This is a genomic window from Flagellimonas sp. HMM57, from assembly GCF_021390175.1.
Taxonomy (GTDB): domain Bacteria; phylum Bacteroidota; class Bacteroidia; order Flavobacteriales; family Flavobacteriaceae; genus Flagellimonas.
The window spans coordinates 922,747-1,038,089 of record NZ_CP090004.1 but is presented as its reverse complement, the minus strand read 5'-3'; the positions used below and the strand labels follow the sequence as shown (position 1 = coordinate 1,038,089).

Genomic DNA, 115,343 nt, shown 5'->3' with positions numbered 1-115,343 from the left:
TTGGCCAATGTGACTTACAGGTTTTAGTTTTATTTTTACGAAATACGAACGGGTAATCCTTACAATGAACTTTAAACAAATCACCAGGACCACACATAAGATACTAGGGCTGACAAGCGGGATAGTTGTCTTTATTGTAGCAATTACTGGGGCAATGTGGGCGTTTAAAGACGAAATTAAAGGATTGAAAAATGGGTACAAAAACGTGGCCATAGAAAACAAATCTGTTCTATCACCTTCGGAAGTAAAAGAATTGGCTTATGAAATCTATCCCGATATCTCTTTGCATGGTACTGTTTATAATAAGCCAGGACAAGCAATTGAAGCGATTTATTATCAAGAAGAGCCGTTATTTTACCAAAGTGCCTATTTAAACCCGTATTCAGGTGAGTTGCTGCATATTGAAGATCATTTGAGCGGATTTTTTGCTTTTGTACTGGATGGCCATATGTATCTCTGGTTGCCCCATGTAATAGGAGAACAAGTTGTGGGAATTTCTATCCTTGTGTTTTTGGTCATGGTTTTATCGGGAATTATACTTTGGTGGCCCAAAAAGCGCAAACACCTTGGACAACGCCTTAAGTTTCAATGGAAATCTACAACGCGATGGCGACGCAAAAACTTCGACTTGCATTCCATAGTTGGATTTTATGCCTGTCTTTTTGCACTCATATTTGCTGTGACGGGGCTTGCTATGTCGTACGATTGGTTTCAATCTGGCCTTTATAGCGCTATTGGCGGTCAAAAAAATGTGATGTTCCTCATTCCGGAAAGTGAAGAAGGATTTATAGATGCCAGCGATAAGAAACCGATAGATAGACTTTTACCCAAGCTCTGGCGTACAAACCCTCAAGCCAGTAGTTTTGAAATACATTATCCGCATTCGGCAACAAGTAGTATCTATGTTGAGGTTTCAAATACTGATGGTGTATACTATAATTCGGACTATCTTTTTTTTGACCAAAATACCTTAGCACCGGTACCTTCGGAGACCATTTATAGAAAATACAAGGAGATGGCCTTGTCGGATAAAGTCCTTCGCATGAACTATGACATACACGTAGGAGCCATAGCTGGAATACCAGGCAAGATTTTAGCTTTTTTGATAAGTATTTTAATTGCAAGTCTGCCAGTAACTGGATTCCTCATATATTGGGGAAAGCATAAAAAAAAGGTAAAAGCTGGAAAAAATGAAACAGTTTTTTCTTTAGAATAGACCAAGGAAATTTGAACTAAACGTAGACAAGACATTTTTGAAGCTGTTCTAGTGCATTCTTAATGCAATTTGAAGTGAATTTTGAATCTTAAAAAGGCAATTCTCCCAAATCTACATTGCCACCGGAAATGATTATGCCAATTTTCTTATTGGCAAACTGGTTCTTTTCCCTTAAAACTGCAGCCAGTGCTACGGCACAAGAAGGCTCACATACTATTTTTAAGCGTTCCCAGATAATTCGCATAGCACTGATTATCTCTTCTTCCGTTACTCGTATTATCCATTCTACGTATTGTTGGATAATTGGGAAGTTTCGGTCTCCTAATTGGGTCTTGAGTCCGTCGGCAATCGTATTGGTTGTTATATTGGTTTCAATAACCCCGCTTTTCAAAGACCTATAAGCATCATCTACTTCAAAAGGTTCGCCGCCGATTACTTTACAATTAGTTCCAAAATGATGGGCTGCCAATGCAGTGCCGGCAATAAGGCCTCCTCCCCCTACTGGAGCTATTACGTAGTCCAGATCAGGATAGAGTTCCAGCAGTTCTACACAGGCGGTGCCCTGTCCTAAAATTACGGCATCATCATTAGATGGATGAAGAAATGTTGCTCCTGTTTCCCGTGCTATTTTTTTTGTGGTCTTTTCCCTGGCTGATAGCGTAGGTTCACATTCAATAATTTTTCCGCCATAGGCCTTAACGGCATCTTTTTTTACCTGTGGGGCACTGGAAGGCATCACAATATATGCGCTGACATTCAGGCTTTTTGCCGCTAAGGATAGTGCTTGTGCAAAATTACCTGATGAATGGGTAACGACCCCATTTGCCTTTTGTTGGTCAGAAAGTCCCATAATAGCATTGGTGGCGCCCCTCATTTTAAAAGCACCCATCTTTTGAAAATTTTCGCACTTAAAAAAAAGTTGGGAATTGACCATCGCATCAATAAGCCTTGATGTAAGTACCGGAGTATTTTGAATAAATGGCTTTATCCGATTATGGCATGCTGTAAGACTATGTTTATCCATTTCCTTCCTATATGTGAAAAGTTGCTATACGGAACAAAATTGTTCATATAAAGATAGCAAGGGTAACGGATACCGCAAGGGTTTACACTATGAATATGGAAAGAACAGACATGCAGTTTCTGGGTTACCTGGAAACAGTTTGCTCTTTTTCTATTTGCTGCTTTGAAACGCCGTTCATTCCTAATTCTGGAATGACCAATAAAGGAATTTGCGTATGGAACGCTGTTCGTTTAACAATAGGTTCACGGGTCATTTTTTCCATATAGCTATGCTGGTAGTTCAAAAGTGCTAACAAATGAATGTCCAGTTCCTGAGAAAAAATCTCTAGAGTCTTCGAAACTGAATTGAGTTCGGATACCGTATGCACATAGTGCTCCGTATCGCTCATGTACCTTCTCAACATATTTAAATTGAACTGTTGTAATTCGGATAGCGCTTTTATACCATATTGAACATGGACAATACGAACGGTTGCTTGAAACATTTTTGCTAAATCGAGCAGCGGCCTTAGTTCTGACGTCGTATAAAAACGATTAAAATCCGTTGCAAAAGCAATCTCTGAGGGTGTAACAAAGTCAAAGTACTGGGGAATTGCTAGGACAGGACATCTTTTGGTGTTCTTGATGATGCGAACAGAATTACTTCCCATAAAAACTTCATCGATTCCCGAAGCCCCTTTGGTTCCCGTAATCACTAGATTGATCTCAAATGCATCTACAATATCCTTTACCTCCTCAACTAACAAGTTAAAGGATGAAATGGTCTCAAAGTTATGGTTTGTGTTCCCATATTTGCTCTTAATCCTATCCACTGTTTTGTTCAAGCCCTGTTCAGAAGCATTTCTTACGGCATCTACGATACTCACCCCGTCTATCATTTTTGCCATAAATCGGCTACTCGGAATTACGGGGGTGTACGTATTGAGTAAATAAAAAGTGCAACGTTTGTTGCGGAACAACTGCATGGCATAATTAATGGCATTCCATGCATTGTCTGAAAAATCTGTAGGTATTAAAATCTTTTGCATCACGCTATTTCTAAGGATGTAATAAAATTAGCGTTAAGTAAAAGGGGAGACTATGACAATTATCAGCTTTTAAAAGAAGCGCCTATTTAGAACCCTTCTACAAGTTCTACCAACTTGCGTTCATTCTTTATGCCCACCTTCTTGCCAGAGGTATGAATAAGTCCTTTTTTCTTGAATTCTGAAATTATTCGAATTGCAGATTCTGTAGCGGTACCTACAACGTTAGATATATCTTCTCTGGATAACGATAGTGCCAAAAAGCCATCTTCGTCCTCGCCAAAATTATTCTTTAAGTATAAGAAAGCTTCGGCAATACGCTGTTTCACGGTCTTTTGAGACATATTCACGATTACATCGTCCGCTTCCTTTAGGTCGTGGGCCATATGTCGCAATACCTCGAGTGTAAAGTTTGGATTTTTTTGAAGTGTGTGGTTTATGGTCTCTTTTGGAATAAAACAAACTTCCATATCATTAACTGCAATGGCAGAAAGATTAGCGGTTTCCTGTGCAACGACCGAACGCTGTCCGATTACTTCTCCTGTGGAAGCTAGCTTAACAATTTGATCTTTGCCGTTTGAGCTTAACTTGGAAAGTTTGGAAACACCGTTGCGTACGCAATACACTCCATTCAGTTTATCACCTTCCTCAAATAAAGGTTCCCCTTTTTTAATTGATTTGGTTGTTTTGGAATCTGAAACGGCTTTTAACTCTTCTTTGCTCATAGCTCGTAACGAGTTGAACTGACGTACGATACAATTCTCACATCTGCTTTGCATAACTGTTTGGTTTACCTGACACGTAAAATTACGGTTTATTCAATTAAAAAAAACTGTAATTTTTTAGGTTCATATTAAATCAATTCTCTAAGCTCTTCTTTAGAATTTAAAACGATTTCGCTCCTGTTTACATCTAGAAATCCTTTGTTCTTAAAATGGGTCAATAAATTGATGATATATTCTTGAGAAGTCCCTAGAACAGAAGCCATATCTTCACGTTTCAGTCGTATCATTAATTTTCCGTCAGGGTCTTGTCCAAATTTCTCTGCCAGATATAGCAATAGTTGTGCTAATCGTTGTTTAATGCCTTTGTTTGCGCAATAAATGGTTCTTGTTTTATCAATAGCATTGGCATCTTCTATAAACGCGTGTAACAGGTCGTTACAAAAATCAGTATTAGTTTTTAGATTGTACTGTATCTCACTTTTATCAAAACAACATAGTGCGGTTTCCGTTAATGCTGTAGCCGTCACATTGGCTCCTTTGTTCGATATTATGGAACGTTTCCCCATAATGTCACCTTTTCCCAAAAAACGTAAGATGTGCTCCCTTCCCAAGTTATCGAACGTGCTAAATTTGCAGGCCCCTTCCTTAATACAGTACAGCTTGTTCAAAAGTTGGTTTTCCTTAAAGACAATAGTGCCCTTGGGTACGAACATCGATTCTGAAGTTTCTAAAACCCTATTCAAAGCCATTTTAGAAAGTGATTCAAAATTTCTTAATTGTTGTGCCTTTATGGTCGTACACCTTTTCATACCGCAAAGGTAATGGTGGTAACTTCCTTAAAAACTGATATTTATCATGTTTTTTCCATTCGCTATGGTACACCTTTGTATGAGGTATAAATGCGAATGTGTATGATTGATTCCAAATGTTATCATTGTGGTGATGATTGCAATAGGACAAAGGTACTTTTTGATGAAAAGGAGTTTTGTTGTAATGGCTGTAAAACGGTCTATGAGATTTTTACCACCAATGGACTTTCCAACTTCTATGATATAGAGGAAAGGGCTGGTACTGCGCCTAATAAGAAAATTCAACGGAAATATGATTTTTTGGACAATCAGGATATTGTTGAAAAGTTGGTTGCATTTAATGATGAAGGAATACAAGTTGTCAACTTAAGTATTCCATCCATTCATTGTAGTTCATGTATTTGGGTATTGGAAAACCTAAACCGTCTAAATTCATCCATTACAAACTCTCAAGTAAACTTTCCAAAAAAAACGATTCGGGTAACCTACACCACTAACGACTTTTCATTGAAGCGTTTAGTGCTTATGTTGGGCAGTATAGGGTATGAGCCATACATTTCTCTGGACGAATACAATAAGAAAGAAAAAAAGGTGGACCGTTCTCTTACTTATAAGTTGGGTGTCGCAGGTTTTGCCTTTGGGAACGTGATGTTGTTTTCATTTCCAGAATATTTTGAAGTAGAGGAATTCTGGCTAGATCAATACAAATTCGTATTTCGTTGGTTAATGTTTGCCTTTTCGTTGCCGGTGGTGTTTTATGCGGGTAGCGGTTATTTCATATCGGCCTACAAGGGATTACGGTCTAAACTATTGAATATTGACGTTCCCATTGCTTTGGGTATTCTAACATTGTTCTTGAGGAGTACCGTAGATATTGTTTTTGATTTGGGGTCTGGCTTTTTTGATAGCCTTACCGGGTTGGTATTTTTCTTATTGCTCGGAAAGTTCTTTCAACAAAAAACATATGCTTTCCTTTCTTTTGAGCGTGATTACAAATCCTATTTTCCAATCGCGGTGACCAAGTTAAAGACTAATGGAGATGAGGAGAATATCCAAATCTATAACATCAAAATAGGAGACCGTCTCCTAATTAGGAGCAACGAAATCATTCCAGTAGACTGTATTCTTATTAAAGGAATGGCAGAAATAGACTATAGTTTTGTTACAGGGGAGTCCCAAGCGGTCTTTAGGCAATCTGGAGAGAGGCTTTTTGCAGGTGGAAAACAGCTTTCGGGCGTTCTGGAGGTGGAAGTGTTAAAATCCGTGTCCCAAAGTTACCTTACCCAGCTATGGGGAAATTCAGTTTTTGCTAAAGATAAGGTAACAGCGTTCCAAACACTAACAGACAGTATTGGGAAACGTTTTACCATTGGTATCTTGACTATTGCTTTTATAGCTACTGCATACTGGTTGTTCTATATGCCAAGCATGGCACTCAATGTTTTTACGGCGGTGCTGATCATTGCCTGTCCATGTGCCATTGCGTTGGCGGCACCTTTCACCTTGGGGAACATGCTACGCATATTTGGAAAGCATAAATTCTACCTTAAGAATACGAACGTAATAGAGCGGTTAGCTAAAGTGAATACTGCAATTTTTGATAAGACAGGAACAATTACGACTACGGAAAAAGACACTATTTTATATGAAGGAGTAGCATTGACAGAAGCTGAAACAGCATTGCTAAAAACCACATTGCGCGCTTCAAACCATCCTTTAAGCCGGTCACTTTACGAAATTTTAAAATCCAATGCTATTATGACCTTGGATGAGTTTCAAGAACATACCGGTAAAGGGGTAGAGGGCAGGTCAAAGGAACATTCCATTAAAGTAGGCTCTGCAAGCTATGTTGGGAGCAATTCCACTGCTGCTAATACAAGTACGACTGTTTATATTAGCTCGGATGAGAATTACAAGGGATGTTTCGTGTTCAAAAATAAATACAGACAAGGAGTGGGGAAACTTTTTAATTCCTTGGGAGAACACATGCAACTTGGAATTCTTTCCGGGGATAATGACGGAGAAAAAGAGCAGCTCAAAAAAATACTTCCAGAAAACACTGATTTATTGTTTAATCAAAAACCTGAGAACAAACTTGAATATATAAAAGGATTACAAAAAGATAGAAATGTGTTGATGGTCGGCGATGGTCTAAATGATGCGGGAGCTTTGGCGCAAAGTAATGTTGGAATCTCTGTTTCAGAAAACATCAATGTTTTTTCACCTGCTTGTGATGCTATTTTAGATGCTTCCGTCCTAAGCAAGTTATCCCTATTTATCAAAATGTCCAGAAAGTCGATTCAAGTTATAAAATTGAGTTTTCTTCTCTCCTTGTGCTATAACATTGTTGGATTGTATTTTGCGGTTACGGGGCAGTTGCAGCCAGTAGTGGCTGCTATTCTAATGCCTTTAAGTTCAATAAGTATCGTTGTTTTTACAACACTTTTCACCAATATATTAGGAAGAAAAATAAAAATTAATGAAAGCTGATATATATCATTTTTTGAAATTAAAGGTAAAAGTAGATTTACGCTAAATTAAGGTAGGTATGAGTGTTATATATGTGTTATTGGCTATAAGCATTTCTGTAGCTATAGTTTTTTTTGCCGCCTTTGTCCTTTCGGTAAAGAGTGGTCAGTATGATGATGCATATACTCCATCCGTACGTATGCTCTTTGAGGATGAACTCCTACCTAATTCAAAAGACAGCACTAACGAAAAAGAAATTAAACTAACTAAAAGTACAAACCAATAAATATGGAAATACAACAATTTAGCTACGACAATAAGATCGTACAAAAGTTTTTATATGCCACCATGCTATGGGGTGTTGTTGGAATGCTGGTAGGGCTACTACTGGCTTTTATGTTTTTGTTTCCCAATGTTACGGACGGTATATCATGGCTCAGTTTTGGGCGGTTACGTCCTTTGCACACTAATGCGGTGATTTTTGCCTTTGTGGGGAACGCCATTTTTGCAGGGGTGTATTATTCCACGCAGCGACTCCTAAAAGCCAGAATGTTCAATGACTTTCTAAGTAATTTTAATTTCTGGGGCTGGCAATTGATTATTGTGGCAGCGGCCATTACATTGCCTTTGGGGTATACCACATCAAAAGAATATGCAGAATTGGAATGGCCTATAGATTTGGCCATTGCCGTGGTTTGGGTCGTTTTTGGTTGGAACTTGATCGGTACGATTTTAAAAAGAAGACAGCGCCATCTCTACGTGGCAATATGGTTCTATTTGGCTACATTCGTTACGGTTGCCGTACTGCATATTTTCAACAGTTTGGAGTTGCCCGTTACGGCATTGAAAAGTTATTCGGTATATGCAGGTGTCCAAGATGCATTGGTGCAGTGGTGGTACGGTCATAATGCCGTGGCTTTCTTCTTGACCACACCATTTTTGGGGCTGATGTATTATTTTGTTCCAAAAGCAGCGAATAGACCTATATATTCATACCGTCTTTCCATAGTCCATTTCTGGTCATTGATATTCATCTATATCTGGGCAGGCCCCCACCATTTATTGTACTCTGCTTTACCAGATTGGGCTCAAAACCTTGGCGTTGTATTCTCGGTAATGCTCATTGCACCATCATGGGGTGGTATGATCAATGGATTGTTGACCTTGCGCGGTGTGTGGGATAAAGTAAGAAGTGATGCCACACTAAAGTTTATGGTAGTGGCAATTACAGGTTATGGTATGGCCACTTTTGAAGGACCGATGCTATCCCTAAAAAATGTGAATGCAATTGCTCACTTTAGTGACTGGATTATTGCACACGTGCACGTGGGAGCATTGGCTTGGAACGGTTTTCTTACGTTTGGTATGATTTACTGGTTGGTTCCAAAGATGTTCAAGACGACACTTTACTCAAAAGGTTTGGCCAATCTACATTTTTGGATAGGTACTTTGGGAATTATACTGTACGCGCTACCAATGTATGTGGCCGGATTTACCCAGGCATTAATGTGGAAGGATTTTAACCCAGATGGAACCTTGGTATACGGAAACTTTCTAGAGACCGTTACTCAGATTATCCCCATGTACTGGATGCGTGCCATTGGAGGTACAATGTACATCGCGGGGATGCTTATTTTAGTATATAATATTGTTGTAACGATCAGAAAAGGTAGCTCTGTAGAAGATGAATTGGCAGAAGCGCCAGCTTTGACAAGAGTTTCCAAAAGACGTGTTGCTGGTGAAACCTTCCATAACTGGTTAGAGCGTAGACCTGTGCAGCTTACAATTTTGGCTACAGTTGCAATTTTAATAGGTGGGATAATTCAAATTGTACCGACCATATTGGTTAAATCCAACATTCCGACAATTACAAGTGTTAAGCCATATACGCCTTTAGAACTGGAAGGGCGTGACCTCTATATCCGAGAAGGTTGTGTAGGTTGTCACTCGCAAATGATAAGACCGTTCAGGAGCGAGGTGGAACGCTATGGTGAATATGCAAAGGCGGGAGAGTTCGTTTACGACCATCCTTTCCTCTGGGGAAGTAAAAGAACAGGTCCCGATTTATTACGAGTGGGAGGAAAATACTCTGATAACTGGCACTTAAATCACATGTACGATCCGCAAAGTACCTCATCAGGTTCCATAATGCCCGCCTATCAATGGTTGGTCACCAGCGAACATGATAGAAGTGCGGTCCAGAGTAAAATGGAGGTGATGGTCAAGCTAGGGGTTCCCTATACGCCAGAAGATATAGCCAACGCGGAGCAATCTATGGCGGAACAAGCATTACAAATTGAGAAAAATCTGTATTCTGACCCAGAGTTTGTAAAAACCTATGAAGCAGATAAAAAATATGCCCAAGAAAACGGTGAGGATTTTATACAGATGCGCGATAGGGAAATAGTATCCTTGATAGCTTATTTACAGCGATTGGGTACAGACATTAAAATTAAGGACAACGACGGATTGTTATCAGAAAATAAAGAAAAAGAATAAGTTAAAAATTAAGATGAAAGACACAAGACTTTTGGAGTTACGGTCTAACATCTAAAAAGCTATTTAGCCATGTTGAAATTTGTTAAGAACCATATGGAGAGTATAGAAGGTATCGCAAGTTACCCTATGATATCCTTATTGATTTTCTTCGTGTTTTTCGTATTGCTGTTTTGGTGGGTTTTTACAGCTACCAAAGCACATATAAAAGAAATGGAAGAACTCCCTTTAGATAACGATTACCATAACCAAAATTAGTATTATGAGCACAAGAACACCTTGGTGGATACGCATTCCGGTCCTATTCTTCATCATCTTCGGATTAATGGAGTACTTTATAGATTCAGGTGATAAACCAGCCATTATCGAATACCCTATTACGCAGTTCTTTATGCTAATGGTATTACTGATTTTGATAGCTATTGAATTGATTTTGAGTTCCATTGAAAACGTAATGTTGCTAACCCTTTCTCCTGAAGCCAAAGAGCGTTATCTGGAAGCAAAGAACAAAAAACGGGAATGGACCTGGATCAATAACATCTACAAGCGCCTTACAAAGACCCGTGCCATTGAAAAAGAAGGAGAGATTATCATGGATCACAACTATGATGGTATTCGTGAGCTTGACAACGTTTTGCCTCCTTGGTGGGTATACATGTTTTATGCAACCATTGTTTTTGCAATAGTGTATTTAATACGTTTTCATATTGCAGGGGATTATGATCAAAAACTGGAATACGAACAAGAAGTTGCAGCTGCTAAAATTGCTATAGAAGAATATAAGAAAACAGCAAAGGATTTGGTGGATGTGAACACTGTTGAATTTCTTGCTGATGCATCGGATTTGAGCGCAGGTGAAAAAATCTTTACCACGAACTGTGTTGCCTGTCATATGGCAGATGGTGGCGGTGGAATTGGCCCGAACCTAACGGATGAGTATTGGATTTTGGGTGGGGGCATCAAAAATGTCTTTAACACCATATCTGAAGGCGGACGTGATGGTAAGGGTATGATTGCATGGAAACAAAGCTTAAAGCCTGCTGAAATGGCACAAGTGGCAAGTTACATCTTGACCTTGGGAGGTACCACGCCGGCGAATCCCAAGGCACCGGAAGGTGAGATTTGGGTAGATCCAGACGCCTCTGAATCAGAAAAAACAGAAGAAGCAGTTCCAGCAGAACAAGCTGTAGATTCTACAGATGTTGCCATGAACTAATAAATAATGGCACCTTTTAAGAGATGAATGAAGGTGCGGGAAGGATGGAGGAGTTGAAAACTAAACTGAATGGAAGAGAATTTTAGAGATTCCATAGGAACTATCGCCGAAGACGGTAAAAGAGCTTGGATTTATCCCAAAAAGCCCAAAGGCAGGTTTTTTGAATACCGTAAATATGTAAGTTATGGACTCCTAATTTTCTTGTTTGCAGCACCATTTATCAAAATAAATGGAAACCAATTCCTGTTGTTCAACGTCTTGGAAAGACGGTTCAATATCTTCGGATTTCCTTTTTGGCCCCAAGATTTTCACTTGGTGGTCATTTCAATGATTGCAGGTGTCGTTTTCATTGCGCTTTTTACTGTGGCTTATGGACGTATTTTTTGTGGTTGGATGTGTCCGCAGACCATTTTTATGGAGATGGTTTTCCGCAGGATAGAATATTGGATAGATGGTGACCGTGGAGCACAGATGCGGTTGGACAAATCACCTTGGAACGGTAAAAAAATTAGAAAGCGAACGCTGAAATGGACTGTGTTTTTTATCATATCGTTTCTGATAGCCAACATCTTTCTGGCCTATTTGATAGGAAGCGACAAACTGATTCGATACATTCTGGATGGTCCCATGGCGCATTTGGGAACAATGATTTCCTTATTGATTTTTACAGGGGTCTTTTACTTCGTATTTGCCTGGTTTCGGGAACAGGTATGCATTATAGCTTGTCCATATGGTAGGTTGCAAGGTGTTCTTTTGGATGATAAATCCATAGTGGTGGCCTATGACCATCAACGGGGGAAGGGGACAACGGTAGAAAGAAGTTCAGAAAAAACGAAGACAGGGATGCTTTGGGCCATGGTGATTGTATCGATTGCTTTCAATGTGTAAATGTTTGCCCCACTGGAATAGATATTCGTAACGGAACACAACTGGAATGTGTGAACTGCACGGCATGTATAGACGAATGCGACCATATCATGGAAAGCATCCAAAAGCCCAAAGGGCTTATTCGTTACGCCAGTGAAGATGAGATAAACAAAAAATCCAAGTTTAGGTTTACCGCCCGTATGAAAGGGTATACGGCAGTTTTGACCATATTGACAGGGGTTTTGATTGGAATGCTTTTTCTTAGAAATGAACTGGAAGCAAATATCCTAAGGCTTCCGGGTCAATTGTACGAAAGAAAGGCCAACAACATCATCAGTAATGTGTATACCTATAAAATATTGAACAAAACATCTGATGACATCGAGGATATCAGTTTTCAGCTGATGTCACACAAGGGAGAGATTAAGATGGTATCCCAAGCTGGTTTCAAGGTATCGGCAGAACAACTGGCAGAAGGAACGTTGTTCATAGAAATCAATAGCTCGGCATTGACTGGAGACAAGGATAGGTTGAAAATTGGAGTATACAGTGGAGAGAAACTTATAGAGACTACCGTGACCCAATTTTTGGCCCCACGGAGTTATCATTGAGTTGGTATAGAATGTTTTAGGCCTTTTGCTTAACGTTTAAAATAAGATTATGAAATTAAATTGGGGAACAAGTATCGTACTGGCTTTTATAGCGTTCATTTCGTTTATACTCTATTTTGTGGTAAGAATGAGCATGGACGATAGTGTAAACCATGATTTGGTGACCGATGATTACTACAAACAGGAATTGGCATATCAAAAAGAAATCGATGCTTCTAACTCAGCTTCAGAAATGGGCGTAGACCTAAAACTGGAGAAATCCGAAGAAGGGTTAAAGATTTTCTTTCCAGAACAGTACGACCATAAAAAAATTAAAGGTACAGTGTCCCTTTACAGACCGTCTAACAAGCATTTGGATGTTGACTTTCCTATAAGTTTGTCCAAAACACATTTGCTCATACCTGACAATAGCTTGCTGGACGGTCGCTGGGACATTAAAATAAAATGGCAATACCAAGGTAAACACTTTTTGCACAAAGAGAAACTGGTCTATTAGAATATGTTGTTATCCGCTCTGGCATTGGGTTTATTGGGAAGTCTGCACTGTTTGGGCATGTGCGGACCCATAGCCTTTATGTTGCCGTTGGAAAGGGATAACAAGGTCAAAAAAGCAACGCAGCTTTTTATCTACCATTCAGGACGTTTGTTGGCATATGGAATAATTGGTATGCTCTTTGGCTTTTTGGGCAAGGGACTATCGTTGTTTGGGATGCAGCAAAAATTATCCATTGGTATAGGTGTGATTATGATTCTTTTGGTAGTGCTGCCAAGTAAATATTTTAATAAGTATCAATTTTCAAGACCTATTTATAAAGTTCTGGGAAAAGTGAAATCAAAACTAGGTGCAGAACTTAAAAAAAAGACCCCAGATGCGTTTTTGACCATTGGGTTCTTAAATGGATTCTTGCCTTGTGGATTAGTATATATGGCGTTGTTGGGTGCCATTGCCTTTGGTAACCCATTGCAAGGGGGACTTTACATGGTACTTTTTGGAGCAGGCACTGTTCCATTAATGACTTTAGTAGTCTTTTCCGAAGGGTTATTGGGGAGTCCGATAAAATCTAAAATTCGAAAATTGGTTCCGATATTTGTATTGTTGATTGGGGTACTTTTTATCATCAGGGGGCTTGGGTTGGGAATTCCATATGTTTCTCCCAAAGTCGCTCCTACAGATTTAGTATCCTCTGCAATTGAATGTCATGAACCCTAAAAAATAATTAAAACGTGAAAATAACATCAGCAGAAGAAGTAGTAAAAGTAGTTAAATCAGGTGACCGTGTTTTTGTTCAAGGAGCGGCAATGACTCCCAATGAGCTTGTCAATGCACTTTGCGACCGTCACAAAGAGTTAAAGGATATAGAAATTGTCTCCATCCATACAGAGGGAGATGCTAAATATACTGAAGAACCCTATATCAATTCCTTTGCTTTGAATTCTTGTTTTGTTGGGGGTAACGTAAGGAAAAGTGTAAATACACCCAATGCTGGTTATATTCCGATTTTTTTAAGTGAGATTCCTTGGTTGTTCAAAAGAAACATTTTACCATTGGATGTTGCCATTGTACAGGTTTCTGTTCCTGATAAACATGGCTATTGTTCTTTGGGCGTTTCCGTAGATGTTGCACTGCCGGCTATAAGAACTGCGAAGAAGATAATAGCACAAATTAATCCAAGCGTTCCCAGAACGCATGGAACCGGTATTGTACATGTAGATGAAATTGAGTTTGCCACAGAGGTAGATCGCCCCATACATGAACACGAAAGTGGCGTAATATCCGATATAGAGCAAAAAATTGGTATCAATGTAGCTTCTTTAATTGAAGATGGTGCTACGTTGCAGATGGGCATCGGTAATATTCCCAATGCTGTACTGGCTAACCTCAATAATCATAAACGTCTTGGCATTCATACAGAAATGTTTTCTGATGGAGTGCTGCCATTAATCGAAAGTGGTGTAATTACCGGAGAGGAAAAGGCAGTTAAACGGGGTAAGATCGTTAGCTGTTTTGCGGTTGGGTCTAGAAAACTATATGATTTTATAGATGATAACCCAATATGTGACTTTAGGGATTCGGGGTATACCAACGATACCGCTAGAATTCGTAGAAATCCCAAAGTAACGGCTATCAATAGTGCCATTGAAATTGATCTGACCGGCCAGGTTTGTGCAGATACTATAGGAAGCTATCAATTTTCTGGGGTGGGTGGCCAAATGGACTTTATAAGAGGCGCTTCGCTTTCACCTGGGGGCAAGCCTATTTTTGCAATGCCCTCGGTCACCAATAAGGGAATTTCTAAAATTACACCATTCTTAAAGGAGGGTGCAGGCGTTACCACGACAAGGGCACACGTTCATTATGTAGCAACCGAGTTTGGTGTTGTTAATCTTTATGGTAAAAACTTACAACAACGTGCAAAGGAACTTATTTCCATTGCGCATCCAGACCATCGTGCAACATTGGAAAAGGCTGCTTTTGAGCGTTTCAATAGATAACTGTTTCCTCTTCTAAGGAAGGTGAACAATTTTGAAGGAGATATAAAAGACTCACTGAAAAGGTTGAATGAAACCATAGAAGATGTTTATCTTTTCTTTAGTAAGGAATACGATTACAGCAAAAGAATCAATACGCTTTGGAGTGCCAAAGATATTTTAGGTCATCTTGTGTTTTGGCATGAGAGCTTTGAACGTAACCTTAAATGTGTTGCGACGGAGCTTAAGCCAAATGTTTTGAAAGGCAAGCTTTCTGATGTAAACAAACAGAGCGTCGATTCGATGCGTGATGTAGATATAGCTACACTATTAGATAGGTTTGGCAAAGCCCAACGAAGTATACAAAGGCATATTTTTAATACTTCGGTCCAATATATTCCTTACAAACAAGGCTCTAGGGATTATACGAGACTGGAACATTTGCAAATAGTGGACGCCCACATCAAAAAGCACTTGAAACAACTAAAAAAACGTATATGATATGGCACGACCGAAAATAAAAAAGGACTTACTGGAATTAAGTACGGAGAACTTTAAAAAGTTGAATGACTATATCGTCTCTTTTTCTCAGGAGGAGCAAGAGAAGGATTTCCCCGAAGGGACTATGAATAGAAATATACGGGATGTGCTAGGGCATTTGCACCATTGGCATTTAATGTTCTTGGACTGGTACACCGTTGGTATGAAAGGGGAAAAACCAGATATTCCTGCCAAGGGATATAACTGGCGTACAATTCCAGCATTAAATAGGGAAATTCGTGAAAAATACTCCACTTTGCATTTGAACGAAATTAAATCACGATTTGATGCAACCCATGCGGAAGTCATGAAAATCGTAGATTCACATACCAATGAAGAATTGTTTGAGCGCAAGCGTTATGAATGGACCGGCAATAATGCTGTAGGAGCCTATTTGATAGGGGTATTATCGAGTCATTATGATTGGGCTTATAAACTTATTAGAAAAGCTAAAAAGTAAAATGGGGAGCCTTTAAAAAGCTCCCCATTTCGTAATCTCAAAAAAATCAATCAAAAAAAATCAATCAAAAAAATCAATCAACTATATTTTAAATGTGATGACCGGTGTTTCGGAATGGTTGGCAATATCTTCGCCAATACTGCCCATAAAGAAATGTGACAATCCACGTCTACCGTGCGTAGGAATTCCAATAAGGTCGGCAGCTATACTTTCGCTGTAATTGAGAACTCCTTTTTCAACAGTATAATCATTATAGATTTCAACCTCCAAGCCTAGTTTGGCAATGTTCAAGAATCTTGAAATTCTATTGTAGGCATCCTCGGTGCTTAAAAATTCATCCCCTGGCGTATTTATATACACAAGATGTAATTTAGATTTGAACAATTCCGCAATTTTAACGGCTTGCTTAAGTGCCGGAACATTTTCCTCCTTAAAATCACATGCAAAAACAAAACGTTCAGGGGTAAACTTCTTCTCGTCTCCTTTAATTACCAGTACGGGAACATCAGAAGTTCGTACTACACGCTCGGTGTTGGACCCTATAAATACTTCTTGTAACCCATCTGTACCATGTGATCCCATAACAACCAAGTCGGCATTGTGCTTTTTCACGATTTCGTTAACCTCGCTAAATACCTTATAATGTTTGATTACAGGAATGACTTTTACATCTTTTAGATAGGGTTTGTCCAAAAAGTCAGAAAAACGTTGCTCCCCTATTTTTATAAGGTGTACTACTTGTTCTTGTGATACGTAACCAGATTCGCTCATAATGGCCGGAGAAAGTTCCAGCATATGTAACACTACCAGTTCAGCATTGCTATTTTTAGATAGCGTAGCTGCTGCTTTTAGTGCTTTTTCTGATTGTTCTGAAAAATCTACGGGTACAATTATACTTTTCATTTGTTTCTTTTTAATGGTTAAACGGTCATTGAGAATAATCGGGTCTCTGGTTTTTTTCGATGTAATTTTAAATCAAAGGCCATGCTAATGTTTCTAACAAAAGGCCTGCCTTTTTTAGTGACCTTGATTCCATTGGATTCAATGTTCACCAAACCATCGGATTCCAGTTCCGATAAATTATCAATGATTTTCTGAAAATCTCGTATCTGTGCCTCGCCCAATCCCCAGTTTGTTTCAAACTGGCACATAATATTGAGTATATGTTTTCTTATAATCTGGTCCTCTTTGGTTAATATATGTCCCCTGTAAATTGGGATTACACCGGCGGATACCAAGTGCTCGTATTCCTCCAAGCCTTTCACATTCTGTGCAAAACCATACCAACTGTCCCCAATGCTAGAGGCTCCCAAACCAATCATTAGTTTGGTTTTGGATGAGGTATAGCCCATAAAATTACGGTGAAGGTTTCCCTTGACCATAGCCTTGTGTAAACTATCTGTTTCAAGTGCAAAATGATCCATGCCTACATCTTTATATCCAAAATCCGTCAACATTTTTTTGCCCAATTCGTATTGTTCCTTTTTTTCTAAAGAAGTGGGTAAATCGCCCTCTTTGTAACCGCGTTGGCCGTTACCTTTTAACCAAGGTACGTGTGCATAGCTGTAAAAAGCAATTCTATCTGGTTTGAGCGCATTGGTCTTTGCAATGGTTATTTCTACATCCTTGGAATCTTGAAAAGGCAATCCATATATGATATCGTGTCCAATGGATGTATATCCTATTTCCCTTGCCCATTCAGTTACCTTTCTAACATTTTCAAAAGGTTGAATCCTGTTTATGGCCTTTTGAACCTTCTGGTTGTAATCTTGCACACCAAAACAGACTCTTCTAAACCCCACATCAAAAAGAGCCTGTAGGTGTGCCTTTGAAGTGTTATTTGGATGACCTTCAAAGCTAAATTGAGAATCAGAAGCTTTTTTTCCAAGCCTCAGTATTCCTTCTACAAGTATTCTTAAATGTTTTGGTGAGAAAAATGTTGGGGTGCCTCCACCAAGATGAATTTCTTTGATTTTTGGCTTCGCCCCTAAAAGTTCACAGTACAACTGCCATTCCTTCAAAACGGTATTAACATAGGGAAGTTCAACTTCGTGCCTTTTTGTGATTCGCTTGTGGCAACCACAGAACGTGCACATGCTTTCGCAGAATGGAAGGTGAATATAAATGCTTATGCCATCCTCTGGGTTGTCGGTAAACGCCTTTAAAACAGTTTCCTTCCAGAGTTTGCCAGAAAAATTGTCCAAATCCCAGTATGGTACCGTAGGATAACTGGTATATCTGGGACCTGGAACATTATATTTTTGAACAAGTTGGCACATAGTAGGATATTGTTACTGTTCAAAATTAAAATGACGCACCAATAAAAAATATGATAATTATCAGGAACGAGGCTTTTCTTGCACATGACAACCGTCATATTTTTATTGACAGATGCTTTGTAGTTTAGTAGATGTACAGCAACCATCAAGTTCTTAGGCATGGGAGAACATATTCCTAAAAGTAAGTTCGATGATCAAGAGCGCAAAGCTTTTGTGAAGCACTTGCTTAATGATATTAAGGCTCTTGAGCTTCTTTTAGAGCAAAATTTAATTGAGGACGGTATCGTAAGAATAGGTGCCGAACAAGAAATGTGTCTGGTAGATAACGAATTTAGGCCATCTGGAAAATCCTTAGATCTTCTAGAGCATATCGATGACCCGCATTTTACTACAGAATTGGCGAGTTATAATCTCGAAATAAATCTAGATCCATTTCAATTGAGCGGAAACTGCTTTTCTAGAGTGGAAAAACAACTCGGCGAATTGCTCAATAAGGCTCGCACAAAAGCGAAAGAGCTGGGAATACATATCCTGTTGACCGGTATTCTGCCTACCATTAGTAAAAACGAGTTGGGTATCGATTTTATGACACCCATTCCACGTTACTATAAACTTAATGAAGTTTTAAAATCGTTCCGGGGAGATCATTTTGCATTAAAAATTAGAGGCGTAGATGAATTGACGCTACGCCATGATTCTGTTCTTTTTGAAGCGTGCAATACCAGTTTTCAACTTCATTTACAGATTCCTCCCAAAGATTTTATCAAAAGCTATAATTGGTCGCAGGCTATAGCAGGTCCAGTTTTGGGAGTTTGTTGTAATTCTCCTCTTTTATTGGGCAGGGAACTTTGGAAAGAGACCCGTATTGCTTTATTTCAACAAAGTTTGGATACTAGGAAATGGACTTATGCGCTAAAAGAGCAGGTTGCCAGAGTTGGTTTTGGAAATCATTGGCAGAAAGATTCTGTAGTGGAAATCTTTAAAGAGGATATTTCAACGCACCGCATTGTTTTGACCAAGGCTATAGAGAAAGAGTCTTTGGAGGTATTAAAAAATGGAGGCATCCCTAAATTGGATGCACTCAATCTATACAATGGAACGGTTTATCGCTGGAACCGACCGTGTTACGGGGTTGGTAATGGAAAGCCCCACCTGCGCATTGAGAATAGGTATATTCCATCTGGACCTACAGCAATTGATGAAATTGCAAATTTTGCTTTTTGGGTAGGACTAATGGTCGGAAGACCAAAAAAGTTTGATGATATGCCCGGTATTATGGATTTCAAAGAAGCCAAACTTAATTTCATAAAAGCTGCGAGAACGGGCAGGCAGACCGTTTTTTTCTGGCTGGGGAAGCCTATAACACTTAAAAAATTAATAATAAATGAATTGCTGCCAATAGCTTATGAAGGTTTAAAAAAGCATGGTGTTGATGAGAAAGATATTGATAGATTGCTTGGAATTATAAAAGCCAGAACAAAAAAAGGTACAGGGGCAGAGTGGCAAGTGGAGAATTTTAGAAACTTACGAAAGCATATGAAATTGGATAGTGTTTTGGTCGCATTGACAAAAACTATCTCTGTAAATCAACTAAAAGATATGCCAGTACATACGTGGCCTAACCTAGAAGAAGTTAATAATGGTAAATCATCTTATAAATGGGTTGGACAGATCATGTCTACCAAGCTCATGAAACTCTATGAGGATGATTATATTGATTTAGCTCTATCTATAATGCAATGGAACAATATTCACCACATTCCTGTTGAAAATAACAATGGGGAGCTTACGGGGCTATTGACCTGGAGCCATATCGAAGAACTGAGAAACGTTCAGAAAGAAAAGGAGACTAAAATTTCTGACATCATGATAAAAAAAGTAGTAACAGTCCAGCCGAGAACAACCATAGCAACAGCAAAACAATTAATGAACGATTACGAAATTGGCTGTTTGCCAGTTTGTATAGGTTCAAATTTAGTGGGTATAATCAGTAAAGTGGACTTGGAACATGCCAAAAGTATATAGTCATGCCCTTAACGAGACGGCAGAGGTTGAACGAATCATAGACCATCTTAAAGGTGATGGGAGCGGACCTACTGTGATTTTTTTTGCGGGAATACATGGCAATGAGCCAGCTGGAATATTTGCCCTTAAACACGTTATTCGTGAATTAAAACTCAGGCAAAAGTCAATTTATGGAGAAATTTATGCCATTGCGGGAAATTTAAGGGCACTTGAAAAGAATGTACGATTTCAGACTGAAGATTTAAATAGGATTTGGTCGCCTGATAGGATTGATGAGATTAAGGGCAAAGAAGAACAGGAGACGGATGAAGAAAAAGAATTACTGGAATTGTACGCCTTGTTCAATGGGATTTTAGAGAAAAGCACCCCTCCATTTTACTTTATAGATTTACATACCACATCTAGTGAAACCTCACCATTTATAGTTTTAAACGATAGCTTACTGAATAGGAAATTTGCAATGAACTACCCACTGCCCATTGTTTTGGGAATAGAGGAATATTTGGTAGGAGCTTTACTAAGTTTTATCAATGAACTGGGCTATGTGTCAATGGGTTATGAAAGTGGTCAACATGATGATATCAATGCCATAAAAAATTGTATTGATTTTGTCCATTTTACGTTGGCACTGACGAATTCTGTCAATTTATCCACCAACGAAATGGCCGCACTCAGAAATGGAGTTTTAAACTCCAGTGCGGTGTCGAATAAGTTTTACGAGATTTATTATCAGTACGATATAAAACATGGAATCGATTTTAAGATGCTTCCTGGATTCGTGAATTTTCAGGAGATTTCGGATGGTGAAAATGTAGCCTTGGAGAATAATGCCATTCTAAAGGCCAAAGGGAGAAAGCAGATTTTTATGCCCCTATACCAAAACCAAGGTAATGAAGGATTTTATTACGTACGGTCGATTCCAACAATACTTTTATGGATATCGAAAGGTCTTCGCAAAATAAAAGCGGACCATCTTTTGGTGAGGTTTCCAGGAATTCGATGGGAATCGTTAAAGAAAGATGCACTTTTGGTCGATCAAAGAGTGGCAAGGTTTCTGGCCAAATCTATTTTTCACCTTTTGGGCTATAGGGCAAGACAGTTTGATAAAACACATTTGGTGGTCAAAAGCAGAGAAACCGCTTCCAGAAATAAAGAATACTTGAATACTGACTGGTTTTAATACAAAAAAAGAGGCTCCGACTAAGTGTTCTGGAGCCTCTAATAAAAAATGGCTAAGTTAGTTACTGCATTACAAAGTTTATTGGAATTCCGTAGTTGACTTTGACAGCTTTCCCTCTTTGTACACCAGGTTTTACCGTAGGAAGTGCTGCAATGATTCGTGCGGCTTCATCTTCCAATAATCTATCTGGCCCTCTTTTTTTGATTTCCGTTACTCTTCCCTTGGAGTCGATTACGAACTGCACGTATACTTTACCTGTAATTCCCATTTCAAGAGCGGTGGGAGGGTATTTAAAGTGCTTTTTCACATGTTCCTGCACCATTCTGTTAAAACAAGCTTTACGCTCTTCTTCCGAATTCAAATTCTCACATCCCGGGAAAACGGGAACATTTTCGATAATGGCAAAGGGCACTATCTCTTCTTCCTCCATTTCGCCAACTTCAACATCTTCTATGCTTACGGCATCTTCCACAAAAACTTCTTGGCTACTTTCTGTACTTTCAATAATAGTTTCCTCAATGTCCTCTACATCTTCAATAATCTCTATGACATCTGGAGCTGCCGGCGGTGGTGGCGGTGGTGCGGTCAACACGGTTTCCGTAATCGGGACATCCTCATTAAGATCGTCCATTACTTCGATTACATTTGCAAAATCGGATTCCTTCTCATATGTCTTCACTTCTAATGATTGCCACGTTACAAAGAGCACGGAAGTAAGACCTATCATAAAATAAAGACTGCTATTGCGTCCTATATCTGCGTTGGGGTTCTTTTTTGGTTTCATGACTTTTCTTATTTAATTGAGATAAAGTTATGCAGGGGTTAAAAAATAAAATATGATAATAATCAGGTATGGATGATAAATAGTTTTCATGTTCCATGACAGCCTTATTCTGTAGTATTATGTGCCATATCTTTTTTGGTAAAGTCGGTTTTAAAGGTTAATGACATCCTAACCACATCATGATCGGATTTATCAAAATGATTTTTTAAGTATCCAATACCTACCTTAAGAGATGGTGATATTGTTTGCCCCAGGCCGATATAAAATCTATTTTGATTGAACAGTTTGGGTTCTATATTTATAAAGAACTCATTAAAAGTTCTGAAGTAGACATTTTTGTACAAGGATTTAACAAACTGAAGTCGATACCTTAATCTATTATTGATATGAAGGTCATCGGCGTTTTTTTTCCATCGGGTTTCCAATCGCCACCTATGTGAAATTTTGTTTCTTTTTGATTTTGATTTTAAACTATATTCCTCATAAACCCAAAACTGTGTCGCATTGCTAAATTCTTCAGATCCGGTATAGCTCCTTGAACTCAAATAGGCGACTCCAGTTGTAAAGGCAGAGTGGTTGTTAATTTTATAGGACAGTCCTGTTCTTACAAATACGAATTCATATTTTTCGAACATGTCGTGATGTCTAAGGATACCTACGAGCGGAATGCTCCATTTCTCATGGATTTTGTTAGTGCCATAAAGAACAAGCCAAGAGCCAGACCTGTCTTCACTATTGCCTTGTCCGTAAGAAGTTGTGTGGGTTAGAATAAAAAATGTTGTGAAAAAAACAAAAAATGGAAATTGCTTTGCACCTCCCATAAAAGCCGCTTTGAATATTGATATGCAAAGTTTTGCTTTTAATGATTCGAATAAATATGATACTTATCATTCCAAAGGTAGAACCTTAAAATATGAAAGCAATAAGACGATGTTGAAACAGGTCTATTTCTAACTGAAACTATTTCCCTATGATTTAAGAAATTGATTTTGTGGGCTATAAATAGTTAAAAAGTCCTAGGAAATTTCTAAAAAATACAATGCCCAATTGAAAGGTAAACAAGAAATTTATTTTTTGTCTTCCCATATGAGCGCAGCAGCGCCACAAATGGCAGCAGTTTTACCATCCATTCCAGATTCCAGTAGTTTGACCTTACCTTTATATACATCTAAAAGGTATTCGTTAAAATATTTCTCTAGGGGTTCTTTTATCCACTTTCCACTATTGACAAGACCGCCCATTAAAATAAAAGCTTCAGGTTGGGTAAAAGCGGTAAAATTTGCCAACGCCAACGCCATTATTTTTGCAGTATAATCAAATGCCTTTACAGCAATAACATCACCTTCTTCGGCAGCTTTGGTGATATCTTCTCCATGAAGGTCATTGTAGGCTACGTCCTTAAATCTTGAATCCACCATATATTTGCTCAACATATACATTATAGTACGCTTTAGACCTGTTGCGGAAACATAGGCCTCCAGTCCGCCTCGAACCCCCAGTCCTGTTAATCTACCGTCCCCTATGGTCATGTCTACATGGCCCAATTCTCCTGCAAAACCATCATAGCCGTCTATGAGTTGCCCATTGGCAACAATGCCGGCACCAAAACCTGTGCCCAATGTTACTACTATAAAATCGGTCATGTTCCTACCTCGTCCAAAAAGCATTTCACCCAATGCGGCAGCACTCGCATCGTTCATGATTCTCATGGGCATATCCATACGTTCCTTCAATTTTTCAAGAATGGGAACACTGCCTTTCCAAAGCAGATTACTGGCGTTTTCTATAGTTCCTCTTTTGCTAGAAGCGTTTGGTGCTCCAATACCGCACCCCAGAATAGTGACCTTCTTTCCTAAATTTTCAATAAGTTCTTCCGATGTGCTACGGATTTTATCAAGATAAGTATCCAAATCTGGAAACTCCTTGGTTCTAAAGAAAGTTTTGACAAGGCATTTTCCATTTTTGTCCACCAATCCAATTTTGGTCTTGGTTCCACCAATGTCTATTCCTATAACAATTTCCATGTGCTCAGTCGTTTTTTAAAATGATTTTAAAGATAGCCAATATGTCCAAAATTTCTTCTTTGTCCATTGTGAAAAAATAGAAATCGAGTTTTCTCATGCTAAATATCCAAAACCTGATTTCCGTCATGTTTTAGGTCCGTGTCCAGCTATAATTTTGAAGTCATGAATTTTGTCATTTAAATCTTTCAGGTATGAATCTAATCACTAAATTTTTAATTCCTTTTGATTTTTCAGAAGCCTCGATAAATGCTATGAAGTATGCAATGAGCTTAGCTGGACCAAATAGGGATGTCGACATATTAGCGTTGTACGTAGCCTCTATGCCAATAACGGAGTCTGAGGAAGAAACTTTAAAAATAGATTTCTCCAACGTTTTGAAATCGTTTCAACGAAAAGTGAAAAATACTCCTTCTTTTATTACGGCCAAAGGGGAAATCATAAAAAAGATTCTTGAAACACAAGAGGAGCATGAGGCCAATTTAATAGTTATGGGAACCATGGGGGACAAAAGTACGGACGAGGCCATAACAAATACATCTAGATTGGCATTGGAGGCCAACTGCCCCGTAATATCAGTGCCGTTTGGATGTGATATTAAAGAACCCAATGACATAGCCTTGGTTTTGGGCAATGAGAAAATAGACGATAAAGAAGTGTTGCGTACACTTCTGGATATTTCCAGAACCTTTGACTCTAGGGTGCATGTATTGACAATTTATAAAGAGTCCGTTTATGCAGAAGAGTCTATTGTAGATAGCAATGAAAATCTACTCAAATACTACTTGGAGCATTTTTACGAAGAACATGCTTTTAGTAAAAATCAAGATGTGGAGGAAGGAATTTTGGATTATATCACAAAGAAGAATATTGACCTTTTGGCAATTCTGCCCAGAAATCATACAAAAAATAGCACCCCATCGGAGGGGCGCTTGACAAAACTGTTGACTTTGCATTCGGAAATCCCTGTTTTAACCTTGGATTAATACCAATTTCAACAACTATACTATGTTAACACTACTCGTAATACTAGGTATTACAATTACTTTGTTTGTCTGGGGGAAATTTCAACCAGATGTTGTGGCACTAATGTCAATGTTGTCGCTTTATTTGACAGGGATACTTAATGTTAGTGAGACCCTTGGTGGTTTTAGTAACACCACGGTAATCATGATAGCCGCACTGTTCATTATTGGTGAGGGATTATCGAGAACTGGTTGGACGGCTCTGGCCGGTCAGCGTTTTGTAAGCTGGGCTGGTAAAAGCGTGCCAAAATTACTGGTCATTGTTACATTGGGCGCCAGCGTTCTTTCAGGCTTTGTTAGTAATACAGGAACGGTTGCAGCTTTACTTCCGGTAACTGTTTCAGCAGCTTGGAGTGCAGGGACACTGCCATCAAAATTATTAATGCCGGTAGCGTTTGGTTCAAATACAGGTGGATTATTGACCTTAACGGGTACACCGCCAAACATTATAGCGAGCAATACACTTATTGAGAATAATCTTGAAGGGTTCTCATTCTTCGAATTTGGTCTTATAGGTTTGCCATTGCTGATTATCGCCATCGTTTATTTCAGATACATAGGATATCGATTATTGCCCAAAAGGCAGACCAATGAAAGGCCTGCGGATATTGATGCAGAAATGCACAAATGGATTTCAAACTATAGTATTGGGGACAATTTATATCGACTGAGAATTCGATCTATGTCTCCTTTGATAAACACTAAAATTGGAGATTGGGATTTTGAAGGCACCCATAAGGTAGTTGTTATGCGTTTAAAGCGAAGGCACCCAAGCCCGCTCAAAAAAAGAGTGCCACAATTTGTAGAGCTTCCCGAACCTGATACGGAAATGCGGTATCATGATATCATTACCGTGAAGGGAACGCCTGAGGCAGTCGATAAATTGGTCTTAAAATTTAGTTTGGGCGTCATTCCAACACCTGCGGAAATGGACACGTTAAAAAACGAATTGATCAATCAAGAAGTAGGTATGGCAGAAATGCTATTGACACCAAACTCTATTTTCGTAGGTAGGACCATAAACTTGGGAAATTATTTAAAAAGGGCTGGGGTCCAATTGCTGGCCGCATCAAGAAATAACAGACCACTTTCGGGTAAGATAAAAATGGAAGCAGGTGATGCTTTTGTAATACGAGGTCCTTGGGAAAACATAGAAACCTTAAAGTCGCTATACGAGAATGTGGTTATTTCTGGTAGTCCTGAAGCACTCTCCAAAAATGTTGCTACACTCAGCACAAGAAGCTACATAGCTATGGGAACTCTTATCTTAATGATATTGCTCTTAGTGTTTAAAGTGTTCCCCGGCGCGATAGCTGCGCTCATTTGTGCGGGAATTATGTTGTTGACACGATGCGTACCTATATCAAAAGCATATAAAGGTATTAGCTGGACAAGTGTTGTTATGATTGCCGCTATGATACCCATGGGGACTGCTCTTCAAAAGACAGGGGTCGCCGAAATGGCAGCTAATGGATTAGTGGATATGTTGGGGAGCATACATCCAACAGTTCTTCTGGGCGGTATTTTTTTACTGACGACGGCGTTTAGCCAAACCATTAATAATTCTGCCACTGCAGTGCTCATGGCACCAATAGCTTTATTGGCGGCAACATCATTGGGTGTTTCTCCAAAGCCATATTTAATTACGGTTGCCATAAGCGCTTCAACAGCATTTTTAACTCCTGTAGGTACTACCACAAATGCCATGGTAATGTCTTCTGGGGGATATAAGTTTATTGACTATATCAGGGTAGGTGGACCGTTATTGCTGCTGTTTTTTATAGCAACGATATTGATAGTGCCGTTGGTTTGGAGTTTTTGAACATAACTTTTGAATTGAATAAGAGATACTAATCATAATAAGAATATCACGCAATAAATCAAATATAAAATGACCGAAATGGAAATGACCCTAGAAAAGCTCCCGGTTGGTAGCATTAAGGAACTAGAAGACTTGCTGGAAGTAGCACCAAGTGTTACTGTTGCAAGAAATGCACAGGAATTGGTAGAGCTGGCCGCTGGCGGTAAAGAGAGCAACTTTCATGAAGTGCGATTCGATTTGCCAGATGGGCGCAGCTATCTTGAAGCTGAAGTGGCCCGTACAAAAAATGGTATTGCAGCCAACTATACCGAAGCATACATGCGTCGACGCGATCCAGACTGTATGGTGATAGCTGATGATCTGCCCACAGATAAACCTACCTTTGAAAAACGGTTTGGTTATGCTTTTGATTCGCTAAGGGAAGAAACATTTGAATGGCTGAAAACACAGGATTTGGCAATGTTTTATTTTAATGCCGGCCAACCTGGCATGGGGTATGCTGCAGTAGCTATCATTCCCGCCAATACAGGTTTTTTTGGACTGGGACTGGCCCTTTTACAAGGCATACTTGATCCAGATAAACTACCTGAAGATTTTGCGCCAGAAGCAGTAATATATGCTGCCCCACCTTTTCGCCATACCCATTTTGAAGGAAAACAAGTCGTGGTACACAACAGAATACCGGGTAAATACGAAATGTTCGCATACAATTTATATCCAGGGCCAAGTGCTAAAAAAGGTGTATACGGAATGTTGATCGGTAAAGGGGAAGATGAAGGTTGGGTTACTGCTCACTGTTCTACAGTACGTGTTATTACACCTTATGACAATGTGATAACCATGATGCACGAAGGAGCAAGTGGTGGTGGTAAAAGTGAAATGCTGCAACTGCCCCACCGAAAGTCAGATGGTAGTCTGTTATTGGGTAAGAATGTGCTCACTGGTGAAGAGCGTACAATAGAACTTCCAAGAACCTGTGATCTAGAACCTGTAACCGATGATATGGCGTTGTGCCATCCTAATCTTCAAAAAGATAAGAAGAAGTTATGGCTAGAGGATGCGGAAGACGCTTGGTTCGTCCGTGTTGACCATATTGATGAATATGGGAAGGATACCATGCTTGAAAAAATCACGGCACAACCGAAAAATCCTTTACTGTTTTTAAATATAGAAGCTGTTCCGGGTGGACATGCAATGATTTGGGATCATAAGGAAGATGAACCAGGAGTGCCCTGTCCAAATCCAAGGGTGATTTTACCACGTGAATCTGTACCGGGCGTATACTCCAAACCGGTAAAGGTCGATATCAGGAGCATTGGTTTCCGAACACCACCTTGTACCATGGAAAACCCAAATTATGGAATTGTTGGTATGATGCACATCTTGCCTCCGGCATTGGCTTGGCTATGGCGTTTGGTAGCACCTAGAGGGCATGCAAATCCTAGTATTATCCAGACCAAAGGTATTGGTAGTGAAGGTGTAGGTAGTTATTGGCCATTTGCCACAGGTAAAAAAGTAAAACAAGCCAATCTATTGCTCGAGCAAATACAAAATACCCCAAAGGTGAAGTACATTCTCACGCCAAATCAGCATATTGGTGCTTGGAAAACAAGCTTTATGCCGCAATGGATTAGCCGTGAATATCTTGCACGTAGAGGTAACGCAAACTTTTCCCCGCATAGACTAAGCGCTTCTAGATGCAGCCTATTGGGTTATGCCATGAATACCATGAAAGTTGAAGGACGGCAAATTCCAAAATGGTTTCTAAAAGTGGAATATCAGGAAGAAGTTGGAAAAGAAGCATATGATCAAGGTGCTAAAATATTGTATGATTTCTTTATCCAGACACTGGCACAGTTTCAAGATGATACATTGAACCCATTGGGCAGACGTATAATTGAATGTTGTTTGGACAATGGTTCAGTAGAAGATTACGAACGAATATTTAACTCTTAAAAGAAGTGAATGAAATATAATCAATGAAGTTATTGCCCTTAAAGTGGTTTGAACCTTTTAGATTGGAGCTAACCCGCATTGCCTCTGGGCATGCGGGTTCTAGCCCATAACAATTTGAGTGAAGTAACGATTTAGTCCCGTTAATAGTTTTTTGATTTTTAAGGTGAGTGACCACTAGTATTGTTTTTGTAACCGCGTTGCAATTGTATCGTGGTCTATGATTTTTGGACACAAATTTTAAAATAATAATATCATGAAAGCTATTATCAGAGAGACAAAAGAATTGGAAAAGTATGGAATTAAGAATGCCAGAGTACATTGGAACTTAGATCCTGAAACCCTTCAAAAAATTACCGTAGAAAAGGATATGGGCACCGAAACCGAAAATGGTACACTATCCATAAATACAGGTAAGTTTACAGGGCGTTCGCCCAAAGATCGTTTTTTGGTAAAAGATGACTATACCAAAGATAGGGTATGGTGGGGTAGAATCAATAAGCCAATTTCACCAGATAACTTTAAAAAACTCTATGACGAAATAACTAAATATCTTTCTAATAAAGAGGTTTATGCAAGGGATGCCGCTGTGTGCTCTCATCCAGATTATACTATGAATGTTCGTACGGTTACTGAATTTCCATGGTCCAACTACTTCGTCAAAAACATGTTTTTAAGACTTTCTGATGAAGAACTGAAAGACTTTGAAGAAGAATGGCTGGTACTTTGTGCGCCTGGATACGAAGCGCCTAATCCAGAGGAGTTCGGAATTATTGCTGGAAATTTCTCTATCCTTGATTTTACGCGTAAAGTCGCCTTGGTTGGTGGGTCGGAGTATCCTGGTGAAATAAAAAAAGGAATTTTTTCTGCATTGAACTTAATATTGCCCGTTGATAAGAACGTCTTGCCCATGCACTGTTCTGCAAACGTTGGCGAAAAAGAGGATACCGCAATTTTCTTTGGCTTATCAGGTACTGGAAAAACGACCTTATCCGCAGATCCCGATAGAAAATTGATAGGAGATGATGAACATGGTTGGACGGCTGAAAACATCATTTTTAATTTTGAAGGCGGTTGTTATGCAAAGGTTATTGATTTAACTGAAGAAAAAGAACCAGATATCTATAGGGCGATTAGACCTGGAGCGTTATTAGAAAATGTAGTTTTTAAAGAAGGAACCAGAGAAGTGGATTATTTTGATAGTTCCATAACCCAAAATACGAGGGTAAGTTATCCAATCGACCATATTGATAACATTCAAAAACCTTCGTATGCATCGAACCCAAAAAATATCTTTTTCTTAACGTGCGATGCCTTTGGTGTTTTGCCTCCAATGTCTAAATTAACATCTGGTCAAGCCGCATATCACTTTATTTCTGGATATACTGCTAAGGTAGCTGGTACGGAAGCCGGTATTAATGAGCCAGTACCATCGTTCTCGGCATGTTTTGGAGAGCCTTTCATGCCATTGCATCCAGCCGTTTATGCTGAAATGTTAAGCAAGAAGATGACTGAAGCAGGAGTCAATGTTTGGCTCGTTAACACTGGATGGAGCGGAGGTCCTTACGGAGTTGGGTCAAGAATAAAGTTAAAGTATACCAGAGCAATGATATCTGCGGCCTTGGAAGGTAAATTGGATGATGTGGATTTTGATGCCCATCCTGTTTTTGGGTTGCATATGCCAAAGTATTGTCCCGGGGTACCAACAGAAATATTAGATCCTATGAACACGTGGTTGCAAAAAGGAGCATATGTTAGTAAAGCCATTCAATTGGCACACTCGTTCCACATTAACTTTGATAAATTTGCAAGTCAAGCCTCAGAGGAAATCCTTAACGGTGGTCCACTAATTGATTCACATCATAGTTTGGATGACCATTTTTAATTAAAAGAAAACGTGAGTAACAAGAATAAATTTAAGATTGAAAGTCTAGGTGAACCTAAATTTAAATCTCCCCTTCAGCTAAGTACTGTTAGGGGAGATAATATTTTTAGTTTTATCAAGGAAGATGATAAATTGGTATACGACCTCTCCTTGGAGAATTACAACCAATGTCTAAAAAATAGTGAAGCGCCTCAGTGTTTAGAAAAGGCGGGCCCACGACAAAATGTTTTTTTTGAACCAAGTAAATCGACAGCGGCTATCGTTACTTGTGGCGGATTGTGCCCAGGAATCAATAATGTCATACGCGGTGTGGTAATGGCACTCCATTACTTTTACGATATAAAAAGAGTAATCGGAATACCGTATGGCTATGAAGGCCTTATTCCCGAAATGGGCCATGGTTTTGTTGAACTCAGTCCAGAAAAAGTTAGGGACGTCCATCAATTTGGAGGAACCTTCCTAGGGTCTTCTCGTGGTGGCCAAGATGTCTCAAAAATGGTAGATACCCTTGTAGAAAACAAGGTAGATATGTTGTTTGCCATAGGCGGTGACGGAACTTTAAAAGGAGTAAATGCCATAGGTGAAGAAATCCAAAAAAGAAATGAGAACATCAGTGTGGTGGGAATACCCAAAACCATAGATAACGATATTGATTTGATAGACGAATCTTTTGGTTTTGAAACTGCTTTTGATGTGGCAAGTCCAATCTTACGGGATGCTCATAATGAAGCCGCGGGTGCGTTTAACGGAATTTCCATCGTCAAACTTATGGGACGGGACAGTGGATTTATAGCGGCGTCTGCGGCCTTGGCCATGCCTGTCGTAAACTTTGTGCTTATACCCGAAATGGATTTTACTTTAGAAGGAGAAAATGGATTTTTAGCGGTTCTTAAAGAACGTTTGGACCGTAAAAAGCATGCTGTTATTGTAGTTGCTGAAGGTGCGGGCCAGCATCTCTTTGAAGGTGAAAATACGGTCAAGGATGCATCTGGAAATGTAAAGCATGAGGATATCGGTATCTTTTTAAAAGATAAGATTGCAGAACATTTTGTGGATTTCCCCGTAACCATAAAATACATAGATCCCAGTTACATTATTAGAAGTGCACCTGCAAACTCTAGTGATAGTGTCTATTGCAGCAGATTGGCGTACCATGCTGTACATGGAGCCATGGCGGGAAAGACTAAATTTGTTGTTAGTACCGTGAACAATAGATTTGTTTATGCACCTATAGTAGAAGTCACAAAAAAACGGAAGAAAATAGATTTGGAGAGTGAGTTTTGGTTCTCCGTTTTACAGAGTACGGGTCAACCTTTTTCAATTAAATAGGTTTTCATTTTTTGAAAACTGATAGATGTCATGTTTTTGCATATGGCAAGTTCCTAGATTTGGTATAAATCAAAAAAGCAACTTGTTATGGTAGTGAATATTCAATATCAAAAAATGAAAACCAGTGAATCCTTGAACGAGATCTTGTTCAAAAAGCTAGATAAGTTGGGGGAAAAATACAGCTGGGTCATAAAGGCCAACGTCCTTTTTAAACTGGAAAATGACAGAACGGGAGAAGAAAGCAAGATATGCGAAATTGAATTAAGTGCCCCTGGACCACGTCTTTTTGCAAAATCCAAAACGGATAACTTTGAAAAATCAATGGCAGAAACCATTCATGAACTGAACAAGCAGCTAGAGAAAAGGCAAGGCGTATTTATTAGACATTAGCATATGGGAATTTCAATATAACGATAAAACTTACTCCGATGAAACCAAAATTAGTGGCCCTATGTATGTTGCTCCTAGCGGGTTGTTCATCTACAAAGCTCGTTAGCACCTGGAAGAGTCCGGATATTGTTTTGTTCGATGCGTACAAGGTACTTGTGGTAGGTATGACCGAAGATAAAGATGTACGTGCGGCATTTGAAACAAGACTTGCCCAAAGGCTAAAGGAAGAGGGTGTGGAAGCAATGCGGAGTTTAGACCTTTTTGATGTTGAGTTTACATCTTCGGAAAAATCGGAAGAGGAACTTTCAGAAGTTGAAGAACAGTTATTGGAGAAAGGATTTGATGCCATTCTTTTTACCAAAGTTGTTGGTACGGAAAACAAGCGTACGTTCAAGGGAAAAATAAATAGTTTCAATGATATGTACACTCGTTTTAGTTCAGACTATCTTGATAATCAAGACATTTATTACAATTCTGAAGATCATGAGACCTTCAATATCTACAATGCCCAAACCTCATTGTATTGCATTTGTGTAGATAAGGAAAGAGAGCTTATTTGGAGGGGTAATCTAGATATCATGGAACCTGTAAAAATTGAAAAAACCATTGACTCTTATGTGAAGACTATAACCAATGCAATGCATGAACAGGATGTTATTTTTTAAGTGCGCTTAAAAATTTCTCCAGATAGAAACGGTATTATGTAGCTATTCTCGGTTATTTATTTGTCAATTACCCTAAAATTCCTAGAAAATCCAATACTATGCATACAGGAATAGCGATAAGAATAAGTACAAGAACGAATACCATTAGCCGTAAAAAGCCAACCAGCATTTTACTGCCAAAAGAAACTTGATCAGTCATAATAGTGTTATTTCTTCCAATGTACGGAAATATTTATTCATCAATCCTAAATACCATGTGGTTATTCGATTAACGGATATTTTTTACTCATGTCCCGCATGATGTCCGCTAGCTGGACTTCGTGTTTTTAGCACTTAATTTTTTGCCCAACTCTTCTAAAGAAACCCCTTTTGTTTCCGGCATAACGAATAGCACCCATGCCAGTTGGCAAACCATCATTAAAGCAAAGAATAAAAAGATAGGCCAAGGATTGTCTTTGAAAATTCCTTTGTCAGCATCCAAGAAAATGGGCGTTACCAAAGTAATGATTGCTGCAAAAATCCAATGGGTTCCCGTACCCCAAGATTGGCCGGATGCGCGTACTTTGTTCGGGAATATTTCGGAAATAAAAACCCAGATCACAGCACCTTGTCCAATAGCATGCGAAGCAATAAAAACCAAAATGAATGAAAGTAGTAAGGTTGAACTTGCATCACTATAGAAACACCATCCAACTACTGCCAAACTTACAATATAGCCTATTGAGCCTATTTTCATGAGCTGTTTTCGACCCAAGTGATCAATCAAGCGAATACCGACTAGCGTAAAAATCAAATTGACAATTCCTATGGAAATAGAACTAAAAAGTGATTCCTTAGCTGCCAATCCAGCACGCTCCAAAATTTCGGGGGCGTAATAAAGAATAAAGTTTATTCCTGATAGTTGATTGAAGAAGGCCAGGAAAAACGCTAGCAACAATTGTTTGTTGTACTTTCCTGAAAATAAACTATCCTTGGAAAAGCTCTTTCCCAGAGCTTCTTTTATTTCATTCAATCTTTTAATGGCTACTTCTTTGTTGGAGATATATTCCAGAGTCCTAAGGGCACCATCTTCATCTTGTCGTTTCATCATCAACCATCTTGGACTGTTGGGGATACTCAAAACCATAACGGTATAAGCCAGTGCTGGAATTGCTTCTACGCCCAACATCCAGCGCCAATCATTTGTACCGCCAAATCCTTCTAATAAATAATTGGAAATAAAAGCAATGAAAATTCCAAAAACAATATTAAACTGGTACATGGCGCCCAGTTTGCCACGATTGTCCGGAGTTGAAATTTCTGATATATATATGGGTGCAGCTACCGAAGAAGCACCGACTCCAACACCTCCAATAAATCTAAAAAAAGAAAAAAGATAGGGGTCATGGGCAAGTGCTGAACCCAAAGCGGAAACAAAATAGAGGACCCCAATCCATATCAATGTTTTCTTTCTTCCTAGTTTATCACATGGTACACCGCCAAATAATGAGCCAAGCACGGTACCCCACAAGGCCATGCTCATAATGAAAATTCCATGGAACAATGGAGTCGTGTCCCAAAGTTCCTTAATGGGTAGGTTGGCGCCAGAGATGACTACAGTGTCAAAACCAAAAAGAAAACCCGCCAATGCGGCGGTCAATGATATTCTAAAAATACGGTTGTTCATGATAGGTTGATTTCGCTAAAACTAGGAAAAAATCAAAGAAGCGCATGCATAAACTCCATAACAAGTTCAGTTGCACCTAAATTCTCCTTGATATATTCTGTGTTTGTGTTCCCTGTTGTGTTTTTAAAATCGGTATCGGTATGAAAGCGGTTCATCAAGCTCTCGAATGATGTATTGTCTGTGATTACATGGATACCGCCTCTATCGACCAGATCTTCCGCCTCCCTAAATCCTGAATAATTAGGGCCTATGATAACAGGGATGCCATATACGGCTGGTTCTAAGGTATTGTGGAGTCCGGTGGCAAAAGCTCCACCTACATAGGCCACGTCTGCATAACTATAAATTTTTGTCAAAAGTCCAATAGTATCTATTATGAGAACCTCGTAGTCTGATAGGTTTTCTTGTCCAATACTAGAATAGCAAATAGACTTTTTGGAAAGATTCGCTTGTATTTTTTCTATGTGCGAAGGCTTTATGGTGTGAGGGGCGATTACATATTTTATGGTTTTCCCCGAGGAATTTATAAAGTCAATAAGTATTTCCTCATCTTCTGGCCAGGTGCTCCCCGCAACAAAGCAAAAATCATTTTTTTTAAAGTCTCTCATAAAGTCCAAGACATTGTCTTGTTTTAAAATCTCAGAAACTCTGTCAAAACGGGTATCACCACCAACGGAAACATTTTCAAAATTTAAGGAGGTCAATAGTTGTTTTGAGGATTCATTTTGAACAAAGAAATGAGAGAAGGACTCTAAACTTTTTCGCATGAACCCGCCATATGCTTTGAAAAAAATCTGTCTTTTGGAAAAAATAGCTGAAACCAATAGTGTTGGAATGGCTCTTTTTTTCAATTCAAAGAGGTAATTGGGCCATATCTCATACTTTATAAATAAGGCAATTTCTGGATTTACACTATCCAGAAATCTTTTTGCGTTGTACAAGGTATCCATTGGTAGATAGATGACGATGTCCGCTACTTTCGTATTTTTCTTGACCTCGTAACCTGATGGCGAGAAAAAGGTAAGTGCAATTTTATGGGATGGATACTTGGATTTTATCCGTTCTAAAATGGGAAGCCCTTGCTCATATTCCCCTAAAGACGCTACATGCATCCAAATATATTTGTCCCCATCGGAAACAGTTGTTTCAATTTTTTGAAAGACCTCCTTTCTTCCAGAGACGAACAATTTCATTTTGGGGTTAAAAAGTGCAATGAACTTTAGGATGGCCCAAGAAATAGAAATTAAAATTGTGTAGACAAATCGCACCGGTATCATATTTCCGCTAAAATACATTCTTTCATCAATAGGTTGTTATGGTGTGTTAATTTCTTAATTTTAAGGCATAATTTATTTGGATGAATAAAATACAGATGGTCGACCTTAAAGGTCAATACGAGGGCATTAAAAATAAGGTAAATGCTTCCATAACGGAAGTTTTGGATTCTTCAGCGTTTATAAACGGCCCACAGGTTCATGAGTTTCAAAAAGAGTTAGAAGCTTATTTACAGGTGAAACATGTCATTCCATGTGCAAACGGTACAGATGCACTCCAAATATGTATGATGGGACTTGGATTGCAACCCGGTGATGAGGTGATTACGGCTGATTTTACCTTTGCTGCAACTGTTGAGGTCATAGCACTGTTGAATCTTACTCCTGTATTGGTCGATGTTGAGCCAGATACGTTCAATATCGATATTGCGGCCATAGAAAAAGCAATTACGCCAAAAACAAAAGCCATTGTGCCGGTACACCTTTTTGGACAATGCGCCAATATGGACGCCATTATGGAGTTGGCAGAGAAACATGGGCTCTATGTTATTGAAGACAATGCACAGGCCATTGGTGCCACACATACATTTAAGAATGGAAAAAAGCAAAAGGCAGGCACTATAGGGCATGTGGCGTCTACCTCGTTCTTTCCGTCCAAAAATTTAGGATGTTATGGGGATGGGGGCGCTATTTTTACCAACGATGACGATTTGGCCCATACCATACGTGGAATGGTAAACCACGGAATGTACAAGAGATACCATCACGATGTGGTAGGCGTAAACTCACGATTGGACTCCATCCAAGCAGCTGTTTTGAGAGCGAAACTCCCGAATTTGGATAATTATAATGCTAAAAGACGGGAGGCTGCCAAAAAGTATTCCAAGGCGTTCAATGGACATGCCAACATTGTTACGCCCAAAACGGTTAATGATTGTGATGGTATATGCGATACATGCGATTGCCATGTTTTTCATCAATATACCCTAAGGATTCTAAACGGAAAAAGAGATGCATTGGTGCAACATTTGAATGATAATGGCGTTCCATGTGGTGTATATTATCCCATTCCCTTGCACAGACAAAAAGCATATGTGGATGAACGTTATAATGAAGCTGATTTCTCCGTAACGAACCAACTAATAGAAGAGGTAATTTCACTGCCGATGCACACTGAATTGGATGATGAACAGATTGAATTTATCACAAGCTTGGTAATTGATTTTGTAAACCAATAAAAGAATGAAAATACTTGTAACCGGAGGATTGGGATTTATAGGTTCCCATACCGTAGTCGAACTTCAAAAAAAAGGTTTTGAAGTCGTAATTATAGATAACCTTTCCAATGCTGATGAAAAAGTTTTGGATGGTATTGAAGCCATAACCGGAAAGAAACCCATTTTTGAGAAAATGGATTTACGGGAAAAACCCAAAGTTGAAGCATTCTTTGCAAAACATAATGATATTGATGGGATAATTCACTTTGCAGCCTCAAAGGCAGTTGGTGAAAGTGTGGAGAAGCCTTTGTTGTATTACGAAAACAATCTTGGCGTATTGGTTTACATTTTGCAAGAGCTTGTTAAAAAAGAAAGAGCCAGTTTTATTTTTAGTTCATCCTGTACGGTTTATGGACAGGCGGATACTATGCCAATAACAGAAAGCGCACCGGTAAAACCAGCTGAATCGCCCTATGGGAACACAAAACAAGTAGGTGAAGAAATAATAAGCGATACGTGCAAGGTGAATCCACAATTGAATGCAATAGCACTTCGTTATTTTAACCCTACAGGGGCTCATCCATCAGTCGAAATAGGTGAATTGCCCATAGGCGTTCCACAAAACCTCATTCCTTTTATAACGCAAACAGGCATAGGTCTACGTGAGCAACTTTCGGTTTTTGGAGATGATTACCCAACCGAAGATGGTACCTGTGTCAGGGATTATATCCATGTCGTTGATTTGGCCAAAGCCCATGTTGAGGCATTACAGCGCTTACTGGACCAAAAGAATGATTCAAATTACGAAGTTTTTAATCTAGGGACAGGTAAAGGAAGTTCGGTTCTCGAAGTGATTCAGAGTTTTGAGCGGGTTTCTGGAAAAAAACTGAACTACAAAATAGTGGATAGAAGACCTGGAGATGTAATTCAGGCATATGCCGATACAAAAAAAGCCAATGAAGTCCTTGGCTGGAAAGCAACCTCTTCTCTAGATGACTCCCTAAAATCTGCATGGGATTGGGAGCAAAAGATTAGAAGTTGAAAAAATGTACCCTTTACATAAAGCCTGTCCTCTGGACGGGCTTTTCTTTTTAGATAAAAGTTGATGTACATTCCATGGTAGAACTGGAATCTATGCTTATTTTTAGAAACATAATCAGCTAACACTATCAAGATGAAGAAAAATCTTTTTGTATCATTTTTCCTTTTTACTTCTTTCCTGTTTGCACAAGAAACGTATTTACACTGTGGCAGTATTGTAGATGTAAAATCCGGTAAAATCCTATCAGAAAAAACAATAGTGATCTCTGGAAAGAATATAAAATCAATTGAAAATGGATATAGGAACGGAAATGCTGGAGATAAGGTCATTGATTTGAAAAACAAGACTGTGCTGCCCGGTTTCATTGATATGCATGTCCATATCGAGAGTCAATCAAGCCCACAGTCTTACATCGAGAGATTTACTTTAAATGATGCGGATGTAGCCTTCCAATCTACGGTATATGCAAAAAGTACACTGATGGCAGGATTTACTACCGTGCGCGATTTAGGGGGAACTGGTGTGAATATAGCGTTAAGAAAAGCGATTAGTAAGGGAACGGTGATTGGCCCAAGAATATTTACTGCTGGAAAAGCGATTGCATCAACAGGGGGACATGCCGACCCTACAAATGGAATGAAAGGTTCGGATATGGGAGACCCCGGACCAAAAGATGGTGTGGTGAATTCCCCCGAAGATGGAAAAAAAGCAGTAAGACAGCGCTACAAAAATGGTTCGGATGTTATTAAGATTACAGCTACGGGTGGAGTATTGAGTGTGGCAAAGAGTGGTCAAAACCCTCAGTTTACCATTGAAGAGATAAAGGCAATCACAGATACCGCAAAAGACTACGGGATGTTGACCGCCGCTCATGCGCACGGTGACGAAGGGATGCAACGTGCCGTGAAAGGAGGAATAAAAACAATTGAGCACGGTACATTGATGAGTGAAGAAACCATGGACTTAATGATTCAGTACAATTCTTTTTTGGTTCCAACGATTACAGCAGGAAAGCAGGTAACGGAAAAAGCCAAAATTCCTGGTTATTTTCCTGAAGTTGTTGCGAAAAAAGCAAGCGATATTGGCCCTAAAATACAAGGGATGTTTCGTAAGGCGTACAAAAAAGGAGTGCCTATCGCTTTTGGCACAGATGCAGGGGTGTTCCCACATGGTGAAAATGCAAGGGAATTTGGTTATATGGTCGAAGCTGGAATGCCTCTTATGAAAGCAATCGAATCCGCAACGATTACCAATGCAGAACTTTTAGGAATGGGGGATACTTTAGGACAGCTAAAGGAAGGTTTTTTGGCCGATATCATTGCTGTGGATGAAAATCCCGAGCAGAACGTCAAAACCTTGGAAAATGTTGTCTTTGTTATGAAAGAAGGACAAGTATACAAATCGGAATAATTGTTTGTTTGAAGTAGAAATATAAGCATAAAGATGTCACCCGACTTTAACAACAGTATTGAACTATTGGAATTTATTCATAAAGAACCGCTTTATGAAAATTTTCTGCTGCAATTGAAAAAAGACTTTTCATTGATAAACATAAAGATGAACTTTTCATTGGATGTACTTCCAGCCGATTTAAAACAACTGGTGCATGAAAAGATTTATTTCTTGCTATTGGAAAAACATCAACAATATTTAAACCTGCTCTATGTTGTTGATATTCCAGAACAGGCGATACAGAGGATAAGCGCTATGGATGAGGTTGATGTTTCAGACGAGGTCTGCTTTTTATTGTTGAAAAGAGAGTGGCAGAAAGTTTGGTTCAAGCACAGATATAGTTCTTGAAAGATTTTCAAGGCTATCAATATGTTGAGAGGTCTGTCTTTAGTATTATTTATTGTATTTTTGATTAAATTTTTCAGATAAGTTTTAGCTGTAAACTGTCTATGGATAAATATTCTTTTTTAAATGCTGCGCATACTTCATTTTTTGCGGAGCTGTATGATAAATATCAAACGAGTCCCGATAGTCTTGAGCCCAGTTGGAGGGCTTTTTTTCAAGGTTTTGATTTTGGTCAGGAAGGTTCTTTGGAAGAGCTTGGTATCGAATCTGAAAATGGAGGAAAGGTTGTTCTTTCCAATGGAAGGGAAATCGAAATGCCCGAGACCCTTCAAAAGGAGTTTGAGGTTATTCGACTAATAAATGGATATCGCTCTCGTGGGCACCTGTTCACACAAACAAATCCGGTAAGAGAGCGTAGGAAATACGAACCTACTTTGGAAATATCCAATTTTGGTTTGTCCGAAGCGGATTTGGATACCGTATTTGATGCAGGGAAAATTATTGGGATAGGTTCCAGTTCCTTAAAGGAGATTGTTTCCCATTTAGAACGTATTTATTGTGATGCCATAGGGGTCGAATATATGTACATACGTACCCCAGAGCGTATTCAGTGGATTCAAAATCGTTTAAATATCAACGATAATCACCCAACTTTTTCACCGGATGAAAAGAAAAATATCTTACGAAAGCTAAACGAAGCCGTTTCTTTTGAAAGCTTTTTGCACACAAAATACGTAGGACAAAAACGTTTTTCGTTGGAAGGAGGGGAATCGCTCATTCCAGCTTTGGACGTAATCATTGAAAAGGCTGCAGATGCCGGGGTGAAGCAGTTTGTCATGGGAATGGCGCACCGTGGTAGGTTAAGCGTGCTTACCAATATTTTTGGTAAATCACCAAAGGATATCTTCAGCGAGTTTGATGGAAAGGATTATGAAGAAACCATTTTTGATGGGGATGTAAAATATCACTTGGGTTGGACTTCCAGACGTGAGACCGATTCAGGGAAGGTGGTAAACATGAACATTGCTCCAAATCCTTCGCACTTAGAAACGGTCAATTCGATTGTGGAAGGTATAACAAGGGCAAAACAAGATAGTGATCATCAAGAAAATATCTCAGAGGTACTGCCCATATTGGTGCATGGCGATGCAGCTTTTGCAGGCCAGGGCATTGTTTACGAGATTATACAGATGGCCCGTTTGGAAGGATACCATACCGGTGGAACTATTCATATAATAGTTAACAATCAAATAGGGTTTACTACCAATTACCTGGACGCTAGATCATCCACATATTGTACCGATGTTGGGAAGGTTACGCTCTCGCCGGTACTTCATGTAAATGCAGATGATGCAGAGGCCGTAGTACATGCTTCCATTTTTGCCTTGGAGTATAGGATGCGCTTTAAAAGGGATATTTTTCTTGACTTGTTGGGCTATCGCAAATACGGACATAATGAAGGAGATGAACCTAAATTTACCCAACCACTGCTCTATAAGTTAATATCCAAGCATAAAAATCCAAGGGATATCTATGCTGAAAAGCTGATTGAACAGGGGATTATAGATAAAGACTACGTAAAGCAACTAGAAGCGGAGTACAAGAAGAATCTCGAAGAAGATTTGCTTGATTCGCGCAAAGTGGAAAAAACTAGGATCACCCCATTTATGAAGGATGAATGGGAAGGGTTTAGCCAAAAGACGGAAGATGCTATGCTCAGTCCTATAGATACATCCTATGAACTTTCAAAACTGGATGAGGTTGCCAAAAGCATTACAGCTCTACCCAAGGAAAAGAAATTCCTTAGAAAGTTGGAACGACTGGTAGGGGCCAGGAATAAAATGTATTTTGAAGATAATCAGTTGGACTGGGCCATGGGGGAACTCTTGGCTTATGCTTCATTGATAGAGGAGGGATATGATGTTAGGATGACAGGACAAGATGTGGAACGTGGAACTTTCTCACATCGCCATGCGGTCATCAAAACTGAAATGCACGAAGAAGAGGTTACGCTATTAAATGCTTTGGGTAAAAATCAAAATGGAAAATTCCACATCTACAATTCGCTTTTATCCGAATATGCCGTAATGGGCTTTGACTACGGATACGCAATGGCGAGTCCAAAAACGCTGACCATATGGGAAGCACAATTTGGTGATTTTAGTAACGGAGCGCAAATTATCATTGACCAATATCTCTCTTCCGCAGAGGATAAGTGGAAATTACAGAACGGACTTGTGCTGTTATTGCCTCATGGTTATGAGGGCCAGGGTGCTGAACACTCTTCGGCGCGTATGGAACGTTATCTTCAATTATGTGCAAAGGATAATATGTACATGGCAGATGTGACCACACCTGCAAACATGTTCCATTTGTTACGTAGGCAAATGAAAGCCGATTTTAGAAAGCCACTTGTCGTTTTTACACCGAAAAGTTTGCTAAGGCATCCCAAAGTATTGTCAACAAAAGAAGAGATGGCAAACGGAAGTTTTCAGCCATTGATCGATGATGAAAAAGCGGCTGTTTCAAAAATTAAAACGTTGGTTTTCTGTACGGGTAAGTTTTATTATGACCTACTGGATAAAAAAGAAAAGGAAAAACGAGACGATGTGGCCTTGGTACGTTTGGAACAATTGTTCCCGCTACCGACCAAAGAAATACAAAGTGTCCTAAAAAAATATAAAAATGCGGGTGATGTGGTTTGGGCACAGGAAGAACCCAGAAATATGGGGGCTTGGGGCCATCTATTAATGCATTTTGATGAAGCAAAACAATTTAGAGTGGCTTCCAGAAGATTTTATGGTGCTCCAGCGGCTGGTAGTGCGGTGAGATCCCAAAGAAGGCACGCCCAAGTAATAGATTACGTCTTTGATAAGACCAAGGACAACATGAAATTAAGATAACTTTATAGCATCAAAACTAGAATAACATGGTTTTAGAAATGAAAGTTCCCTCGCCTGGGGAATCCATCACAGAAGTGGAAATTGCAGAATGGTTGGTTCAAGATGGAGATTATGTTGAGAAAGACCAAGCAATCGCTGAGGTAGATTCGGATAAGGCGACGTTAGAACTCCCAGCGGAGGAAAGCGGGGTCATTACCTTAAAAGCTGAAGAGGGAGACGCCGTTGCAGTAGGGGAGGTGGTTTGTTTAATTGATACCAGTGCAGAAAAACCAGAGGGTAACGATGCGCCGGCAGCAGAGGAAAAACCTGAAAAACAAGAAGAGCCCAAAACAGTTGATTCTAAAGAAACCTCTCCTCAGAAGAAGGAGGTAGAACGGACCAAAACATATGCGTCTGGCACCCCATCACCAGCAGCAAAGAAAATCCTTGATGAAAAGGGTATAGCGCCCGCTTCTGTTTCAGGTTCAGGAAGAGATGGTCGTATCACCAAAGAAGATGCAGTAAAAGCCGTTCCTTCCATGGGAACTCCCACGGGCGGCAATAGAGGCGAATCACGCTCCAAACTCTCTATGTTGCGACGTAAAGTTGCTGAGCGTTTGGTGTCAGCTAAAAATGAAACCGCAATGTTGACCACTTTTAACGAAGTGGATATGTCGCCCATTTTTGAGCTTCGGAAAGAATACAAGGAAACCTTCAAGGAAAAACATGGGGTGAGTTTAGGCTTTATGTCCTTTTTTACAAAAGCTGTAGTTAGGGCTTTGGAGCTGTATCCGGCTGTAAACTCTATGATCGATGGCAAGGAGATGATATCTTATGACTTTTGTGATATCAGTATAGCTGTTTCAGGTCCAAAAGGACTTATGGTTCCGGTAATCAGAAATGCTGAAAATCTAAGTTTCAGAGGAGTAGAAGCTGAAGTGAAACGATTGGCCATTCGTGCACGGGAAGGTGAGATTACCGTGGATGAGATGACCGGCGGTACATTTACCATCACTAATGGTGGCGTATTTGGTTCCATGCTGTCGACACCAATAATCAATCCGCCACAAAGCGCCATTTTAGGAATGCACAATATTGTTGAAAGACCAATTGTTAAGGATAGTCTTATTGCAATTGCTCCAATAATGTACGTTGCGCTTTCTTATGACCATAGAATAATAGATGGTAAGGAATCCGTAGGGTTTTTGGTAGCGGTTAAAGAAGCTTTGGAAAGCCCGGAAGAATTATTAATGGATGGCGATGTGAAGAAAGCATTAGAGCTTTAAAAACAAGATTGTTTGGGCACGGTCGAGAGTTTTATGTAACGGATATAAAACCTTCGACCATGTTCGAATCAACAGTTATCATCTGTTTTTTAAAAACAGACATTCCTTGTTATAATCAATAACCGCTTTACCTTCTTTAAGAATATCGGCACCTATGATGCCATCCACTGGCGTTACATTGTGTGCGGTTAACGCATGGTTTACGTGTATCAAATCAAACAATACTATTTTTTGCTTGCTTTTTTTCCACTCCCCAATTCTAATTTTGTTCTTGGTGGAAACCAGGGTTTCCATTTCTGTGGCTCCTGCTCCTGCTGCCTTAATGTCCGATACTTCGGAAACCATTTTAAAGAATTCGATTTTGTCTATGCCTACACAGGTGTTGGAAGCTCCGGTATCTAAAATGAACCGTCCAGGTACCCCATTGATTTTAGCTTCAATTTCAAAATGATTGGTCTCGGTAAGCGATAAGGGTATTCTAGTATAATCTTTGGATTTAAGAAATTTCTGGAGTGATTTCATGCATTTTTATTGTTCCACTTGTCATGCTGAGCTAATTGAAGCATTTTACAGGGCTATTTTTATTCGAATCAACTATTACAAACGTCTAAGATAAACCTATTTTTGCTTTATGATTATAACCGATACACATACACATTTGTATAGTGAAGCTTTTGACGAGGATCGTGACGATATCATGAAAAAAGCCATTCAGGCAGGTGTTGAACGTTTTTTTATTCCGGCAATTGATTCAACATATACAAAAGCCATGTTGGATTTAGAATCTGATTATCCCGAAAATATTTTTCTGATGATGGGATTACATCCAACCCATGTGAAGGACAATTTTAAGGAAGAGTTGGCACATGTGGAACAGCAATTGGAAAATAGAAAATTTTATGCGGTTGGAGAAATAGGCATCGATTTATATTGGGACAAAACTTTTTTAAAACAGCAGCAAGAAGCATTTATCTATCAAATTAGATTGGCCAAAAGATTTCGATTGCCCATTGTGATACATTGCAGGGAATCCTTTGATGAAATATTTGAAATTTTAGCGCAAGAGAAAGCAAATGATCTATATGGTATTTTTCATTGCTTTACAGGAACATTGGAGCAAGCACATAAGGCAATATCTTATAATATGAAATTGGGCATAGGTGGTGTTGCTACTTTTAAAAATGGCAAGATTGACCAATTCTTGGACAAAATTGATTTAAAACATATCGTGCTCGAGACGGATTCACCCTATTTGGCACCAGTTCCATATAGAGGAAAAAGAAACGAAAGTTCCTACATTTTGAACGTTTTGGAAAAACTTTCTATAATTTATGGAAAAACCAAAGAGGAAATAGCTGCAATAACAACCGAAAATTCTAAAGAAGTGTTCAGTATTTAGGACAAGATGCAAAACCAAACAAACATATTGCTCATTTACACCGGCGGAACTATAGGTATGGTGAAAGATTATGAGACTGGAGCCCTCAGAGCTTTCGATTTTGAAGAGCTTATGGGGAATATTCCAGAATTGAACCAATTGGATTGTAAGATAACGGGAATATCTTTCGATGAGCCCATAGATTCTTCCAACATGAACCCCGAGTATTGGGTGACCATAGCTTCGATGATAGAAGAAAACTACGATGTATATGATGGATTCGTGATATTACATGGCAGCGATACCATGAGCTACTCCGCTTCAGCACTCAGCTTTATGTTGGAGAACCTTGGCAAGCCTGTGATTTTTACAGGGTCACAGCTCCCCATTGGCGACTTAAGGACGGATGCAAAAGAAAACCTGATCACATCTATCCAAATAGCAGCTTTAAAAGAAAAGGGAAAAGCAGTTGTGCAAGAAGTAGGGCTGTATTTTGAATATAAGTTGTATCGGGCCAATAGAACGACAAAAATAAACGCGGAGCATTTTGAAGCGTTTGCTTCATTGAACCATCCACCGCTTGTAGAATCTGGTGTTCATTTAGCTATTAATCACAATTACCTTTTTAAACCCTATAGTAATTCAAGAAAGAAATTAAAGGTCCACAAAAATATGGATACCAATGTTGCTGTTCTTAAGTTGTTCCCGGGACTTAATCTCTCAGTCGTGACATCGACCTTAAAAATTCCAGGATTGAAAGCCTTGATTTTCGAAACCTATGGGGCGGGCAATGCCCCGACCGATGAATGGTTTTTAGATGAGTTAAAAAAAGCTGTCACAAATGGACTTCATGTTATTAACGTTACGCAATGCTCGGGAGGTAGTGTGTCAATGGGGCATTACAAGACAAGTGAAAAGCTAAAAGAAATGCAATTGATTAATGGAAAGGACATTACAACAGAGGCGGCTCTTACCAAGGCGATGTACCTGTTGGGCAGTAATGTTTCGGGAAAACTCTTTAAGACTATTTTTGAAACGTCACTTCGTGGTGAAATGCAGTAAAATTAACGCCTCAAATTTTATTAACTAATTATTTTTTTGTTATTTGGTCGGCCTAACTATAATAATAGAGAGGTGGCCGAGTGGTCGAAGGCGCACGCCTGGAAAGTGTGTATACACCAAAAGTGTATCGAGGGTTCGAATCCCTTCCTCTCTGCTGAGCATTATTAGTTTTTCAATTATAATTTTTTTATATCTTTAACATTATTAACTAACTAAATTTAAGTTTGAACAAAATGAAGAAAATATCCTCTACTCTGGCCATTGCCGGAATGTTTGTTATGGGAACGACAACTGCTTCTGCGGCTGTTTTACAAGAAGAAGCTGCAGCTACGGCCAGTAAAGGTTTCACCCAAGTATTAAAAGAACAGTTTATCCAAGGAGGTCCTGCCTTTATGGGTATTGTACTTTTATGTTTGATTTTGGGCTTGGCAGTTGCCATCGAAAGAATTATTTATCTAAACTTAGCAAGCACCAATTCCGCCAAGCTTAGACAACAAGTTGAAGATGCTTTGGCTTCTGGAGGTGTAGAAGCGGCGAAAGAAGTTTGTAGAAATACAAAAGGTCCTGTAGCCTCTATATATTATCAAGGACTAGACCGTTCAACAGAAGGTTTGGATGCCGCTGAAAAAGCTGTTGTTGCTTATGGTGGGGTTCAAATGGGCCAACTGGAGAAAAATGTATCTTGGTTGTCCCTGTTTATCGCCATTGCACCAATGCTTGGTTTCATGGGTACGGTAATTGGTATGATTCAGGCATTCCAGAAAATTGCAGCTGTTGGTAACTTGAGTGCCTCTTTAATCGCAGGGGATATCCAAGTAGCATTGTTAACAACTGTATTCGGTTTGATTACAGCGATTATCCTTCAAATTTTTTACAACTATATCATTGCAAAAATCGATAGTATCGTAAATGACATGGAAGATTCTTCCATAGCGCTAATAGATATGTTGGCAGCTCACAAAAAGTAATTACGGAAATAAAAACTATCGAGAATCATGAATAAATTAGTAAAAATAGTGCTCATAGTCATTGGGCTCGTAGCAGCGGGATTATGGTTCTTAATGCCATCTGCTGACGATCCAGATGCAATTAACAGTGGGGCAATGAACTTCATGTTCATTATAATGTATGTTTTGTTGGCCATTGCTGTAATAACGACAGTATTCTTTGGGTTTGGAAAGTTGTTTTCCTCACCAGCAAGTATCAAAAAGGCACTTTTCGCCATAGGTGGATTGGCTTTGGTCGTTGCGGTATCCTACGGTCTTTCTTCTTCTGAAGAAGCGAAGGCAGTTGTAGATACCTTTGCAAACAATCCAAATCTTGAAGCGACAGAAAGTACTGTAAAGACAATTGGAATGGGATTAAATGTTTTCTTTATCCTTACGCTGGTTGCTGTTCTATTAATGGTATTGCCTGGATTGAAAAAAATGTTTGTTAAATAAAATATAGAATTATGCCTAGAAGAAAAGGAGCACCAGAAGTGAATGCCGGTTCTATGGCAGACATAGCTTTTTTATTGCTTATCTTTTTCTTGGTAACCACTACCATAGAAACAGATGCTGGATTAGATCGTATGTTGCCACCAATGGAGCCGCCAGAGAATCCTCCTATCATTAAGCAGAAGAACATTTTTACGGTAAATATCAATAAAAATGGTCAGTTGTTGGTTGAGGACAATCTTATGCAATTAACAGAACTGAGAGCCGCCGCCACCGCTTTCTTGGAGAACGGTGCTGATGGATCTTGTGATTATTGTAAGGGGAGAAGAGATCCTGCTTCGTCGGATAATCCTGTGAAAGCCATTATATCGTTAAAAAACGACAGAGAAACCAAGTATAGTACATATATAACGGTACAAAACGAACTTGTTGGTGCATATAATGACTTGCGTAATAGAGAGGCGCAACGTCTGTTTGGCCAGGACTTTACTAAAATGGAGTCTGAGTATTTAAATCCAGAAACACCAAAGAGTGTTAGAGATGGTTTAAAAGATAAAGTCAAGCGGATTCAAGATATGTTTCCACAGAAGCTATCGGAAGCTGAAACATCAACTAATTAAACGAATAATAGTATGGCAAAATTTGCAAAAAAGAAGGATGGGGATTTGCCAGCGGTTTCAACTGCTTCACTACCCGATATCGTCTTTATGTTACTGTTCTTTTTTATGACGGTAACTACTATGAAAGATAGTTCCTTGTTGGTTGATAATGTACTTCCAAACGCAACCGAAATAAAAAAGTTGGAGAAAAAGGATAGAGTTATTTACATCTATGTAGGTAAGCCTACGCAGGAATATCAAAAAGTTTTTGGAACAGAACCAAAAATTCAATTGAACGATAAGTTTGCGAGTGTAGATGAAGTAGGTTCCTATATCCTTGCGGAGCGTGCTAAAAAACCTCAAGAATTACAAAATGTATTGACTACTGCTTTGAAAGTGGATAAAAATGCAAATATGGGTCTCATCACCGATATTAAGCAACAACTTAGAAAAGTAAATGCCTTAAAGGTTAATTATACAACCTATGAAGGAAACGCTTTTAACAATCTGCAGTAGACAATAACTTAGATTTAGTGGAAAACGCTCCAAATATTATAATTTGGAGCGTTTTTTTATTTTAAAAGTAGTATGGTAATATCTGGTAATGTTTTAAGATATTTTGCCAGTATGGCGCTCATTGTAATGACTGTCCATATGAGTGCACAGTCCAATAAGGATAGTATAAACTACAAGACTTCGCATAGATATCTTGAAGATCAATTTTATGCGGGGTTGGGGTACAACTTTTTATTGGACAAACCCACCGATGTTATTCTAAGGAATTTATCTTATAATTTACAAGTTGGCTTTATAAAGGATATCCCAATAAATACTAGAAGAAACTTTGGTTTTGGACTTGGCCTGGGATATGCGGCTAATTCGTATTATAATAATATTGTAGCGGAAGAAGTTGATGGTTCAATAAGCTATAGCATTACCAGTACTGCAGATTTTGAAAGAAGTAAGTTCGAAACACATGCCATTGAAATGCCTTTGGAATTGAGATGGCGTACATCTACTATTGATGAATATAAGTTCTGGCGAATCTATGCGGGGGTTAAATTGGGCTATGTATTTTCTGGAAGGTCAAAGTTGGTGACACAAGATGGTTCGAACGGATTTTCTAATGGAGATATTCAAAATTTTCAATATGGCTTGGTGTTGAATTTTGGATACAATACGTGGAATATTCATGCACATTATAGTTTAAACCCACTTCTAAAAGACAATATCTCTTTGGAAAATGGTAGTCCAATAGATGCAAGGGTATTTCGTATTGGTGTCATTTTCTATATTTTATAACCAGTACTTCAGAATAATAAACTGGGAGCATAACCCTATCAATAGACCTATCAATAATTCAGATCTATTATGTGCTTTAAGATAAAGCCTTGAAGTAGCTACAAGTCCCGTCATTAAGGTAAAAACACTTATGGCCAGCGTTATATTTATCTCAAAGTGTATGCTTAGACCTATCATGAACATTAATATGCTACCCATTCCCAAAAGATGGAGACTGGTCTTAAATTTTAAAAATAATAGTATAAGTGCTGTACAGGTTGCTGTTAAAAGTCCGGTAAAAAAATAGAAAAGTTCATGAACATAATTATTTGGAATCACCTTATAGAGTATCATTAAAAGAAGCACACAACTTATGTATAGAGGGTATTTGCGCTCTTTAATAGTAGGTAAGAATATAGAATTAATGAATCCCATATTTTTAAGGATGAGAAAGAAAATAATCGGTATGATTACCGTAAGGATAAAAATGGGAAGAATATTGCCACTTTGTAATTCTAATGAACTGTATTTTGGTGTTACCAAAAAATATAAAGTGGTTCCACCAACAGGAATGAAGAGCGGATGGAAAATGTAGGATACAATATTTAAGAACTGGCGCATTAGATTTGCTTTCTTAACCTGGCTACGGGTATTCCCAACTGCTCTCTATATTTAGCAACAGTTCTTCGTGCAATAGGATACCCCCGTTCCTTAAGAATCTTCGCTAACCTATCGTCTGTTAAAGGCTTTTTCTTTTCTTCTTCTCCAATAACAGTTTCCAGTATCTTCTTTATTTCCTTTGTGGATACGTCTTCTCCTTGTTCATTTTTCATGGACTCGGAAAAGTATTCTTTGATGAGTTTCGTTCCATAGGGGGTGTCGACATACTTGCTGTTCGCAACTCTAGAAACAGTGGATACATCCATATGAATCTGGTCAGCTATGTCTTTTAATATCATAGGGCGTAGCTTTCGCTCGTCTCCAGTTAAGAAATATTCACGCTGGTAGTTCATAATAGTGCTCATGGTCACATAGAGCGTCTGCTGTCTTTGTTTAATGGCATCTATAAACCACTTGGCCGCATCTAATTTTTGTTTTATGAAGAGCACGGTATCTTTTTGGGACTTGGATTTTTCCTTGGAATTTTTATAGCCCTCTAGCATATTGTTATAGTCCCTAGATACGTGAAGTTCGGGAGCATTACGCCCATTTAAGGTCAATTCCAATTCACCTTCTACTATTTTAATGGAAAAATCTGGAACAATATGTTCTATTATTCTGGTGTTTCCCGCGTAAGAGCCACCAGGTTTTGGGTTTAATTTTTCAATTTCTGAAATTGCATCCTTGAGCTCTTCTTCCGTAATATGATGCTTTTGCATCAGCTTGGAATAATGTTTTTTGGTAAACTGTTCAAAGGACCTTTCTAGAATCGAAATCGCCAGTTCAATGGCGGGGCTTTTGCTTTTTCGTTTTAGTTGAATAATAAGACATTCTTCCAAGGATCTTGCTGCAACACCGGCAGGATCAAGATTCTGTACTATTTTTAAAACAGCTTCAATCTGTTCTTCTTCCGTATAAATGTTTTGGGTAAAAGCCAAATCATCCATGATATCCGTTAACGGTCTTCGTATATATCCGCTCTCATCAACACTGCCAACCAAAAATTCAGCAATTGCCCATTCCTCATCATTAAGATAGATGGTGTTGAGTTGATTTAGCAAATATTGGTTAAACGAAGTGCCGGACGCATAGGGAATACTTTTTTCGTCATCATCTGGACTATAATTACTTGTCTGTGTCCTATAATCCGGAATTTCGTCATCGCTTAAATAATCATCAATATTGATTTCTTCAGCAGCAATGGTTTCATTGTCCGCACTATCATCATAGGTGTCCTCATACCCGTCATCTATAGTTTCGTTTTCAGCTTTACCACTTTCAAGAGCGGGATTTTCCTCCAGTTCCTGCTTCAAACGTTGTTCAAAAGCCTGTGTGGGCAATTGGATCAATTTCATGAGCTGAATCTGTTGGGGAGACAGTTTCTGGGAAAGCTTAAACTGTAGATGTTGTTTTAGCATAAAGTCTTTGGTCTTCCTTCTCTATAAATTTAAGGATTCATAATTAAAACTCTGCATTTTGAGGGGTTCTAGGGTAGGGGATAACGTCTCTAATGTTTCCCATCCCGGTTGAGAACTGAACCAAACGTTCAAGCCCAAGCCCAAAACCACTATGGACAGCTGTTCCAAATCGCCTTAGATCCAAATACCACCATAGTTCTTTCTCATCAATATCCAATTCCTTGATTTTTTGTTGAAGTACTTCCAAACGCTCCTCGCGTTGAGATCCGCCAGCTATTTCACCAATCCCGGGAAAAAGTACATCCATCGCCCGAACGGTTTTTTTATCATCGTTCAACCGCATATAGAATGCTTTTATTTTTGCAGGATAATCAAAAAGGATAACAGGACATTTAAAATGTTTTTCAACAAGGAAACGTTCGTGTTCGCTTTGAAGGTCTACACCCCATTCGTTAACAGGGAATTGAAATTTTTTCTTTTTGTTGGGCTTACTGTTCTTAAGAATATCTATTGCCTCCGTATATGAAACTCTTTTGAAATTATTGTCAACAACAAACTTGAGTTTTTCTATCAGTGCCATTTCTGACCGTTCGTTTTGAGGTTTGGATTTTTCCTCATCCAAAAGACGTTTTTCCAAGAATTCAAGATCATCTAGGCAATTGTCCAAAACATATTGTAATGTCCATTTGATAAAATCTTCGGATAAGTCCATGTTGGCGTCCAAATCATAGAAGGCCATTTCTGGTTCGATCATCCAAAATTCGGCCAAGTGCCTTGAAGTATTCGAATTTTCTGCTCTAAACGTAGGGCCAAAGGTATATACCTTTCCTAATCCCATGGCATAGGTCTCTGCTTCCAACTGTCCAGAAACTGTAAGATTGGTTTCTTTTCCAAAAAAGTCTTGGGTATAATCTACTTCACCATTATCGCTTAATGGTGGATTTTTAGTATCCAATGTAGTTACCCTGAACATTTCACCTGCACCTTCAGCATCGGAACCCGTAACGATTGGGGCATGCATATAGTAAAATCCATTTTGCTGAAAATAGCTATGAATTGCAAATGATAAAGCCGAGCGGACACGCATGACCGCAGAAAAGGTATTGGTACGTACCCTAAGATGGGCCTTCTCCCTTAAAAACTCCAGAGAATGTTTTTTTGGTTGTATGGGATAGGTTTCTGCATCTGCTGTACCATGAACAAAAACATCGGCAGCCTGAATTTCTACACTTTGTCCCCTTCCTTGACTTTCTACCAGAGTTCCTGAAATCTTTAGGGCGGCACCAGTTGAAATCTGCTTTAACAGGATATCTTCAAAATTTTCAAAATCCACCACACATTGTAAATTATGTATGGTAGAGCCATCGTTCAAAGCGATAAACCGGTTACTTCTAAATGTTTTTACCCATCCGTTTATTTCAACCGTATCTCCAATAGGTTGCTTGTTCAGCAGTTCTTTTATTGAATAAGAATTCATTGTAAGCTATCGTAAATTAAGCGGTAAAGATAGGTTTTTGATAAAAAACGATAGCAATGGACGGAGTATATTTATAACACGATTAGAGGTTATTTGTCCTTTAGGTTAATTTCATCTTTGGGTAAGATGTCTATTTGTGGTTTTTTAAGTACTTCTTTGTTTGCGATGCTTCTTTCCAGGGAAAGTAAAAGCGATGGAAGTAATATAAGATTGGCCAACATAGCAAAGAGCAATGTTGCCGAAACCAATCCGCCCAACGCCTTTGTTCCGCCAAAACTGGAAATGGTAAAAACGGAAAACCCAAAGAACAGAACTATAGAAGTGTAGAACATGCTGACTCCAGTTTCGCGCAAAGCGGCATACACCGATTTTTTGATTTGCCAGCGATTGGCGGCAAGTTCCTGTCGGTATTTGGCCAAAAAGTGAATTGTATCATCCACGGAAATCCCAAATGCGATACTAAATACAAGAATGGTGGATGGTTTTATGGGAACGCCCAAATATCCCATTAAACCAGCTGTAATAACCAAGGGCAAAAGGTTGGGTACTAGTGAAATTATAATCATCCTGAACGAACGGAACAGGTAGGCCATGAAAAGGGAAATGAGTCCTATTGCCAATGCCAAGGAGAGTAGTAAGTTCTTAACAAGATACTTGGTCCCCTTTAAAAACAACAATGCTTTCCCCGTCATAAACACATTATAGCGTTCACTGGGAAAGAACTTGTCTATGGATTGTAGCATACTTTTCTCGATTTCTTCCATGCGATCAATCTTTACATCGCGCAGAAAAGTCGTTATACGAGCGGTTTGGCCTGTGCTATCCACAAAGCTTTCAAGAAGGTTGCCGTCATCAGAAGATTTTCTGGCAACATCCATGATGAATGTGTTTTCTTGGGAAGTGGGCAGCTGGTAATATTTTGGAATCCCGTTATAAAAAGCCTGTTTGGAATACTTCACCAAATTGACAACGGATATCGGTCTGGAGAGTTCAGGTGTTTCCTCTATTACATTACCCAGTTGATCAATCCGTCTTAATGTTGCAGGTTTTATGGCGCCGTTCTTTCGTTTGGTGTCCACTACGATTTCCATAGGCATAATACCATCAAACTCTTCTTCAAAAAAACGAATGTCCTTAAAATAGTGGGTGTTTTTGGGCAAATCCTCAATTCGGCTACCGGTAATCTCAATTTGATAAATACCGATGATACTCAAAATCAAAACAATGATGGAAGTGATATAAACTCCTATTCTGTAATCTCGTACCATACGCTCCATCCAGTTCACAAAAATGTCTATCCATTTTTTATTCAAGTGCTTTAGGTGCTTTGTCTTGGGAAGCGGCATGAAACTATAGACGATGGGAATAATCAAAAGTGATAAAATAAAAATCCCAATAATATTGATAGAGGCTACAATACCAAACTCTTTGAGCAAATCGCTATCAAGAATAATGAAGGTTGCAAATCCTGAAGCGGTCGTAATATTTGTCATTAAGGTGGCATTCCCAATTTTGGAAATAACACGCTGCAGTGATAGTGCTTGATTACCGTGTTTTTTTACTTCTTGTTGGTACTTATTGATAAGGAATACACAGTTGGGGATTCCAATAACAATGATCAATGGCGGAATTAATGCGGTAAGAATGGTAATTTCATATCGTAATAGCCCTAATATGCCAAAAGACCACATCACACCGATTATAACCACGAACATAGAAATGAACGTAGCCCTGAAGCTCCTAAAAAAGAAGAAGAATATGATTGATGTTACCAATAGGGCGGCTCCAATGAATATGCCTATTTCATCTACGATCGACTTTGTGTTCCATGTACGTATATAAGGCATTCCCGATACCCTTACATCAAGGTTGGTTTCTTCTTCAAAGCGTTTTACGATATCGGCCAGATCGTTAAGAATGAATTCATTCCTAACAGCCGTATTCATAATATCCTTATCCAAATAAGCAATGGTCTGAATGGTACCACTTTCGGGATTGTAAATTAGATTGTCATAGAACGGGAGCTCGTTAAAAAGATGGTTTTTAAGTTCTTTTATTTCTTTGGTGGTTTTTGGTGCCTCTTTGATAAACGGTTCCATGACAAATTCCTGCTTGTCATTGTCCTTGACCAATACTTTGAGATTATCAGTCGATATTACAAAATCAATTTCAGGAAAAGCTTCAAGTTGCTTACTGAGTTTATTCCACCTATTAAATTTACTTGGCGTAAACAGTGATGAATCCCTAATGGCGAGGACGATGGCATTTCCTTCTTCACCAAATATTTTCTTAAATGCGTTATACTGAATAGTGGCAGGATGGTCATCTGGAAGGATATTCGCCTCTGTGTTGGAAAATTGCATATTCTTCCATTGCATTCCCAAAAAAACGGTAAAGGCCGCAACCCCAAGTAGAATAAGGATTCTGTTGCGCAGTATGATTCTTGACACCTTTGGCCAAAATCCTCTAGTAAGCTTAGCTACCATAGTGGTTTTATTCGGCGCAAAGGTAAAAAATGATTAGCTGTGTTCCTAAGTAAAGTGACTTGATAATGCTGGGATTCTTAAACCTTCATGATTTCCGTTTCTTTTACGGAAAGAATGGCATCTACTCTTTTGCTATAGGTGTCGGTAAGTTCTTGTACATCTACTTCAGCATTCTTTAACAAATCTTCTGATATTTCTAATACTTTCAATTCCTTATTCGCTTCTTGTCTGGCACTTCGTATACTTACTTTGGCATCCTCAGCTTCGGCTTTGGCCTGCTTTACCAATTGTACTCTTCGCTCTTCTGTTAACGGTGGTACGTTAATGATGATCATTTCACCATTGTTCATGGGATTGAAACCCAAGTTTGAGTTCATGATGGCAGTCTCAATATCGGTAAGGAGACTTTTTTCCCATGGTTGGACAGAAATGGTCCTTGCATCTGGCGTATTGATGTTGGATACTTGTGAAAGTGGGGTTACAGAACCATAATATTCCACCATAACCGTTGATAACATTACCGGGCTTGCTTTGCCGGCACGTATCTTGATCAAAGCTTTTTCCAAATGGGAAATGCTTCCGTCCATGCTTTCTTTGGCGCTATCAAGTACAAATGTTACTTCTTCGTTCATAATTTTAAAATTTTTTGTATTGGAATCAAAGCCTATGCCATTTTAGACATTGACCACGGTTCCAATATTTTCACCGGAAACTATTTTCATGAGATTTCCCCTGGTGTTCATATCAAAAACAACAATGGGAAGCTCGTTTTCTTGACTTAAAGTAAATGCTGTGGTGTCCATTACCTTTAGACCTTTTGAAAGGACATCTTGAAAAGAAATGGAATCAAATTTTGTGGCGGTTTTGTCTTTCTCGGGGTCAGATGAGTAGATGCCGTCCACGCGTGTTCCCTTAAGAATAACATCCGCTTTTATTTCAATTGCTCTTAGTACTGCAGCTGAATCTGTGGTGAAGTAAGGATTTCCCGTACCTCCACCAAAGATGACCACCCTACCTTTTTCAAGATGGCGCATGGCCCTTCTTCGTATAAAAGGTTCTGCCACTTCGTTAATTTTTATGGCCGATTGTAACCGGGTCTCCACTCCCTGAAGCTCCAATGCACTTTGTAGGGCAAGTCCGTTGATGACCGTTGCCAACATGCCCATATGGTCTCCTTGCACACGGTCCATTCCTTGGCTTGCACCAGAGAGCCCTCTAAAAATATTTCCACCGCCAATAACTATGGCCACTTCAATCCCTTTGGCAATTACGGCTTTAATATCTTCTGCATACTCGGCCAGACGTTTTGCATCTATGCCGTATTGTTGTTCGCCCATTAAGGCTTCACCACTTAATTTTAATAAAATTCTTTTGTATTGCATTTATAGGGTCTGTTGAAGTCCGGACAAAAATAATCAAAATTATTTATGGCGAATCACCTTAAAAAGAGAAGATGTGAGAATTAAAATCAACAAAAAAATCCATACATTCTGTAACCTTTTTTAAAAACTAAAGTATATCCTTCAACGAGCCAAAAAAACAACATCAAATTGCAAGATTTAACCGATAATACACTCATGCTAAAAGTGAAAAATGGCGACTTGGATAAGTTGGGATTGCTTTATGAACGACACAAAAAAAAATTGTTTGGATTTTTCTATAATCTAGGAAATAATCCCTCGGTGAGTGAAGATTTGGTTCAGAATGTGTTTGTCAGAATTTTAAAGTATAAGGGATCGTATTCTGGAGAGGGAATTTTTGCAGCTTGGATGTTCAGTATGGCTAGAAATGTACATTACGATTATCACAAAAAGTCTTCGAGTCAAAAAATTTCTAGGAATATTTCTCCTGAAGATATCAAGGGAAAAGCTGAGGATTATTTAAATGATGCTATTGAAACGGACGGCAACAAAGCTTTAGTGAAGCAAGCATTGGAAATGCTTCCAAAAGAAAAGAAAGAACTTTTGGTACTGAGTAAATATAGGGAGCTAAAGTTTAGCGAAATAGCAGAAATTATTGGTTGTACGGAAGGTACGGCAAAAGTAAGGGTGCACAGGGCGCTCAAGGAATTGAGAACTATTTTTTTACAATTGGAAATTGTCTAAGATGATACATAAAGAAAAGTTTGAAGTACAGGCGATGGATTACATGATGGGGGCAATGCCCATAAATGAAAGGAAAGCTTTTGAGGATTTTCTTGCCAAGAATCAAGAATATAATTCGCACTATCAAGATTTAGTAGATACATGGAAAATGATAGACGCTTTGAATGCTCCTACGCCTTCTGAAAAAATGGACCAAGCCTTTTTTACAATGCTTTCCGATGAAATGGCCAACACAAAAAAGAAAACCAGATCAACTATCTTTTTAGAGGCTCTCGCTACAATTTTTAAACCACAATTGGCATATGGGCTTCTTTTATTGGGCATTGGTCTTGGAATTGGATATTACATAAATGCTCCTCAAGATGGAGTTGACGAGGACGCTATTATTGTAAATCAGGAAACGGAAAATATTAGGCAAAAACTTGTGCTCACATTATTAGAGCAACCATCGGCAAGCCAACGACTTCAGGGTGTTAGCGAAGCTAATAAAATTGAAAATGTGGATGAAACCGTTGTGAAAGCATTATTGCAGACTTTAAATAGTGATTCTAATGTTAACGTACGATTGGCCGCTATTGAGTCGTTGACCAATTATGTGGACAATCCTCTGGTTAGACAGGGTTTGGTACAGTCCATTCCAAATCAAGAATCGCCTATCATTCAAGTTACCTTGGCCAACTTGATGGTTGCTCTACAGGAAAAAACATCAGTTGAGCCCTTTCGGCAATTGTTAAAAGAGAAGGAAATGGATACGACAGTAAAGAAAAAAATAAAGAATTCTATTGAATCAATCATTTAGTTTATCGCTTGCCCTGAGCTAAGTCGAAGGGTCAATCATCCCAAAATTGGGATTCAATCAAATCACGAACAGTCAAATTTTTAAAAGATGAAACAGTTAATTTTAATGGTATTCCTCATCTCGTTTTTGGGAATGCAAAGTTGCAATGCACAGCAAAAAAAACACGAAGAACAAATAAAAAAGGAAGTGCCGCTTTCTAATAATACTAAAAACCGATTGGTCATTAAAAATGTTTTTGGTTCCATTGCTGTGGAAGGGTATAGTGGAAACGAGGTATTGGTGGATGTAGAAAAAATAGTTTCTGCAGATAATGCCATAGATTTGGAACTGGGGAAAAAAGAACTCACTCTAAAAATCGTTCAAGAGGAAAACTTGGTTATTCTGCATCCTGATGCACCCTACATTGAATTTGATAAAGAAAACCTTCGGTACAATTGGTGCAATAAAAATGAAGAGCCTCCATACCAACATAAGCTAAACTTTAAGATAAAGGTTCCCAAATCAATTCAAATTGATGTAAGTACCGTAAATGATGGGGAAGTTCTTGTAGAAAACACCAGAGGTAATTCTGTAAAGGCAGAAAATATCAACGGTGGAATTGCATTGACCAATATTACTGGAAAAACGGATGTGAACTGCATCAACGGTCCGGTGAACATATCTTATGCCGATAATCCCAAAAGTTCGTCGAAATATTATGCGCTAAACGGCGATATTAATATTTCATATCAAAAAGCACTGTCCGCTACTATTTCATTCAAAAGTATGAACGGAGAATTGTTCACCGATTTTGATATCAATAAACAGTTTATAGAAACAAATAGGGGAACTGGAGATAGAGGAAAATATAAGTATGAAGCCAAACCTGTGGTTCAAATTGGTAGCGGTCAAGTTGATTTTGACTTTGAAACGCTAAATGGAAATGTATTCATCAAAAAAATATAACGACATGAGAAACTTCAAATCAATAATAATAATCGCATTGCTGATGGTAAGCATATCATCTGCCCAAGAAAAAAGTATCGATTTGTTTTCGGTGCCTTTAAGTAGTCCTAATAGTCCCGGTAAACTAGTGATAGACCAAATATCGGGCTCTATTCATGTTGAGGCTTATGAAGGAAAGGAAGTTGTAATTAAAGCTTCTTTTGGAAGCGAAAAAAAGCATTATAAAGATAACGGAAACAAAAATGGCATGAAACGTATTTCCAATACTTCTTTGGCCATAGGTGCGGAAGAAAAAGATAATGTGGTGCAGGTAATCAATGAGCAATGGAACAAGGTTACAAATCTAGAGGTTAAGGTTCCAAAAAACTTTTCCTTAAAATTATCTACGGTCAACGATGGTAATATTTCCGTAGAAGGTGTGAACGGAGAGATGGAGATCAGTAACGTGAACGGTGAGATTACCTTGAAAGGTGTGAGTGGTTCGGCTTCGACCGATACCGTGAATGGAGATATAAAGGTCGATTTTGTGAGTATTACCAAAGATGCAAGTATGGCGTTCAGTAGCCTTAACGGCGATGTGGCAATTACCTTTCCAAGTTCTTTAAAAGCAGATGTTAAGGCAAAGTCCGATATGGGAGAGATTTTCACTGATTTTGATATGCAGGTTTCAGCCAATAAACCAGAGGTGAATAAGAACAATTCCTCTGGTACTTATAAAGTAAAGATAGAACAATGGGTTAGGGGCAAGATAAATGGTGGTGGCCCCGAAATGTTGTTCAAAACTTTCAATGGTGATATCCTAATAAAGTCAAAATAAGGAAGGTTGGACAGTAAACAAAAAAATCCGGCTTTCTCAAGAAAGCCGGATTTTTGAATTTTACGATTTAGGATGCTTTATCCTACAGTAGCACGTTTAAAACCTGTTACTGAAACATCTCCGTGAGATTCAACGTATTTTGCAACATTGATTTTCTCGTCTTTAATAAAATTCTGGTCCAATAGACATTGTTCTTGATCCAAAGTAGTGTTGTCAGAAATAAATCTTTCCATCTTACCTGGAAGAATTTTATCCCAAATTTGCTCTGGTTTCCCTTCGGCCTTCAATTGTGCTTTTGCATCTTCTTCAGCTTTAGCAAGAACTTCATCGGTCAATTGTGCCCTTGAAATGTATTGTGGAACATTTTTCAATGTTTTTCCCAAACGGCCAAGTTCAATGTTGTCTTTTTCAATTACGGCAATTCTGGCCTCCGTTTCTGCGGCAACAAAATCGGCGTCAAAATCTTTATAGGACAGTGTTGTGGCGCCCATAGAAGCAACCTGCATAGAAAGATCTTTTGCAAGTACATCAGCAGTGTCCACAGCAGCAGACAAACCAACTAAAGCAGCAATCTTATTAATGTGTACATAGCTGCCAACGTAAGGAGCTTCCAATTTTTCAAAAGCGGTAATACCCAACTTTTCACCAATAACACCAGTTTGTTCTATTAACTTGTCCGTTACGGTCATGCCACCAAAATCAGAGGCTAAAAATTCTTCCTTTGTTGCGTGGTCCAATGCTTTTTCTGCTAACTCGTTAGCCAAGGCAATAAAGTTTTCGTTTTTTCCAACAAAATCCGTTTCACAACCCAATACAATGGCAACACCAACAGTTTTATCGGCATTGACTTTTGCTATTGCAGCACCTTCAGAAGAATCCCTGTCTGCTCTTTTGGCAGCTATCTTCTGTCCTTTTTTACGAAGAATCTCTATTGCTTTATCAAAATCACCTTCTGCTTCAACTAATGCATTTTTACAATCCATCATGCCAGCTCCGGTAGCTTTCCTTAATTTATTTACTTCAGCGGCGGTAATCTTTGCCATTTCTTTTCTATTTAAAAATTTATGTAAAGTAAAACACTATTTAAGTGTCTTGTTTTAGGTGAACGTTAAATTACCATTCTTGATTATTCAACTCCTCCTTTAGCATTGTCTTGCCATTCCTTTAATTCGTCCCACTTCCCATCAGCAGCCATTTTTGCTTGTTTTGGCCATGTTGTAGGGTCGAGATGAGCCATTCTTGAACTTGCCTCGGTCAAAATTTCTTTAACTTTTTCCGGATCGGCTTCAGAAAGTGCAGCATATGTTGCAATACCGTTATTGGTCAATGCTTCGGCTGCTTTGGGACCGATACCTTCAATTTTGGTTAAATCTTCTGTTTCGGTAGCTTCGGCTTTTTTAGCTTCTGGCTTTTCTGTTACTTCAGCTTCGACCTCTTTTTCAGCAACAGGTTTCTCCTTAGCTTCTTTTACAGGAGCACTTTTCTCTTCGGCAACAGGTTCTTTTTTGGCTGTTTCCTCAACTGGAGCACTTTCTTGTTTTACTTCAGGTTTCTTTGCTTCTGCAGTTTTTTCTTCTTTAGCTGCAGGAGTTTCCTTAGTCGCGGCTTTTCCTTCTTGCTTATCATTTTTACGTTCGGATAATCCCTCGGCGACAGCCTTCGTAACTTCTGTCATAATAACCTCAATGGATTTTCCGGCATCGTCATTTGCAGGAATTACGTAATCGATTGGTCTAGGGTCAGAGTTGGTATCGATCATTGCAAAAATTGGAATGTTCAATTTCTGAGCTTCTTTTACAGCAATGTGCTCTCTCATCGTGTCAACAATGAAAATAGCTCCGGGAAGTCTGGTCATTTCGGAGATAGAACCTAGGTTTTTCTCCAATTTGGCTCTTAGACGGTCAACTTGTAGACGTTCTTTTTTGGAAAGTGTGTTGAAAGTACCATCTTTTTTCATACGATCTATAGAAGCCATTTTTTTAACAGCTTTACGAATCGTTACAAAATTGGTCAACATACCACCTGGCCATCTTTCAGTGATGTAAGGCATGTTTACCTTAGATACTTTTTCAGCAACAATATCTTTAGCTTGCTTTTTTGTAGCTACGAAAAGAATTTTTCTTCCTGATGCTGCAATTTTCTTGAGCGCTTCGTTCGCTTCATCAAGTTTTGCAACTGTTTTGTAGAGATTGATAACGTGAATCCCGTTACGCTCCATGTAGATATAGGGCGCCATGTTAGGGTTCCACTTTCTTGTAAGGTGTCCAAAATGCACACCTGCTTCTAATAAGTCTTTGACTTCAATGTTACTTGCCATTTTTTTGTAATTAGTTTACGTTCCGTTGTAGTAGCAATGAATAGGTGGTCACAAAAATGTTCGCCCTAATCATTTAGATGCTAAACTAAATTCCAAAAAGTCGATTTTTGCTCTTTGGAACAACGACAACTTGGTTAAAAATTAACCCTGAAATCTTTTCAGGGTTTTCAATGAACTTTATCCTTGATTATTAATTCAGGATATTTTATAATAAGATGCTGAAAACAAATTCAGCATCATACAATTAACGTTTAGAGAACTGGAATTTCTTACGGGCTTTTTTCTGACCGAATTTCTTTCTTTCCACCATTCTTGGATCTCTTGTCAATAATCCTTCAGGCTTAAGAACAGTTCTGTTTTCTTCATCTATTTCACACATTACTCTAGATAATGCCAAACGAATAGCTTCGGCCTGACCAGTTATTCCACCACCATATACATTTACCTTAACGTCATAATTGCCTTCAGTTTCAGTGAGTGCAAAAGGCTGCTTCACCTTATATTGTAAAGTAGCTGTAGTAAAATACTCTTTTAAATCTTTCTTGTTGATGGTTATGTTTCCCTTTCCTTCAGAAACATATACTCTTGCAACGGCAGTTTTTCTTCTACCAATCTTATGAACCACTTCCATTATTTGTAGTCGTTTAAGTTTATTGCCTTAGGTTTTTGTGCCTCTTGACCGTGTTCTGCCCCAACATATACTTTTAGGTTTCTAAACAGTTCAGCACCTAATTTATTCTTTGGAAGCATACCCTTTACAGATTTTTCAATGATTCTTTCAGGATGTTTGTCCAATAATTCTTGAGCAGTAGTAGAGCGTTGTCCTCCAGGGTAACCTGTATATCTCAAATAGGTTTTGTCTCCCCATTTGTTCCCGCTCATGGTTATTTTCTCTGCGTTTATAACAATGATGTTATCACCACAATCAACATGTGGCGTAAAATTCGGCTTATGTTTTCCTCTAAGTAACTTTGCTACTTTTGACGCCAATCTTCCTAACGTTTCTCCTTCAGCATCAACCAATAACCACTCTTTGTTAACGGTAGCTTTGTTGGCAGAAATAGTCTTATAACTTAATGTATCCACTTCTAGAATATTATTGATTTAAAAATCTATCCCGATTAACGGGCTGCAAATGTACAATTATTAGATTGAATTACAAATGGTTGATTGGGAATATTTTTTACTTTTTCTGTTCTGTTGTATTTGATGAAATGATTGCACTGCAATCTTGATTGTTTTTTGTTAAAAAGCACTATTAAATTTAAGCAAACTGTAACTATCTTGATTTATGCTGGTCTTTATGGCAACTCATCAAATCAAAAGACCAACACAGTGAGAAAACTAATCATATGCTGCACCCTACTTTTATTTTCTATTTATTTGAATGCCCAAGATTCTACACAGGTTGTGCCCAAGAAGATTTATGTTACAAAGTACATTGGGCAATCACCACCCCCAGAAGTAGATGGTCAACTGAACGATTTGGCCTGGAACCTTGTTGGATGGGGAGGGGATTATATTGAACTTCAACCCGATGAAAATACGCCGCCGAGCGAACAGACCAAGTTCAAAATAGTTTATGATAGTAAGAACCTATATATAGGAGTGCGATGCTATGATACAGATCCAGATAAGATTGAAAAGCGATTATCCAGGCGAGATGGTTTTGAGGGAGATTGGGTGGAATTCAATATTGATAGTTATCATGACAAGCGTACGGCCTTTTCTTTTACCGTTACAGCAGCTGGTGTCAAAGGAGATGAATTTGTTTCGAATAATGGAAACAATTGGGACAGTAGCTGGAACCCAATATGGTATACAAAAACAAATATTGATGAAGAAGGTTGGACGGCTGAAATAAGAATCCCGTTAAGTCAGTTAAAGTTTGGTGATGCGGAAGAACAAGTCTGGGGATTACAATCCACACGAATGTTCTTTAGAGAAGCGGAACGTTCACTTTGGCAACGAAAACCGATAGATCAACCAGGTTGGGTAAGTGAATTTGGCGAATTGCACGGATTGAAAAACGTGGAGCCTCAAAAACAATTGGAAATACAGCCATATACCGTAGCGAGCACAGAAACGTACGAAGCGGAAGAAGGAAATCCGTTTAGGGACGGAAGCGAAAGTGATATAACGGGCGGTCTGGATGCAAAGATTGGGATTACCAATGACTTGACCGTTGACCTAACCGTAAATCCAGATTTTGGACAGGTCGAAGCAGACCCTTCGGCGATAGCCTTGGATGGGTTTCAGATTTTCTTTAGGGAGCAACGCCCCTTTTTCGTGGAAAATAAAAACATTTTTGACTTTAATGTTTCGGAATCGGAAGCAGGAAATACCTTTGGGTTTGATAATGTTTTTTATTCAAGACGAATAGGTAGAAGTCCGCAAGGGTCCCCAGATACCAACGATAATGAATTCGTAGATCAGCCAGATAATACACCTATCATTGGAGCTGCTAAATTTAGTGGTAAGACCAAGAACGGATTGGCAATAGGGGTTTTGGAAAGTGTTACCGCAAAACGATATGCAGTAATCAGTCAAGAGGATGGAACGCGTAGAAAAGAGGTGGTCGAACCTTTGACTAACTATTTTGTAGGAAGGCTTCAGAAAGATTTTAACGACCGTAATTCGTACATCGGTGGAATTTTAACCGCTACGAATAGGGATAATTTAACACAGGAGCTTGATTTTCTCCACAAATCGGCTTACACAGGTGGTATCGATTTTAAGCATCAGTGGCACAATAGGGATTGGTATGTTGAAGGAAATATCATAGTAAGCCATGTAATGGGAAGCGAGGAAGCAATCAAAAACACCCAAGAATCCATCACTCACCTTTTCCAACGGGTAGATGCAGACCATGTGGCTGTAGATTCCACAAGGACTTCACTATCAGGTAGCGGTGGTAATGTTCAGATTGGAAAAATTGGAAGTGGCCATTGGAGGTTCGAAACAGGGGGCACTTGGCGATCTCCAGAACTGGAACTCAACGACATTGGATTTCAACGGCAATCCGACGACATTCGCCACTATACTTGGATTGGATATCAAACCTTAAAACCAGACAGTACATTTAGAAGGGTGGGTATAAATTATAATCATTGGAGCACATGGGATTTTAAGGGGAACCACAATAGTTTGCGCTTTAACACCAACAGCTGGCAAAACTGGGCCAACAACTGGTTTTCCAACGTTGGGTTCAATTATGCGCCCTTTCAGTATTCAAATTTTGCGCTTAGGGGCGGTCCACGGTTACGATTGTCCCCAGAAATAAGTTTTTGGAACCGTGTCAGTACTGATGATAGGAAGAAATTCACCCTCAGTGTTTTTCACAGAGGGGAAAAAGCTGTGGACAACTCCTATAGGTCCTATTTTGTTGAAGGAGGGTTTACGTACCAGCCTATAAATGCACTGCGTATTTCCGCATTTCCATCGTTGAGTATTAATCAGGATAAGCTACAGTTTATTGATAATTTTGATGATGTAAATGGTTCGCCAAGGTATCTTAATGGAGAGATTCAACAGCGAACACTTAGTATGTCCTTTCGTTTAAACTATACCATAAACCCTAATTTAACCATTCAATATTGGGGGCAGCCATTTATTTCAAGGGGTCGATATTCAAATTTTAAGCACATTACGGCGGCAACAGCAGAACGTTTTGAGGATAGGTTTGTACAGTACGAAGGGAATCAGGTTTCATTGGCCGATGATACGTATTCCATTGATGAGAATTTGGATGGGGTCGAGGACTTTAGCTTTGATGACCCAGATTTTTCATTTGTACAGTTCCGTTCCAATCTGGTCATACGATGGGAGTATATTCCAGGGTCGGAAATCTTCTTGGTTTGGTCACAGGATGTATCCCGTGATGGGAATCCATCAGAAGGATTGCTGTCTAGTTTGGGAGACAATATCTTTAATCAAAAACCCCAAAATATTTTCTTATTAAAGGCAACGTATAGGTTTGTGCTTTAAGACCTCTAAGGTATTTACTGTACTATTTTAGGTTTTTTTTCGTTCTTTGCTCAACCGAACAACACAAAACCAGGTATGATGAAAAAAAATATCGCATTCTTTTTCTTGACAGTTTTTTTAGTTATTTCATGTTCAACGGACAATAAGGAAGACGAGGCAATGAATGATACCGCTATTGATTTAGTTGGAACATGGGTGCTTACCGATCTGCGTATTGATGAAAACACGAACGATGATGACCTTAATTTTGCGAAACAGATTTTGGATAATTTCAAATCATCTGATTGTGACATTGTGATATTCACTTTTAGAGGTGATGGTACCGCAGTATCAGAAAACAAAGTGAATTTTATAGCTGAAAATATAAACGTAGGTGCTGGAGGTTTATCTGTTGATTGTCCAAGCGAAAGTGTGACTGAAACAACGACATGGTCATTGGATGGTGATCAATTGACTTTTGTGGACAGCAACATGGAAGAGGAGGTTATTACTGTTGTTTTGGAGGATGAAAACACTTTGATTATCGCTGGTGAGGACATTAATGCCGATAATTATACCGGAGCTGACGGTGTTTTTACAAGACAGTAAATTAACCTTATATAGTTAAACTGAACCTGTCGTAGTTTGTATGATATAAAAATTATACCAGCTATATTTTTTTAAGGGCTGTTACCAAAGCTTCATTTGCTTCTTGGGTTCCGACAGTTATTCTTACAAGACCCGGAGCACCAAATTGTGAAACAGGTCTTACCATAACACCTTCTCGCATTAGTTTGTCCGTAAAATCAAATTCTGGAATAGACGGGTCTATAATAAAGAAATTTCCTTGTGTGGGCCAATACTTAATCCCTAGTGATGTGAAGGTTTCGGCAAGGTATTTTCTACCCTCTTGAACGGTTTTTACTGTTTTTTCAATAAACAAAGAATCATTCAGTGCACCAATTGCTGCTTCAATGGAAGTGATGGGAAGCAAAAAGGGCTTGTGAATCTGTCGTATATAATTTGCAATAGTGGCGGCTGTATAACAATATCCTATGCGTTGACCTGCCAATCCGTATGTTTTTGAAAAACTATTGATGGCGACCACATTATGTCCTTCTCTAACATAAGGTAAAGCTGTCACATAATCTTCTGCATCGGCAAAATGGCGATAGACTTCATCAAAAACCACGATAATATTTTTTGGGATACGGTGTAAAAAATCCTCAAGAACCGGCTTTGGGATGTAGGTGCCCGTTGGATTGTTTGGACTTGTCAAGAATATGACCTTGGTTTTACCAGTGATGGAAGATAATATCCCTTCTATGTCCAAATCATAATTTGGTTCCAAAAGAGGAACATCTACTTGTTTTGCCCCGTACCATCTAGAAAATACAGCGTAAGGAAGAAAACAAGGATTGGAGTAAATTACTTCATCACCTTCATTAATAAATGCCCTTAACAGCATATCTATAATTTCAGAACCACTGTTCCCGCAAATAAATTGGTCTACTGCCAGTTGCCCATCAAAATCATTCACCAAAGCTTCCCGTAACCGAATATCTGTTTGATCGGGATAAACATCCACAATTTCTGCAGCCTTTTGTAGCGCTGTAACTGCCTTTGGAGAAGAACCTAAGGGGTTTTCGTTTGAGGAAAGTTTATAGATTTTTTTATTGGAAACCGGTATGTTCTTTCCGCCTTTGTATACTTCCTTTGGCTCAAGATATGATTTGAAAATGGATTCTATTCCCTTGTTCATTACCCTATTTTTTCAGCGTGCATTAACGTTGCCAGTGCTTTTTTCGCTTCGTTGCTTTCCAGCATTTGTTTTGATAACCAGTGTAGTTCCTTTTTTAGTTTCTCTGGTTTTCCATTCAGTTTTTTCTCGAGCATTCGTATTTCATCATCATTACCAATTTGTTCTACTTCTTTTAAGGAAGGAAGTTTTTCCAAATTCCCTAATCTACCTAGGTTGTTCCCCGTTAGAACGGTGCTGTTTCGAATACTTTCCGGAAGTTGGTCAACACCTATGCCTTTATTTCGAATAGGCTTTGGAATCTCAAAAAGGGAATCCCCGCTTGCTCTCGTATACCAACTTCCGCCCATTCGACCCACTAAATCCAATTTGAGAGGGTCTAACTTTCCTAATTCGTCTAAATGCTTTTCATTGATGTGAATGAGCTCTACTTTTGCCAAGATGAGATTTCCGGCACCCGGCGTTTCGGCCAATTCTATAACTTGACTAACAGTACACTCAAAAGAAACCGGGGCTTCAGCAACACGGGGTGGCCGTACTTTTTCACTGGGAATTTCTGTTAATCCAGATTTTATAAATTCGTTCACACCTTTTTTATAGGCAGTGCTGGACAAAGACATCTGTTCAACAATTGGAAAGTCCACAATATTAATAACTACTTCCGGTACTTCTTTTATATTTTGATGCGAGTGCTTTAATGAATTGTCCCGACCGCTCCGTGCCGGAGAGAAAATCATCACTGGAGGATTGGAACTGAACACATTAAAAAAACTGAAGGGACTCAAGTTGACATTGCCTTCCAAATCAATTGTACTTGCAAAACAGATGGGCCTTGGAGCTACGGCATTAAGCAAATAAGAATGCAATTCTGGTTGGGATATTGTACTAGGGTCAATGGTTTTTACAACGGACATTGCTTTGGCTTTAGTTTATGCGAAGATAAACATCTATTTCGCTGGAAGAATTTTAGCTGAAACTTCTCCAAACCCTATGCGAATACCATCTTTTTCTGAATACCCCCTCATGGTTACGGTATCTCCGTCATTAATGAATTTACGTTCCGTGCCATCGTTCATTTTGATGGGTTTTGTGCCCATCCAAGCAAGTTCCAACATAGAACCGTATGAGTTTTCATCTTTGCCCGAAATCGTCCCGGAACCATATAAATCACCGACATTGATATTACAGCCATTTACCGAATGATGTGCCAACTGCTGTACCATATTCCAATACATGTATTTAAAATTGGAACGGCAAACCGTTTTTTCTACGCTTCCTTCTGGAGTTATGCCAACTTCCAATTGTATATCGTAATTTTTATTTCCTTCGTATTCTAAGTAGGGGAGTACTTTGGGTTCTTGTTGAGGTCCTGATACCCTAAAAGGTTCAAAAGCTTCCAATGTAACTATCCAAGGAGAAATATGTGATGCAAAGTTTTTTGCTAAAAAAGGTCCCAATGGAACATACTCCCATTTTTGAATATCGCGTGCGGACCAATCGTTCAACAATACCATGCCAAAAATATAATCCTCAGCATCCTTTGTTGCTATGGATTCTCCAATTGCGGTGTTCCTTCCTGTAATAAAGCCCATTTCCAGTTCAAAATCCAATCGTGCCGACGGTTGAAAAACCGGAGTTGAAGCATCTTTTGGCAAAACTTGTCCTTTTGGTCTGTGAATAGGTTCGCCACTCACTATGATCGAACTTGCCCTTCCATGATAGCCTACCGGAATGTGCTTCCAGTTGGGTAACAACGCATTTTCGGGATCACGGAACATTTTCCCAACATTAGTGGCATGCTCAATACTAGAATAAAAGTCGGTATAATCCCCTATCGCGACTGGCATATGCATATTGGCTTCAGACTGCAGTACAAAAAGCTCTGGCTTACCTGCCAGAATGGAAGCTTCGTCTTTCAACCAGTGTTGAATATCGACCCGTACTTTTTTGGTAATGGCTTTTCCCAATGATATAAAATCGTTAAGGGTATCTTTTTCCAGTACTGCTGTATTAAAATCAAATACATCCAGCTCGGCTACAGCCGCCAAGTCCAGAATATGGTCACCTATGGCAACCCCTGCACGAGGGCTTCTGTCTGCGGTCGAAAAAATTCCAAAAGGGATATTGTGAATTGAAAAATCTGAATTTTCAGGTATGTTTATAATCATTATTTAAATAGCTATGAGATTTGAGAAAATAGATTTGAGATAAATTAAACATTATAACTAATCTCACTTCTAAAATCTAATGTCTAAATTCTAGTTTTTTACTCTAACCAAGATTTATAATACTTTCCGTCGTCGATTTTTAAGGCATTTTCCGTGACCTGCAAAGGTTTGAAGGTATCTATCATCACGGCCAATTCTTCGGTCTTGGTCTTGCCAATACTTGCCTCGTAGGTTCCGGGGTGCGGCCCATGCGGAATGCCCGCAGGATGTAGGGAAATATAACCTGGCCCTATTCCCGTTCTGCTCATAAAATCACCATCCACGTAATACAATACCTCATCGGAATCGATATTGGAATGGTTGTATGGTGCGGGAATGGATTTTGGATGGTAGTCGTACAATCTTGGGCAGAACGAACAGATAACAAATGCCCCCGTTTCAAAAGTTTGATGCACTGGTGGCGGTTGGTGTACCCTACCTGTAATCGGTTCAAAATTATGGATTGAGAATCCGTAGGGAAAATTATAGCCATCCCATCCCACAACATCAAAAGGATGCGTTGCGTAGACCAGATGATGCAACATGCCCTGTTTCTTTACTTTCATGACAAACTCGCCTTTTTCGTCGTGTGTCTGTAAATCTTGTGGCAGTTTGTAGTCGCGCTCGCAGAAGGGGGAGTGTTCCAAAAGTTGCCCAAACCAATTGCGATACCTTTTTGGAGTGTAGATAGGATGAAAAGACTCGGCATACAAAATGCGGTTGTCTTCCGTATCAAATTCAATCTGGTAAATCATCCCTCTTGGAATGATAAGATAATCCCCATATTCAAAAGGAATATTCCCTAAAAACGTTTTCAACGTTCCCGTTCCCCTGTGAATAAAAAGCATTTCATCAGCATCAGAATTTTTATAAAAATACTCTGTTAACGATTTTTTAGGCGCTGCCAAACCAATATGGACATCATTGTTGACTAGCATAGGTTCACGAGCTTCTAGAAAATCATCTTTGGGAGTAACATCAAAACCAATAAGCTTTCGTGATTTAATATGCTTGGCCTCCGCTATTTTAGGGCTAAGATCAATGGACTCTTTGATTTCCTTTATTTGGGTGGGTCTATGCACATGGTACAGCAAGGATGACATTCCGTCAAAACCAATGGTGCCGAACAATTGTTCGTAATACAGGCTGCCATCTGGTTTTTCGAACTGCGTATGTCGCTTTTGTGGATATTTCCCTAATTTATGGTATACAGGCATAAATACTGTTTTAAAGTTCAAATTCAAGAATCAAGTTCAAAACTGCGAACTTTGAACTTGAAACTTTGAACTTGTATTTTAATGTAATGTTCCTCTAAGCTCTTGCTCACGCTCTATGGCTTCGAACAATGCTTTAAAGTTACCTTTTCCAAATGATTGTGCACCTTTTCTCTGAATGATTTCAAAGAACATAGTGGGCCTTGGTTCTACAGGTCGTGTAAAAATCTGCAATAGATACCCTTCGTCATCACGATCTACTAAAATCCCCAATTCTTTCAATGGTGCTATATCCTCATCGATTTCTCCCACACGGTCGAGTACTACATCATAATAGGTTTCGGGCACTTTCAGGAACTCCACACCACGACTTTTTAAATCTCTAACGGTTTGGATAATGTTATCCGTAGCTACGGCAATATGTTGCACGCCTTCACCTTCATAAAAATCCAAATATTCTTCAACTTGTGACTTTTTCTTTCCTTCCGCAGGTTCGTTTATCGGAAATTTGATTCGACCGTTTCCGTTGCTCATCACCTTGCTCATTAATGCGGTGTAATCGGTAGAGATATCTTTATCATCAAAAGAAAGGATTTGTGTAAAGCCCATTACGTTTTCGTAGAAATTCACCCATTCGTTCATTCGATTCCACCCTACGTTTCCAACCATGTGATCCACATATTTTAAACCTGTTGGCACTGGGTTATAGTCTGGTGTTTCCCACTTTTTAAAACCAGGCATAAACGTACCATTATAATCTTTTCGTTCCACAAAGATGTGCACGGTCTCACCATAAGTATAAATTCCAGAACGAACAATTTTTCCGGTGCTGTCCTCTTCAGTTTTTGGCTCCATATACGATTTAGCACCACGTTCTATCGCTGTATTGTATGCATAAGTAGCATCATCTACCCATAAGGCAACAACTTTAACGCCATCACCATGTTGGTCAATATGTCTTCCAATATCAGTACCGCTTTTTAAAGGTGAAGTCAGTACTAGGCGAATTTTATCCTGTATCACCACATAACTCTCCCTGTCTTTTAATCCTGTTTCCAATCCTGCGTAGGCCAAAGATTGAAAACCAAAAGCAGTCTTGTAAAAATGTGCAGCTTGTTTGGAATTGCTAACATAGAGCTCCAAATAGTCAGTACCATTGATGGGCATAAAATCTTTGGCGGTATCGTGTATTTTTGGTAACGTAGAAGTTGACATCGTAGATTTAATTTAAGAGTGATTCAAAAATATTGTTGCCTATGCAACAAAAATAGTAATTTTGACATACGAAATCACTTTGACAAGAAAATTTTAGGTAAAAATTAGTGGTCGTTTCGTATTTGACACCTAATTTCATGAATAAATAGATTCTCGCCTGCACGGGAACGACAAGTATGCTCAATCAAATAGATGAAATATCGGGAATAGGATTGCATTTGGATATGGTGCTTCGTAAAGTTCAGGATGCCTATTTAAGAAAGTTCAAGGAATTGGATATTGAACTTACCATTGAGCAATGGGTGATTTTATATCGTATTTACCAATTAGGCGAAGATGTTTCACAGTCCGATATTGTTAAATCAAATTTTCGTAATCGTGCCACCACTTCAAGAGTTATAGGTGGTTTAGAGCGTAAAGGTTGGATAACCAAGACTCGGTTTGATGGGGATTTAAAACGTTTTAAGTTGGAGTTGACTGCAGAAGGACGCGCTATTATCCTTCAAATTGAGCCACATGCCAACATGCTTCGAGAAAAGGCCGTTGCAGGATTGGATACTGTCGAATTTGAAACTTTTTTAAAGGTTTTGGATAAGATAGGGGAAAACTATCAGGAGTAATTTACTTCACCAATCGAGGAATCAATTCTTCATTTTTATCAAGGTCTAAGGTATAGTAGGTAAAGTTCAGATTTTTTAATTCAGCATATTTGAGTACCAGAATATGCCCTGTGATCGGATAATATTTTGAGCTATTGTCCTTCTTCTTGCCATTTTTCGAAATTTCACTGTCATCGAACAGTTTTCTTCGTTGCGCATTGGTTATGCTTATGGTTTCGAGCCCGCCATCACTGCTCAGCTCATAATCCACTAAAATACCATCGTAGAGATAAGCATTTCCATTTAGCTCCAAAATGGCGTCTATAAATACAAACTCTATATCTTCGACGCTGTCTTCCTCCAAGATGATTTCTGTTCTGGGAAAGTCGAAAAATTCACCTTTCAAAATATAGTGCCATGAGTTTTGGAACCGAAAGAATTTAAATCTTCTATCCCATCTTCTACTGCGCACTTGTCTTTTCAAAAGATACCCAGAAAAACTGGCCACCACGAACATGGATAGATTGTAAACCAAAACACCTACTGCACTTTTTTCTAGATTTTGAAATGATTCTTCTGAGGGATTTGAAGATACAATGTCGCCCAATGTGTAAAGGTCAACATGAAAACCAATAAGTTTTGCGGAAAAATACCAGAGAAATTGAAAGAATAAGCTGGGTAGGATTGTTGCTATAAATATTGCGAAGAAAGTTTCCTTAAAGTATTCTCGTGAAAATTCTTCGGTATAGTAAAACCTTCTAAATAAGATTCCGGGAATAAGTAAGAAAAACAGGACTAGCGTAGATAGGGCAATACTCATTAAGCACTTTTCAGCTTTTCGGCCTCTGCATCTATCTTATCTTTTGTTTCCTTGGATAATTTTATGGTGGAATGTTCATTGTGGCGAAGTGCCCTGACAGCATCCGCTAGTTTTTTTGAATCCTTGGGACTGTTCAAAATGATGCTTACCCTCCTGCTGGTCAAAGGGGAATCTGTATTCCAGAAGGAAATGTTTCTTTTGTCTATTTGTTCCTTGTTATTCGACATCTATGTAAAATTAGAACAAAATTCTTATTCGAACGGTAAATTTTAATAAAAATTATAGTGTCAGTCACTACATATTCAAGCTATTACTATTTAATGGGTCCTAAAATCAAGTTCAAGTCAAAATAGCTATTTCATGTCGAGTTTAATATCAAACATTAAAACTTCAAACAACCCTTCTGGATGTATCAAAGCCCAAATTACAGGGGCCAAGAAAAATATCCACAAAATGATTTGTACATTTTTATGATGTAGCTTTTTAGCGGATATTACTTTTAAGATGATGAAAAATAAAAGGTAATAAACGAAAGCTATGCCAGTAGCAATACCAATTAAAGCTGCTAAGGAATGCAACGTTATAAAGAACACAGTGCTTACTAGCAATACGATAAGAATAATAATGGTAAGAATGTTCAGAATGCGCATTAGATACCTAGTTTGGTTGGTAGGCCTAGCTTATGGACCAATTTTCTTCTCGGGCAGTGTTCTAATGCGCTTCCAGCCAATTATCTCCGATGCCCACTTCCACATCTAAAGGAACAGCAAGCGTGTAAGCATTTTCCATTTCGGTTTTTATCATGGTTTTTACTTCTTCCAATTCCGGTTTGTAGGCATCAAAAACCAATTCATCATGTACCTGTAACAACATTTTTGTTTTGTAGTCTCCTTCAGAAAGCTTTTTGTGGATGTTGATCATGGCGATTTTAATGATATCCGCTGCGCTTCCTTGAATGGGCGCGTTTACCGCATTTCGTTCTGCTGCACCTCGTACTACAGCATTGCTGCCATTGATGTCCTTTAAATACCTACGCCTTCCCAGGACAGTCTGTACATAGCCATTGTCCCGGGCAAAATCTACCTGTTCGCCCATATAATTTCTAAGCTTGGGATACGTCTTGTAATAGGTTTCTATCAGTTCCTTGGATTCGGCACGTGTCAAATCTGTTTGGTTGCTCAGCCCAAACGCCGAAACACCATAAATGATTCCAAAATTCACCGTTTTGGCGTTGCTTCGTTGCTCGCGTGTGACTTCTTCAATGGGAACGTTGAATACCCTTGAAGCTGTAGAGGCATGAATATCCTCACCATTTTTAAAAGCTTCAATCATAGTATCTTCTTCGCTCAAAGCTGCAATGATCCGTAACTCTATTTGGGAATAATCAGCCGCTAGCAAGGTGTAGTTTTCATCCCTTGGTATAAAAGCTTTTCGAACCTGTCGGCCACGTTCCGTTCTAATGGGGATATTCTGTAGATTTGGATTATTGCTGCTAAGTCGCCCTGTGGCAGCAACAGTCTGCATGTAATCGGTATGCACCCGACCGCTATGCTGCTGTACCTCGTTAGGTAGTGCATCCACATAAGTGCTTTTTAACTTGGCAAGACCTCTATAGTCCAACACATTTTGAATGATTTCATGATCTTTGGCCAAATAGGAGAGTACATCTTCCGCAGTGGAATACTGCCCTGTCTTTGTCTTTTTGGGTTTATCGACCAACTTCAGCTTATTGAATAGGATTTCACCCAATTGTTTTGGCGATGCGATATTAAATTCCTCTCCAGCAGCTTTATAGATTTTTTGCTCTAGATTTTTGATATCCACATCAAGAACCGTTGAGAGCTCATTAAGAAAATCCTCATTGAGATTGATTCCTTCGGTTTCCATATCGGCCAAAACCCTAAGTAGGGGAATCTCAATGCTTTCAAATAGTTCTTCGGTCTTTGCTTCTGAAAGTTCTGGTCTAAAATGTTGTGCCAATTGTAAGGTAATGTCGGCATCTTCAGCTGCATATTCGGTTTGCTTGTCCAGGGCAACCTGTCGCATACTTAACTGGTTTTTCCCTTTTTTACCAATGAGCTCGGTAATGGAAACAGGTGTGTAGTTGAGGTATGTTTCGGCCAATACATCCATATTGTGGCGCATATCTGGATTGATGAGGTAATGTGCCAACATGGTGTCGAACAATTTTCCTTTTACTTCAATACCGTAGTTTTTCATCACTTTGATATCGTACTTTAGGTTTTGCCCAATTTTTTCTATAGCTTCAGATTCAAAGAAAGGCCGAAGTTCCTCTAAAATCTTCGAAGCTGTTTCTTTATCTTCTGGGATAGGGATGTAAAATCCTTTTTTTGCTTCCCAACTAAAGGCAATGCCCACTAATTCGGCTTCAAGTGCATTTAATGAGGTTGTTTCGGTATCAAAACAGACCGAACTTTGCTGCATCATTTTTTTCATAAAGAGCTGCATTCCCAAACCAGGTTCAATACTCTGGTAAAAATGGGGAACAGTAGTTACTGTATTTCTACTGTTCTCATCTTTGATCGTGGCGGGTGCATCTGTTGGACTTCCCCCAAACAATGTGAATTGTCCGCTACCTGCTACCTTTGCTTCTTTTTTGGCGGTTTCCGTACTGGAAACTTGTGCGATTTGTTCAGCTTCCCCTGAGAAAATCTTTATAAATTGGTCTTTTAGGCGCCGAAATTCCAATTCCTCAAAAATCTCCTGCACTTTTGGACTGTCCGGTTCCGACATTTCATAATCGTTGGCATTGAAGGTTACCTCGCAATTGATATTGATTTCAGCCAGTTTTCGGGATAATCTTCCCAATTCGGCATTCTGTTCTACCTTCTCCTTCATCTTGCCCTTTAACTTATCGGTATTGGCCAAAAGGCCTTCCATGGAATCAAAATCGGCAATAAACTTTTTGGCAGTCTTATCGCCAACACCGGGAAGACCAGGGATATTGTCACTGGCATCTCCCATCATCCCCAAATAATCGATAACCTGTTCGGGTCTTTGTACGCCAAAACGTTTCTGAACTTCTGGAATGCCCCAAATTTCAATTCCATTGCCCATTCGAGCAGGACGGTACATAAAGATGTTTTCGGAGACCAACTGCCCAAAATCCTTGTCCGGAGTAACCATAAATACCTTGTAGTCCTCTTTTTCAGCTTGTTTTGCCAATGTGCCAATAATATCATCTGCTTCAAATCCTTCCAATTCCACCACTGGGATTTGCATGGCATTTAAAATGTTTTGAATGTAAGGAATTGCAATTCGTATAGCATCTGGAGTCTCATCACGATTGGCTTTATAAGCTTCATATAGTTCCGTGCGTTCCACACTTCCGCCTTTATCAAAACAGACCGCCAAATGATCTGGCTTTTCCCGTTTTATGACATCGAAAAGCGAATTCATGAACCCCATGATTGCAGAGGTGTCCATACCCTTGGAATTGATTCTTGGATTTTTGATAAGGGCATAGTATCCACGAAAAATTAAAGCGTAAGCATCTAAAAGAAAAAGTCTTTTTTGGTCGGACATGTATTAAAATTTGAAATAAGAAGTTAGAGGTACGAATTCTATTTTGATGGCTTTAAAAGTAGCAAAAAAGGAATCAAAAGAAAACAATACCGAAAAGAGAAAGAGGTATCTTGATTCTCAGCATATAACGTTTCTGAAAATGATCAAACCCAAATATCCAAAATATGCCATTTATTTAAAACTTCCAGAGACTATATTTTGATGCCCTTCTTCAGAATACCTGCGATAGCTAAACCCGGGGTGTATGCAATAACTGCCTGTTTCCCCATTCTTGTTAATGGCAATAAAACCAATCTGAAAATCATCTCTATTCTTGTTTTTTTCCATAATCCGCTTTACCCCTTCTTCACAAGCCTCTTGAGGTGATTTTCCCTGCCGCATCAATTCTACTATTAGAAAGCTGCCAACGGTACGTACTACTTCTTCACCAACTCCGGTAGCTGTGGCACCACCAACAGCATTATCAACAAAAAGTCCTGCACCTATAATCGGTGAATCACCGACTCGGCCAGCCATTTTATAGGCCATGCCGCTTGTGGTACAAGCACCTGCTATATCTCCATTTGAGTCAATCGCCAGCATGCCAATGGTATCATGATTCTCAATGTTAATAATAGTTTCATATTTAGATTCTTCTTTCCATTTCTTATACTGTTTTCGGGTGCTTTCTGTTAACAAGTCTGTCTTTTTAAACCCTTGTTCGTAAGCAAATTGCTCCGCTCCTCTGCCAGCAAGAATAATATGTGGAGTTTCTTCCATAACCTTACGTGCTACTGCTATAGGATGCGCTATGTTTTGTAGATAAACCACCGATCCACAATTAGCATCTTTGTCCATGATACAAGCGTCAAGTGTTACATTTCCATCCCTGTCAGGTCTGCCGCCAATACCAACGGTCTCATTGGATACATCGGCCTCTTCGATCATAACACCTTGTTCAACAGCATCCAAAGCGTTTCCTCCTTTTTCAAGGACTTCCCATGCTTTAGAAGTTGCATTCATAAAGTTCCAAGTACAAATGGCGATAGGTCTTGTCACTTTTTTAGGTACAGCTATCGTGTCAGCTTTATTTTCTGTTTTGCATGAGGTTAAAATGGGCGCTGAAACAAGCCCGGCAGTGGTAAGGCTCGATTTTTTAAGAAACTTGCGTCTTTGCATGTATTGGTTGTTTATTTTTAGTGCACATAAATATAATAATATGCTTGTAGAAGTTTGTGCCAATTCTTTGGAATCTGCTGTTAATGCACAGAAGGCAGGGGCAGACCGCATTGAACTTTGCTCAGAACTTGGGGTGGGAGGGATTACACCTTCGCACGGATTGATCGAAATGGTAAAAGAGCGTTTGGATATTCCAGTTCATATCTTGATTCGACCACGAAGTGGACACTTCACCTACTCGGATTTGGAGTTTGAAGTAATGAAGCGAGATATTATCTTTTGCAAACAAATTGGAGTAGAAGGTATAGTTAGCGGAATGCTTCATTCCAATTTTACTTTGGATATTGAAAGGACACAACAATTGTTATCACTTTCTAAGCCATTGAAGTTCACATTTCACCGCGCTTTCGATTGGGTCATTAACCCTAAGGAAACCTTTACCTGTTTGGAAAAACTGGGAGCAGATTATATTTTAAGTTCGGGAGGTGAAGTTTCTGCCGAAAAGGGATTGGATTTACTTTCAGAGCTCAATGCCATCTCAAAAAAATGCACTGTTATGGCTGGGGAGGAATACGAATTGAAAATGCCCTTAAGTTTAAAAATGCTAAACTGAAGGCCCTTCATCTTTCTGGAACTTCTTTTGGGAATCTCATTGACATGGACGATAAAGTTGCAATGAATTCTGAGGCGCATCTAAAGGAAGGTCATGTAGCTATATCGAACAGCGGTACTATTAGTGAGATTGTGAAGAGCGTTAAATAATAGTCAAATAATTCTACACCTTAGCTAATGAAATATCTTTGTAAAAAAAGATGACACGTCTTTTTCTACTGGCTACATTTTTGTTTTTTGCGTTCTATGCTTTTCAAGCTTTTAAGAAGTTGAGCAAGAATGCTATGGTTCATATTGTATATTGGGTACTCATCTTAGCTACTGCCGTATATTTTGTTTTTGAAATTGCTCTTGATATTTCAAATGTGTTTGTGGTTCCCGAAAAACTAGTTGGTTTTGCGCTCTTTTTTGCTTTTTATCTTTTTCTGATGTTGATAAGCGGCTTACTTTTCTTTGAGGATATTTTTCGATTTGGCAGTTATATCTTCAACAAGAAGAAAAAGGATTCCTCAAAGATGCCATCCAGACGGGGTTTTATTTCAAAATTGGCACTTGGTATTGGGGCAATTCCGTTTGCAACTTTGGTCTATAGCATTTACAAAGGCAGGTACAATTTTAGGGTATTTGAATATGTCCTCGATTTTCAAGATTTGCCCGAGGCTTTCGATGGTTATAAAATTGTCCATATATCCGATTTTCACTGTGGAGGATTGGATAATCACGATGAAGTTGGAGATGCCGTTAAACTCATAAATCAGCAGCAAGCGGATGTTATATTGTTTACAGGGGATTTTGTGGATAGACGTGCAAACGAAATAGATGAATGGAAGACATTATTTTCATCGTTAACGGCAAAAGATGGTAAGTATTCCATTCTTGGAAACCATGACTATGGGGATTATGTTTATTGGCCTTCCCAAAAAGAAAAAGAAGCTGATTTTGAACTACTGAAGCAACATCAAAAAGAAATGGGTTTTGATTTGCTTTGCAATGAGAATAGGTTGCTGACAAGAAATAATCAAAAGCTTTGTTTGATTGGTGTAGAGTATTGGGGATATGACAGTTTGATGAAAAATGGTGATTTAAGTAAGGCTTTTTCAGGATTAGATGAAAATAGTTTCAATATATTGATGACTCATGACCCTTCGCACTGGCAATTCGAAGTCATTGACCATGAAAAGCATGTTCCGCTTACCCTCTGCGGGCACACGCATGGTATGCAGTTTGGTATAGAGGTTCCGGGAGAATTCCAATGGACACCTATACGGCATGGGTTCAAATACTGGGCAGGGCTATACAAGGAAAAGAATCAATATTTGAATGTGAACAGAGGATTTGGATATACAGGATTTCCCGGTAGATTAGGCATTTGGCCCGAAATCTCCGTATTCACGTTAAAAAAAAGAATTCTTAATAGTTAGAAATTACCAGATTCTTAGTTGAAACAAATAAATTCGTAAAAAAACTACTATGCTTCGTTGGATTATTTTTATTGGTATCTATTTGGTTCTTGGCTTTTACTCTTTCCAGGCTGTTAAAACTGCTTCTCGATATCCATGGGTACACTATCTATTTATAACACTATATATATTGGTCATTGCTAATTTTCTGTATCAATTTGCAGGAACGGACGGTGGTCGGGTCTTAAGTAAACCAAAAAGCTACGCCTTTGGTTTTCTTTTGGCTATGCTTTCTTTTCAGATTATTACGATTATCTTTTTGTTCGGTGAAGATATTTTTAGGCTTTTTGTAGGAATGTACCAAAAAGTGTTCGGTACTCGAAAGGAATTTAGCATTCCATCCAGAAGGAGGTTTTTAAGTTTGATCGCTCTCGGTGTTGCCGCTTTACCATTTGGTGCGCTACTCATGGGAATGTATAAAGGTAAGTACAACTACAAAGTACTAAACTATCAACTTGAGTTCGATGACCTTCCCACGGCCTTTGATGGGTATCAAATCACTCAGATTTCAGATGTTCATAGTGGTAGTTTTGACAATCGAGAAAAAGTGGCTTACGGAATCGATTTGATCAATAAACAGCAAAGTGATGTTATTCTGTTCACTGGGGACATGGTCAACAATAAAGCCGAAGAGATGCGACCATGGGCAGAGTTGTTTTCTACACTGGATGCCAAAGACGGAGTGTACTCTGTTTTGGGAAATCATGACTATGGCGATTATGTTGCTTGGGATTCCGAAACTGAAAAAGCGAAGAATCTACAAGATTTAAAAAACCTTCAAAAAGAAATGGGTTTTGACCTACTGCTGGATTCGCATAGGTACCTAGAAAAGGATGGGGCAAAAATTGCCTTGCTCGGTGTTGAGAACTGGGGCAGGGGCGGATTTAAAAAGGCCGGGGACTTGGAAAAAGCCAAAAAGGGAATTTCCAAAGATGATTTTAAAATTTTAATGAGCCATGATCCTTCACATTGGGAAGATGTTGTCATAAATGATGAGTATCATTATCACTTAACGTTAAGTGGACACACACATGGAATGCAATTTGGTGTGGAGATTCCAGGTTGGATAAAATGGAGTCCTGTAAAATGGCGCTACAAATATTGGGCTGGCATTTATGAGGAACTTGGGCAGTTTATCAATGTTAACCGTGGTTTTGGCTTTATTGGGTATCCAGGTCGTGTTGGTATTTGGCCCGAGATTTCCGTAATTACCCTTAAAAAGAAAGGTTTAACGTGAATTTAACGCCCAATCCTTCTTCGTACAATCGTGCTTAAAGCAAAATTTTAACAAATTTTCTTACTTTTGATTGGTAAACCGAAGAACTCAATATGTCTAAATTTGGTGAACTTATAGATTTAAAAGTACCTGTATTACTGGACTTTTATGCGGAATGGAACGATCAATCTACTTCTATGCACCCCGTCCTTCGAGACGTTGCAGCTGCACTTGGTGACAAAGGGAAAGTGATTAAAATCGACGTTGATAAAAACAAAGAGCTTTCACAGGCCCTACGCATAAAGGGATTGCCTACTTTGATGATTTACAAAAAAGGCGAAATGGTATGGAGGCAAAGTGGGGAACAAGATGCCAACACGTTGATTGGCATTCTTAACGAGTATATTTAAAAATACCGCCTAAAATTATAGACGGTATTTATTTTCCTTTTTATTATTTCTTCTTCAAGAAATCCAAAATATTCTTTGGGTCCAACCGTTTTGTGTAGTTCTCCGAAACAAAATGATAGACAACGGCTTTGCTCTTATCAATAACATAGGTAGCCGGCATCGGAAGTTCATAATCGGTGTTGCCATTATACTTGTCTACGTGAAGTCCAAAGGAATGATAAACTTCCTTTAGGTTTTCTGGCATCTGAAAGGTTAGGTTTAACTTTTTTGCATATGTATTGTTGATGTCACTAAGTACCTTGAATTGCAGTTCATTTTTCTCAGAAGTTGTCAATGAATTATCTGGGGTCTCCGGCGAAATGGCTACCAAATCCGCACCTAATTTCTTAAACTCTTCCGAGAATTGTTGCAAGGCTCTAAGTTCCATATTACAATAGGGACACCAACCTCCACGGTAAAAGGAAAGTATAAGGTATTCGTTTTGCAGTAGTTCGTTTAAATGGACTTGATTTTCATGTTCATCTGGAAGTTCAAAATCTGGTAGAACATCACCTGTTGTTGTGGCTTTTTCTGAAATATTGGCATCTAAAAGGGCCTTTGTGCTCTGTTGCATTATGGCATACTTATCTTGGGGGATTGCCTTTGATGAGTTTTCGCGTTTTTTTGTAAGCTCTTCTGTAAGTGTCATCGCTATGATTATTTTTAAATTTAAACCATAGTCGATTTTTCAGTAAAAGCTTTCGACTTTTAACAAAAGTTTTTTAGAAAGAAATGCTGTTGAATTATTGATCCACCTTGGAAACTGTATCCATAAGTTGGGTACTGTCCAATGGAACGGAGTCCTGCAAATCTGGGTCTAATATGGGTTCTTCAAAAATTTCCTCTTCTTCTTCACCGATAAATTGAGAAAACTTATCAATATACTCATTGAAGATTATGGTTTCTGATTCTGCGAGTTCCCTATCCTGATTTTCAATAAGAATGTCTATGTTCCTACGATAAGCCTGCATATCGGATAAAATATCATCAATTTTCTCATACTGCTCATCCAAAGGTATCCCTGAATAATACTGCAAACGGTCTTGGTATATCAACTTCAATTTTTCGAAAAGAGCTCTTGCCTTTTCCGTTTCACCTACTTTGTAATAACCATCTACGAAAGGTTCAACGAAAGCATAAAAATAAAAATGCTCAACCGGTATATTGGTCATTGCTATATCGATGATGTCCTTTGCCTTTTCAATTTTGTTCTCAGCAATCAAGGTTTCCATTAATCTTGCTAGATTGCTCCTAAACGATAATCCTTGAGAACGTGTTTGGGTGTCATGGTAAATATCGCCGCCAGAATTTCCCCAATCCCATTTTTTGACGATATCGTACATTAGGTCGCTATCGATGCGTCCCATTTCAAAAGAGTTTCGATTTTTGGTTTTTATGGGAACCAATTTGTATACCAATCCATCCAGCTGAAGATAATCCTTCATCCAAATATATTCGGCACTATCAAAGCTGCCACCAGAAAAATAGATAGGTCTTTTCCAATCGTTGTTTGCAATCAAATCGAGCATCAAGATTCGGTTTTTTGGCAATACTGATGGAAGATCAATATCGATATAGTCCACAATCAAAGCGGAATCCTTTTCTTTGACCAGTCCACTTTTTAAAACATTCTCCTTGTTGACAGGGATTCTTAACTTATTTGTTGGGTAATATACAATATCCAAATTGCTATCGGAGTAAGCGCTTAGGTCAGCTCCCTGTTTTTCCAATAGGTACTTGAATTTTGTTTGGGGTTTGTCGCTTCCAATCCAATTTACAAAGTCCTTAACGTTCCAACGATTTTCGGTAACACCTTGGTAATATACAGCATCCCTGGAACCATATCGATACTTATCATGTGTGAGCTGGGAAGGGATAGGGTCGCTCTCGTATGCTTTGCGCTTCATTTGGTCTATATACCAATCCGTGGCAAAAAGACTTGTATTCACGATACGGACATCGGTTCTATGGCCTTCAATTTCTTGGGCATACCATAAGGGAAAGGTATCATTGTCTCCAATGGTAAACAAAATCGCTCCTGCATCTTCTTGGGTCGAATCTAAATAAGCTTTTGCCGTAGAATTGGCCGTGTAACGATTTGATCTGTCGTGATCATCCCAATTCTGAAAGGCCATTAAAAAAGGCACGGCCAAAAGACATAATGTGGTTATGGCAGGAGCTGCTATTTTTGCTGAAAGCAATTTTTTGAACTCATCAAAAAGGCCATAAACCCCAATGCCTATCCATATGCAGAATACATAAAAAGAGCCCACGAGGGAATAGTCACGTTCCCTGGGTTGAAATATGTAAGGGTTTGTGTAAAATTGTATGGCAAGTCCGGTGAACATGAAAAAAACAAAGAGCACCCAAAAATGTTTTGGGTTTTTTGAAACCTGAAAGACGATGCCAATAATCCCCAACAACAAGGGCAAAAAGAAATAGGTGTTTCTTCCTTTGTTGTTTTTCCAATCTTTGGGAAGGTTGTTCTGACTCCCCAGACGAAGACTGTCGACAAATCCGATACCGCTCAACCAATTTCCATTTTCGTCATACCTGCCCTGAATGTCGTTCTGCCTTCCGACAAAATTCCACATGAAATAGCGCATGTACATGTAGCCAAATTGAAATTGGAAAAGATATTTAAGGTTTTGTCCCAAAGTGGGCGGTTCAACGTCTATGTATTCACTAAACTCCCGTAAAAATCGCATATACTGCTCAGTGTCCAGTTCACCTTGGGAATAGGCACTTTTAAATTGGGATACCGCTTGTCTTAGCTCATTGTTAGAGATATATTCCGATTTTATTCGAAACTCCAACACTCCAAAATGGCGCATATAATTCTCTGCGTGCTGGTCGCTCCATAGCCTTGGAAGAAAACCGACATGGTCTTTGTTAGGCCCTTGAATGGCATCTTTATAGTTGTTGACGATAACGTATTTGCCCAGTTTTTCATCTCTCTCATATTTAGGGCGATCATCAATGTCCTCACCAGCCGGTGCAAAGCTGTCTGAATAATAGGCCCCGTAAAAAGGGCTTTCCACCCCAGGATATTGTTCCCTGTTGTAATATGCCAGTAGTGAACGGGCATCAGATGGGTCATTTTCGTTTACGACGGTCTTTGCATTTGCCCTAATGGGCAGCATAAGCCATGAAGAGAATCCCAAAAAGAGAAACATTAAACATAAAACAATGGTATTTGCCGTCTGAAAATTGTTTTTTCTTGTGTATCGAAGACCAAAGTAAAATGCAGCTATAAACAGCAGTCCCATAATTATGGAACCAGAATTGAACGGCAGTCCAATATTGTTGATGAAAAATACTTCGCTCCAACCAAACAGTTGAAGTACATAGGTCAAAGAAAACTTATAGACCAGCATCAATAAGGTTATGACTATGATATTAGCCACCAGAAAATTCTTGACCGTTGTCTCTTTGTACTTTTTAAAATAATATAGAAGCCCTATTGATGGTATGGCCAAGAATCCCATAAATTGAATCCCAAAGGTTAGGCCGACCAAGAAACAGATAAGCAATAACCATCTGTCACCTCTGGGTTCTTCAAGATTGTCCGTCCATTTTAGGCCAAGCCATAACAACAGTGCCATGATTAAACTTGCCATGGCATATACTTCTGTTTCCACGGCATTGAACCAAAAGCTATCTGAAAAAGTAAAGGCCAAGGCGCCAACTAGACCGCTTCCAAAAATGGCAATGGCCTTACTATTGGTGATGGATTTTTTATTGGAAATAAGTTTACGGGTCAAATTGGTAATGGTCCAAAAAGTAAACAATACGGCAAAAGCACTTGACACAATGGAAACTGCATTTACCATCAAAGCTATTTTAGTAGTGTCACCAAAAGCGAATATGGAAAAGAAAGCCCCAATCATTTGCAAGAGTGGGGCGCCAGGAGGGTGTCCTACCTGTAATTTTGCCGAAGTGGTGATGTATTCACCTGCATCCCAAAAACTGCCCGTAGGTTCTACGGTCAATGCATAAACAATAAAGGCTATGGCAAAAGAGAACCACCCTAATATGGTGTCCCATTTCTTGAAGTCATTTGCAAACATAAAATTGGTGTTTACCAAGTTGGGGCGAATTTAGTGAATATAGTAGAGAAGGTAGTTCATTTTTGGAAAAGCTTTAACATAGAGGCATATTGAAAAATTAGTCTGGAATCTTATTAAAATATTTGTCGAAACCAAAGTTTGTTTTAAATTTGCACGCTCTTACTGAAACAAGTTCGGTATTAGTATTGGTAATGACCCATGGTGTAATTGGCAACACAGCTGGTTTTGGTCCAGTCGTTCTAGGTTCGAGTCCTAGTGGGTCAACAGATAGTGCGCAAAATCTCGGCTCCAAATGGAATCGGGATTTTTTGTTTCAAGCAATCGCGAAGGACGAGAAGTTTATCCTGAGCGGAGCCGAAGGGAGTCCTAAGTGGGGCAACAGATAATCTTAGAAAACCATCCTTTTCCAAAAAAATACTTTTACTTCTCTTAATACCTTAAAAATTCAATAGCAATAAAGTTGTTGTTTTTCCTCAATTCCTTCCGCTCTTAAAAAGGTGGTTTCAAATAAAAGCTGAAATGGTTTGGAACTTGGAATTTATTTTTTTTCAAATTCTAATTTGTAGGAATTTAATCAGTGAAGCAGCATTAAATAATTGTTAATTTTTGATTTTTAGTAGGAGTGTTGAGTGTGGGCAAACTTTTGTTCAATGGTTTGTTTTTCATGGTCTTACCTGTTTACATCTATTGCTTTAACATAAAAAAGTGGAATTTAAAATGATATTAATCGTAAAAAACTTACAATCTTTTAATTATTTTTCTTGTAATAAAATAAAGGTTTTTAATTTCAGTGGCTAAGATAAAAACAATATTATATGAAATGACACATGACTTTGTGGTGTCGTGTATTATCCCATTACAAGAAGATTCTTGGAAATATCGCCCAGAAAAGAATGAAACAATTGGATAGGTTTTTAACGGAGTACCTATTATTTCTGATAGTTGAAGTCCATAAGAAGGTTCGTTTGTCATTTATGCTGAAGTCTCTAAAACGAGTGATGAAGGTAGACGCTTTAGATAGGACACGGGTGAGGCTTATAATATTGGTATCTAGGCTAAGAGGAGTACTCAAAGTACTGACTTGGTATTTGTCCAATACACTTTCCATAATGGTGGCGGAGGTCAGTGTCGGTAGTGTTGAGCTGGGTAAGGTGAACAAATTTTTGTTAGAGAAGACTGAGAAACTGATATTTTATATCCTTGAACAAGAGAAAAAGAATTATGGATTTATCACTTTAAATAACCTAATGCGTACTTCCTATGAGAAATAAAAAAGCAGAAAAAAAAGTATTCTATTTAACAAAAAAAAGTGGTAAGCTTTTGTTATTGATTTTTTGCTGTTTAATCTGGTCAAAATCCATTATGTCACAAGGTTTTCCAGAGAACCCGACACAAATCAATGAATTGCCACCGTCGCCTACTATGTGGGAGTTCGAAAAATATGGGAATTACCCGGTAAGTATGCATACCGGGGTTCCTAACATTTCCATTCCCTTTTTCTCAGCACAATCCGGGCCAATAAGTGTGCCGATATCATTAAGCTACCATGCCAGTGGTGTTCAGGTGAACCAAAGGGCAAGTTGGACCGGGCTGGGTTGGACACTAAGGGCAGGGGGTGCAATTACCAGAACGGTAAGAGGCAGCGCAGATGAAAGCAATGAAGGGTATATAAATCGAGTTTATGATGGAAATTATAATCCTGCTGATAGTGCTGGTGTAACCGAGCTTATGTTATTGGGAGTCGTAGATACAGAACCGGATATTTTCAGTTATGACTTTATGGGCTATTCAGGGAAATTTGTATTTAACCATTCCAGCAATCGTTTAGATGCAACCATTGCCTTAATCCCCCATGCAGATTTGGCCATAACTCCCTTATTTACCGGAAATGAGATTGTGGGTTTCTCAATAGTCACCCCAGAAGGGATTACTGCGGAATTTGGTTACCCAGAAAAATCGGGACATACCATTAACGGGCCAAATAATCAATATTATGTATCCTCAACTAACGTATGGCACCTAAAAAAGCTAACAGGCCCGAATAACAATGATGAGATTACATTTGAATATGAATTGGTCTCTAGCAATGGGCAAGTCAATGATTGGCGCTATTCTGATAGGCATTCCAGATATTTTAACGACCCTTGCAATCCTGCTAATTATGATATCCCTTCATCACAACCACATACACAACCTTTCAGCACTACTTTTTTTGATGTCAAGAAAATAAGTAAAGTAAATTTTAAAAATGGATATATACTTTTTCAATCCTCTAGGGGTAATAGGGAAGATGATCCCGCTGATGATGAGTTAAGGCTGGATGAAGTCAAACTGTACTCCACTATAGATGGTATAGACCATCCCATAAAAAGCTTTCAATTGGGTTTTGGTTATTTTGGTGTGCCTGATAGCGGTGTCAACAATGTAAAACTTAAATTGAACACTGTGACCGAAATTGCCTCGAATGGGGTGGGCAGCAACCCATACCGGTTTTCTTATAGTCACAACCATGTTCCTCCCCGTTTTTCGAATTCCCAAGATTATTGGGGCTATTATAATGGTAAATCCAATAGTTCCCTTGCTCCCAGAGTACAAACTACAGAGGCAGGTTTTACATTTAATCTGGGCGGTGCCGATAGGGATCCCAATCCATTGTTTGCCGAACATGGAACATTGAACAAAATTGTTTTTCCAACCAAGGGCTATACCCTATTTGAATATGAGGGCAATACCTGTAGGACCATCGAATCTGGTCAAAATACAGTTGTGGAAAAAATAGCAGGAGGATTGCGCATTAAAAAAATCTCCAGTATGAATGGGGACGATACCATCCAATGGGTCAAATCTTATGAATATGTGCAACGGGACAATCCCTTATTGTCATCAGGGGTATATAATGGTAATCGTTTTATCGCTTCAAATGACTTTTTCTATCGTAGGGCATATCATTTTGCTGGTCAGCCAGATTTAGTTCAGGAAGGGAATTGTGTCCCAAGTACTAATATTGTAACATATTCTATTGGGGTCGCCTCTTCACCCACCATGTCAAAAAATCAGGCCACGGTTTTTTATACCTCTGTAAAAGAATACAATGGCACTCCAGAAAACCATCAGGGATATACCTGGTACCACTATGCTGATACCAAGGATGAAACCTACCAAGGTTCTGGGCCAGTTGCTTTTTTAGTGGACCGTAGTTGGGACAGGGGACAATTACTCCTACAAGAAACCTTTGAAAATGGCAACCCAGATCCCATTTCTAAAACGATCAACGAGTATGAAGAGATAAACGCACAGAACCCTGTAGAAGGATTTAAGGCCGGTGCTCGCTGGGATGTAAGTAGAGAGGGATACTATCCCAGCGACCAAAATCCATACTCTTATTATAGTATTCGCTATTTTTTGACTCATTATACGGAACCCATTGTTTGGAAGCGTTTAAAAAAGAGTACCATTATAAATGATGGCATTACTACCGTAAAAGACTTTTTCTATGATAATGGTCTTCTTCATACGAATTTGGTAAAGACAAATACAACAATAGGTGACTTGGGTATTTTGGAAACCAAGACCTACTATCCTGATGATATCAGCGATATCAACTCTCTTAATGAGGGTGGAGTGCTTACTCCGGATGAACGTGACCAGTTACTTCTTCTTAATAAGGCAAACCAACATCGTACGGCAACACCCATACAAAGTGTCACTAAAAAGAATGGAAAAGTATTGTCCATACAGCGCAACCTTTACAAAACGGTGTATAATAATATAGTTTCAAGTTCTATTCAAACAAACAAAAGTTCGCAGCTTTTGGAAAATCGTGTCATTTATCATGAGTATGACGATAGGGGAAATCTTTTAGAAGTCTCACAAGCCGATGGCTTACATGTCTTATATCTATGGGGCTACAACCAAGAGTACCCCATAGCCAAGATAGAGAATCTAAAATCGGAAGATATTACACCTGAGCTACAGAGCCTAATCGATACCGCAAGAGTACAATCCGATAAAGATGATGACCGAACCCTGAATTATTTGGGCAAGGAAGGTACACTAAGGCTTACCTTGGACAACATCAGGAAACATTCCGTTTTGAAGGGCGCCATGGTCACCACCTATACCTATGACCCTTTAATCGGGGTTACCAGCGTCACAGACCCTAAGGGCTATACTACCTATTACATATACGATTCGTTCAACCGCCTCAAAGAGGTAAGGGATGCCAACGGCGACATCCTAACGGACTATGAATATCACTTTAAGGGAGAGACCAACTAATAAACACCAAGAAAGATGATAAAATATATAAACAAAAATATTGCACAACTAATTGTTGCTCTTGGTATTTTTTTAACAACGATCAACAATATAAATGCACAATCTTGTTACGGTGCCACGGCACCGCAAATAGACTTTCCTGAAAATGGCGGTTTTGCATCAAGGACCATTACCCATAACTGTTCCGGAGGTTTCTTTAGTTTGGGAAGTTTTCCCGACTGGGTCACCAGTGCGAATATTGTTGGAACTACCCTAACAGTAAACGTTCCTGAAAATACTGATGAAGAACGTAGCGGTTGGGTCAATATTTTGTGGAACAATGGATTATCGGGCAGGGTAAAAGTGACCCAAGATGGTACACCCCCGCCCCCTCCGCCGCCCCCTCCAAGCTGCACGGTAACGGGCTTTGACAATGGCGATGCCTTGGATGGTAGCCAACAGACCATTACCTATACTCTAGTGTATTCAAACTGTAGTGGTCAGACTTCTTATAGTTTCAAAGAATTGAACGAAAATTATGAACCTGTAGATCTTCCCTATTGGGTCAGTGTGACCCAACCTAACCAAACGACCATAAACGTTACATTCCTTTCGAACGATACGGCCAACGAACGGTCGGTCATAATAGTCGGAAATGATCCAAATGGGGTGTTCCCCGGAATCAACGAGTCTTTTACGCAACCTTGTTTGGCAAGAACATGGTATGCAGATAGTGATGGGGACGGGTTTAGAAATCCAGATAGTATAGGTGAACCTGATTGTAACAACAGACAAGGTAATTGGACCACAAATCCTATTTTGGATAACTGTCCCAACGAATATGATGGTTCTAATGAATGCCATAATGCGTTGCCCGATAACCCTTCGGACCAAAACTATATTTATACCCGTACTTACCAGAAAAATGCAGCCGATATGCAGGCTGAAGACGGTATAGACCAGAATAATTTTAACTTTTTCACACAATCTGAAGCGGTCATTCAGAGCATCGTCTATTTCGATGGCCTGGGAAGACCTATGCAACAAGTTGCCATTGCACAATCTGCAGTGGATGGGGCCAACCTTGGAAAAAAGGACATCGTTACCCATATAGAATATGATAATTTTGGAAGACAGATCAGGGAATGGCTGCCCTTTGTGGAGCCCAATGGCGAGATGGGCAAGTTTAGGACAGGAGACATGAAAGGTGCCACTCGAGATTATTATGACGACCCGAATACCTACGGGGATGACTTTCCCAGTGTATCGGGAATCGATGTAAATCCCTATTCGGAAAAGTATTTTGAAACTTCCCCCCTGAACAGGATACTCAAACAAGCCGCCCCAGGTGAGGATTGGGCGCTGGCCAAAGATGCCCAGGGCAGTGTAGTGCCAGATGCTGATGACCATGCCATAGAGTTTGGTTATTTGGCAAACAGCACCGATGAGGTACGTCTTTTCCTTGTTAACCTTGATATGGGAAGAGACAATCCAGTTCTTAATCTCAACGCTTATTATACCGCCAACGAGTTGTACAAGACCATTACTCGTGACGAAAACCATAGCACTGTCAGCGGCAAGCTTCATACCATTGAAGAATTTAAGAACAAACAGGGGCAGGTAGTACTTAAACGCACCTATGCGGATATAGATCTAAATGATGATGGTACCGTTCAGTCCAATGAGAAGGAAATCCCGCACGACACCTACTACGTCTACGACGACTACGGAAACCTTACCTATGTGATACCACCAAAGGTGGACACTTCCAATGGGGTGACCACTGTGGAACGCAACGAACTCTGCTACCAGTACAAATACGACCACCGTAACCGACTGGTGGAAAAAAAGCTGCCGGGCAAGGGCTGGGAACATATCGTCTATAATACCTTGGACCAACCCGTAATGACACAGGATACGGTGCAACGGGCCAATAACGAATGGTCCTACACCAAGTACGATGCCTTTGGCAGGGTGGTACTGGCGGGAATACTGGACCTTAACGTAACACGCACCCAGGCACAGGCCAATGTGGAAAGTGCCGCTGCACAATACGAAGAACGTGTAGGAGATGTGTATACGAACAATACCTATCCATCCATTTTCAATAGTTCTGGTGTACCGCAGATACACGTCCTCAACTTTTACGATGACTACAATTTTCCGCTTTTTGGCTATTCACTTCCCACTACGGTATTGGGACAAACGGTTGCACAGAACGTAAAGGGGCTGTCCACTGGTGGGGGCATATTGGTGCTGGACGGTAACGATGACAAATGGATCAGGTGGGCCAAGGCCTACGACGAGAAAGGCAGGGTCATTGCAGAGGGGAACATCAATGAACTGTTGCAGACCTTCATACAAATAGAGACAAAGCTCGACTTTGTGGGCAGGCCCGAAAAGGTGGTCACCACCCATACAAAGGGTGCTAACGCCCCTATTGTGACCGTGGACAACTTTGAATACGATCATGTGGGCAGATTGTTGAGTCAGACTCAGTGTATTGGAGACGGTACCTTAGGCGATACTTGCCCTAGAGATAATGGGGGTGGTATGGGCCAAATTGATGTTGACTTGCTCTTATCTGGTAATATTACCACGGACCAAGTGGCTTCCAATAGTATTGCCGTTAGCCCTGTCACCACCATTAGTGGGGATGTTACCCTGCGTATTGAAGGTAGCAGTGGAGCAGAAGAGCTCATAGTATATAACAAATACGACGAACTGGGACAATTGATTGCCAAAAAAGTGGGCGGAATCCCTGGAGCGGATTATGGTGCCACTGCTGGACTACAAACGGTCAACTATGAGTACAACGTAAGGGGGTGGCTCAAACAGATCAACAATACGGCATCCTTGGGCAATGACCTTTTTGCTTTCGGCATCAACTACAATACGGTCGACCATGGCGGCACTCCATTGTTTAACGGAAACATATCCGAAACGAAATGGAGAACGGCGAATACAGATGACAGTTCCTTGAAGCACTACCGGTATTCCTACGATGCTCTCAATAGGATCACGGGTGCAATTGATAACACGGGGAGGTACAACCTTGCCGATGTCACCTATGACAAGATGGGGAACCTAGAGACATTGAAACGCCTGGGATGGACAAGCGCAAGCCCTTCCTTGGCGAACAACACGGGCTTTGGCACGATGGACGACTTGGTGTACACCTATGATAGCGGAAACAAGCTCACCAATGTTGCGGACAACAATGCAAGTGACACCTATGGTTTTGTGGATGCCAACGGTAGTGGAACCGAATATACCTATGATGTAAACGGGAACATGACCTCCGATGCCAACAAGGGGATAACAAGTATTACCTACAACCATTTGAACCTGCCCATGAGCATTTCGATAAACGGGAACGGCAACAACGGTACCATTTCGTATATTTACGATGCCACGGGGACCAAGTTGCGCAAGACCGTGGGAAGTTCTGTGACAGACTATGCGGGCAACTTCGTGTACCAAAACGGGCAGTTACAGTTCTTTAACCACCTAGAGGGCTATGTGACCCCAGACGGACAGGGAAGCTACGACTATGTCTACAATTACAAGGACCACTTGGGGAACGTGCGGTTGAGCTTTATGGACAACAACGGCACCACCGAAATCGTGGAGGAGAACAACTACTATCCCTTCGGACTTGAACATAAAGGGTACAATGATGTGGTGTCACCATTGGGCAACAGTACCGCACAACGGTGGAAGTTTGGTGGGAAAGAATACCAAGAAGAATTAGGGCTTGAGTGGTATGATGTAAGTGCACGTAATTATGATCCTGCCTTGGGAAGATGGATGAACATCGATCCATTGGCCGAGCAGATGCGTAGGCACTCACCGTATAATTATGCGTTCAACAATCCAATAATATTTACTGACCCTGATGGAATGTCTCCTTTGTTGCAAATAATCAACCTGAAAGGTGAAATAATATACGATGATGGAACAAATGATGGAGATGTTAATGTTGCCCTTACTTTCGATAGCGAATTAAGCGAAGGGGATCAGCAATTGGAAATCACCAAGGACGGCAAACTTGTGGGTGACGATGGCCTACTGAACTTTTATGTTGATTCTCAAATAAAACAGGCCACACCCGATGCAGATTTTGGAGAGGTTACCGTTTCAACGGATGCAGATGATAAATCAGAAACTTTTGCGACCAGTATAGGTGGTATTCAAATAAGTGATGGTAAAGTGGTCAAGACGCCAACCGAAGAGAAGACGTTAGACATCTCAATTGATAGGAATAAATCTGAGCATACGTCTTTGAATAATGTTTATAACCTGAGAAGTACTTTAGAGCATGAGGAAGGACATATATCTCAAAGAGGTGACACCAAAGTTTTTAATAATAGTAAAGAATACACGAAATATAGGGAGGAAGGGGCTTATAAAAAACAAAAGCAATCCCCAACTTTTTCCAAGACCACCCAAAAATATAAGGATGAAGTTAACAAACAGCAAAAGGCTTTAAAATGACAAAGACAATATTAAGAATGAACTTCATTGTTTTGTTTTTTGTACTGATAACTTCTTGCAGTAGAGATAAAAAGAACAATATCTCCGTAGAAATAGTAGAAAGGACAGAATGTGATGGTTGTAAAGAATATTCGGATTGTATTAGTTTGACATTCATTAATGTTGAGAGTGATACAGAAATTGATTGGACCGTATTTGAACTATTCGAAGACGATTTTCAAGATAGCGAAATATTGAAAACACATTCATTGAATGAAGTATTGAATATAGTCGAAGATGATCAGATTGTAGTTGAAAACTCTAAAGGTGATAAAAGGTTTTTTTCAGAGGTAAGGACATTTGATACAGAAACTATACCCGTTTCGTCTGTTTTTAGGATAAAAGATGATGGCGGATCAATCGACATGTTGAAATCAAATGTAACTTTTAATAAAAAGCTATGTATCAACACTAATCGTCTGAAAGTTAAAAAAGATGATGAACAGATAAGGCTTAACTGGTTGGTGAAAAACAAAAATAAAGGTGGCGAAGGGATGGTTTTAAAATCAAATTGGATAAATCTTTAAGACTTTTAAGAATCATAAAAAGAAAAGGCCACAGTGTAAAACTGTGGTTTTTTTATGAGTAGGCCTTTTTGGTCTTGTGGTAACTAATGGCCATATCGATAAGCTCGTATATCTTGGTGCGCTCTTCCTCGGTAAAGCTCTCGATGTCCCTGACCTTTTGCAAGAGTTCCTTGTCCATTATGGGGTAATGTATCAAAATAGGACATGGTCAAAAGCCATGATATATATTTTTGATTTATAGTATTTTATCTAATTTTTTTTAATTGTTTCTTGCCATTAATAGATGCCTTGATGCAGGTCATCGTGTCAAGAACGGCCTAAAATTAAGCTTTTTCATAGTATTGTGTATCAAATTAGGATATGGATGCAATAAGCTGTCCCAAATGTAACGGGCCTGTGGTAAAAAGTGGCTTTCAAAATAGTAAACAGCGGTACAAGTGCAAATCGTGCAACAAACGGTTTCAATTGGAATATGCCTATAAAGCATGTTATCGTAACACTGATCTATCTGTCATGAGGATGCGCATGTTTTATTTGGATACAGTTTTCCAAAACATAAAAATATCGTATATTTGCACCACTGAACGAATAAAATGGTATTCATGAGGGGACTTCGAGTCCCCTCTTTTATTGTTTAAGTTTATGTTTAAGGAAAAAGTAAAATCATTGTTGGATAAAGCATTGGAAGAAAAGCCATCTTTATTTTTGATTGATTTTTCGGTTGAAAACAGCAATACAATTCGGGTCGTGTTAGATGGGGATGAGGGAGTTGACCTTCAGGATTGTATGGATGTCAGTAGGGCCATTGAACATAATTTAGATCGTGAAGAGGAAGATTTTTCATTGGAAGTCACCTCTGCCGGGGCTACCTCACCGTTAGAGCTCCCACGTCAGTATAAGAAGAATATTGGTAGAAAACTGATGGTAAGAGTGGCGGGCGAAGAGCTGGAAGGAAATCTGACTCAAGCAACAGAAGATAAAATTACCCTGGAGTGGAAGGCAAGAGAGCCCAAGCCCGTTGGTAAAGGGAAAGTTACGGTACAGAAAAAGCGTGAAATTGCGTTTTCTGATATCCATGAAGCAAAAGTTATATTAAAATTTTAATTGTAGTTCAAAAATGGAAAACCTAGCGCTCATCGAATCCTTTTCGGAATTCAAGGACGATAAGTTTATAGATAGGGTAACGCTTATGGCAATTTTGGAAGATGTGTTCCGAAATGCACTTAAGAAAAAGTTTGGTTCTGATGAGAATTTTGACATCATTATCAACCCGGACAAAGGAGATTTGGAGATTTGGAGAAACCGTATAGTGGTAGAGGACGGCGAGGTAGAAGAGCCCAATGAGGAAATTTCACTATCCGAAGCTAGGAAGATTGAACCAGACTTTGAAGTTGGAGAAGATGTTTCTGAAGAGGTAAAATTAATGGATCTAGGAAGAAGGGCCATTTTGGCGTTGCGTCAAAACTTGATTTCCAAGATTCATGAGCATGACAATACGACCATTTACAAGCAGTTTAAAGACCTTGAAGGGGAGATTTATACTGCCGAAGTACATCATATTCGCCATAAAGCGATTATTTTGTTGGATGATGAAGGAAATGAAATCATACTTCCAAAGGAAAAACAGATTCCTTCAGACTTTTTTAGGAAAGGGGATAATGTAAGGGGAGTAATCGAAAGTGTTGATCTGAAGGGAAACAAACCTGCAATCATCATGTCCAGAACTTCGCCTATTTTCTTGGAACAATTATTTTTCCAAGAAATACCAGAAGTTTTTGATGGATTGATCACAATAAAGAAAGCGGTGAGAATACCTGGTGAAAAAGCCAAGGTGGCCGTGGATTCTTACGATGATAGAATTGACCCCGTTGGTGCCTGTGTGGGTATGAAAGGTTCTCGTATTCATGGTATCGTTCGGGAATTGGGCAATGAAAATATTGATGTTATCAATTGGACCAACAATTCCCAATTAATGGTAACACGTGCATTGAGTCCTGCAAGAGTGTCATCCGTTAAACTTAATGACGAGAAGAAAACAGCGCAGGTATACTTAAAGCCAGAGGAAGTTTCGAAGGCGATAGGTAGAGGAGGGCACAATATCCGATTGGCAGGACAATTAACTGGATATGAGATAGATGTGTTCCGTGAAGGTGTTGAGGAAGATGTGGAATTAACGGAGTTCTCAGATGAAATAGAAGCATGGGTCATTGACGAGTTTAAGAAGATTGGTCTGGACACTGCAAGAAGTGTTCTGGAACAAGATGTCAATGATTTGATAAAGCGTACGGATTTGGAAGACGAGACCGTTCAGAATGTAGTACGTATCCTTAAGGAGGAATTTGAAGATTAAACTATATATTAGCAGCGAATTTTTAGGGCAAGGAAATATAATTTATGGCAGGAAACCCAACAATAAGGCTTAATAAAGTTCTCAGGGAATTGAATATTTCCCTGGATAGGGCTGTGGACCACCTTTCTTCCGTAGGGCACGAGGTTGAGGCAAGGCCTACAACAAAGATTACGGATGAGGTGTATCAAGTGCTGTTGGATGAGTTCCAAACAGATAAGAGCAAAAAAGTAGCTTCAAAAGAAGTTGGTGAAGAAAAGCGTAAAGAAAAAGAAGCGCTGAGAGTTCAAATTGAACAAGAACAGGAAGAACGAAGACTTGCCAGGGAGAAAAGAAATGCTCAGCAGGTCATTAAGGCGAAGGTAGAATTATCCGGGCCTAAAACGGTAGGCAAAATAGATTTGGATAAAAAACCAGAGCCGCCAAAAGCCGAAGAAGAGCCTAAAGCAGTTGAGGAAGCACCGGCAGCTGTTCAAAAAGAAGAGGAAAAGGTTGAAGAAACACCGGTTGTTGCACAAAAAGAAGAGGAAAAACCAGTTGCTCAGGTAAAAAAAGTAGAAGCAGAGGTAAAAGAAGAGCCTAAAAAGGCCGTTGAGCCACAGAAAGCTGTGGAGCCAGAGAAAGAGGATGATGAGCCCAAAGAGCCCGAAGCAATACAAACACAGTATAAAAAACTTAGTGGTCCAAAAATCACTGGGGACAAAATAGATCTTTCCCAATTTAACAAGCCCAAGAAAAAGAAGGAAGAGGTGAAAAAGCCTGCTGCTTCATCTTCGGACAGCAGTGCGGATAGGAGAAAACGCCGTAAGCGTATCATTAGTAAAAATCCATCCCAGAGTGGAGGCGGAAACCGCCCGAACAATAGGGGAGGAAATAATAGTGGTCCGGGCAGAAGGGGTAATCAACGTACATCTGCTCCAAAAGTAGAGCCAACAGAAGAAGAAGTACAAAAACAAGTACGGGAAACCTTGGAAAAACTTCAGGGTAAATCCAGTAAAGGTAAAGGTGCAAAATACCGTAGGGAGAAAAGAGATCAGCATCGTCAGCAGACGGAGAAAGATCTCGAGCTTCAGGAATTGGAGAGCAAAGTGCTTAAGGTTACGGAGTTTGTTACCGTAAACGAAGTGGCCACTATGATGAATGTGTCGTCTACACAAATTATATCTGCCTGTATGTCCTTGGGGATCATGGTGACCATGAACCAACGATTAGATGCAGAAACACTTTCTATAGTAGCCGAGGAATTTGGATATGAAGTAGAGTTCGTTACTGCAGATATCGAAGAGGCTATAGAGGAAGAGGTTGATGCGCCAGAAGATTTAAAACCGAGAGCGCCTATTGTTACGGTAATGGGTCACGTAGATCATGGTAAAACATCGTTGTTGGATTATGTGAGAGAAGAAAATGTTATTGCCGGTGAAAGTGGTGGAATTACCCAACATATTGGCGCATATGGAGTGTCTTTAAAAGATGGTCAAAGAATAACATTCTTGGATACACCGGGTCACGAGGCCTTTACGGCGATGCGTGCACGTGGTGCCCAAGTAACGGACATCGCCATTATTGTTGTGGCTGCTGATGATGACATTATGCCTCAGACCAAAGAAGCCATAAGTCATGCGCAAGCGGCAAATGTTCCGATCGTATTTGCTATAAATAAGATTGATAGGCCTACGGCCAATCCAGATAAAATCAAAGAAGGTTTGGCAGGTATGAATTTGCTGGTAGAAGACTGGGGAGGTAAAATACAATCCCATGATATTTCCGCAAAAACGGGCCAAGGTGTGAACGAACTTTTGGAAAAAGTACTGCTTGAAGCTGAATTATTGGAATTAACGGCAAATCCTGACCGATTGGCTTCAGGAACTGTAGTTGAGGCTTTCTTGGATAAAGGTAGAGGATATGTATCCACTATTTTGGTCCAGACAGGAACACTTGAAATAGGGGATTATGTACTTGCGGGAACTTGTAGTGGTAAAGTAAAGGCCATGCAGGATGAACGTGGTAACAACATCAAAAAGGCAGGACCCGCCACACCAATTTCAATTTTAGGTTTGGATGGTGCGCCACAGGCAGGAGATAAATTTAGTGTACTGGAAGATGAGCGGGAAGCGAAGCAAATTGCGACCAAGCGTTCACAGTTGCAGCGCGAACAATCCGTTCGTACGCAGCGACACATTACTTTGGATGAAATTGGAAGAAGGATTGCCTTGGGCGATTTCCAAGAACTTAATATTATCCTTAAAGGTGATGTGGACGGTTCTGTAGAAGCACTGACAGATTCATTCCAGAAATTATCTACCGATGAAATTCAGGTAAATATTATTCACAAAGGAGTTGGGGCCATCACGGAATCGGATGTGCTTCTGGCCAGTGCTTCGGATGCGATAATCATCGGATTTAATGTTAGGCCAATGGGCAATGCTCGTATGGTGGCTGATAAAGAGGAAATAGATATCAGAATGTATTCTATCATTTACGATGCTATCAACGACCTGAAGGATGCTATGGAAGGTATGTTGTCACCTGAAATGAAAGAAGAAATTACTGGTAACGCGGAGATTAGGGAAACCTTCAAGATTTCTAAAATCGGAACTATTGCCGGTTGTATGGTGACCAGTGGCAAGATATTCAGGAATTCCAGAATCAGGCTTATTCGTGAAGGGGTTGTAGTCTACACGGGTGAGTTAGCTTCTTTAAAACGCTTTAAGGACGATGTAAAGGAAGTGTCCAAAGGATATGATTGCGGATTGCAGATCAAGAATTATAATGATATAAAAGAAGGTGATATCGTGGAGGCATTCCAGGAAGTTGCCGTTAAGAAAAAGCTTTAGGATAAAAACCGGCTTTAACTAAAAAAAATCCCGCTAAGGCGGGATTTTTTATTGTCTTTTATCTGGAATCATTTTCAGGCTTTAACAACATGGCATCTGGGTACTTTTTTCGTACCTCCAAATATTTTCGTTCGGCCTCTAATTTTGTTTTGAATTTACCTAATCTAACTCGGTAGGTAGGAGATTCGAATTCGATTTTCGAATACCACGTTGGAAAATCAATATCAACTTTTGCTTTGAGATTTTGAGCTTTCTGATAGCTGCCAAAACCGACTTGAATTTGGTAAAAATCTGTCTTGGAATTCACTTCACTATATCGTTTCACCAATTCATCGATACGAGGGTCTTGTTCAATAGTAATGCTACCCTCCTGAGCTGATAGTGATGCTGTTAAACCAGCGGTAAGTATAATAAATACAAGGGATTTCATGATGTGGGTGTGTTTTTTCTTTTAATGTTGATACAAATGTAATTTTTTATGATTTAAACGAGGTCGTAGCATCTTATTTAGAATTCGTATAAATTAGATATTATCGATCCCTTAACATTTCAAAAAATGAGTCCATGTCGTACATTTGTGTCCAATTTTTAGTGCGTGCGAGCTACTATGATAATTATCAGTACAGTAACAATCGTGCCAAAGATTCCGATAGAAATTTCGTTAGTATGAAAAAGGTTTTATACCGCCATCTATTTTCTAAAGTTTTAGGTTTCTCCCTCCTAGTTTTTTCCACTTCATTTTATGCGCAAGAAGAAGCTGCTGCTACCGAAGTCGTTGCTGAAGAAGCTGCTGCTGCAGGTGGTGATGCTGCTAAGGGTAAACAGTTGTTCAATCAGAATTGTGCTGCTTGCCACGCATTGAACCGTAAAATGACTGGTCCTGCATTGGCGAATGTGGAAACGCGATTGGCCGAGGAAGAGGGATTGGATAAGGAATGGCTTTATTCTTGGATAAAGAATAGCTCCGCAATGATCAAATCGGGGGATGCTTATGCTAACAAAATTTATGCGGAATACAATCAAGCTGCTATGACGGCTTTTCCGACACTATCGAACGCCGATATTGATGATATCCTGGCATACACTGCCGCCCCTCCACCTGCCGCTGCCGCTGCAACATCTGCTGTTCCAACTGATGCGGATGCCGCTGCTTCTGGAGGTATATCGAATGAAATTATTCTTGGCGCACTGACACTGGTATTTGGTCTTTTGGTAATCATGTTGTTTTTGGTGAACAATACACTTCGAAGAATAGCCGAGGCCAATGGTGTCGTTTTGGAAAAGGAAAAAGCTGAAAAACATACTCCTATTTGGAAAGCATTTGCCCAAAATCAATTTTTGGTTTTGGTGAGTGTTATTTTTCTGTTATTGGGTAGTGCTTACTTTGCCTACGGTTGGATGATGCAGATTGGGGTCGATCAAGGATATGCGCCTATTCAGCCAATTCATTACTCACATAAAATACATGCGGGTGACAATAAAATCGAATGTAAGTACTGTCATTCTTCTGCAAGGGTTTCCAAGCATTCTGGAATACCATCCTTAAATGTCTGTATGAACTGTCATAAATCCATATACGAGTACAAAGGAAATCCAGAAGGACCAAGTGCAGAGGATTTGGCGAATGGTTATACCAACGAATTCTACACAGGGGAAATAAAGAAGTTATATAAGGCTGTAGGATGGGACGAGGAGAATCAAAAGTACACAGGGGAATCCCAGCCTGTGGAATGGGTTAGGATACATAATCTTCCAGATTTTGCATATTTCAACCACTCGCAGCACGTTTCTGTTGCGGGAATTGAATGTCAGACCTGTCATGGACCGGTGGAAGAGATGGAAATCATGTACCAGTATTCTCCATTGACTATGGGGTGGTGTATCAATTGTCACCGTGAAACCAACGTAAAGGTTGAGGGTAACGAATATTACGAAGCCATTCATGACGAACTTTCCAAAAAATATGGTGTGCAGGAGCTAACGGCTGCGATGATGGGCGGTTTGGAATGTGGTAAATGTCACTATTAAGAATTAAAAGAAGATAATCTCAGATATATCGTATGGCATCAAACAAAAAATATTGGAAAAGCGAAGCGGAGTTAAATCCGAACGATTCCATTGTTGAGGCGCTAAAACAAAATGAATTTACGGAGCAAATCCCTGTTGATGAGTTTTTGGGTGATAAAGAAAATTTATCGGCTACCACTACCAACAGGAGGGATTTTCTTAAATACGTAGGATTTAGTACCGCGGCCGCTACAGTTGCAGCTTGTGAAGGGCCCGTACACAAATCCATTCCCTATGTGGTGCAGCCAGATAGGATTGTGCCCGGTGTTGCTAATTATTATGCAACTACTATTGCGGATGGATTTGATTTTGCCAGTATTTTGGTTAAAACCAGAGAGGGCAGGCCAATAAAAATAGAGAACAATACGGATGCTAATGTAAATGGAGGTGCTAATGCAAGGGTGCAAGCTTCGGTTTTGTCTTTGTATGATAGTACTAGGGTTCAAGGTCCTACCGCAGGTGGTGAGCCGATTGAGTGGAAAGTGTTGGATGCATCGGTTAAGGCTAAATTGGGAAGCCTAAAGAATTCCAATAAGCAGATTGTTTTATTGACCCAAACATATGCAAGCCCTTCTACGGATAGATTGATTGCGGATTTCAAGGCTGCCTATGGTGATAATGTGAACCATGTAATTTACGATGCTATTTCTGAAGATGCTGCGTTAAACGCTTTTAATAAGGCATATGGCGAACGTGCCCTTGCAGATTACAATTTTGAAAAAGCGGATGTAATAGTATCTTTTGGTGCTGATTTCTTGGGAGATTGGCAAGGTGGGGGATACGATGGGGGGTATGCCAAGGCGCGAATTCCTAAAAATGGAAAAATGTCCAGACATATCCAATTAGAGTCCAACATGTCGTTGACAGGTGCTAATGCCGATAAGCGATATCCTATGACGCCTACGCAACAAAAAATAGCATTGGCCAAATTATACGGAAAGCTAAATGGTTCCAATGTTGGTGGGGGTACTTCGGATGTGGATGAAGCTGTGGAAAAAGTTGCAGCTCAAATCAAGAAAGCGGGAAATAAAGCTGTTGTTGTTACCGGTCTTAACGATATAAATGCACAAACTGTTGTGCTGGCCATAAATAAATTATTGTCCAGTGATGCTTTTGACCCAGAAGAACCAAAATACGTTCGTCAAGGTGATGTTGCGAAAGTGAAAAAGCTGATTTCTGATATGAATTCGGGCCGTGTTGGTGCTTTGTTGATGGATGGAGTCAATCCGGCATACACATTGCCAAATGCTTCTGAATTTGTTTCAGGTCTTGAAAAGGTTGATCTTTCTGTTAGCTTTTCTTTTAATAATGATGAAACAGCACAGTCTTCAAAATATGTGGCCGCAGCTTCGCACTATCTGGAATCTTGGGGAGATGCGCAGTTCAAAAAAAGACATTACAGTTTAATGCAGCCTACCATCAAGGAGCTTTTCGATACACGACAGTTTCAAACTGCTTTGTTGACTTGGATGGGCTCCGAAAAAACATATTACGAGTATATTAAAGAAACTTGGGGCACTTTCGTTTTAGGAGAGGCAAAGTGGAACCAAGCTTTACAGGATGGTGTCTTTACAGCTCCAATGATTGCATTGGAATCTGATGAGCAAACGTTGACAGAAGATACGAGCGAAGAAACCGAAGAAGTTCAGGAAAGTATCGTACCGATTGCCTCGGCAATACGTTCCCTGATCAATAGCACAAGCGGCGGAATGGAGTTGATGCTGTATCCTAAAGTGGGTATGGGTGATGGTAAGCAAGCGAACAATCCGTGGTTGCAGGAATTCCCAGACCCAATCACACGTGTTTCTTGGGACAATTACCTTACTATTTCCAAAGCGGATGCAGAAGCAATGCAGATGGAGAATTATAATGTAGCTGATGGGGGATTGAATGGGAGTTATGCCAAACTAACGGTTGATGGTGTGGTTTTGGACAATGTTCCGGTAATCATTCAGCCAGGTCAAGCAAAAAATACAATAGGTTTATCTTTTGGATACGGAAAAGAAGCTGGAATGAAGTCGGAAATGGCTACCGGTGTCAATGCGTACACTTTATATAGCAATTTCTCCAATGTTCAATCCGTTTCTGTTGAGAAATCATCAGGAAGTCATGAGTTTGCCTGCGTTCAATTGCATAAAACATTGATGGGTAGGGGTGATATCATAAAAGAGACTACCCTTGAAATCTTCAATACAAAAGACCGCCACGAGTGGAATCACATGCCTCAGGTTTCCTTGAACCATCAGGAAACCCCGGTTACATCACCAGATGTTGATTTATGGGATGAGTTCGATCGTTCCATAGGGCATCATTTCAATTTATCCATTGATTTGAATGCATGTACCGGTTGTGGTGCATGTGTTATCGCTTGTCACGCAGAAAACAATGTTCCTGTTGTTGGAAAAGAAGAGGTTCGTAAATCAAGGGATATGCACTGGTTGCGAATTGATAGGTATTACTCTTCTGAAGATACTTTTGAAGGAGATAATGAGAAGAAAGAAGGACTTGATGGTCTTTTTGGAGATAACGGTTCCTTGGGAGGATTTGGCGAAATGGAGGATGCTTCGGCAAACCCAGAGGTGGCTTTTCAGCCTGTAATGTGCCAGCACTGTAATCACGCTCCATGCGAAACAGTATGCCCAGTTGCAGCAACAGCGCATAGTCGACAGGGACAAAACCATATGGCTTATAACCGTTGTGTAGGTACAAGGTATTGTGCAAACAACTGTCCATACAAAGTGCGTAGGTTCAACTGGTTCCTATATCACGATAACGATGAGTTCGATTACAATATGAACAACGATCTTGGTAAGATGGTCATCAATCCAGATGTCAATGTTCGTTCTAGAGGGGTTATGGAAAAATGTTCTATGTGTATCCAAATGACACAGAAAACCATTTTAGATGCCAAACGTGATGGACGAGTTATCAAGGATGGAGAATTCCAGACAGCTTGTTCTGCAGCCTGTGGTAGTGGAGCCATGGTTTTTGGGGACGTCAACGATAAGGAAAGTAAGGTGGCTGAATTGAAGGAGGATGATAGAATGTACCACTTATTGGAGCATGTAGGTACAAAACCTAATGTGTTCTATCACGTTAAAGTGAGAAATACCAACGAGGCTTAATCAATATAATAAGAAGTAACTAGAAGATAAATTATGGCGTCGCATTACGAAGCACCTATTCGAAAGCCCTTAGTTATTGGAGATAAAGGATACCATGACGTTACCGTGGATATCGCTGCTCCTGTAGAGGGGAAGGCCAATAAGCATTGGTGGATTGTATTTACCATTGCATTAGTTGCATTTCTCTGGGGTCTAGGATGTATCATTTATACCGTTTCCACGGGTATCGGAGTTTGGGGTCTTAATAAGACGGTTAACTGGGCTTGGGATATTACAAACTTTGTTTGGTGGGTAGGTATCGGTCACGCAGGAACATTGATTTCTGCTGTATTGCTTTTGTTCAGGCAGAAGTGGAGAATGGCTATCAACCGTTCTGCAGAGGCGATGACCATATTTTCAGTGATACAAGCTGGGCTTTTCCCAATTATTCACATGGGTCGTCCTTGGTTGGCCTATTGGGTACTTCCAATACCTAACCAGTTTGGTTCGCTATGGGTGAACTTTAATTCTCCGTTGCTTTGGGACGTATTTGCAATCTCAACATATTTATCGGTTTCTTTGGTATTCTGGTGGACAGGTCTTCTACCTGATTTTGCCATGATCCGGGACAGGGCGGTAAAGCCGTTTCAGAAAAAAATATATAGCCTGTTAAGTTTTGGTTGGACAGGTAGGGCTAAAGATTGGCAACGTTTTGAAGAGGTTTCTTTGGTTTTGGCTGGTCTAGCTACGCCTCTTGTACTTTCGGTTCACACTATTGTATCTTTTGACTTTGCTACTTCAGTGATTCCGGGATGGCACACGACCATTTTCCCTCCATATTTTGTTGCAGGAGCTATCTTCTCTGGGTTTGCTATGGTAAACACACTGCTTATCATTATGCGAAAGGTTTGTAGTCTTGAAGCCTATATTACGGTACAACATATAGAGTTAATGAATATTGTAATCATGATTACAGGTTCCATCGTAGGCTGTGCCTATATTACGGAATTGTTCATTGCTTGGTATTCTGGTGTCGAATATGAGCAGTATGCTTTCTTGAACAGGGCAACAGGACCTTATTGGTGGGCCTATTGGTCTATGATGACATGTAACGTGTTCTCTCCACAATTTATGTGGTCCAAAAAATTGCGTACCAGTATTATGTTCTCGTTCTTCATCTCAATTGTTGTAAACATTGGAATGTGGTTTGAACGTTTTGTAATTATTGTAACCTCATTGCATAGAGATTACTTGCCTTCTTCCTGGACTATGTTCTCACCAACATTCGTGGATATTGGAATTTTTATAGGAACTATAGGATTCTTCTTTGTATTGTTCTTATTGTATTCTAGAACTTTCCCTGTAATAGCACAGGCAGAAGTAAAGTCTATTTTAAAGGCTTCCGGGTCAAAATATAAGAAACTACGTGAGGCTGGAAAACCTTTATATGAAATACCCAAACGGGGAAAAGTAGTTGAAGAATCGGTTACTGATGACGTTCTTATGGATGAAGTTGTTCCAGCTGTTGACGATAAGGTGGGTGTAAATGAATTACTGAGTACTATTGGAACATTTGATGCAACCAAAGAAACACCGGATGATCTGAAAAAGATAAAAGGTGTTGGACCAGAAATGGAACGTGTCTTGAATGAAATAGGAATTTACACATTTGCACAGGTTAGTCGAATGACCAGTAAGGAATATGATTTATTGGATTCAATAACTGGAAAATTCCCCGGTCGTGCGCAAAGAGACGATTGGGCCGGACAAGCTAAAGTATTAAACGATAAAAAGTAATAATGGCATCAAAAGTAATACAGGCACTTTACACAGACGATGATATATTGATGCATGCCGTTAAAAAAGTAAGGGCAGAGCACCATCATATCGAAGAAGTGTATACACCTTTTCCCGTTCACGGATTGGATAAAGCGATGGGATTGGCAGATACCAGGATAGCGATAACTTCTTTCATGTATGGCTGTTTGGGCCTTACGGTTGCCATAGTTATGATGAATTACATCATGATTGAAGACTGGCCGCAAGATATAGGTGGAAAACCAAGTTTCAGTTATTTGGAAAACATGCCCGCTTTTGTACCTATTATGTTTGAATTGACGGTATTTTTTGCAGCGCATTTAATGGTTATCACATTTTATTTAAGAAGTAGGATGTGGCCCTTCAAAAAAGCTGAAAACCCTGATGTAAGAACAACTGACGACCATTTTTTAATGGAAATAGGTGTTCATGGCAATGAGAAGGAATTGAAAGAATTGTTGTGGGATACGGGAGCAGTAGAGATAAATGTTACAGAAAAGGAGTCATAAAAATATGAAGCATTTAGGTAAAATAGTTGTCGTTTTGGTTTTGGTTCTGTCCGTTGCAGCATGCGCAGATAAGAACAGCCCAAACTATCAATACATGCCAAACATGTATGAGTCTGTGGGTTATGAAACGTATGAAAAAGTAGATAACGGATTGTTCCCCAGTGGAACTGAAGCTATGCTTCCTGTAGAAAATACAATTTCAAGAGGGTACATGCCTTATGATTTTGAAAACACTCCTGAAGGAAAAGAATTGGCCAGATTGCAACCAAGTCCTTTAGATTCGCTTCAGAGTGAAGCTAATTTGGCTACAGGTAAAGAACTTTACGATATATACTGTGCTATATGTCATGGTGCAAACGGTAAGGGTCAAGGTACTTTGGTAAAACGAGAAAAAATATTGGGAGTTCCTAGTTATGACGATGCAGCACGTAATATTACCGTGGGCAGTACCTATCATACCATGTATTATGGGTTGAACTCAATGGGGTCTTATGCATCACAGATGGATAATGAGAAAGAACTTTGGCAAGTGGCCGAATACGTTATGAAATTAAAGGAAGACCTAACAAAATAATTGGATAAGAGTATACTATGTACACGTTTTCAAATAAACTTAGAATAGGATCTTTCATTGCAATGGCAGTTGGATTGATTTGTTTAGCAACAGGTTTTTTAACTGCTCCCAGCACTGTGGAAGAAGCTAAAGCTATGGTTGCCTCTGCACATGGCGATGGCCATGGAGAAGAAGCTGCACACGGAGATATGACCAATGGGCATGCCGAGAAAGCTGCACATGGGGAAGCTTCGGCACATGGAGGAGGGCACGATGCCTCACATGACGAACATGTATTGCATCAGTTACAAAATAGACCTTGGTCTGCACTTTATGTAGCTGCTTTTTTCTTTTTTATGATATCACTGGGAGTATTGGCATTTTATGCAATACAACGCGCCGCACAGGCGGGATGGTCGCCATTACTGTTTCGGGTTATGGAAGGAATTACGGCATATTTGGTGCCTGGGGGAATTATAGTGTTCGTTATTTTGGTGCTTTGTGTACTACATATGAACCATATGTTCGTTTGGATGGATGCTGATGTTGTAGCCCATGACAAACTCCTTCAAGGAAAAGCGGGATACCTAAATCCTACCTTCTTTTTAATAAGAGCGGCTATCTTTTTAGGCGGATGGATCTTCTATAGACAATATTCCAGAAAGTTATCATTGGCGCAAGATGAATCAGATGATAATTCAAACTTTATCAAAAACTTTAGATGGTCTGCCGCATTTTTGGTATTCTATCTTATTACGGAATCCATGATGTCCTGGGATTGGATTATGAGTGTTGATCCTCACTGGTTCAGCACACTGTTTGGCTGGTATGTATTTGCGAGCATGTTCGTTTCGGGAATAACGGTAATCGCTATGATTACTATCTATTTGAAGTCAAGAGGATATTTGGAGGATGTAAACGATAGCCATGTGCATGATTTGGCCAAATTTATGTTTGGTATCAGCATTTTCTGGACTTATCTTTGGTTTGCACAATTTATGTTGATTTGGTATGCCAATATTCCTGAAGAGGTAACATATTTTGTTACAAGGATAGAAGATTACAAATTACCTTTCTTTGGAATGCTTGCCATGAATTTTATTTTCCCATTGTTGGTGCTTATGAACAGTGATTACAAAAGGGTAAACTGGTTCGTAATAATGGCGGGTATTGTAGTGCTTCTAGGGCATTATCTAGATGTTTTCAATATGATTATGCCAGCCACTGTGGGTGATCAGTGGTATATTGGATTACCAGAGATTGGAGGAATACTGTTCTTTGGGGGATTGTTCGTGTACTGGGTATTCAATGCCCTTACAAAAGCACCATTACAACCAAAGCGTAACCCATTTATTGAAGAAAGTAGACAATTTCATTATTAATACGATTAAGTCTTAGAAAGATATACAATGACTGCATTATTAACATTGACTGTTTTAGTACTGGTAGCGATAGCGATCTGGCAAATGACCAAGATTTTCGAATTGTCCCAGTTAAAAACAGAAAGCTCCTCTGAGGTTGCCACAGATTCTGATAACAAATACAACGGATACCTTCTGTTCGCATTCCTTATTTTCATATATGGTATAACTATTTTTAGTTTTGCAAAATATACAAAGGTGCTTTTGCCCGAAGCTGCCTCTGAACATGGAGGAGAGTATGATCAATTGATGTGGGTCTCTTTCGCCATTATCTTTTTTGTTCAGACCATTACCCAGGCATTGTTGCATTATTTTGGATACAAATACCGTGGTGAAAAAGGAAAAAAAGCATTGTTCTTTGCTGATAATGATAGATTAGAGTTTATCTGGACTATAATCCCAGTAATTGTTCTTGCAGGATTGATTCTTTGGGGTCTCTACACATGGACAAATATCATGGATGTCAATGACGAGGACGATCCTCTTATTGTAGAATTGTATGCGCAACAATTTAATTGGACCGCGCGTTACGCAGGAGAGGATAATGTTCTTGGTGATGCAAGTGTTCGCTTGATCGATATAGACCGTGCAAACGTTCTTGGTTTAGATGAATCCGACCCAAATGCCGCGGATGATATTATTGTTAAAGAACTGCATTTGCCAGTAGGGCGTAAAGTTAATTTTATGATGCGTTCGCAAGATGTACTGCACTCCGCTTACATGCCTCACTTTAGGGCACAGATGAACTGCGTGCCGGGAATGATCACTCAGTTTTCATTTACACCTACAATTACTACTGAAGAGATTCGTTTGAATCCAGATGTTGTGGATAAAGTAAAGCGAACCAATAAAATAAGAGCAAAAAAAGCTGCAGCGGGTGAACCAAATTCGGACCCATGGGAATTTGATTATGTTTTGCTTTGTAATAAGATTTGTGGAAAGTCGCATTACAATATGCAGATGAAAATTATCGTAGAGACAGAAGAAGAATACAATAAATGGATTGCAGAACAGGCAACGTTCAAACAGATGGTGATGTCTGGCGATACCGAGGAGGAGCAATCTAAAACTGTTGATGCTGTTGCTGTCGATGAAGCATTGGAAACCGAGACAGAAGTAGCTGTTGAGGATAATCCGATAGAATAAATAGGCTATAAAAAAGAAATATAAATATTAAAAATCAAGGTTATGTCTGTAACAGCACATGCACCAGCACACGTAGATGACCATTCTCATGACGATCATGGACATCATCACAAAGAAACATTTGTAACCAAGTATATCTTTAGTCAAGACCATAAGATGATTGCCAAGCAATATCTTATCACAGGTCTTATTATGGGATTCATAGGGATAGCGATGTCCTTATTGTTTAGGATGCAATTGGCATGGCCAGGAGAATCTTTCCCAATTTTTGAAGCAGTACTGGGAAAATGGGCCCCTGATGGTGTAATGGATGCTGATATTTATTTGGCGTTGGTTACCATTCACGGAACCATAATGGTCTTCTTCGTTTTAACAGCTGGTTTGAGCGGAACATTTAGTAACCTTTTGATTCCTTTGCAAATTGGAGCAAGGGATATGGCATCCGGATTTTTGAACATGTTATCCTACTGGATGTTCTTTGTTTCTTCATTTATAATGATCGTATCATTGTTTGTCGAAGCAGGACCTGCAGCAGCTGGATGGACGATTTATCCTCCATTGAGTGCCCTTCCTATGGCACAGCCAGGTTCAGGAGCTGGTATGACACTGTGGTTGGTGTCCATGGCAATATTTATTGCATCATCACTTTTGGGCTCGTTAAATTACATCGTAACAGTAATCAACCTAAGAACAAAAGGAATGGCAATGACTCGTCTACCTTTAACGATTTGGGCGTTTTTTGTTACTGCTATCATCGGTGTAATTTCTTTTCCAGTATTGTTGTCTGCTGCACTTTTACTTATAATGGATAGAAGTTTTGGAACATCTTTCTTCCTTTCTGATATTTTTATTCAAGGGGAAGTACTGCATTACCAAGGTGGTTCTCCCGTATTATATGAGCATTTATTTTGGTTCTTGGGTCACCCAGAAGTTTATATCGTATTATTGCCAGCACTCGGAATTACATCCGAAGTAATGTCCACTAACGCAAGAAAACCAATTTTTGGTTATCGGGCCATGGTCGCTTCCATTTTGGCAATTGCCTTTTTATCAACTATAGTATGGGGACACCACATGTTCATTTCAGGAATGAATCCATTCTTGGGGTCTGTATTTACATTTACAACATTATTAATTGCTATTCCATCAGCAGTAAAAGCATTTAATTATATAACCACACTCTGGAAAGGGAATCTACAATTGAACCCTGCCATGTTGTTTTCCATAGGATTGGTGTCAACATTTATCACGGGTGGTCTTACCGGTATTATTCTGGGGGATAGTACGTTGGATATCAATGTGCACGATACGTACTTTGTGGTAGCTCATTTCCATTTGGTTATGGGTATTTCGGCATTATATGGACTGTTTGCCGGGGTATATCATTGGTTCCCAAAAATGTTCCAGGGTAGAATGATGAATAAAAACTTAGGGTATGTACACTTTTGGATAACTGCAATATGTGCCTATGGGGTTTTCTTCCCCATGCACTTTGTGGGTATGGCCGGAGTGCCTAGACGTTACTACCAAAACACAGCTTTCCCAATGTTTGATGAACTAACCAACGTACAAATCTTGATGACGGTTTTTGCTATCATTGCTGGAGCTGCACAATTGGTTTTTGTCTATAATTTTATAAGAAGCATATTCTATGGAAAAAGAGGAGAAGTAAATCCATGGAAATCGAACACCTTGGAATGGACAACACCACAAAAGCACATACATGGGAACTGGCCTGGTAAAATACCACACGTATATAGATGGGCCTATGATTACAGCAAAACGTATGAAAACGGAGAATACATTCTTCCGGGACAGGATTTTGTTCCACAGAACACGCCATTGCAGGAGAATGAGGAAGAGCTTAATCATTAGTACTTGTTTCAATAAAATACTGAAAGCCCATCCGAAAAGGATGGGCTTTTTTGTTCCATTGTATTTTACCTAAACTATTATTAGCGCTATTTGTAATATCTTTAATCATCTTTTAAAGAAACATCGTGAGAAATTGTATCCTACTACTCTTAGTAATGTGCCACCTTACTGTATTGGCACAACGTAAACCAAAAATAAAAGGAAGCCGAATTGTAACTGAAGTCAACGAAGAACTTCCATCCTTTAATGCAATTCAGCTCAATGACAACTTAAACATTGTATTGAAAAAGTCTTTTGGACCTGGTTACGAAATAGTCGCAGATGATAATCTAATAGATGTTTTAAAATTTGAAGTAAAGGACAGTACCCTGATTGTAAGCTCTTTTTATGATATTACCGCAAAAAAACAACTGGACATTACGGTGAATTATACCGAGCTAAAGGGAATTACCTTAAAAGAAGGCAGCATTAATACAAACGATGTTATAAACAGTGACGAATTGTTTGTAGATGCCTTTGCAGATGCCAAGTTAAACTTAAAGGCAAGTGCAGCTATAATGGATATCAATTTGGAAGATAATAGTAGGGGTGATTTTAACGTGGATGTGGATTCGTTGAACATCAGTATAAACAAAAGGGCCGAAGCTTATATGTATGCAGTAAACGAAACAAGTAATGTTGATTTGGAAGGAAATGCTTCCTTCACTCTGGAAGGTACTGCCGAACGTATGGAAGTCAATCTTACGTCCAACACAAAATTTAAAGGTGAAAAAATGGAGGCTGCATCAATAAAAGCAGGTCTGGAAAATTCAGCAAATGCAAGATTG

97 protein-coding genes, 2 tRNA genes and 1 pseudogene (2 of these 100 only partly in view) are annotated in these 115,343 nt (G+C 39.4%); 65 read left to right on the top strand and 35 right to left on the bottom strand.

The features are described 5' to 3' along the window. Together LV716_RS04580 and LV716_RS04575 are read left to right on the top strand one after the other, a co-directional pair. Positions 1 to 27, top strand: partial view of a TonB-dependent receptor gene (locus LV716_RS04580; RefSeq protein WP_163416603.1) — the final stretch only. The gene continues 2,400 nt to the left of window position 1, outside the view; 27 of the gene's 2,427 nt are visible here — the last part of the coding sequence; its start codon lies beyond the left edge, outside the window; its stop codon occupies positions 25 to 27. A 37-nt stretch (positions 28 to 64) separates the two neighbouring features. Beyond that, positions 65 to 1,216 carry a PepSY domain-containing protein gene (locus tag LV716_RS04575; RefSeq protein ID WP_163416602.1) on the top strand — a complete coding sequence of 384 codons (1,152 nt, stop codon included), beginning with the start codon at positions 65 to 67 and terminating at the stop codon, positions 1,214 to 1,216. A gap of 88 nt (positions 1,217 to 1,304) precedes the next feature. On the opposite strand, the gene LV716_RS04570 is transcribed toward LV716_RS04575, so the two are convergent. From LV716_RS04570 to LV716_RS04555, 4 genes are all read right to left on the bottom strand, one after another. Next, positions 1,305 to 2,240, bottom strand: coding sequence for a pyridoxal-phosphate dependent enzyme (locus tag LV716_RS04570; protein WP_163416601.1), 936 nt, complete (start codon positions 2,238 to 2,240; stop codon positions 1,305 to 1,307). A 124-nt stretch (positions 2,241 to 2,364) separates the two neighbouring features. Next, the gene (locus LV716_RS04565; RefSeq protein WP_163416600.1) at positions 2,365 to 3,267 is read right to left on the bottom strand and encodes a universal stress protein; all 903 of its coding nucleotides are present in this window, start codon (positions 3,265 to 3,267) and stop codon (positions 2,365 to 2,367) included. A gap of 86 nt (positions 3,268 to 3,353) precedes the next feature. After that, positions 3,354 to 4,043 (bottom strand): Crp/Fnr family transcriptional regulator, encoded by a 690-nt coding sequence (locus LV716_RS04560; protein WP_163416599.1) that lies wholly within the window; start codon positions 4,041 to 4,043, stop codon positions 3,354 to 3,356. A 74-nt stretch (positions 4,044 to 4,117) separates the two neighbouring features. Continuing rightward, positions 4,118 to 4,798: a Crp/Fnr family transcriptional regulator gene (locus tag LV716_RS04555; RefSeq protein ID WP_163416598.1), complete on the bottom strand. Its 681-nt coding sequence runs from the start codon at positions 4,796 to 4,798 to the stop codon at positions 4,118 to 4,120. A gap of 102 nt (positions 4,799 to 4,900) precedes the next feature. Here LV716_RS04555 and LV716_RS04550 point away from each other — a divergent pair, with 102 nt between their 5' ends. The 12 genes and pseudogenes from LV716_RS04550 (at position 4,901) to LV716_RS04500 (ending at position 15,926) form a co-directional block, all read left to right on the top strand. Next, positions 4,901 to 7,288, top strand: coding sequence for a heavy metal translocating P-type ATPase metal-binding domain-containing protein (locus tag LV716_RS04550; RefSeq protein WP_163416597.1), 2,388 nt, complete (start codon positions 4,901 to 4,903; stop codon positions 7,286 to 7,288). A 58-nt stretch (positions 7,289 to 7,346) separates the two neighbouring features. Next, a complete protein-coding gene (ccoS, locus tag LV716_RS04545; protein ID WP_163416596.1) occupies positions 7,347 to 7,553 on the top strand; it encodes a cbb3-type cytochrome oxidase assembly protein CcoS in 207 nt (68 codons plus the stop codon). A gap of 2 nt (positions 7,554 to 7,555) precedes the next feature. Further along, the gene (ccoN, locus tag LV716_RS04540; protein ID WP_163416595.1) at positions 7,556 to 9,766 is read left to right on the top strand and encodes a cytochrome-c oxidase, cbb3-type subunit I; all 2,211 of its coding nucleotides are present in this window, start codon (positions 7,556 to 7,558) and stop codon (positions 9,764 to 9,766) included. 69 nt (positions 9,767 to 9,835) lie between these two features. Further along, positions 9,836 to 10,021 (top strand): CcoQ/FixQ family Cbb3-type cytochrome c oxidase assembly chaperone, encoded by a 186-nt coding sequence (locus tag LV716_RS04535; protein ID WP_163416594.1) that lies wholly within the window; start codon positions 9,836 to 9,838, stop codon positions 10,019 to 10,021. 4 nt (positions 10,022 to 10,025) lie between these two features. After that, positions 10,026 to 10,979, top strand: a complete 954-nt coding sequence (locus tag LV716_RS04530) for a cbb3-type cytochrome c oxidase N-terminal domain-containing protein (RefSeq protein ID WP_163416593.1) — start codon at positions 10,026 to 10,028, stop codon at positions 10,977 to 10,979. A 69-nt stretch (positions 10,980 to 11,048) separates the two neighbouring features. Then, positions 11,049 to 11,944: pseudogene (locus LV716_RS18520) on the top strand (4Fe-4S dicluster domain-containing protein); the annotation flags it as partial. Between the two features lie 12 nt (positions 11,945 to 11,956). Then, positions 11,957 to 12,457, top strand: coding sequence for a FixG Ig-like domain-containing protein (locus LV716_RS18515; protein ID WP_370637524.1), 501 nt, complete (start codon positions 11,957 to 11,959; stop codon positions 12,455 to 12,457). A gap of 49 nt (positions 12,458 to 12,506) precedes the next feature. After that, positions 12,507 to 12,953: a FixH family protein gene (locus LV716_RS04520; RefSeq protein ID WP_163416591.1), complete on the top strand. Its 447-nt coding sequence runs from the start codon at positions 12,507 to 12,509 to the stop codon at positions 12,951 to 12,953. Positions 12,954 to 12,956: 3 nt separating this feature from the next. Continuing rightward, the gene (locus LV716_RS04515) at positions 12,957 to 13,667 is read left to right on the top strand and encodes a sulfite exporter TauE/SafE family protein (protein ID WP_163416590.1); all 711 of its coding nucleotides are present in this window, start codon (positions 12,957 to 12,959) and stop codon (positions 13,665 to 13,667) included. 14 nt (positions 13,668 to 13,681) lie between these two features. Then, positions 13,682 to 14,950, top strand: a complete 1,269-nt coding sequence (locus tag LV716_RS04510) for an acetyl-CoA hydrolase/transferase family protein (RefSeq protein WP_163416589.1) — start codon at positions 13,682 to 13,684, stop codon at positions 14,948 to 14,950. Positions 14,951 to 14,971: 21 nt separating this feature from the next. Then, positions 14,972 to 15,427, top strand: a complete 456-nt coding sequence (locus tag LV716_RS04505) for a hypothetical protein (RefSeq protein WP_205600103.1) — start codon at positions 14,972 to 14,974, stop codon at positions 15,425 to 15,427. A 1-nt stretch (position 15,428) separates the two neighbouring features. Further along, positions 15,429 to 15,926 carry a ClbS/DfsB family four-helix bundle protein gene (locus LV716_RS04500; RefSeq protein ID WP_163416588.1) on the top strand — a complete coding sequence of 166 codons (498 nt, stop codon included), beginning with the start codon at positions 15,429 to 15,431 and terminating at the stop codon, positions 15,924 to 15,926. Positions 15,927 to 16,007: 81 nt separating this feature from the next. Here the strand turns inward: LV716_RS04500 and LV716_RS04495 are convergent, their stop codons facing one another. Together LV716_RS04495 and hemN are read right to left on the bottom strand one after the other, a co-directional pair. After that, a complete protein-coding gene (locus LV716_RS04495) occupies positions 16,008 to 16,829 on the bottom strand; it encodes a universal stress protein (protein WP_163416587.1) in 822 nt (273 codons plus the stop codon). A gap of 17 nt (positions 16,830 to 16,846) precedes the next feature. Then, positions 16,847 to 18,205 carry an oxygen-independent coproporphyrinogen III oxidase gene (hemN, locus tag LV716_RS04490; RefSeq protein ID WP_163416586.1) on the bottom strand — a complete coding sequence of 453 codons (1,359 nt, stop codon included), beginning with the start codon at positions 18,203 to 18,205 and terminating at the stop codon, positions 16,847 to 16,849. Positions 18,206 to 18,364: 159 nt separating this feature from the next. Here hemN and LV716_RS04485 point away from each other — a divergent pair, with 159 nt between their 5' ends. Then, on the top strand, positions 18,365 to 20,230 hold the full coding sequence (locus tag LV716_RS04485; protein ID WP_163416585.1) for a CBS domain-containing protein: 1,866 nt from the start codon (positions 18,365 to 18,367) through the stop codon (positions 20,228 to 20,230). Next, the gene (locus tag LV716_RS04480; protein WP_163416584.1) at positions 20,214 to 21,410 is read left to right on the top strand and encodes a succinylglutamate desuccinylase/aspartoacylase family protein; all 1,197 of its coding nucleotides are present in this window, start codon (positions 20,214 to 20,216) and stop codon (positions 21,408 to 21,410) included. Before LV716_RS04485 ends, LV716_RS04480 begins: the two co-directional genes overlap by 17 nt. A 61-nt stretch (positions 21,411 to 21,471) precedes the next feature. Here the strand turns inward: LV716_RS04480 and LV716_RS04475 are convergent, their stop codons facing one another. The 3 genes from LV716_RS04475 to LV716_RS04465 form a co-directional block, all read right to left on the bottom strand. Then, positions 21,472 to 22,194, bottom strand: a complete 723-nt coding sequence (locus LV716_RS04475; protein ID WP_163416583.1) for an energy transducer TonB — start codon at positions 22,192 to 22,194, stop codon at positions 21,472 to 21,474. 104 nt (positions 22,195 to 22,298) lie between these two features. Continuing rightward, the gene (locus LV716_RS04470) at positions 22,299 to 23,015 is read right to left on the bottom strand and encodes a DUF2490 domain-containing protein (protein ID WP_163416582.1); all 717 of its coding nucleotides are present in this window, start codon (positions 23,013 to 23,015) and stop codon (positions 22,299 to 22,301) included. A gap of 246 nt (positions 23,016 to 23,261) precedes the next feature. Then, positions 23,262 to 24,218 carry an ROK family protein gene (locus tag LV716_RS04465; protein ID WP_163416581.1) on the bottom strand — a complete coding sequence of 319 codons (957 nt, stop codon included), beginning with the start codon at positions 24,216 to 24,218 and terminating at the stop codon, positions 23,262 to 23,264. A gap of 191 nt (positions 24,219 to 24,409) precedes the next feature. Between LV716_RS04465 and LV716_RS04460 the strand changes: the two genes are divergently transcribed. The 7 genes from LV716_RS04460 (at position 24,410) to LV716_RS04430 (ending at position 33,284) form a co-directional block, all read left to right on the top strand. Next, positions 24,410 to 25,201 (top strand): universal stress protein, encoded by a 792-nt coding sequence (locus LV716_RS04460; RefSeq protein WP_163416580.1) that lies wholly within the window; start codon positions 24,410 to 24,412, stop codon positions 25,199 to 25,201. A 22-nt stretch (positions 25,202 to 25,223) separates the two neighbouring features. Next, positions 25,224 to 27,062 (top strand): SLC13 family permease, encoded by a 1,839-nt coding sequence (locus tag LV716_RS04455; protein ID WP_163416579.1) that lies wholly within the window; start codon positions 25,224 to 25,226, stop codon positions 27,060 to 27,062. Between the two features lie 69 nt (positions 27,063 to 27,131). Further along, positions 27,132 to 29,018: a DUF4914 family protein gene (locus tag LV716_RS04450; protein WP_205600102.1), complete on the top strand. Its 1,887-nt coding sequence runs from the start codon at positions 27,132 to 27,134 to the stop codon at positions 29,016 to 29,018. A gap of 253 nt (positions 29,019 to 29,271) precedes the next feature. Continuing rightward, positions 29,272 to 30,900 carry a phosphoenolpyruvate carboxykinase (ATP) gene (gene pckA / locus LV716_RS04445; RefSeq protein WP_163416578.1) on the top strand — a complete coding sequence of 543 codons (1,629 nt, stop codon included), beginning with the start codon at positions 29,272 to 29,274 and terminating at the stop codon, positions 30,898 to 30,900. Between the two features lie 12 nt (positions 30,901 to 30,912). Continuing rightward, a complete protein-coding gene (locus tag LV716_RS04440; RefSeq protein WP_163416577.1) occupies positions 30,913 to 32,229 on the top strand; it encodes an ATP-dependent 6-phosphofructokinase in 1,317 nt (438 codons plus the stop codon). A gap of 87 nt (positions 32,230 to 32,316) precedes the next feature. After that, the gene (locus LV716_RS04435; protein ID WP_163416576.1) at positions 32,317 to 32,619 is read left to right on the top strand and encodes an HPF/RaiA family ribosome-associated protein; all 303 of its coding nucleotides are present in this window, start codon (positions 32,317 to 32,319) and stop codon (positions 32,617 to 32,619) included. Between the two features lie 38 nt (positions 32,620 to 32,657). Then, complete coding sequence (locus tag LV716_RS04430) at positions 32,658 to 33,284, top strand: hypothetical protein (RefSeq protein ID WP_163416575.1); 627 nt, start codon at positions 32,658 to 32,660, stop codon at positions 33,282 to 33,284. A 307-nt stretch (positions 33,285 to 33,591) separates the two neighbouring features. On the opposite strand, the gene LV716_RS04425 is transcribed toward LV716_RS04430, so the two are convergent. Then, positions 33,592 to 34,950, bottom strand: coding sequence for a sugar porter family MFS transporter (locus LV716_RS04425; RefSeq protein ID WP_163416574.1), 1,359 nt, complete (start codon positions 34,948 to 34,950; stop codon positions 33,592 to 33,594). Positions 34,951 to 34,982: 32 nt separating this feature from the next. Then, positions 34,983 to 36,143, bottom strand: a complete 1,161-nt coding sequence (locus LV716_RS04420; protein WP_233759224.1) for a 3-deoxy-D-manno-octulosonic acid transferase — start codon at positions 36,141 to 36,143, stop codon at positions 34,983 to 34,985. Positions 36,144 to 36,307: 164 nt separating this feature from the next. Here LV716_RS04420 and LV716_RS04415 point away from each other — a divergent pair, with 164 nt between their 5' ends. The 6 genes from LV716_RS04415 (at position 36,308) to odhB (ending at position 44,448) form a co-directional block, all read left to right on the top strand. Beyond that, on the top strand, positions 36,308 to 37,462 hold the full coding sequence (locus LV716_RS04415; RefSeq protein WP_163416572.1) for a DegT/DnrJ/EryC1/StrS aminotransferase family protein: 1,155 nt from the start codon (positions 36,308 to 36,310) through the stop codon (positions 37,460 to 37,462). Between the two features lie 4 nt (positions 37,463 to 37,466). Then, the gene (gene galE / locus LV716_RS04410; protein ID WP_163416571.1) at positions 37,467 to 38,483 is read left to right on the top strand and encodes a UDP-glucose 4-epimerase GalE; all 1,017 of its coding nucleotides are present in this window, start codon (positions 37,467 to 37,469) and stop codon (positions 38,481 to 38,483) included. 132 nt (positions 38,484 to 38,615) lie between these two features. After that, a complete protein-coding gene (locus tag LV716_RS04405; RefSeq protein WP_163416570.1) occupies positions 38,616 to 39,893 on the top strand; it encodes an amidohydrolase family protein in 1,278 nt (425 codons plus the stop codon). Positions 39,894 to 39,926: 33 nt separating this feature from the next. Beyond that, the gene (locus LV716_RS04400; RefSeq protein ID WP_163416569.1) at positions 39,927 to 40,283 is read left to right on the top strand and encodes a hypothetical protein; all 357 of its coding nucleotides are present in this window, start codon (positions 39,927 to 39,929) and stop codon (positions 40,281 to 40,283) included. Positions 40,284 to 40,384: 101 nt separating this feature from the next. Further along, complete coding sequence (locus LV716_RS04395; RefSeq protein ID WP_163416568.1) at positions 40,385 to 43,183, top strand: 2-oxoglutarate dehydrogenase E1 component; 2,799 nt, start codon at positions 40,385 to 40,387, stop codon at positions 43,181 to 43,183. Between the two features lie 26 nt (positions 43,184 to 43,209). Further along, positions 43,210 to 44,448 (top strand): 2-oxoglutarate dehydrogenase complex dihydrolipoyllysine-residue succinyltransferase, encoded by a 1,239-nt coding sequence (odhB, locus tag LV716_RS04390; RefSeq protein WP_163416567.1) that lies wholly within the window; start codon positions 43,210 to 43,212, stop codon positions 44,446 to 44,448. A 78-nt stretch (positions 44,449 to 44,526) separates the two neighbouring features. Here the strand turns inward: odhB and LV716_RS04385 are convergent, their stop codons facing one another. Then, on the bottom strand, positions 44,527 to 44,970 hold the full coding sequence (locus LV716_RS04385) for a TIGR02281 family clan AA aspartic protease (protein ID WP_163416566.1): 444 nt from the start codon (positions 44,968 to 44,970) through the stop codon (positions 44,527 to 44,529). A gap of 109 nt (positions 44,971 to 45,079) precedes the next feature. On the opposite strand from LV716_RS04385, the gene LV716_RS04380 reads away from it, so the two are divergent. The 8 genes from LV716_RS04380 to LV716_RS04345 all read left to right on the top strand — a co-directional run bounded on the left by LV716_RS04380 (position 45,080) and on the right by LV716_RS04345 (position 50,228). After that, complete coding sequence (locus LV716_RS04380) at positions 45,080 to 45,847, top strand: TatD family hydrolase (RefSeq protein WP_163416565.1); 768 nt, start codon at positions 45,080 to 45,082, stop codon at positions 45,845 to 45,847. A 6-nt stretch (positions 45,848 to 45,853) separates the two neighbouring features. Next, entirely contained in the window at positions 45,854 to 46,888 is a 1,035-nt protein-coding gene (locus tag LV716_RS04375) for an asparaginase (RefSeq protein WP_163416564.1), read from the top strand. Positions 46,889 to 46,954: 66 nt separating this feature from the next. Further along, positions 46,955 to 47,042 (top strand) — tRNA-Ser (locus LV716_RS04370). A 79-nt stretch (positions 47,043 to 47,121) separates the two neighbouring features. Further along, complete coding sequence (locus tag LV716_RS04365) at positions 47,122 to 47,856, top strand: MotA/TolQ/ExbB proton channel family protein (RefSeq protein WP_163416563.1); 735 nt, start codon at positions 47,122 to 47,124, stop codon at positions 47,854 to 47,856. Between the two features lie 27 nt (positions 47,857 to 47,883). Further along, positions 47,884 to 48,330: a hypothetical protein gene (locus LV716_RS04360; protein ID WP_163416562.1), complete on the top strand. Its 447-nt coding sequence runs from the start codon at positions 47,884 to 47,886 to the stop codon at positions 48,328 to 48,330. 11 nt (positions 48,331 to 48,341) lie between these two features. Next, the gene (locus LV716_RS04355; protein WP_163416561.1) at positions 48,342 to 48,947 is read left to right on the top strand and encodes a biopolymer transporter ExbD; all 606 of its coding nucleotides are present in this window, start codon (positions 48,342 to 48,344) and stop codon (positions 48,945 to 48,947) included. 12 nt (positions 48,948 to 48,959) lie between these two features. After that, a complete protein-coding gene (locus LV716_RS04350; protein ID WP_163416560.1) occupies positions 48,960 to 49,442 on the top strand; it encodes a biopolymer transporter ExbD in 483 nt (160 codons plus the stop codon). Between the two features lie 72 nt (positions 49,443 to 49,514). After that, a complete protein-coding gene (locus LV716_RS04345) occupies positions 49,515 to 50,228 on the top strand; it encodes a porin family protein (RefSeq protein WP_163416559.1) in 714 nt (237 codons plus the stop codon). On the opposite strand, the gene LV716_RS04340 is transcribed toward LV716_RS04345, so the two are convergent. The 6 genes from LV716_RS04340 to pyrH all read right to left on the bottom strand — a co-directional run bounded on the left by LV716_RS04340 (position 50,223) and on the right by pyrH (position 57,630). Further along, positions 50,223 to 50,828: a hypothetical protein gene (locus LV716_RS04340; protein WP_163416558.1), complete on the bottom strand. Its 606-nt coding sequence runs from the start codon at positions 50,826 to 50,828 to the stop codon at positions 50,223 to 50,225. The two genes, LV716_RS04345 and LV716_RS04340, sit on opposite strands and share 6 nt — an antisense overlap. After that, entirely contained in the window at positions 50,828 to 52,285 is a 1,458-nt protein-coding gene (rpoN, locus tag LV716_RS04335) for an RNA polymerase factor sigma-54 (RefSeq protein ID WP_163416557.1), read from the bottom strand. Before rpoN ends, LV716_RS04340 begins: the two co-directional genes overlap by 1 nt. Before the next feature lie 43 nt (positions 52,286 to 52,328). Further along, entirely contained in the window at positions 52,329 to 53,762 is a 1,434-nt protein-coding gene (gene asnS / locus LV716_RS04330; RefSeq protein ID WP_163416556.1) for an asparagine--tRNA ligase, read from the bottom strand. Between the two features lie 89 nt (positions 53,763 to 53,851). Beyond that, positions 53,852 to 56,248: an RND family transporter gene (locus tag LV716_RS04325; protein ID WP_163416555.1), complete on the bottom strand. Its 2,397-nt coding sequence runs from the start codon at positions 56,246 to 56,248 to the stop codon at positions 53,852 to 53,854. Between the two features lie 77 nt (positions 56,249 to 56,325). Beyond that, positions 56,326 to 56,880: a ribosome recycling factor gene (gene frr / locus LV716_RS04320; RefSeq protein ID WP_163416554.1), complete on the bottom strand. Its 555-nt coding sequence runs from the start codon at positions 56,878 to 56,880 to the stop codon at positions 56,326 to 56,328. Between the two features lie 42 nt (positions 56,881 to 56,922). Then, positions 56,923 to 57,630 carry a UMP kinase gene (gene pyrH / locus LV716_RS04315; protein ID WP_163416553.1) on the bottom strand — a complete coding sequence of 236 codons (708 nt, stop codon included), beginning with the start codon at positions 57,628 to 57,630 and terminating at the stop codon, positions 56,923 to 56,925. 168 nt (positions 57,631 to 57,798) lie between these two features. Between pyrH and LV716_RS04310 the strand changes: the two genes are divergently transcribed. The 4 genes from LV716_RS04310 (at position 57,799) to LV716_RS04295 (ending at position 60,914) form a co-directional block, all read left to right on the top strand. Then, positions 57,799 to 58,353, top strand: coding sequence for an RNA polymerase sigma factor (locus LV716_RS04310; RefSeq protein WP_205600101.1), 555 nt, complete (start codon positions 57,799 to 57,801; stop codon positions 58,351 to 58,353). A gap of 1 nt (position 58,354) precedes the next feature. Continuing rightward, positions 58,355 to 59,152 (top strand): HEAT repeat domain-containing protein, encoded by a 798-nt coding sequence (locus LV716_RS04305; RefSeq protein WP_163416552.1) that lies wholly within the window; start codon positions 58,355 to 58,357, stop codon positions 59,150 to 59,152. Between the two features lie 87 nt (positions 59,153 to 59,239). Further along, positions 59,240 to 60,097 carry a DUF4097 family beta strand repeat-containing protein gene (locus LV716_RS04300; RefSeq protein WP_163416551.1) on the top strand — a complete coding sequence of 286 codons (858 nt, stop codon included), beginning with the start codon at positions 59,240 to 59,242 and terminating at the stop codon, positions 60,095 to 60,097. 4 nt (positions 60,098 to 60,101) lie between these two features. Next, on the top strand, positions 60,102 to 60,914 hold the full coding sequence (locus LV716_RS04295; RefSeq protein WP_163416550.1) for a DUF4097 family beta strand repeat-containing protein: 813 nt from the start codon (positions 60,102 to 60,104) through the stop codon (positions 60,912 to 60,914). A 77-nt stretch (positions 60,915 to 60,991) separates the two neighbouring features. On the opposite strand, the gene tsf is transcribed toward LV716_RS04295, so the two are convergent. The 4 genes from tsf to rplM all read right to left on the bottom strand — a co-directional run bounded on the left by tsf (position 60,992) and on the right by rplM (position 64,317). Further along, positions 60,992 to 61,957, bottom strand: coding sequence for a translation elongation factor Ts (gene tsf / locus LV716_RS04290; protein ID WP_163416549.1), 966 nt, complete (start codon positions 61,955 to 61,957; stop codon positions 60,992 to 60,994). A gap of 83 nt (positions 61,958 to 62,040) precedes the next feature. Then, a complete protein-coding gene (gene rpsB / locus LV716_RS04285; protein ID WP_163416548.1) occupies positions 62,041 to 63,231 on the bottom strand; it encodes a 30S ribosomal protein S2 in 1,191 nt (396 codons plus the stop codon). 244 nt (positions 63,232 to 63,475) lie between these two features. Continuing rightward, positions 63,476 to 63,862: a 30S ribosomal protein S9 gene (gene rpsI, locus LV716_RS04280; protein ID WP_163416547.1), complete on the bottom strand. Its 387-nt coding sequence runs from the start codon at positions 63,860 to 63,862 to the stop codon at positions 63,476 to 63,478. Further along, positions 63,862 to 64,317, bottom strand: coding sequence for a 50S ribosomal protein L13 (rplM, locus tag LV716_RS04275; RefSeq protein ID WP_163416546.1), 456 nt, complete (start codon positions 64,315 to 64,317; stop codon positions 63,862 to 63,864). Before rplM ends, rpsI begins: the two co-directional genes overlap by 1 nt. Before the next feature lie 249 nt (positions 64,318 to 64,566). Between rplM and LV716_RS04270 the strand changes: the two genes are divergently transcribed. Together LV716_RS04270 and LV716_RS04265 are read left to right on the top strand one after the other, a co-directional pair. Further along, positions 64,567 to 67,218 carry a DUF5916 domain-containing protein gene (locus LV716_RS04270; protein ID WP_233759223.1) on the top strand — a complete coding sequence of 884 codons (2,652 nt, stop codon included), beginning with the start codon at positions 64,567 to 64,569 and terminating at the stop codon, positions 67,216 to 67,218. A 78-nt stretch (positions 67,219 to 67,296) separates the two neighbouring features. Then, positions 67,297 to 67,806, top strand: coding sequence for a lipocalin family protein (locus LV716_RS04265; RefSeq protein ID WP_163416545.1), 510 nt, complete (start codon positions 67,297 to 67,299; stop codon positions 67,804 to 67,806). Between the two features lie 61 nt (positions 67,807 to 67,867). Here LV716_RS04265 and LV716_RS04260 read toward each other — a convergent pair whose 3' ends face one another. From LV716_RS04260 to hppD, 5 genes are all read right to left on the bottom strand, one after another. Continuing rightward, positions 67,868 to 68,959: a histidinol-phosphate transaminase gene (locus LV716_RS04260; protein ID WP_163416544.1), complete on the bottom strand. Its 1,092-nt coding sequence runs from the start codon at positions 68,957 to 68,959 to the stop codon at positions 67,868 to 67,870. Beyond that, positions 68,959 to 69,870, bottom strand: coding sequence for a flavin reductase family protein (locus LV716_RS04255; protein ID WP_163416543.1), 912 nt, complete (start codon positions 69,868 to 69,870; stop codon positions 68,959 to 68,961). Before LV716_RS04255 ends, LV716_RS04260 begins: the two co-directional genes overlap by 1 nt. Positions 69,871 to 69,903: 33 nt before the next feature. Next, positions 69,904 to 71,124: a fumarylacetoacetase gene (fahA, locus tag LV716_RS04250; RefSeq protein ID WP_163416542.1), complete on the bottom strand. Its 1,221-nt coding sequence runs from the start codon at positions 71,122 to 71,124 to the stop codon at positions 69,904 to 69,906. A 98-nt stretch (positions 71,125 to 71,222) separates the two neighbouring features. Then, positions 71,223 to 72,380, bottom strand: coding sequence for a homogentisate 1,2-dioxygenase (locus LV716_RS04245; protein ID WP_163416541.1), 1,158 nt, complete (start codon positions 72,378 to 72,380; stop codon positions 71,223 to 71,225). Between the two features lie 78 nt (positions 72,381 to 72,458). Beyond that, a complete protein-coding gene (hppD, locus tag LV716_RS04240) occupies positions 72,459 to 73,592 on the bottom strand; it encodes a 4-hydroxyphenylpyruvate dioxygenase (protein ID WP_163416540.1) in 1,134 nt (377 codons plus the stop codon). A gap of 176 nt (positions 73,593 to 73,768) precedes the next feature. Between hppD and LV716_RS04235 the strand changes: the two genes are divergently transcribed. Beyond that, positions 73,769 to 74,212 (top strand): MarR family winged helix-turn-helix transcriptional regulator, encoded by a 444-nt coding sequence (locus LV716_RS04235; RefSeq protein WP_163416539.1) that lies wholly within the window; start codon positions 73,769 to 73,771, stop codon positions 74,210 to 74,212. A 1-nt stretch (position 74,213) separates the two neighbouring features. Here LV716_RS04235 and LV716_RS04230 read toward each other — a convergent pair whose 3' ends face one another. From LV716_RS04230 to LV716_RS04215, 4 genes are all read right to left on the bottom strand, one after another. Further along, positions 74,214 to 75,011, bottom strand: a complete 798-nt coding sequence (locus LV716_RS04230) for a hypothetical protein (protein ID WP_163416538.1) — start codon at positions 75,009 to 75,011, stop codon at positions 74,214 to 74,216. Further along, complete coding sequence (locus LV716_RS04225; protein ID WP_163416537.1) at positions 75,011 to 75,238, bottom strand: hypothetical protein; 228 nt, start codon at positions 75,236 to 75,238, stop codon at positions 75,011 to 75,013. The genes LV716_RS04230 and LV716_RS04225 overlap by 1 nt, the downstream gene beginning before the upstream one ends. Before the next feature lie 484 nt (positions 75,239 to 75,722). Next, entirely contained in the window at positions 75,723 to 78,557 is a 2,835-nt protein-coding gene (polA, locus tag LV716_RS04220; RefSeq protein WP_163416536.1) for a DNA polymerase I, read from the bottom strand. 171 nt (positions 78,558 to 78,728) lie between these two features. Further along, entirely contained in the window at positions 78,729 to 79,715 is a 987-nt protein-coding gene (locus LV716_RS04215) for an isoaspartyl peptidase/L-asparaginase family protein (RefSeq protein WP_163416535.1), read from the bottom strand. 40 nt (positions 79,716 to 79,755) lie between these two features. Between LV716_RS04215 and LV716_RS04210 the strand changes: the two genes are divergently transcribed. From LV716_RS04210 to LV716_RS04195, 4 genes are all read left to right on the top strand, one after another. Beyond that, a complete protein-coding gene (locus LV716_RS04210) occupies positions 79,756 to 80,328 on the top strand; it encodes a copper homeostasis protein CutC (protein ID WP_370637480.1) in 573 nt (190 codons plus the stop codon). A 199-nt stretch (positions 80,329 to 80,527) separates the two neighbouring features. After that, positions 80,528 to 81,748 (top strand): metallophosphoesterase, encoded by a 1,221-nt coding sequence (locus LV716_RS04205; RefSeq protein WP_163416533.1) that lies wholly within the window; start codon positions 80,528 to 80,530, stop codon positions 81,746 to 81,748. Between the two features lie 49 nt (positions 81,749 to 81,797). Beyond that, the gene (locus LV716_RS04200) at positions 81,798 to 83,024 is read left to right on the top strand and encodes a metallophosphoesterase (RefSeq protein ID WP_163416532.1); all 1,227 of its coding nucleotides are present in this window, start codon (positions 81,798 to 81,800) and stop codon (positions 83,022 to 83,024) included. A 92-nt stretch (positions 83,025 to 83,116) separates the two neighbouring features. Then, positions 83,117 to 83,413 carry a co-chaperone YbbN gene (locus LV716_RS04195; protein ID WP_097046517.1) on the top strand — a complete coding sequence of 99 codons (297 nt, stop codon included), beginning with the start codon at positions 83,117 to 83,119 and terminating at the stop codon, positions 83,411 to 83,413. 43 nt (positions 83,414 to 83,456) lie between these two features. Here the strand turns inward: LV716_RS04195 and LV716_RS04190 are convergent, their stop codons facing one another. Beyond that, on the bottom strand, positions 83,457 to 84,101 hold the full coding sequence (locus LV716_RS04190; RefSeq protein WP_163416531.1) for a peroxiredoxin-like family protein: 645 nt from the start codon (positions 84,099 to 84,101) through the stop codon (positions 83,457 to 83,459). Between the two features lie 94 nt (positions 84,102 to 84,195). Then, positions 84,196 to 87,522 (bottom strand): DUF2723 domain-containing protein, encoded by a 3,327-nt coding sequence (locus LV716_RS04185; RefSeq protein WP_163416530.1) that lies wholly within the window; start codon positions 87,520 to 87,522, stop codon positions 84,196 to 84,198. A 192-nt stretch (positions 87,523 to 87,714) separates the two neighbouring features. Between LV716_RS04185 and LV716_RS04180 the strand changes: the two genes are divergently transcribed. The 5 genes from LV716_RS04180 to LV716_RS04160 all read left to right on the top strand — a co-directional run bounded on the left by LV716_RS04180 (position 87,715) and on the right by LV716_RS04160 (position 96,842). Beyond that, positions 87,715 to 87,786: transfer RNA gene (locus LV716_RS04180), tRNA-Gln, on the top strand. Positions 87,787 to 88,520: 734 nt separating this feature from the next. Further along, the gene (locus tag LV716_RS04175) at positions 88,521 to 88,793 is read left to right on the top strand and encodes a hypothetical protein (RefSeq protein WP_163416529.1); all 273 of its coding nucleotides are present in this window, start codon (positions 88,521 to 88,523) and stop codon (positions 88,791 to 88,793) included. Positions 88,794 to 88,884: 91 nt separating this feature from the next. Further along, on the top strand, positions 88,885 to 91,800 hold the full coding sequence (locus LV716_RS04170) for an RHS repeat domain-containing protein (protein ID WP_163416528.1): 2,916 nt from the start codon (positions 88,885 to 88,887) through the stop codon (positions 91,798 to 91,800). A 15-nt stretch (positions 91,801 to 91,815) separates the two neighbouring features. After that, a complete protein-coding gene (locus tag LV716_RS04165) occupies positions 91,816 to 96,276 on the top strand; it encodes a DUF6443 domain-containing protein (protein ID WP_163416527.1) in 4,461 nt (1,486 codons plus the stop codon). After that, positions 96,273 to 96,842 carry a hypothetical protein gene (locus LV716_RS04160; RefSeq protein WP_163416526.1) on the top strand — a complete coding sequence of 190 codons (570 nt, stop codon included), beginning with the start codon at positions 96,273 to 96,275 and terminating at the stop codon, positions 96,840 to 96,842. The genes LV716_RS04165 and LV716_RS04160 overlap by 4 nt, the downstream gene beginning before the upstream one ends. A gap of 52 nt (positions 96,843 to 96,894) precedes the next feature. Here the strand turns inward: LV716_RS04160 and LV716_RS18445 are convergent, their stop codons facing one another. Continuing rightward, positions 96,895 to 97,020, bottom strand: a complete 126-nt coding sequence (locus tag LV716_RS18445; protein WP_255674290.1) for a hypothetical protein — start codon at positions 97,018 to 97,020, stop codon at positions 96,895 to 96,897. A gap of 464 nt (positions 97,021 to 97,484) precedes the next feature. On the opposite strand from LV716_RS18445, the gene rimP reads away from it, so the two are divergent. From rimP to infB, 3 genes are read left to right on the top strand one after another with little or no spacing between them, the layout of a single operon-like run. Beyond that, positions 97,485 to 97,946 (top strand): ribosome assembly cofactor RimP, encoded by a 462-nt coding sequence (gene rimP, locus LV716_RS04155; protein WP_163416525.1) that lies wholly within the window; start codon positions 97,485 to 97,487, stop codon positions 97,944 to 97,946. A gap of 13 nt (positions 97,947 to 97,959) precedes the next feature. Next, complete coding sequence (nusA, locus tag LV716_RS04150) at positions 97,960 to 99,192, top strand: transcription termination factor NusA (RefSeq protein ID WP_163416524.1); 1,233 nt, start codon at positions 97,960 to 97,962, stop codon at positions 99,190 to 99,192. A 44-nt stretch (positions 99,193 to 99,236) separates the two neighbouring features. Beyond that, positions 99,237 to 102,023, top strand: a complete 2,787-nt coding sequence (infB, locus tag LV716_RS04145; protein ID WP_163416523.1) for a translation initiation factor IF-2 — start codon at positions 99,237 to 99,239, stop codon at positions 102,021 to 102,023. A gap of 58 nt (positions 102,024 to 102,081) precedes the next feature. On the opposite strand, the gene LV716_RS04140 is transcribed toward infB, so the two are convergent. Then, on the bottom strand, positions 102,082 to 102,453 hold the full coding sequence (locus LV716_RS04140; RefSeq protein ID WP_163416522.1) for an SPOR domain-containing protein: 372 nt from the start codon (positions 102,451 to 102,453) through the stop codon (positions 102,082 to 102,084). Positions 102,454 to 102,689: 236 nt separating this feature from the next. On the opposite strand from LV716_RS04140, the gene LV716_RS04135 reads away from it, so the two are divergent. The 9 genes from LV716_RS04135 to LV716_RS04095 form a co-directional block, all read left to right on the top strand. Beyond that, positions 102,690 to 104,051, top strand: a complete 1,362-nt coding sequence (locus LV716_RS04135; protein ID WP_163417864.1) for a c-type cytochrome — start codon at positions 102,690 to 102,692, stop codon at positions 104,049 to 104,051. Between the two features lie 32 nt (positions 104,052 to 104,083). Next, complete coding sequence (locus LV716_RS04130) at positions 104,084 to 107,215, top strand: TAT-variant-translocated molybdopterin oxidoreductase (RefSeq protein WP_163416521.1); 3,132 nt, start codon at positions 104,084 to 104,086, stop codon at positions 107,213 to 107,215. A 33-nt stretch (positions 107,216 to 107,248) separates the two neighbouring features. Further along, the gene (gene nrfD, locus LV716_RS04125; protein ID WP_163416520.1) at positions 107,249 to 108,991 is read left to right on the top strand and encodes an NrfD/PsrC family molybdoenzyme membrane anchor subunit; all 1,743 of its coding nucleotides are present in this window, start codon (positions 107,249 to 107,251) and stop codon (positions 108,989 to 108,991) included. A 2-nt stretch (positions 108,992 to 108,993) separates the two neighbouring features. Then, positions 108,994 to 109,521 carry a DUF3341 domain-containing protein gene (locus LV716_RS04120; RefSeq protein WP_163416519.1) on the top strand — a complete coding sequence of 176 codons (528 nt, stop codon included), beginning with the start codon at positions 108,994 to 108,996 and terminating at the stop codon, positions 109,519 to 109,521. Positions 109,522 to 109,525: 4 nt separating this feature from the next. Further along, entirely contained in the window at positions 109,526 to 110,095 is a 570-nt protein-coding gene (locus LV716_RS04115) for a c-type cytochrome (RefSeq protein WP_163416518.1), read from the top strand. 17 nt (positions 110,096 to 110,112) lie between these two features. After that, the gene (locus LV716_RS04110) at positions 110,113 to 111,456 is read left to right on the top strand and encodes a quinol:cytochrome C oxidoreductase (protein WP_163416517.1); all 1,344 of its coding nucleotides are present in this window, start codon (positions 110,113 to 110,115) and stop codon (positions 111,454 to 111,456) included. 27 nt (positions 111,457 to 111,483) lie between these two features. After that, the gene (locus LV716_RS04105; protein WP_163416516.1) at positions 111,484 to 112,641 is read left to right on the top strand and encodes a cytochrome c oxidase subunit II; all 1,158 of its coding nucleotides are present in this window, start codon (positions 111,484 to 111,486) and stop codon (positions 112,639 to 112,641) included. Positions 112,642 to 112,683: 42 nt separating this feature from the next. After that, positions 112,684 to 114,516 carry a cbb3-type cytochrome c oxidase subunit I gene (locus LV716_RS04100; RefSeq protein WP_163416515.1) on the top strand — a complete coding sequence of 611 codons (1,833 nt, stop codon included), beginning with the start codon at positions 112,684 to 112,686 and terminating at the stop codon, positions 114,514 to 114,516. Between the two features lie 125 nt (positions 114,517 to 114,641). Further along, positions 114,642 to 115,343: the 5' portion of a GIN domain-containing protein gene (locus LV716_RS04095; RefSeq protein WP_163416514.1), read on the top strand. Its footprint extends 123 nt past the window's final position; 702 of the gene's 825 nt are visible here — the first part of the coding sequence; the start codon lies at positions 114,642 to 114,644; its stop codon lies beyond the right edge, outside the window.

What these genes read in the sequence shown, in the direction of transcription:
- LV716_RS04575 (WP_163416602.1), top strand. Translation starts at nt 65, where the DNA reads ATGAACTTTAAACAAATCACCAGGACCACACATAAGATACTAGGGCTG.
- LV716_RS04570 (WP_163416601.1), bottom strand. Translation starts at nt 2,240, where the DNA reads ATGGATAAACATAGTCTTACAGCATGCCATAATCGGATAAAGCCATTT.
- LV716_RS04565 (WP_163416600.1), bottom strand. Translation starts at nt 3,267, where the DNA reads ATGCAAAAGATTTTAATACCTACAGATTTTTCAGACAATGCATGGAAT.
- LV716_RS04560 (WP_163416599.1), bottom strand. Translation starts at nt 4,043, where the DNA reads ATGCAAAGCAGATGTGAGAATTGTATCGTACGTCAGTTCAACTCGTTA.
- LV716_RS04555 (WP_163416598.1), bottom strand. Translation starts at nt 4,798, where the DNA reads ATGAAAAGGTGTACGACCATAAAGGCACAACAATTAAGAAATTTTGAA.
- LV716_RS04550 (WP_163416597.1), top strand. Translation starts at nt 4,901, where the DNA reads ATGATTGATTCCAAATGTTATCATTGTGGTGATGATTGCAATAGGACA.
- ccoS (WP_163416596.1), top strand. Translation starts at nt 7,347, where the DNA reads ATGAGTGTTATATATGTGTTATTGGCTATAAGCATTTCTGTAGCTATA.
- ccoN (WP_163416595.1), top strand. Translation starts at nt 7,556, where the DNA reads ATGGAAATACAACAATTTAGCTACGACAATAAGATCGTACAAAAGTTT.
- LV716_RS04535 (WP_163416594.1), top strand. Translation starts at nt 9,836, where the DNA reads ATGTTGAAATTTGTTAAGAACCATATGGAGAGTATAGAAGGTATCGCA.
- LV716_RS04530 (WP_163416593.1), top strand. Translation starts at nt 10,026, where the DNA reads ATGAGCACAAGAACACCTTGGTGGATACGCATTCCGGTCCTATTCTTC.
- LV716_RS18515 (WP_370637524.1), top strand. Translation starts at nt 11,957, where the DNA reads ATGGAAAGCATCCAAAAGCCCAAAGGGCTTATTCGTTACGCCAGTGAA.
- LV716_RS04520 (WP_163416591.1), top strand. Translation starts at nt 12,507, where the DNA reads ATGAAATTAAATTGGGGAACAAGTATCGTACTGGCTTTTATAGCGTTC.
- LV716_RS04515 (WP_163416590.1), top strand. Translation starts at nt 12,957, where the DNA reads ATGTTGTTATCCGCTCTGGCATTGGGTTTATTGGGAAGTCTGCACTGT.
- LV716_RS04500 (WP_163416588.1), top strand. Translation starts at nt 15,429, where the DNA reads ATGGCACGACCGAAAATAAAAAAGGACTTACTGGAATTAAGTACGGAG.
- LV716_RS04495 (WP_163416587.1), bottom strand. Translation starts at nt 16,829, where the DNA reads ATGAAAAGTATAATTGTACCCGTAGATTTTTCAGAACAATCAGAAAAA.
- hemN (WP_163416586.1), bottom strand. Translation starts at nt 18,205, where the DNA reads ATGTGCCAACTTGTTCAAAAATATAATGTTCCAGGTCCCAGATATACC.
- LV716_RS04485 (WP_163416585.1), top strand. Translation starts at nt 18,365, where the DNA reads ATGGGAGAACATATTCCTAAAAGTAAGTTCGATGATCAAGAGCGCAAA.
- LV716_RS04480 (WP_163416584.1), top strand. Translation starts at nt 20,214, where the DNA reads ATGCCAAAAGTATATAGTCATGCCCTTAACGAGACGGCAGAGGTTGAA.
- LV716_RS04475 (WP_163416583.1), bottom strand. Translation starts at nt 22,194, where the DNA reads ATGAAACCAAAAAAGAACCCCAACGCAGATATAGGACGCAATAGCAGT.
- LV716_RS04470 (WP_163416582.1), bottom strand. Translation starts at nt 23,015, where the DNA reads ATGGGAGGTGCAAAGCAATTTCCATTTTTTGTTTTTTTCACAACATTT.
- LV716_RS04465 (WP_163416581.1), bottom strand. Translation starts at nt 24,218, where the DNA reads ATGGAAATTGTTATAGGAATAGACATTGGTGGAACCAAGACCAAAATT.
- LV716_RS04460 (WP_163416580.1), top strand. Translation starts at nt 24,410, where the DNA reads ATGAATCTAATCACTAAATTTTTAATTCCTTTTGATTTTTCAGAAGCC.
- LV716_RS04455 (WP_163416579.1), top strand. Translation starts at nt 25,224, where the DNA reads ATGTTAACACTACTCGTAATACTAGGTATTACAATTACTTTGTTTGTC.
- LV716_RS04450 (WP_205600102.1), top strand. Translation starts at nt 27,132, where the DNA reads ATGACCGAAATGGAAATGACCCTAGAAAAGCTCCCGGTTGGTAGCATT.
- pckA (WP_163416578.1), top strand. Translation starts at nt 29,272, where the DNA reads ATGAAAGCTATTATCAGAGAGACAAAAGAATTGGAAAAGTATGGAATT.
- LV716_RS04435 (WP_163416576.1), top strand. Translation starts at nt 32,317, where the DNA reads ATGGTAGTGAATATTCAATATCAAAAAATGAAAACCAGTGAATCCTTG.
- LV716_RS04430 (WP_163416575.1), top strand. Translation starts at nt 32,658, where the DNA reads ATGAAACCAAAATTAGTGGCCCTATGTATGTTGCTCCTAGCGGGTTGT.
- LV716_RS04425 (WP_163416574.1), bottom strand. Translation starts at nt 34,950, where the DNA reads ATGAACAACCGTATTTTTAGAATATCATTGACCGCCGCATTGGCGGGT.
- LV716_RS04420 (WP_233759224.1), bottom strand. Translation starts at nt 36,143, where the DNA reads ATGAAATTGTTCGTCTCTGGAAGAAAGGAGGTCTTTCAAAAAATTGAA.
- LV716_RS04415 (WP_163416572.1), top strand. Translation starts at nt 36,308, where the DNA reads ATGAATAAAATACAGATGGTCGACCTTAAAGGTCAATACGAGGGCATT.
- galE (WP_163416571.1), top strand. Translation starts at nt 37,467, where the DNA reads ATGAAAATACTTGTAACCGGAGGATTGGGATTTATAGGTTCCCATACC.
- LV716_RS04405 (WP_163416570.1), top strand. Translation starts at nt 38,616, where the DNA reads ATGAAGAAAAATCTTTTTGTATCATTTTTCCTTTTTACTTCTTTCCTG.
- LV716_RS04400 (WP_163416569.1), top strand. Translation starts at nt 39,927, where the DNA reads ATGTCACCCGACTTTAACAACAGTATTGAACTATTGGAATTTATTCAT.
- LV716_RS04395 (WP_163416568.1), top strand. Translation starts at nt 40,385, where the DNA reads ATGGATAAATATTCTTTTTTAAATGCTGCGCATACTTCATTTTTTGCG.
- odhB (WP_163416567.1), top strand. Translation starts at nt 43,210, where the DNA reads ATGGTTTTAGAAATGAAAGTTCCCTCGCCTGGGGAATCCATCACAGAA.
- LV716_RS04385 (WP_163416566.1), bottom strand. Translation starts at nt 44,970, where the DNA reads ATGAAATCACTCCAGAAATTTCTTAAATCCAAAGATTATACTAGAATA.
- LV716_RS04380 (WP_163416565.1), top strand. Translation starts at nt 45,080, where the DNA reads ATGATTATAACCGATACACATACACATTTGTATAGTGAAGCTTTTGAC.
- LV716_RS04375 (WP_163416564.1), top strand. Translation starts at nt 45,854, where the DNA reads ATGCAAAACCAAACAAACATATTGCTCATTTACACCGGCGGAACTATA.
- LV716_RS04365 (WP_163416563.1), top strand. Translation starts at nt 47,122, where the DNA reads ATGAAGAAAATATCCTCTACTCTGGCCATTGCCGGAATGTTTGTTATG.
- LV716_RS04360 (WP_163416562.1), top strand. Translation starts at nt 47,884, where the DNA reads ATGAATAAATTAGTAAAAATAGTGCTCATAGTCATTGGGCTCGTAGCA.
- LV716_RS04355 (WP_163416561.1), top strand. Translation starts at nt 48,342, where the DNA reads ATGCCTAGAAGAAAAGGAGCACCAGAAGTGAATGCCGGTTCTATGGCA.
- LV716_RS04350 (WP_163416560.1), top strand. Translation starts at nt 48,960, where the DNA reads ATGGCAAAATTTGCAAAAAAGAAGGATGGGGATTTGCCAGCGGTTTCA.
- LV716_RS04345 (WP_163416559.1), top strand. Translation starts at nt 49,515, where the DNA reads ATGGTAATATCTGGTAATGTTTTAAGATATTTTGCCAGTATGGCGCTC.
- LV716_RS04340 (WP_163416558.1), bottom strand. Translation starts at nt 50,828, where the DNA reads ATGCGCCAGTTCTTAAATATTGTATCCTACATTTTCCATCCGCTCTTC.
- rpoN (WP_163416557.1), bottom strand. Translation starts at nt 52,285, where the DNA reads ATGCTAAAACAACATCTACAGTTTAAGCTTTCCCAGAAACTGTCTCCC.
- asnS (WP_163416556.1), bottom strand. Translation starts at nt 53,762, where the DNA reads ATGAATTCTTATTCAATAAAAGAACTGCTGAACAAGCAACCTATTGGA.
- LV716_RS04325 (WP_163416555.1), bottom strand. Translation starts at nt 56,248, where the DNA reads ATGGTAGCTAAGCTTACTAGAGGATTTTGGCCAAAGGTGTCAAGAATC.
- frr (WP_163416554.1), bottom strand. Translation starts at nt 56,880, where the DNA reads ATGAACGAAGAAGTAACATTTGTACTTGATAGCGCCAAAGAAAGCATG.
- pyrH (WP_163416553.1), bottom strand. Translation starts at nt 57,630, where the DNA reads ATGCAATACAAAAGAATTTTATTAAAATTAAGTGGTGAAGCCTTAATG.
- LV716_RS04305 (WP_163416552.1), top strand. Translation starts at nt 58,355, where the DNA reads ATGATACATAAAGAAAAGTTTGAAGTACAGGCGATGGATTACATGATG.
- LV716_RS04300 (WP_163416551.1), top strand. Translation starts at nt 59,240, where the DNA reads ATGAAACAGTTAATTTTAATGGTATTCCTCATCTCGTTTTTGGGAATG.
- LV716_RS04295 (WP_163416550.1), top strand. Translation starts at nt 60,102, where the DNA reads ATGAGAAACTTCAAATCAATAATAATAATCGCATTGCTGATGGTAAGC.
- tsf (WP_163416549.1), bottom strand. Translation starts at nt 61,957, where the DNA reads ATGGCAAAGATTACCGCCGCTGAAGTAAATAAATTAAGGAAAGCTACC.
- rpsB (WP_163416548.1), bottom strand. Translation starts at nt 63,231, where the DNA reads ATGGCAAGTAACATTGAAGTCAAAGACTTATTAGAAGCAGGTGTGCAT.
- rpsI (WP_163416547.1), bottom strand. Translation starts at nt 63,862, where the DNA reads ATGGAAGTGGTTCATAAGATTGGTAGAAGAAAAACTGCCGTTGCAAGA.
- LV716_RS04265 (WP_163416545.1), top strand. Translation starts at nt 67,297, where the DNA reads ATGAAAAAAAATATCGCATTCTTTTTCTTGACAGTTTTTTTAGTTATT.
- LV716_RS04260 (WP_163416544.1), bottom strand. Translation starts at nt 68,959, where the DNA reads ATGAACAAGGGAATAGAATCCATTTTCAAATCATATCTTGAGCCAAAG.
- LV716_RS04255 (WP_163416543.1), bottom strand. Translation starts at nt 69,870, where the DNA reads ATGTCCGTTGTAAAAACCATTGACCCTAGTACAATATCCCAACCAGAA.
- fahA (WP_163416542.1), bottom strand. Translation starts at nt 71,124, where the DNA reads ATGATTATAAACATACCTGAAAATTCAGATTTTTCAATTCACAATATC.
- LV716_RS04245 (WP_163416541.1), bottom strand. Translation starts at nt 72,380, where the DNA reads ATGCCTGTATACCATAAATTAGGGAAATATCCACAAAAGCGACATACG.
- hppD (WP_163416540.1), bottom strand. Translation starts at nt 73,592, where the DNA reads ATGTCAACTTCTACGTTACCAAAAATACACGATACCGCCAAAGATTTT.
- LV716_RS04235 (WP_163416539.1), top strand. Translation starts at nt 73,769, where the DNA reads ATGCTCAATCAAATAGATGAAATATCGGGAATAGGATTGCATTTGGAT.
- LV716_RS04230 (WP_163416538.1), bottom strand. Translation starts at nt 75,011, where the DNA reads ATGAGTATTGCCCTATCTACGCTAGTCCTGTTTTTCTTACTTATTCCC.
- LV716_RS04225 (WP_163416537.1), bottom strand. Translation starts at nt 75,238, where the DNA reads ATGTCGAATAACAAGGAACAAATAGACAAAAGAAACATTTCCTTCTGG.
- polA (WP_163416536.1), bottom strand. Translation starts at nt 78,557, where the DNA reads ATGTCCGACCAAAAAAGACTTTTTCTTTTAGATGCTTACGCTTTAATT.
- LV716_RS04215 (WP_163416535.1), bottom strand. Translation starts at nt 79,715, where the DNA reads ATGCAAAGACGCAAGTTTCTTAAAAAATCGAGCCTTACCACTGCCGGG.
- LV716_RS04210 (WP_370637480.1), top strand. Translation starts at nt 79,756, where the DNA reads ATGCTTGTAGAAGTTTGTGCCAATTCTTTGGAATCTGCTGTTAATGCA.
- LV716_RS04205 (WP_163416533.1), top strand. Translation starts at nt 80,528, where the DNA reads ATGACACGTCTTTTTCTACTGGCTACATTTTTGTTTTTTGCGTTCTAT.
- LV716_RS04200 (WP_163416532.1), top strand. Translation starts at nt 81,798, where the DNA reads ATGCTTCGTTGGATTATTTTTATTGGTATCTATTTGGTTCTTGGCTTT.
- LV716_RS04195 (WP_097046517.1), top strand. Translation starts at nt 83,117, where the DNA reads ATGTCTAAATTTGGTGAACTTATAGATTTAAAAGTACCTGTATTACTG.
- LV716_RS04190 (WP_163416531.1), bottom strand. Translation starts at nt 84,101, where the DNA reads ATGACACTTACAGAAGAGCTTACAAAAAAACGCGAAAACTCATCAAAG.
- LV716_RS04185 (WP_163416530.1), bottom strand. Translation starts at nt 87,522, where the DNA reads ATGTTTGCAAATGACTTCAAGAAATGGGACACCATATTAGGGTGGTTC.
- LV716_RS04175 (WP_163416529.1), top strand. Translation starts at nt 88,521, where the DNA reads ATGAAGGTAGACGCTTTAGATAGGACACGGGTGAGGCTTATAATATTG.
- LV716_RS04170 (WP_163416528.1), top strand. Translation starts at nt 88,885, where the DNA reads ATGTCACAAGGTTTTCCAGAGAACCCGACACAAATCAATGAATTGCCA.
- LV716_RS04165 (WP_163416527.1), top strand. Translation starts at nt 91,816, where the DNA reads ATGATAAAATATATAAACAAAAATATTGCACAACTAATTGTTGCTCTT.
- LV716_RS04160 (WP_163416526.1), top strand. Translation starts at nt 96,273, where the DNA reads ATGACAAAGACAATATTAAGAATGAACTTCATTGTTTTGTTTTTTGTA.
- LV716_RS18445 (WP_255674290.1), bottom strand. Translation starts at nt 97,020, where the DNA reads ATGGACAAGGAACTCTTGCAAAAGGTCAGGGACATCGAGAGCTTTACC.
- rimP (WP_163416525.1), top strand. Translation starts at nt 97,485, where the DNA reads ATGTTTAAGGAAAAAGTAAAATCATTGTTGGATAAAGCATTGGAAGAA.
- nusA (WP_163416524.1), top strand. Translation starts at nt 97,960, where the DNA reads ATGGAAAACCTAGCGCTCATCGAATCCTTTTCGGAATTCAAGGACGAT.
- infB (WP_163416523.1), top strand. Translation starts at nt 99,237, where the DNA reads ATGGCAGGAAACCCAACAATAAGGCTTAATAAAGTTCTCAGGGAATTG.
- LV716_RS04140 (WP_163416522.1), bottom strand. Translation starts at nt 102,453, where the DNA reads ATGAAATCCCTTGTATTTATTATACTTACCGCTGGTTTAACAGCATCA.
- LV716_RS04135 (WP_163417864.1), top strand. Translation starts at nt 102,690, where the DNA reads ATGAAAAAGGTTTTATACCGCCATCTATTTTCTAAAGTTTTAGGTTTC.
- LV716_RS04130 (WP_163416521.1), top strand. Translation starts at nt 104,084, where the DNA reads ATGGCATCAAACAAAAAATATTGGAAAAGCGAAGCGGAGTTAAATCCG.
- nrfD (WP_163416520.1), top strand. Translation starts at nt 107,249, where the DNA reads ATGGCGTCGCATTACGAAGCACCTATTCGAAAGCCCTTAGTTATTGGA.
- LV716_RS04120 (WP_163416519.1), top strand. Translation starts at nt 108,994, where the DNA reads ATGGCATCAAAAGTAATACAGGCACTTTACACAGACGATGATATATTG.
- LV716_RS04115 (WP_163416518.1), top strand. Translation starts at nt 109,526, where the DNA reads ATGAAGCATTTAGGTAAAATAGTTGTCGTTTTGGTTTTGGTTCTGTCC.
- LV716_RS04110 (WP_163416517.1), top strand. Translation starts at nt 110,113, where the DNA reads ATGTACACGTTTTCAAATAAACTTAGAATAGGATCTTTCATTGCAATG.
- LV716_RS04105 (WP_163416516.1), top strand. Translation starts at nt 111,484, where the DNA reads ATGACTGCATTATTAACATTGACTGTTTTAGTACTGGTAGCGATAGCG.
- LV716_RS04100 (WP_163416515.1), top strand. Translation starts at nt 112,684, where the DNA reads ATGTCTGTAACAGCACATGCACCAGCACACGTAGATGACCATTCTCAT.